Here is an 89,357-nt window from a genome sequence, read left to right on the forward strand (position 1 = left end):
GACATTGGTAGTAACCACTGATAAATTAAGCGCATTATCAGCAACTACCTCCGCTGAATTGGCTGGAGTGATTTCGGATGAAACAGGAACAGGGAGTATAGTTTTATCAGTTTCGCCAGCATTTACTGGAACGCCAACATTACCAACAGGAACAATTGGTGTAACACAAACAGCAGGCAATAACACAACAGCCTTGGCTACTACTGCTTTTGTAACAGCAGCAAATGCTACTAATGCTAATTTAACAGGCGATGTTACTTCGGTTGGAAATGCAACAACATTGTCAAATACTTCGGTAATTGCAAATACGTATGGAAGCGCAACTACGGTTCCTGTCTTTTCAGTAGATGCTAAAGGTCGTGTTACAGGAGTCACTAATACTACTATTACTGGTACATCGCCAGTAGGTTCAGCATTGACAAGTAGTAATATTTTGGTCGGTAACGCTTCTAATGCTGCTGCTGCTGTAGCTATGAGTGGTGACATCACTATTTCTAGTACAGGAGTAACTAGTATAGGAAATGATAAAGTAGTTACAGCAGATATTTTAAATTCAAATGTAACCTATGCCAAGATTCAAAATGTTAGTGGCACAAATATGGTGTTGGGACGAACATCTGCAGGTGCAGGTGTTGTGGAAGAAATTGCTACTACAGGTTCAGGTAATGTAGTTCGTGCAACATCACCTGTATTGATATCTCCTTCCTTAGGTACACCAACGGCTTTGGTTGGAACCAATATCACAGGAACAGCTACTGCTTTTACAGCCAGTAATGTTACCACTAATGCTAATTTAACGGGTATGGTTACTTCAGTTGGAAATACCACTTCATTGGGTTCGTTTACTTCAGCAAATTTATTAGCTGCAGTTACGGATGAGACAGGAACTGGAGTAGTTGTTTTTTCCAACTCACCTACTTTCACTGGAGCACCATTAGCACCCACCCCCACAACTGGAGATAATTCCTCAAAAATTGCTACAACTGCTTTCGTTACAGCCGCCGCAAGTCTGGTTAGAGAAGTAGCTGATGAATTTACAGCAACAGATTCCCAGACAAGTTTTACCTTAACTCAAACTCCTTCTACAAACAGTAAGGTAAAAATGTATATCAACGGTATCCGAATTAGTAATTCTGCTTACACGGTTAATGAAAATATATTGACTTATAATCCTACTAATAATGGAGCATATGCACTCTCAGCTGGGGATAGAGTACAAATGGATTTTTACAGGTAAACTCAAAAAAAAATGAATTATAAATTTATATTAGATTCGATGAAACAACTATATATACTTCTATTGATCGTTGCTTTAAATAATACGGTCTTAGGGCAGGGGGTTACTAGGCATGGTCAAAATTCTTCAGTGCCAGCAGGATTAGTGAATAGTTCAGGTGCGATTGGTAAGGGTAATTTGGTAAGCAAAAATGGAGAAAAAGCAGCATCACTTGTTTTGTATCAAAATTACCAAGGGGGAAAGATATTTTATTTTCTAAAGCCAGGTGATCCTGGCTATGAAGAAGGAAAAACACATGGTTTAATTGCAGCTCTTAGTCTTGTTAAAGAAACAACAAATAACGATCCAGTTTGGTCTAATAACGAAAACTTAAACACTGGAGCTACCGCTGTAGGTATTGGTGCAGGTAAAACCAATACCGCTACTATAATAGCTAGTGATGTAAACGCAAGGGCAGCTATATTGGTTTCTAATTATTCTGTTACGGTTGATGGTATAGTTTATGACGATTGGTATTTACCTTCATTAGATGAGGCATTAATTTTTGTATCAGATTATAGACAAATCTTAAGCACAACTATAAATTTTGGGATATGGACTTCCACTGAGATATCTTCAAACCAAGCCACTTATGTTGAAACTGGCACTAATACTAGTGGAAGTTTTTTTAAAAGGCGCATCATTTGGAGTGCTGTTCCAATCCGACAATTTTAATTTAAAACTGTTTTATTCAATCAAAATACAAAATGAATTTTAAATGATTTTTCAATCAGATCTGGAGAATCTGTCAAGGTAAATGTAATTACTGTTAATAATCAAAAACGTATTTATGTAACAGGGGATTTAATAGATATTCTTCCATAATACTCATAAAAAAAGGTAAAGTATTTTTTGAAAAATGATAGAATTTAAAATCTTTCAAAAAGGTTCAATTTTTACATGTTGAACCTTTTTTTATGCTTTGAAGTTTACCCCTCCTTAACAATCTCTCTAACCGCCTGTTCATAATTCCGGATACTTTTTGCTTTTTTTATCTTTTTATGCACTTTATGAGGATTCGAAAAAATAACCGAAAAGTACTCCCAGAGATGGTGCATTTTTAACAAAATATGAGTAGCTCCCGATAAAGATTCGCTGTAGCCGGCGTATAAAGTATCATGAAAATCACTGAATAATTCCATCTTGTTGGATGGATACTCGGAGCTGTTATTTTTAATCATAGAAGGCAAAAAAGGATCAGCTATCAAACCGCGACCTATCATCCAGTGATCGATAGTAGGAAAGCGTTCTTGCATTTTGTGAAATTGAGCTACTGATGTGATATCACCATTGTAGTAGAGTTTCAATTTAGTGTTTTCTACACATTGCTGAAAACCGTCTAAATTGACTCCGCCATTGTATAATTGTTTTCCAATGCGCGCATGAATAGCAATATTTTTAACGGGGTATTTTTCAATAAGTGGCAGTACATTCAAAATTTCCTCAGGCGAATCATATCCCAAACGCATTTTCATTGAAACAATAATATCCGATTCGGCATGCACTTTTTCTAAAATACTATCGATTTTTTCGGTTTGACAAATGAGTCCAGAACCCATTCCTGATTTGGTCACCATTGGATACGGACAACCCAGATTCCAGTTTAGTTCTTTGTATCCTAATTCCTGAACGTATTTGGAAACAAACAAAAATTCATCTGCATCATTGGTAATAATTTGCGGAATCACTTCTAAATCCAAATTGTTTTCTGGAAGTAAATCCCTTTGGTAAGAATTTTTTATAATTAGTTTTCCGTTCAAACGGATATAGGGAGAATAAAAAGTATCAATTCCTCCGAAGAATTTATTTTGTGCATTTCTAAAACGAAAATCAGTAAATCCTTGAAGTGGTGATGAAAGAAGGGTATAGCTCATGAAAAATAGAATTGTGCAAATATACTCAATACAAACTACACTTTGTAAAACAAAAAAAGACTTTCAATGGAAAGTCTTTGGTCTGTATTTTAAAATTGAGTTTTTTAACCATTAAGAAATTCAAGGTTCATTAAGTTTTGTGCTTAATTTTTCTTGACTCTCTTAATGGTAAAATAATAAATGTATGATGATTATACTTTACCTAAAGTATATAATTGCTCCATAGTAGGCGATAAACTTCCTCCAGCTGGTTCCAATGTGATTCCGAATGCTTCAGCATCTCCCGTATTGTTGACAGCAAAGAAGCGTTGGCCATTGTTATCAAAGTTATCCAGTAATCCAATGCTTGTTGGCGTAAGCGGATTTAATTTTAAAGCCCAAACTTGGTATACCATGCCTTTAGGCGGTTCTGGTAATCCAGATGCATCTACATACACTTTTTGAGTTTCTTTGTTCCAATATACTTTTGCAGAAGACTCAGGAGCAACAGTTTGACCACCAAGAGCAACTACAATATTGTTTTCATCTTTTACAACGGCCAAATTAGTTTCAATAGCAGTTTTTTCGAGGATCAATTGGTTTTTTTCTTGCTCAATTTTAGATTTCTCGGTTGTGGTTGTAACAACTTGCCTGTTGGTTTCTTCCAGTTGGTTGTATTGGAATCCTATACCAACCAATAACAGTATTGCTGCAGCCCATCCCACATATTGAGACCAGTTTTTGCTTGGTTCCATTGGGATCACCGTACTTGTTTTTAATCCTAATTTCTCTTTTATTTTGGCATAAATTTCTGCCGATTGAAAAGGAGAAAAGCTGGAAGATAGTGACACAACTGATTTTTCAATTGCTATAATCTCCGCGTTAATTTCTGGGTATTTTTTCGCCATTGCAGCTACTTCTTCGCTTTCGGCTTCGGATAATGAGCCATAAACATAAAGTTCTAAAATCCCTGATTCGATGTATTCTTTCGTTTCCATTGTACTATACTTTCAAATAGTTTCTTAAATCATTAATACAGTTTCGGTTGTGCGTTTTAACTGTTCCTAAAGGAATTTCTAGTTCTTCGGCGGCTTCTTGTTGGGTGTAGCCTTTAAAGAATAATAAATCGATTATTTGGATACATTTTGGTTTTAACCTTTTAATAAAATCTTGCATTCCTATTCCGTCCACTTTGTTGACTAGTTTGTTACTGTCTTCTATTAGATTTACGAAATTATCTGTCGATAGGTTTTTTTGGCTATTGTTAAAGTTTTTAGAACGGAGTTTATCAATAGAAGTATTTCTTGCAATGTTGAGAATCCAGGTGTAAAAACGACCTTTGCTTTCATTGTAACTGTCGAGGTTTTTCCAAATTTTGACAAATACTTCTTGCAGAACATCTTCCGCTTCTTCGGTATTTTTAATCAACATACTGATTACAGAGAACAAACTTTTAGCATACATATCATATAGATATGTAAAGGCTTTGTCATCCTTCCTATAGATTAAAACTAATAATTCTTCTTGGCTCATAGTTTTTGTTTTTAGTTTTACAAACTTATGGAAACTTATTTAGAAATTGGCTAGTGTTTTTGTTTTTGGAAATAAAATGCTCCTTTTTTTTATTTTTATCCAAAATATACAAAGCTCTTATGCAATTGTTTGTGAGTAGAAAATAGGATTATTGCTCCTTTGTGGTTTGATTTGTGTCAATTTATGTTTTCGGTTTTTTTAACAATTGTTTGATGAAATTTGTATTTAAAAATGAATTTATAAGCCATGAATTTGATTATTTTTACCCAAAAAAAAGATATGAAAAATTTATTGTTAATGGTTTGTAGTTTGTTTTTAGTTTTTTGTGGAACTATTCAAGCTCAGAATAAAAATAGCAAAGCCGTGGATGCACAGAGTATTTATCAGTTTAAAGTAAAAAATTTATATGGCGAAACCTTTGATTTTGCTACTTTAAAAGGGAAAAAAATATTGATTGTCAACACCGCTTCTAAATGTGGATACACGCCTCAATACGAACAATTAGAAGCTATTTATAAAACTTACAAAGCCCAAGGATTTACCGTTATAGGTTTTCCAGCCAATAATTTTAATAGTCAAGAACCAGGATCGAATGAAGAAATTGCGAGTTTCTGCAAATTAAATTACGGAGTTTCTTTTCCTATGATGGATAAAATTTCGGTAAAAGGAGCTGATATGAGTCCGATTTACCAATTTTTGACACAAAAGAGTAAAAATGGTGTGAAAGATTCGGATGTAAAGTGGAATTTTCAAAAATACCTGATAGATGAAAAAGGGCATTTAGTAGAAGTTTATTATTCTAAAACAAAACCTGATGCTCCAGAAATTGTAAATTGGATCAAACAATAAACAATAGTATAATTTACAAAAAAGCGATTTTTACCTAGTTTAAAATCGCTTTTTTTGTAAAAAAATAGTAAAGAAATTAATTCACGTATTTATGCTAAAGTTATGTCATCTTCGTAACTTTGTTATTCGAAATAAAAAAAATGATTTACCCCAAAATACCTTTAGCGCAAAGCATTATCCAAATCTGTTTAGCCAAAGGAATCCGTGATATTGTTATTTCTCCTGGATCTAGAAATGCACCTTTGACCATTGGTTTTGCATCCAATAACAATTTTAAATCCTACAGCATTGCTGATGAGCGTTGTGCAGCATTTTTTGCCTTAGGAATGGCGCAACAAATCAAGCGTCCCGTGGCGCTAGTTTGTACTTCAGGTTCGGCATTGTTAAATTACTATCCTGCTGTTGCCGAAGCTTTTTACAGCCAGATTCCTTTAATTGTCATTTCGGCTGATAGACCGCAAAATAAGATTGATATTGGCGACGGTCAAACCATTCGTCAGGAAAATGTTTTTGCAAATCATTCTTTGTATAATGCCAATTTAACGGAAGAAGTTTCAAAAATAAACGACCACAAAATCAACGAAGCTATTGATATTGCTTGTTTTCAAAAAGGACCAGTGCACATCAACGCGCCTTTTGAAGAACCTTTGTACGAAACTGTTTCTAAACTTTCGGTAGATGCAATGGTACATCATTTTGCAGCTCTAAACCCCATAGTTTCCTTAGAAGATTTGACTGTTTTTGCAACTATTTGGAAGCAATCAACAAAGAAATTAGTGTTGGTAGGAGTCAATGAACCTGATGCTATTTCGAATGCTACGGTGGAGGCTTTCGCCCAAGATGAATCGGTGGTGGTGATGACCGAAACTACTTCTAATTTGCATCATCCTAGTTTTATTTCGAATATTGATACTATAATTACGCCGTTTACTCAGGAAGATTTTGAAGATTTCTGTCCGGATATTCTAATTACTTTTGGCGGAATGATTGTGTCTAAGCGCATCAAAGCTTTTTTACGAAAATACAAACCCAAACACCACTGGCATATTGATCCTTTACGGGCGTATGATACTTTTGGCGTTTTGACAAAGCATTTTGAAGTTCATCCGAATGCTTTTTTTACTGCTTTTTTACCTTTAATCCATAGTGTAAAAAGTGATTATTTTGCAAAAATGAGTCGCATTCAAGCCATTCGAAAAGAAAAACAAGATCTTTTTTTAAGCAAAGTTTCGTACTCAGATTTTTATGTTTTTGATAAGCTACTCAAAACGCTACCAGAAAATAGTCAGTTGCAAATCAGTAACAGTTCTGCTATTCGTTACGCACAATTAATGGAAATACCTTCGAGTGTGGAAGTGTTTTGCAATCGAGGAACTAGCGGAATTGATGGCAGTACCTCTACTGCCATAGGTGCCGCTGTAGCAAATAATAAGCCGACTGTTTTTATAACAGGTGATATTGGTTTCTTGTATGATAGCAACGCCTTGTGGAATAATTACATTCCTAAAAACTTTAAAATTATCTTGGTCAATAATGGTGGCGGTGGAATTTTTAGAATTTTACCTGGCCACAATGAAACCGAAGTATTTCATACCTTTTTCGAAACTTCACACAACTTAACAGCCGAACATTTGGCAAAAATGTATGGTTTTGAATATAGCCTTGCCAGTGACGAAGCGAGTTTAGAAAAAAGTTTGACAACACTATATTCCCAAAAAGAAAAACCAAGTATTCTTGAAATTTTCACACCTACATTAGAAAACAATAAAATTTTATTACAGTATTTTAGGGAGTTGACATAAAATTATACTGTTCTTGACCTTGAAAGATTTTTCTTGGTATGGTTGTTGATTTATTTTTTTAAGTTTAAATTAATAAGATTTTAGATAGTCTTCTAAATTTTTCCATCACTTAATATAAATCAACTACATGTATGTTTGAGACTTTTATTGGAAACAAAAAAAAACGTTTATTTTATTTTTTAGGCCTCGTTTTAACTTTTGGCTTTTTGCAAGCGCAAACACCCAGTACAATTCCCGATGTAGAAAAAGTATATCTCCACACCGATCGATCAACTTATTTTGTGGGTGAAGATTTATGGTACAAAGCCTATAATGTTAACGCTTACAATAATTTACTTTATGACAACAGCAATGTTTTGTATGTAGAATTAATCTCTGCCGATGCTAAAATAGTTGCTCAAAACAAGACCAATCTTGAAGTAGGATTGGGTCATGGCGATTTTCAATTGAAAGATTCTCTTGGTGTAAAACCAAGGCACTATCAACTGCGAGCTTACACGAATTGGAATCGAAATTTTGGTGAAGATTTTGTTTTCAAAAAAGAGATTGAAATTATAGATGTGCTTGAGGATCATTCTAAAGTAAATAAAACACAGAATGGTACAACTACAACAATTAAACTTCAAACCATTGAAGCCAAAAAACAAAACACTTTCAAAGTTGATTTTTTTCCTGAAGGCGGTTCGCTTTTAGAAAATGTAACTTGTATTATTGGTTTTAAAGCGGTTGATACAGATGGAAAACCAATTGAAATTAAAGGCGAATTTTTTGATTCTAATAATGAACCGGTAACTGCATTTGAAAGTGTTCATGATGGCATGGGGAAATTTCAGTTTGTGCCAATTGAAGATAAAAAATATTTTGCAAAAGTTCAAAATCCAGCAGGAGAAGAAATGAAAGTGGAACTTCCAAGTGTTCTTAAACAAGGTTATTTATTAAGTTTTAGAGCTATAAAAGGTAGAAATATTATTAGTATTAGTACTAACCAAGCTACTTTATCACAAAATCCTAATGCAGTTTTGACGGTTATTTGCAAAGCTAAAGGAATTTCTTATTTAGAAACCACGCAAACGCTTATTGAAACTACATTCTCTTTTGAATTACCAAAAGACAAAACTCCCGAAGGTATCAGTCAAATCACATTATTCGATAACACTAACAAACCACACAGCGAACGATTGGTTTATGTTGAAAAAGAACAGGATTTAGAAGTACAACTAACTACAGGTAAAGCAATTTATAAGCCGAATGAGAAAGTTACTATTAATGTGAGTTCTAAATCAAAGGAAGGTACTGCTAAATCAGCCAGTTTTTCATTAAGTGTAACGGATATGAACGGAGTGGAAGACAAGGATTTTGGTACTACTATTAATTCTTATTTTTTGATGGAATCAGACATTAGAGGAAAAGTGCATGAGCCAGGCTATTATTTTGATGCAACTAATCCAAAAAGATTAGAACATTTAGACAATTTGCTTTTAACCCAAGGTTGGCGTGATTTTCTTTGGAAAACAAACCCAAAATCCAATAATGCTATTGATTTTAAAGCAGAAAAAGGCATCACCATATCAGGAAGAGTAAAACAAGTTTTTGCTGATAAGCCATTAATAAATAATAATTTAACCTTGGCTTTAATGAGTAAAAAGAAGCATGGGATTTTTAATGCAACTACCGATTCTATTGGTAGATTTCAATTTAAAAATTTAATGTTTTCTGACATGACAAATATGTACTTAAATAGTGTAAATGAAAAAGGAAAATTCAGAGGACAAATAGTTTTAGACTCTATTGAACATTCTCCAATGTTTGTTTCTTTTAAAAAACAACTAATTGTTCAGCCAGAAACAAATCATTCCATTGTTGAAAATGTTTCAAAGAAGTACATTGCTTTTGGAGTAAAACCAGAAAACATGTTGAATGAAGTTGAAGTTAAAGCCAAGAAGAATAATATTAATCCTTGGTATGGTGTTCCTGACTATAGTTTTAAAGTAAACAAAATAGAAGCAAATAAGTTTTTTAATTTTGTTGATTATCTTGAGGAAACATTAAGAGGTGTTACTATTAATTATGACCTTGTAGCAGGAAAAGACGCATCAGAAATGCCTTTTGCAGTATTAATAGATGGTTTTCAAGCAGTGCATGCTAATCAGTTACTTTCAGTGTCACCTGATGAAGCTATGAGAATAGAAGTTGTACGAGGATTACATATACAGGCACTATATGGAAAACTCACGCTTATTTCCATTTTTACCAATGCAAAAACCGGCCAACGCACTAAAATAGTCCCTGTTTATGCTGTTAAAAAACAACTAGAAGGATTTTACACTGCACGCGTTTTTTATGTGCCAGATCCAGAAAAACCAGATGTAGAGCTGGATAAAAAAGCTGCTGTAAGAAATACGATTTATTGGAACCCTTTTGTGCATCCAGATAAAACGGGAAATGCGAGTTTAAATTATTTCAATAGCAGTGTTGAAACTAAGGTAAAAGTAGCTTTAGAAGGAATTACCAGTAATGGAATTCCTGTGGTGGAAAATGTTTTTTATACCATTAAAAATAATCAATAAAAAGAGTTTTATGATTGAACATTTTTATAAAAATTGCCGTATTCTTAGTTTTTTGTGCGTAGTTTTAATCTCTTTTTTTTTACAGGCGCAAGATAAAAAATCAATTTCTGACATTGAAAAAGTCTATCTTCATACCGATCGATCCACTTATTTTATAGGTGAAGATTTATGGTATAAAGCTTATAATGTACGAGCTTCTAATAACTTGCTTTTTGACAACAGTAATATTTTATATGTCGAATTAATTTCTGCCGATTCGAAAATAATTGTCCGAAACAAAACCAATTTAGAAATGGGTTTGGGGCATGGTGATTTTCAATTACAGGATTCTCTTGACGTAAAACCAGGAACTTATCAATTAAGGGCTTATACTAATTGGAATCGGAATTTTGGAGAAGACTTTGTGTTCAAAAAGGAAATTGAGATTATCGATGTTTTTGAATCGAATGATAAATCCAAAACGGCTCAAAATATTGCTTCGGAAACTAAAATCACTAAAAAAGAAGCTGCTAAACAAAATCCTTTTCGAATTGACTTTTTTCCCCAAGGCGGTTCGCTTTTAGAAAATGTATCGAGCGTAGTCGGTTTTAAAGCCGTTGATGTTAACGGAAAACCAATAGAAATTAACGGAGAAATTTATGATTCTAATAATGAACTAGTCTGTGCTTTTGAAAGTGTTCATGATGGCATGGGTAAATTCCAAATGTTGCCTATGGAAGGAAAAAGTTATTACGCAAAAACTAAAGACATAAAAGGAATAGAAATCCGTCAAGAACTTCCAAATATCCTCAAACAAGGTTATTTGTTAAGTTTTAGAGCGATGAAAGGCAGAAACATTATTAGAATTAGTACCAATCAAGCCACTTTGGCACAGAATCCTAATCCATCACTTAAGGTAGTTTGTAAAGCCAAAGGAATTCAGTACTTAGAAACAACGCAAACCTTAACCGAAACTTCTTTATCATTTGAATTACCCAAAGACAAAACTCCCGAAGGCATTAGCCAAATAACACTTTATGATAGTAGTTCTAAACCTCAAAGCGAACGTTTAATTTATATTGAAAAAGAACATGATTTAGAGGTTGAACTCGTAACTGATAAAGAAACATACGAACCCAATGAAAAGGCAATAGTTTATGTTTCTTCTAAATCTAAAGAAGGAATTGCCAAATCAGCCAGTTTTTCATTGAGTGTAACGGATATGAACGGAGTGGAAGACAAGTGTTTTGGCACTACTATTAGTTCTTATTTTCTAATGGAATCAGACATCAGAGGAAAAGTCCATAATCCTAGTTATTATTTTGATACAACAAATCCAAAACGATTAGAGTATTTAGATAATTTGCTTTTAACTCAAGGTTGGCGTGATTTTCTGTGGAAAACAACTCCAAAATCAGATGGTGTAAATCTTTATAAAGCAGAAAAAGGAATCACTATTTCGGGTAGAGTAAAACAAGTTTTTGCTGATAAGCCATTAATAAATAATAATTTAACCTTGGCTTTAATGAGTAAAAAGAAGCATGAGATTTTTAATGCAACTACCGATTCTATTGGTAGATTTCAATTTAAAAATTTAATGTTTTCTGACATGACAAATATGTACTTAAATAGTGTAAATGAAAAAGGAAAATTCAGAGGACAAATAGTTTTAGACTCTATTGAACGTTCTCCAATGTTTGTTTCTTTTAAAAAGGAATCAATTGTTTTATCTGAAACAACTAATTTGTTTGCTGAAAATGTGTTGAAAAAATTTACTGCTTTTGGAGTAAAACCAGAGAATATTTTAAAAGAAGTAGTTGTTAAAAATAAAAGTAAAAATAATGTAATTGTTCCATACGGAGTTCCTGACTACAGATTTGTTGCAGATGCAACTACAAAAAAATTAACTACTATTTATGATGTTTTAGATAAAGTTCCTAGTGTTCAAGTTGTTGATAGAGGGGTGACGATTTTGGGAGAACATAATCTTCCACCACTTATATTAATTGATGGTTATCAAATGTTAGAAACTAATGAATTAGATTGGATATCGCCTAATGATGTTGTAAAAATTGATGTTGTAAGAGGTGGAGAAATTGCACAATTATTTATTTTAGAAAATCCAGAAACTGTAGGCGGCGTTATTTCGATTTTTACCAATGGAAATAGAGGAAATAAACCTAAAAAAGTTCCAGTTTATTCTGTTAAACAAGAATTAGAAGGATTTTATACCGCACGTGTTTTTTATTCGCCAGATCCTGAAAAGCCAGATGTAGAGTTAGATAAAAAAGCCGCTGTAAGAAATACGATTTATTGGAATCCTTATGTGCATCCAGATAAAACAGGAAATACAACTGTAAATTATTTCAATAGCGGTGTTGAAACTAAAGTTAAAGTAGCTTTAGAAGGAATTACTGGTAGTGGAATTCCTGTGGTTAAGAATATTTTTTACACCATTAAAAAATAATTTTTCTTTTGTGATTTATTTAATCGGGACAGTACAGGATGATTTTGTGTTTTTCCTAATTTATATTAGCCTCTTTAATGTTATAATTCCCTAAAATATGATAAAAAAGAGTGGTTTAAAGCTGAGGTCTAAACTAGTATGGATTGGAATACTGTTACTATGTTCTACAATTGAAATAGTAGCACAAAATCAAAATATTAAGAATGATGTTTTTTGGGATACTAAAGAAGGTCTTCCTATTTATAGTCAAGGTGGCGGTGTCTTTAAATTTAAAGATCCTAAAACAGGAATTGAAAAATACTATTGGTACGGTGTGCATTATGAAGAAGCTGAGAAATACCGCAAAGAACCAATTATAACCTATCCCCGTTGTACTTTTAAATCGATAACCTGTTACAGTTCCACTGATTTAGTGAATTGGACTTTTGAAGGCGATGTTTTTACTGATGAAAACGCATTTCCTGATGGAAGAAAAACATGGGTTGGACGCTTGGGAGTGGCTTTTGTAAAAGAAATGAACAAATATGCCCTTTTTGTTCAACATGGCAGTCAGGTTCTTATTATGCTGGGAGATTCGCCTACGGCTTCGTTTTCCTGGCATCAAAAAATAAATATGCAACCTTGGATTGGGACAACAAATACAGGTGACCAAACTGTTTTTACTGATGATGATGGAAAATCCTATCTTGTTTATTCCTACGGAAAAGGACGTAATAAGATTTATGTTTCTGAAATAGGTGTGAAAGACGGCAAAGTAAATATTTTAGACTGTACCAAAGTTTTTCAGGGAGAAAGCAGGGAAGGAAATTGTATGTTTAAATACAAAAACAAGTATTACATGACTGCTTCTAATATTTATGGCTGGGATTCTTCTTTCGCCTATTATTTGGTTTCAGATAATATTCGCGGACCTTATTTGCCAACAAATAATATGCAAATTATAGAAGGTTCTGCCGAAGATTATGCACATGTAACACAAACTGGATTTTTCTATACCATAAAACGAAATGGCAAAGAAACGGTTATTTATTGTGGTGATCGTTGGGCTGATTTTGCTGGAAATGGTTTAGGGTATAACCAATGGTTTCCGCTTTCTTTTGATGGATATAAACCGTATTTTAATTCGTTAAGTTCATGGAATCTGGACGAAAAAACAGGAGATTGGACTGTTGGTACAGATAATAATTATGTAAAAAACGGCAGTTTTGAAGCCGATAGAAATAAAATTCCGAGTGATATTAAACCCGTTCAGGAACAATTATTAGGTTGGAAAACAGTAGCAATTAAAGGAAATCCCATTCAGGTGAAAAGCGAAATTTCGCCACAATTGAATTATTTTAATACTGAAAATGACCGAAAAGAAGTTATTGGAGAAAAAAGTTTAAATATTACCGATACAGTCGATTTTACAAGAGAAATTACGCAGCAAATCAGTTCATCTCCTTATGTCGCTTTAGAAGATGGCGTGTATAATTTGACAGCCAAAGTTAAAAACAGCCAAGGTTTCAACGAACTTAAAATGCATGCTAATACGGGTGGTGTTGATTATAAATTTAGTATTGAAACCGAGAATACTTCCTGGACAAGCATTCGTATTTCAGATATTTTAGTAAAAAATGGTAAAATCACTATTGGATTTTTTGCAAATGGAACTGCTAATGCTGTTTGCTTAGTTGACGATGTGACTTTGGTGAAAAAATAATTTGGTTTAAAATGAACCGCAAAGTTCGCAAAGGCTTACGCAAAGTAAATGTAAAAGCTTTATAAAGTTTTATTTTAAATTTGCTGAATCTCTAATATCTGCGAGAAAAGTTTTCAATATGCAGATTTTTGAACTTTCTGACCTTTGCGAAAAACTTTGCGAACTTTGCGGTAAAATCATCTTACAACATCGTACCTTTGCGGCTTAGAAAAAAGAAGAATATGCTTAAAATAGGAAAATACAACAGCTTAACGATATTGCGTGATACCAAAGTGGGATTGTTTTTGGGAAATCCAGAAAAAGATCCTGAAGGAATTCATGATGTCCTTTTGCCAAATAAATATGTCCCTAACGAATTTGAAATAGGCGAAGAGCTTATTGTTTTTGTTTATTTAGATCACGAACAACGTCCAGTAGCTACCACATTGGAACCTTATATTTTGTTGAATGAATTTGCGCTTTTGCGTGTGAATTACACCAATCAAGTAGGAGCTTTTATGGATTGGGGGATGGAAAAAGACATTCTGGTTCCGTTTAAAGAACAAGCCCGACCGATGGAAAAAGGAAAACGTTATTTGGTTTACCTTTATATGGATGAAAAAACCAATCGATTGGTGGCTTCAAGTAAGACGAATCAATTTCTTAATAACGATGAGCTTACGGTTGAAAACGGCGAAGAAGTAGAATTGATTGTTTCGCACATTACTGAAATCGGGATTAATGTAATTATTAACGAGAAGCACAAAGGACTTTTGTACAAAGATGAGGTTTATGATGATGCAATTCGTACTGGTGACAGAATGCGTGGTTTTATTAAAAACATTCGACCTGATAATAAAATTGATGTTTCGTTACAAAAACAAGGTTACGAAAGTATCGAACCGAATGCCGAGAAAATCTTGGACGAACTAAGAGCGAGCAGAGGTTTTTTAAGATTAAATGACAATTCGCATCCCGAAGATATCAAAACGGTATTGAAGATGAGTAAAAAGACTTTTAAGAAAGCCATTGGAGCTTTGTACAAAGAGAAACTAATTGAAATTAAAGAAGACGGAATTTATCTGATAAAAGAATAAAAAAAAAGAAAGACTAATCCTTGTGGTTAGTCTTTCTCTTTTTATAGCTGTTTTTTTAGTTTAATTAGCTATAATGTATTTAACAATTGGAAACCATAATTTGCGGTTTCACGTTAACTGTTCTTTCTTTATCTTTTTTTAACTTCTAAAAACTATTTGGAATTTCATTTTGCAATAAAAAACCGTTGGTGTAAAAAAAAATCTTTGGATTTTACAAATTCATTTTAATGATGATTTCATCTTGTATAGTAATCCAAATGCTTACCATAGGTGCTACTTTGAATAAATTCTAATAGGCTTTAGTGTTTCCCATTTGGGCTCTTTTCTTCCGAAGTTTAAATTTAGTAACGTACAAAAAAGAGTGATAAAGCGTGTTGTTTGTTTCAATATTCTTCTTTTAAGTTAATAAATCAGTGAAGTAACTCTTGATGTTAGTTGGCGTTGTAAATATTTAACTAAATCCTCAACTAACTATGTCTAAATTAATAAAAAAATGTTTCGGTTTTCAAAAAAAAGCCTTTATTCGACAAAATTTAACATTTTTAAAGGATTAACGGGATAAGGATTACTCAGATAGAAAAGATGGCGACTTTAGCAAAGGATACTAGAAAATGCAAAAAAAATGATTTATTTTTACCCTAAATTAATTTAAACCCATTAGAATGGATTGGATCACAGCAAAAGAATACGAAGATATCACTTATAAAAAATGCAATGGTGTTGCCAGAATAGCATTCAACAGACCTAATGTTAGAAATGCCTTTAGACCTAAAACCACTTCTGAATTATACGACGCTTTTTATGACGCCCAGGAAGATACTTCTATAGGTGTTGTTTTGTTATCTGCGGAAGGACCTTCAACCAAGGATGGAATCTATTCTTTTTGTAGCGGGGGAGATCAAAATGCACGTGGTCATCAAGGCTATGTAGGCGAAGACGGTCAGCATCGATTGAATATTCTTGAAGTACAACGTTTAATTCGTTTTATGCCAAAAGTAGTTATTGCTGTAGTTCCTGGTTGGGCTGTAGGTGGTGGACATAGTTTACACGTAGTTTGTGATATGAGCTTAGCAAGTAAAGAACATGCTATTTTTAAACAAACCGATGCCGATGTAACCAGTTTTGACGGAGGTTATGGTTCTGCTTATTTGGCTAAGATGGTCGGACAGAAAAAAGCACGTGAAATTTTCTTTTTAGGTCGTAATTATTCGGCTCAGGAAGCTTTTGAAATGGGAATGGTTAATGCTGTAATTCCTCATGAAGAATTAGAAGCTACGGCTTACGAATGGGCTCAGGAGATTTTAGCAAAATCGCCAACATCAATCAAAATGCTGAAATTTGCAATGAATCTGACTGATGACGGTATGGTTGGTCAACAGGTTTTTGCTGGAGAAGCAACAAGATTAGCGTATATGACCGAAGAAGCGAAGGAAGGTAGAAATGCATTCCTTGAAAAAAGAAAGCCTAACTTTGAAAAGAAATGGTTACCATAGAAAAGTGGGGAGTTGGAAGCGGGAAGTTTTTAATAATTTCCATCTTCCATCTTCTAACTTCTAACCTCTAACTTTTAACCTCTAACTTTATAATGAAACACTGGATTGAAGCCGCAAGATTGCGCACCTTACCTTTGTCTGTATCAGGAATTATTGTGGGGAGTATGTATGCTCTGGCACATCCTACCGAAGAAATATTAACACCTACCGACGTTTTTAACTGGCGACTTTTTGGCTTTGCCATTCTAACCACATTAGGATTACAAATCCTTTCTAATTTTGCCAATGATTACGGTGATGGAGTGAAAGGAACCGATAATGAAGATCGAGTAGGACCTAAACGCGCCATTCAGAGTGGTGTGATTACACCTGCTGCTATGAAACGTGCTATAATCATTACTTCGTTCTTAACCTTACTTTCAGCAATAGCGTTGATTTATTATGCTTTTGGAGGTACTAATTTGTTTTATTCTTTATTTTATCTTGCGTTAGGAATTCTGGCTATTTTATCGGCTATTCGATATACTGTTGGAAACACCGCTTATGGTTACCGAGGTTATGGTGATGTATTTGTATTCGTTTTTTTTGGACTAGTAAGTACTTTAGGAGTCAATTTTTTATATTCAAAACAATTGGATTTCGAATTAGTTTTACCAGCTATGGCTATCGGTTTTTTAAGCGTAGGTGTTTTGAATTTGAACAATATGCGTGATGAAGCTTCGGATAAAAAGGTGGGTAAAAATACCATTGTGGTAAAAATTGGTGGCGAAAAAGCGAAGAAATACCATTACTTTTTAATTGTGAGCGCCATGGTTTTGACTTTAGTTTTTGCTATTGTAAGCGGATTCAAATTTGATCAATACTTGTTTTTATTGGCTTACATTCCTTTGACTCAACATTTAATTATGGTGTCTAAAAACCAAGAGCCTAGAGCTTTAGATCCCGAATTAAAAAAATTAGCCTTAAGTACTTTTCTGCTTTCGGTGTTGTTGTCTTTGTGTATGATTTACTTTTTTTCAGATATAGTTGTTAATACGCTTTTGGGCGGAAGATAAATTGTAGTAATTAGTGAGAAGTAATTAGTAATTAGCTAAAAATTAATTTATTGGCTAGTTACTTTTCACGAGTTACTAATCACTTAAAAAATAAAAATATGAAAATAACTTATTACGGTCATGCCGCTTTAGGAATTAAAATTGGCGGAAAGCACATTATTGTAGATCCTTTTATTTCAGGAAATCCATTGGCAGAAAAGATTGATATAGATGAATTAAAAGCCGATTATATTTTGCTAACTCATGCACACGGCGATCATGTTTTAGATGTTGAGGCTATTGCTAAACGTACCGGTGCGGTTATTGTTTCTAATGCCGAGATTGCAGGTTATTATGCTGCCAAAGGTTTTGAAGCACATCCGATGAATCACGGCGGAAGCTGGAATTTTGATTTTGGAAAAGTAAAATATGTAAATGCCATTCATTCGAGTTCGTTTCCTGATGGTTCTAATGGAGGAAATCCAGGCGGTTTTGTTATTGAAGGCGAACATAAAAATATTTATATCGCTGGTGATACAGCTTTGACAATGGACATGAAGTTGATTCCGATGCGTACTAAATTGGATTTAGCTATTTTCCCAATTGGAGATAATTTCACAATGGATGTAGAAGATGCTATTTTGGCTTCTGATTTTGTCGAATGCGATAAAATCTTAGGTTATCATTACGATACTTTTGGATACATAAAAATCAATAAAAAAGAAGCTATCCAACGATTTTTCGACAAAGGAAAAGACTTGATGTTACTTGAAATAGGAGATAGTATCGAATTATAATTTTAAAACAGAAACCCTTTTAATGGTTTGGAATAAATTAAGTCTTTAGTTTTTATCTAGTTAATACCAGTTACATCTGTGAGAAAAATATTTTTTTTGCTATTGATTAGCATTTTTTATCATTCAGCATTTGCTCAAAAATCAGGTTATTGGGACAAAGAAAGAGCTACTTATAAAGAAATTGTTGTTTCGGCAAGAGACAGAATAGTTGTAGAAACCGATAATTTTCCCGCAGGAACAACTGAGTTGATTTATAGAATTACGCTTTTGGATGACAACCAACAAATGGCAAGTAGCCTAGTTTCGGTTCTAAAATCCATTCCGGATCCAACAGGAATTAGTCAGGGTTCGGCTGGAGCAGTTTTTTTATTGTCTAAAATTTCGGGAGACGATAAATGCAAATACGCTATTTTTTCTACGAATGAATTAGCTAAAGCCTACAGCTCAAAAGGAGAAACGGCTAATGCTTGTTTGGTTCAAGATGTGGCTTTAAGCAAGGATGCTAAACGACTTTCAATTGATAAATCTACTTGTATAAAAACAAATACGACCAAATTGTATTTTGGTTTCGAAAGTTCCAATTGGTTTATGAAACAGAAAATTGTTTTGGAAGTAGTGCCTTGGGTTGATGCGAAATTGAGTAGAGGCTGGACTTTGGAAAACCGAAAAAATATCATTAGCCAATGCAAAACTTCGGCCTTGGCTAGAAAAATGGCAAATTCAGACGATTTCTGTGTTTGTATTGGCGAAAAAATCCAAAAACAATATAGTTTCCAGGAATTCCAAAAACTCTTACCTATGGAGCAAGCTAAGGCGTATAAGGATTTTGGCGCAAGCTGTTTTGAAGAAACTGGAATTGCCAAAACTGTTTTTAATGATTTGAGAACAAAAGCTTCTAGTGATCTTAAAAAAGGCGATTACAGCTCGGCAATAAAAAACTACAACGAAATTGTCAATCAACAAAAAGCAACTGCTTTAGATTATAGTAATTTGGGTTATGGGTATCTATTGACCAAACAATACGGAAAAGCCATTAAAACCCTAAAAGAAGGTGAAAAACGAGATGATACGGAGTTGTTGATAAAATTAAATTTGGCTCATGCTTATTTACTGAACAACGAATATGCGAAAGCGAAAACCATTTATAAAGAATACCAAAATCAAAATGTGACCGATAGTGTAAGCTGGACACAAAAAATAAAAGATGATTATCAAACTTTCGAGAAAGCTGGAATTCAAAATAAAGATTTTGAAAAGGTTTTGAAACTTTTAGAAAAATAATTCGCTTTAAAAAAAATACAACCATTAAGAAGTTAAGTGTTATTAAGGTTTTTTCTTAACTTCTTAATGGTGAAAAAACTTTGAAAACTTTGCGAAAAACTTTGTGCCCTTTGCGGTAAAATAATTTTGTGGTTAAAATAAATGAAAGCAACCTATCATAAATACACTCTAAATTTTAAACGACCATCGGGAACTTCTCGTGGTGTGATGACCGAAAAAGAAACCTGGTTTTTGGTTTTGGAAAAGAACGGAAAAAAGGGAATAGGAGAGTGCGGAATTCTAAGAGGTTTAAGTGCCGATGACCGACCAGATTATGAAGCCAAATTACAATGGACTTGTGCTAATATTCATTTAGGCAAAGAGGCACTTTGGGAAGCTTTAATGGAATTTCCTTCGATACAGTTTGGAGTCGAAATGGCGTTTCAATCTTTAGCTAGTGAAACCCCTTTTTTACTCTTTCCTTCTGCCTTTACCGAAGGCGAAAAATCAATTGAAATTAATGGTTTGATTTGGATGGGAGAAGCGGCTTTTATGAAGCAGCAAATCGAGGAAAAACTAGCCCAAGGTTTTCGATGTGTAAAACTTAAAATTGGTGCTATAGATTTCGATAAAGAATTGGAGTTATTACGTTTTATTCGGGAACATTTTACTCCGGAACAAGTAGAAATCCGTGTAGATGCTAATGGTGCTTTTGGTTTAAATGAAACTTTACATAAATTAAATCAATTATCTGGTTTTGAATTGCATAGTATTGAGCAACCTATTCAAAAAAACAACACTGACAGGATGGCAGAGCTGTGTAAAACGACTCCTTTTCCTATTGCTTTAGACGAAGAGCTAATTGGTGTGTTTTCATTGGCTGAAAAAGAGCAATTATTGCAAAAAATCAAGCCACAATACATCATTTTAAAACCCAGTTTTGTGGGTGGTTTTAGAGGAACTCAAGAGTGGATTTCCTTAGCTGAAAAGCACCAAATTGGTTGGTGGATTACTTCGGCTTTGGAAAGTAATGTGGGCTTAAACGCCATTGCACAATGGACTTTTTTACAGCATAATTTAATGCCTCAAGGATTAGGAACAGGGGCGCTTTATACCAATAATTTTGATTGTCCGCTTGAAGTTTCAGCAGGACAATTGTGGTATAGAAAGGAGTTGACTTGGAATTTTAATTTCGAGAATTTATAGAGTAACTTTCTATCTTTTTTGGATAGAAATTACATGATTAATCGAACACCACCAAGCTCAGAAATTCGATAAGAAAAACGATCTCCTGGAGAACCAATGAACATAAAGTTTTTAGGAATTTTCCATTTGTTAGATAATTGATCAATAATTTCTGGACCAAAAACACCTTCTAGTTCTATAAATTCAATATCAATTTCTGGATATGCGCGATCTAAAACCTTTAAATCAACTTTTAAAGATTCATTATTTGCGCCTTCCAATTTAATGTTTACAATTTTTAATTTTCTTGTAGTTTCGTTATTTTGAACATACTGCATGACTTTGTTTAAAATAGCCACATCATCCCCTTTAGTAAAAAAAACAAATTCCTGAGAGGTGATTTTTACATTCATTTTAATCAAGTAACGATTGCTGAAAATGACCATTTTTCGGAGTGGTTTGTAGAAATATTCTAAGGCTTGTATTAAAATGAGAATTAAAAAAGAACGATTGAGCATAATAGCAATAAAGACAAGTGCTGGAACTAGATATTGTAAAAAAGTATAGAAAGAATCGACATTTAATTCTATGTTTCCTATAAAAGCCGCAATTATTAAACTTACCGCTACAACTACTGCAATTCCTCTCGCTTTTTCAGGACGTGGTAATTTTCGACGTTTGAATTTTAATAATAAATTTCCAATTCCGAATAAGCCCATAACGGCTAAAAAGGAGAAAGTATAAACGCCTGCAAGAACAATAATATTTCCTTCGGTTACTATTAAAACAGAAACACAAAGGAGTAAAAAACTGATAATAATTCGGTAATTTGAACCTCTTTTGTTTTGTTTTAGAAAGTAGTTGGGCAAAATACGGTCTAATGTCATACGGTTTAATAATCCAGAAACTCCCACAAATGAGGTTAATACAGCACCACAAAGAACTAATACAGCATCGATAGAAATGAGATAAGCCAACCAGGTGCCTCCAGTAGTATGGCCTAAAAAGGCTAAAAGGGATTCTCTATGTTCGCCTACTTCTGCTAATGGAATGATACAAATGATCAATAAGGCTAATACAGGATTGAAAAAACTAACAATTCCCCACATATTACGAAGCGTTTTTCGAAAAACACCTTGTTTTTGTTCTTCCACAAAATTAGCAGAGCTTTCAAATCCTGAAATTCCTAACATAGCCGCCGCAAAACCTAAGAAAAGGGCATGAGGAATTCCTTCTGATGTGATAGGAAGTCTCCAGTTTAAATGAAAAATTTCTAACCCATGATTCATTAAAAACCAAGCAGAAGCAAAGACTAAAACACTTAATGTGAATAAATGGATGATAAAAATAATTACTGCTACAAATGCCGATTCGCCAATTCCTAAAATTGCCAAATAAGTAAAGGCAAGCAATACAACTACAGTTGCTATGTGTACATCAATAAAAGAAAAGATACCATGAAGATAATGCATTCCTTCGGAGGCCGAAATAACTGCCGTAGCCATGTAAGATAATACCGTTAGCATTGCTGCAAGCGAAGCCATTTTTTTAGAAGAAGTATTTAATAATACATTATAAGCTCCTCCGTTTAGTGGAATGGCTCCAACTACTTCTCCATAAATTTTTCTAAATAAGTAAAGTACTACTGCAACAATTAATAAGGAAATCCAAGCATATTGACCAGCATACATAATGGTTAATGCCGATACATAAAGGCAAGAAGAGCTAATATCATTTCCACAAATTGCTGTTGCTTGTAATTCATTTAGTTTTTTGTGTACTGTTTCTTTCATTTTAATGTCTCTATAGATGCTTAATTTTCTAAAGATAGACATTTGACTTTTATCTCCAAATAAAAGTGCTTATTCCTAGCTGGGTTTAAAGTATTTTGGCTAAAAAATTTTCGAAAAAACAGAATGTTTGTTGTTTTAAAACCTCATTTTGTTAGATTTTATCCTTTATTTTTGAATCAATGGTGTCATATTCACCAGCGTAAAAATCCTGATACGCTTGAACTATTTCTTCCTGACTGTTCATGACAAATGGACCTTCTGCTACTATAGGCTCTGTATATTCTTCGCCTCCAAATAGTAGAATATCGGCTGTTGTTTGAGCCGTATTTTTTATTTCTATTGCACCAGCTTTTTTTCCAAATTCGATAAGCTCAGCTGTTTGAAACTCGACATCATTCAGTATTACATTTTGTGTGGTCAAAAATGCGGCAGCTTCTATTTTATCTTTCAAACTGATGGAAAATTGTTGTCCTGCTTCCAAATGTATGTGATACAAAAATTGTTCTGAATAATTTGGAATTTTCGAACTCAATTCTTCATAATTTCCAACAATTACTTTTATCCAACCCGCATTGTTAGCTAAAGCTTTTTTAGGTACTTCGTTGGCTTGAATTGCGATGTGAGCTGGTTTTTCGGCTTTGTTTTTTGCAGGTAAATTAATCCAAAACTGAAAACCCTGAACCATTTTACTATCTGTTTCGGAATCATAATTCAAATTTCCGCCATGAACAATTCCTGTGCCTGCCTTCATCCATTGTACGCCACCCGAATTGATTTTGGCATAATTTCCGGCACTGTCAAAATGTTCTTCCTCGCCTTGGAGAATATAAGTTAGAGTAGCTATTCCTCGATGTGGATGTGCCCCCATACCGTTTTCATTTATTATTTCTTTAATTGCTGGTGCAACATAATCAAGAAATACAAATGGTCCTACTTTATTAGTATATCTATTGGGCAGCATTCGATTGATACTTAAAGGGCCAAGATTGGCTTCGTTGCCTTTTGTTGAAAAACTGATTTCTTTTTTCATATTAATTAAGCTTTAACTTTATTGTAAAAAACTGAAGATACTCCTAAAATCACTAAGAAAATGATTGGCATAATAGCTGTAGAAATCGGGTCGCCACTTGCATAATGGGCAATAAATGCAGACACGAATGTTAATCCAAATCCAAAATAAGCGAATGATTTAATTTTAGCTGAAACCATTGGAAGTAGTAAAGCTAAAGCTCCTAAAATCTTTAAAATAGCTAATTCAATTCTGAAATAATCAGGAAATCCTAAATGCACAAATGCCGCTTTCATATCAGGATTAGTCAAATAACCAAATGCACTGAAAAGCATCATAGCACTAATAATTCCTGTTGTTGTCCAATAAATAATTTTGTTCTTGTTCATTTTTTTAATTTTTAAATGATTAATTTTTGTTTGTTTCTATGATGTAAAATTGCATCAAAAGCAAGTCCTAAAACGATGTGATATGATAATAAAAAACGTTGATAAATGTCAACGTTTTTTATACTGGGTATTTATTATTCTGCAAAACTTCCACCGCTCATTGCTTTTTGAAAAGCTTGTGGATTCCAATATTCACGGTAGTTTACAACCAAACCGTCACGGAAAGTTACAAAAGTAGCATAGCTCATTTCGTAAGGATTTCCATTGCCTATTACAACTCCAGAAGCACTCCACTCTGCAATGGCAACATTTTCGTCATCAGTACCGTATATTTTCAAAGTTGGCAACGATTTTACATCGATAAAATTAGGGTAGTCTTTTAAGTAAGCATATAATGCTTCACGACCTTCAAATCGAGCTTGCATACCTTCTGGTGCAAAAGGGAATTCGGCTACTACGTCTTCAGCACAAAGGGCTGACCAGCCTTTCATATCTTTGGCAAGAAATCTGTCTAAAGAGTTACGAAGTAATTGAGTTGCAGTTGTGTTTTTTGAATTTTCCATTTTTGTTTAAATTTTATTGTTATTCTTTTAATTGATTTTGATAGGGCAAAGTTGCATCAAAGACAATCCTCACAACAATGAGATATGATAAAAAAAACCGTTGACATTTGTCAACGGTTTGTATAAAATTAAAATTAGAATCGAGCTTATTTTAGTGTTTGTTTTCTAATTCTGCTCAAGGTTTCTTTGGTGATTCCCAAAAAAGAAGCGATAAGATGTTGTGGAAATCGCTGAATAAATTGCGGATGATGAGCAGCAAATTCCTCATAGCGTTTTTCAGCCGTATTGCTAATAGTAGAGCTTAATCGTCGTTGATTAGCAATGGCATTTCTTTCATCCATTGAGCGAATCATTTGTACCAAAGCGGGTATTTTATCCATTAAATCCAGCATTTCTGCTCTTGTAATAATAAGTAATTCGGTATCTTCCCATGCATCAATATTGTATTTTGACGGTGTAAGCATCGTAGAACTCTCGCGATCGTTTGCCCAGTAGTTTTCTATGAATAAATGTACAATATGTTCTGTACCTTTTTCATCTACGCTATATTGTCGCATAGCGCCTTTTACAATAAAACCAGCATATTTACATACATCACCTTCCTGTAAAAAGTATTGTTTTTTTCTTAATTTTTTAGGTTGAAAAGTCGCTACAATTAAGGCTTCTTCTTCGCTTGTAAGGGGTGAAGCTATGTGTTGGTTGATATAAGTTAAAAGATTTTTGTGCATTAGTTTGGGGGTTACTTTAAAACAATGCAAGTTATAAAAAAAATGATTATTATTTCATAGCCTCATTTACTGTTTGACTATCCACAAACTGCTCGAAACTAATAATTTTACTGTCTTTCAATTTCCAAACGTGAGCCACTCTGGCGGAGAATGATTTGCCTGTGATTTTATATATTCCTGTGTAAGTTCCGTATGCCACTACTTTGTCATCACTGGCTACATAATCTTCCGGAGTGAATTTGTAGTCAATCCATTCACTTCCCAATCGGCTAAAAACATTTTGGGTTATGTCTTCTAAACCAATATACGTTCCAGCATATGGAAAACCCTTGGCTTCTGTCCAGGAAATATTTTCAGCCGAATATTGCGCTAGATTTTTACCGTTTTCTTCCGAAGTTTTTCCTTCGTAAGTGCTTTTTACAATTTCAAGATTTGTCATTGTCTTTTTATTTAAAATACAGCCTGACAATGCCAAAAGTATCGTCAGGCTGTAGAGGATTGATTTTACCATTTCATTTCTCCGGTATTTACTTTTGCTCCAATCTGTAATGCTGTTTCAAAAGTAAGTGTTGGATATTTTGCTTTTAAAGCTTTGATTAAAGCTTCTGATGTTTTATTGGTTTTCAAAGCTTCTTCGTAGAATTGAATGTAACTTTTGGTATGATTTACAGCAGTAATATCAAATGGAGAATTTGAATTAGCGTGAGCCGGAATTATAATTTCAGGGTTCAAAGCTGTAATTTTGTCTAAAACGGATATCCAGCTTTTGCGGGTTTTAGTAGTTTGTGCATCAGCCATCCAAAGATTGAACGTGGTTCCAAAAATATTGATTCCACCAACAACCCCTTTGATAGAAGGAATCCAGACAAATGTTTTATTCGGGAATTCTTCTAAACCAACGATTTCTAATTTATAACCTTCCAGTTCAATACTATTTCCTTTTAAAACCTGAGGCAAAATTGCATTTGACGTAATTGCAGAACCTAATCTTTCTCCCCAAACTTCTAATTTCTTTTGAGCTGTGGCTTTAATATGTTCTACTGTTGCTGGAGAAGTATAAGCGGTAACCTCAGGGAAATATTTTTTGAAAACTTCCAGTCCAAAGTAAAAATCAGGATCACCGTGAGAAACGAAAATAGTGGTCAGTTTTTTGCCACTGGCTTTAATTTCCTGAGCTACTTTTTCGGCATCTGCTAAAGTAAATTGTGCATCTATCAAAACCGCATCTGTTTTTCCAGATACTATTACTGATGCTACACCAAAACTGTTTTCTGAGACGTTGTAAATTTGAATTTTTAAATCTTTAGCTTCAATAGTTTTGAAATTTTGTGCTTGTGTTTCCATATTAAATAAAATTAGAATTGTTATAAATACTGTTGAGATAAGGTTTTTCATTTTTTGCTGTTGTTTAAAATTAACATTGCAAAGATGAAACGATATGCTATCTCAAAACATTAAACTAGTTTAAATAATTAAAAGGAAAATCTTATTTTTTTAAGGCAATTTTCTTTCGAATATTACTCAAAAAAACATTGGTAATACCCAAATAAGCCGCTACCTGAATGTTGGAAAGCCGCTGAATAAGCTGAGGATATTTTTCTGCAAATTCAATGTAGCGGGACTCCGCTGTTTTACTCAAATTATCAATCATTCTACGCTGAAGAGCCACGTGTGTTTTTTGGGTCATTACCCGAAAAAGTTTTTCTATTTTGGGTAAATTGGAATAAGCGAATTCCTTATCTTTTTTTGAAATTAAAAGTACTTCGCTGTCTTCGAGTGCTTCTATAAAAAGTTGTGATGGTTTTTTATTGGTAAAACTATCAATATCAGTAATCCACCAATTTTCAATAGCAAAATAGAGTACTTGTTCAAAACCATTTTGGTCAATATGGTAAACACGAAAAAGCCCTTTGGTAACAAAACCTTCAAATTTACAAATTTCGCCTTCTTGTAATAAAAAGCTTTTCTTCTTAATTGTGTGGCATTCGAACAAATTGCAGAATTCTTCCATTTCAGTAACTGAAAGTGAAATATGTGCTGCAATATTTTGTTTAAGAAGTTCGGTCATTTTGAGTTGTATAAATAATTCTAAATTTACTTAATTGTTGTTTACAGGCAATGCTTTAAGAAAGATATATTAAAATATATGATTTTGAGGATTTAATTTAGTGTAATAGATTTTATAATCTAGATTTGGCTACATTAAAAAAAAGGTTAAATTTACTCTTTCAATTATAGTTTTCTTCCAGACTTGTTATTCCTAAAATAATCCTTCCTAATTATTTTAACAAGTTGTCGATTCAAGAAGATTTTTCTAAACTATTTTTTCATTTATTTTAAATCTAAAATTTCATGTATACAATTGTAAAATATATTTTGCTGTTTTTTGTAGCATTCTTAAGTCTAGTTTCTTGTAAACAAGAACAAGGGAACAAAATTCAAGTGGGTTTTTCTCAGGCCATGACTACTGACGATTGGCGAAAACAAATGAACAGTTCGATGAAAATTGAAGCTTCATTGCGTCCTGAAGTCAATTTAACAATTAGTGACGCTAATAATACCATTCAAAAACAAATTGATGATATCGAAAAGTTTATTTCGAATAGAGTTGATGTTATTATTGTATCGCCCATTCAATCAAAACCTTTAACTGCGGTAGTCGAAAAATCAATCAAAGCAGGCATTCCTGTTTTAGTTGTAGATCGAAAAATAGAAGGCGAAAATTACACTGCTTATTTAGGGGCGGATAATATAGAAATTGGCAGAATTGCTGCCAGATACATTATTTCTCACAGTAAAGGATCGGGGAAAATTATTGAAATCATGGGAGCTAAGGGTTCGTCACCAGCTCATGAACGAAGTATAGGGTTTAATCAGTTTGTGAGTGAAAACAAACGTTTTGATGTAGTAAATGTGATTCAAGGCGATTGGGAAAAAGAATCAGTTAAAAAACCTTTAAAAGCTGTTCTTTTAGAAAATCCAGATATAGAGTACATCTTTGCACACAATGATCGTATGGGGTTAAGTGCATGGGAAACCGCTAAAACATTAGGTTTAGAGAAAAAAATTAAATTTATAGGAGTTGATGGATTGAATACGGTTAATGGTGGGATTGAATTGGTAAAAAGTGGTGTTTTAGATGGTACTATTTTATATCCAACAGGTGGAAATGAAGCATTGAAATTAGCATTGAAAATGTATAATAAAGAGACAATTGCTAAAACCAATATTTTAAATACCATAGTAATCGATAAGAATAATGCTGAAATTATCGAAAACCAAATGGATAAGGTAGATCAGCAACAAGAAGTTATAGAATCGCAACAGGGTGCTATAAACCTACAAGAAAAAGAATATGCTTCGCAAAATAATCTGGTAAGGCTCTTGAGTTTCTTTCTAATGATTATCTTAAGTTTAACAGTTTATAGTATTTATTCTACTATTTCTATTGCAAGAAAGAAAAAGCTACTGGAAAAATTCAATCTTACCGTAATTGAGCAAAATAATGAAATTCAGGAAATGGCAAAAATTGCAGAGCGAAGCAACGAAGCCAAATTGAATTTTTTCACTGGACTTTCGCATGAGTTTAAAACGCCTATAACTTTGATTATGAGTTATGTGGAGTCTTTAATTGAAAATGAAAAAATTAAAGGAACAAAACTCATCGATGAGATAAAATTGATTCATAAAAATTCCAATCGATTGTTGCGATTGATTAATCAGTTGCTGGATTTTAGAAAAATAGAGGAACAAAAATTTACTTTAAGAGCTTCGAAGGCAAAAATCTATGATTTTACTAACGAAGTAATGAAAAATTTTAAAGGAGAAGCTACTCGTAGGAACATTGATTTTCAGTTGGTTTGTAAAAATAAAAGCCTCGAATTGTTTATTGATTTAGGCTTGATGGACAAAGTTTATTTTAATTTACTTTCTAATGCTTTCAAATTCACACCCGATAATGGAAAGATCAGTATTTCAATTACAGAAAATCAAGATAATACGGTTAAAATTAGTTTTAAAGATTCTGGAATAGGAATACCTGAAAATGAGCTACATAATGTTTTTAGCCCTTTCTTTAGAGCTTCAAATAATAATAAAAATAGTTCTGGAATTGGATTGCATTTGTCAAAAGAATTTGTGCTTTTGCACCATGGAAAAATTGAATTAAAATCAAAGCAAGGCAGTGAGTTTGTGGTTACATTGTTGAAAGGAAACAGCCATTTACAGCCTTCAGAAATTATAAATACAGCCGAAAATCCATATCTCACTCCAAATTTAATACTTGATAATTTAGATATTGAATCTGATTTAAATGATGTTGATTCTATTTCTGAATCGGAAAAACATTCGCTGTTATTGATTGAAGATAATATTGACTTGGTTCATTTTTTAAGAAGTAAATTATCTAATGAATATGTAGTGCATACTTCTGATGGAAGTGATGCTATCGAAAAAGCAACCGAAATTGTTCCGGATATTATTATTTGTGATATTAATTTAGTTGACAAAGATGGTTATGAAATAAGCAAAGTATTGAAAAAAGATTTGCGTTCTTCTCATATTCCAATTATTATTTTAACGGCGCAAAGTAATAAAGAATCAGTTTTAAAAGGATTGCAAAGCGGTGTAGATCAATACCTTACTAAGCCTTTTAGCTTTTCTATTTTAAAACAATCTATTTCAAGTTTACTTTTTAACAGAGAAAAACTCCGCTACTATTACACTAATAATATTTATCGAATAGAACCAGAATCCCGATTTGGCAATCAGGAACAATCTTTCATTACAAAAATGAATGATATTATCCAGTTGAATATCGAAGATCCTAAATTCTCTGTAGAAGATCTGGCAGATAAATTAGGTGTTTCCAGAGTGCAGTTGTATCGAAAAGTAAAAGCAATCATCGGAATTAATATAAGTGACCATATTAATAACGTGAAATTAGAGAAAGCAGCAGAGCTTTTAAAGGCCAATGAGATGAATATTTCTGAGATTGCTTACTCACTTGGATTCTCATCACCCAATTACTTTTCTACAGCTTTTAAGAATAAATTTGGAATTTCACCAAAGGAATACAAATCTTCCAATTAATAGTGGTTTAAAATTGATACAAATCAGGTATCAATTTTAAACTTTAGGTAACAAAATCGAAACTACACGGTTTTCGTAAATAAAATTAAAAATCTTAAAACCCTTGTAAATAAAGACTTTGGGTTAAAAATATCAAACTATCAGTAATTGCATGATTAAATTGTAACATCATTAAAAATAAGTTGTTTTTTTTACAGATACCTTAGCGATAAGTTTTTAATACATGTACAATGAATAAGATATTACTTTGGTCTGTTACTGCTGCACTGGCAGGTTTTCTATTCGGTTTTGATACCGTAGTTATTTCTGGAGCTGATAAACAATTACAGCTACTTTGGCATTCATCTGATGCTTTTCATGGATCTGTTGTTATGGCAATGGCACTTTGGGGAACAGTTATAGGAGCCATTTTTGGTGGAATACCCACTAATAAGATAGGTCGTAAAAAGACATTATTTTGGATTGGTATTTTATATTTTGTTTCGGCAATTGGTGCTGCTTTTGCAAATGATCCTTATGTATTTGCTGCCTTTCGATTTATTGGAGGTTTGGGAGTAGGGGCTTCAACTATTGCTGCTCCAGCTTATGTTTCAGAAATTGCTCCAGCGGATAAGCGTGGACGATTAGTTGCCCTATATCAGTTTAATATTGTTTTGGGAATTTTGATTGCATTTATTTCTAATTATTTTTTAAAAGATATTGGAGAAAATGCATGGAGATGGATGGTAGGAGTTCAGGCTTTTCCATCAATTATTTATATTCTTTGCATACTTACCATTCCAGAAAGTCCAAGATGGTTGTTGTCTAAAAATCGCGATGAAGAAGCACGCAAAGTGTTATTCCAAATTGATCCGTCAGCAAAATTGAGCGATATCATGGACGATTCAAGAGAAAATGGAGTTACCAAACATGAAAATATTTTCATGAAAAAATACCGTTTCCCATTAATATTAGCTTTTTTAATTGCCTTTTTTAATCAATTTTCTGGAATCAATGCATTCTTGTATTATGCACCTAGAATTTTTGAAGAAGCAGGCTTAGGACAAAATACCGCTTTATTAAGCAGTATCGGAATCGGGATTACAAATCTTATATTTACTTTAATTGGTGTTGCATTAATTGACAGATTAGGAAGAAAGTTGTTAATGTACATTGGTTCTGTTGGATATATTATTTCTCTTGGATTAGTTTCTGCTTCTTTTTATTATGGTTGGGGAGGATTATCGGTGCCAACTTTCCTTTTCTTGTTTATTGCTTCACACGCCATTGGTCAGGGTGCTGTAATCTGGGTTTTTATTTCCGAAATTTTTCCAAATCACATTCGTGCATCAGGACAGGCTTTTGGAAGTTCAGTCCACTGGGTTTTAGCAGCAATTATTCCCTCTTTAATTCCAATGTTGTTTTCAGAAATTGGTCCAGAAACTGTTTTCTTAATCTTTACCATCATGATGGTATTCCAGCTGTTATTCGTAATATTTATGATGCCCGAAACTAAAGGAATCTCTTTAGAAACTTTAAGCGAAAATCTAACTAATAAAAATACCAAAAATGAAATCAAAGAAACATCTACCGCTAGTACTTTGTAGTGCTGCACTACTTTCAATAGGAGGTTGTAAGCCAATTTCAACTGTGGCACAAACTACTGCTGTTACCACAACTACTGAGGAACAAATGTACCGTCCTAATTTTCATTATACACCAAAAAAAGGTTGGATGAACGATCCTAACGGAATGTTTTATGCTGATGGACAATATCATTTGTATTATCAATATTATCCTGATGGAAATAAATGGGGACCAATGCACTGGGGACATGCCACTAGTAAAGACATGATTAAATGGGAAGAACAGCCCATTGCAATTTACCCAGATAAAGACAAATACATTTTTTCAGGAAGTGCTGTAGTGGATGTTAATAATACTTCAGGATTAGGTACTGGAAAAAAAGCTCCAATTGTGGCTATTTATACTTTGCATGATATGACAAAGGAAAAAGAAAACAAAATTGATGTGGAACAGCAGGATATGGCTTTTTCGAATGACAATGGTTTTACATGGCAGAAATTTGAGGAAGGAAATCCTGTTGTGAAAAACCCTGGAATTCGTGATTTTCGTGATCCAAAAGTAACCTGGGATGAAACACACAAACAATGGGTAATGGTTTTAGCAGCGCAGGATAGAGCGCAGTTTTACAAATCTACAAATCTAAAAAACTGGGAATATCTATCTGAGTTTGGAAAAAATATTGGTGCTCATGGAGGCGTTTGGGAATGTCCTGACTTTTTTCAGATGAAAGTGGAAGGTGCTGATGAAACCAAATGGGTTTTAATTCAGAGTTTGAATCCTGGAGGAGCTAACGGAGGTTCGGGAACGCAATATTTCATTGGAGATTTTGATGGAACAACATTTACTTTGGATACTAATTTTACGCAAAGAACTGAACAGCAAAAAGCGGTTTGGTTAGATTATGGAAAGGATAATTATGCTGGAGTAACTTGGGATAACATTCCAAGTCAAGACGGTAGAAAATTATTTATTGGATGGATGTCTAATTGGGATTATGCACAACAAGTTCCAACATTTGCCTGGAGAGGAAGCATGACTGTTGCACGTGAAATTCAGTTAGTGAAAAAAGGAAATGAATACAATTTGGTTAGCAATCCAGTAAAAGAAATCAACAAATACATTTCTAAAACTATTAAAGAAAAGTCATTAAAGGGAAAAGGGAAATTGCCTCTTGTAACAGCTGGTAAAATAGATTTGGCTAAAGCAATTATCAATTTTGATTTAAAAAATCTACAACAAGACACTTACACTTTTACGCTTTCTAATGCTGTTGGAGAATCTTTGACTTTCGGAATCAATAATTCAGATCATTATTTGTTTGTCGATCGTTCAAAATCTGGAAAAATTGACTTCTCTGAAAAATTTGCTGCTACAATTACCAAAGCAATTTTAGATGGAAACCAAAAAGAAGGGGCTTTTAAAATTATTTTGGATAAAACATCCATTGAAATTTTTTATAACAATGGCGAAAAAGTAATTACCGAAATCTTTTTCTCAAACCAACCGTTTAGTGAACTTTCTGTTTCTTCAAATCAAGAAATAGAATTGAATAATCTTGTAATTAACCAATTAAATATAAACTAAAACTAAAAACCAAAACCATTAACTTATGAAAAGTAAAATTATTTATTTTCTGTTTTTCTTCTTTCCAGTATTGCTATTATCGGCTCAGGAAGGCGGGATTAAAGGAACGGTAATTTCGTCTGATGACGGAATGCCATTACCAGGAGCAACTGTACTTATTTCAGGAACTACTACCAGTACAGTAACTGATTTAGATGGAAATTTTTCTTTCCAAAAAATGAATCCAGATGCTACTATTGTAGTTTCTTTTATTGGATTTGCGCCACAATCTATCGTAGTTAAAAATCAAAAAGTAATCAATGTAACATTGCAAGTAGATGACAATAAACTAAATGAAGTTGTGGTTACAGGATATTCCAAACAAAAGAGAGGCGATATTACAGGAGCTGTTGCTGTTGTTGATATGGAGGATCTTATGAAACAACCAGAACCAAATCCTATTAAAGCATTACAGGGAAGAATTGCTGGGGTTAAAGTTTCATCGGACGGTTCACCAAGTGGTGGAAATACTAGAGTAGTTATTCGTGGAGTAGGAACCCTGAATAATACTGATCCTCTTTATGTAATTGATGGAATGCCAACAAAATCAGGGATGCATGAATTAAATCCGAATGATATTGAAACGATTCAGGTTTTAAAAGATGCTTCGTCAGCCAGTATTTATGGTTCTCGAGCTTCAAATGGAGTAATTATTATTACTACAAAAAAAGGAAAAGCGGGTAAGATGAGGATTAATTTTAACGCTTATACTTCTTTTTCTGATTATTCAAGAAAACTAAGTGTTTTGAATACAGATCAATTTGGACAAGCCCTTTGGCAAGCCAATGTTAACGATGGATTGAATCCAAACAATAACAATTTACGTTACCAATTTGATTGGTCTGTAGTAAATAACAAGCCTCAATTGAATAAAGTTTTGGTTCCGGAATATTTAGATGCCAATCAAACCTTGAAATCTGCTAATACAAACTGGTACGATGAAGTTTCTCAAACTGGTGTAGCTAATTCTTATGATTTATCGGTTTCAAACGCATCAGAAAGAGGAAATTATGTTTTTTCTTTGGGTTATTATGGTAATCAAGGTGTTGTTAAAACTACTGATTTTGAAAGAATTACTGCCAGAATGAATAGTTCTTATAAATATTTTGATGGCAAATTAGTTATTGGAGAAAATTTCAGCTTCAATCGTACCAATGAAGTTACTGATCCAGGTGTTTTAGATCCTGCTCTTCGTGCATTACCTATAATTCCAGTACGTACTGTTGATGGAAAAGGCTGGGGTGGACCAGTAGGTGGAATGAATGACAGACAAAATCCAGTTCGACTTTTAGAATACAATAAAGACAATAAATATGATTTTTTACGTCTTTTTGGAAACATGTATGCCGATTTAGAACTAGTTAAAAATTTACATATCAAAACTAGTTTTGGTATTGATTATGGTTTTTTCAAAAAACGTACTTTACAAAGAAGTTACCAATCAGGTTATTTGCAAAACGATCAAACATCGGTTACCCTTGAAAACTCAGTAAGTGATAAATGGACTTGGACCAATACCGCAATTTACAGTTTGAATTTTGGGAAAAGTAATTTGAATTTGATGGCTGGTACAGAGATGTATAAAGAAGTTTTTGACAATACTAGTTTACGTAAAAATGACTTTTTGATTGAAACTCCTGATTATATGTATCCTGATGCTGGAACAGGGGAATCATTTACAGGTGGAACCTCAACAGCTTATTCACTATTGTCTTACTTTGGAAAGGCAGATTATGAGTTTGACAATCGTTATTTGCTTTCGGCTACAATTCGTAGAGATGGTTCTTCTCGTTTTGGAAAAAACAATCAATTTGGAGTGTTTCCTGCTGTTTCCGCAGGTTGGAGAATTTCTAATGAAAATTTCATAAAAGACAAAGCACCCGTTATCTCTGATTTAAAATTAAGAGCAGGATGGGGACAAACAGGAAACCAGGAAATTAGCAATACCGCTGTTTACTCACTTTATTTGGCTAGTTATGCCGGTGGAAATCCTACATGGAATACTTCTTTTGGAACAGCTTATGATATTGCTGGAAATGGAAATGGTTTACTTCCTTCAGGTTTTATTGCAACGCAAGCTGGGAATGACGATTTGAAATGGGAAACGACTACTCAAACTAACATTGGTTTGGATTTTGGATTATTCGACCAAAAATTAAGTGGTTCGGTTGATTATTACATCAAAAAAACAGAAGATATTTTGGTTTTGCCACCTTATTTAGGAGTAATTGGCGAAGGAGGAAATCGTTGGTTAAATGGGGCATCGATGGAAAATGAAGGATGGGAAGTTTCTTTAGGATACAATGATGAAACATCATTTGGATTGAAATATGATATTTCCGCTAATATTTCGGGCAATAAAAATAAAATCACACAATTACCAGATGAAGTAAAAAACAATTATGGTGGTGATGGTTTAGAAGACAATATTTTAGGTCGTCCTATAAATTCTATGTATGGTTACGTTGCTGATGGCTTGTTTAAAAGTCAGGACGAAGTTGATCTTTGGGCTGATCAGGAAGGAAAAGGTCTTGGACGTATTCGTTACAAAGATTTAAATGGAGACGGAGTGATTACAGACAAGGATCGTACATGGATAGGAAATCCAAATCCAGGTTTGATTTATGGATTTAATTTAGGATTAGGATATAAAAATTTCGATTTTTCAACTTTTTGGGAAGGAACAGCAAATGTTGATGTGATTAATAATACCAAATATCAAACTGATTTTTGGAGTGTTGACGATGTAGGTTCAAACAAAGGAACTCGTTTGTTAAATGCTTGGTCTTTAGATAATCCAAATTCGACTATTCCTGCATTAACAACAGTGGATAGAAATGCCGAATCAAGATTTTCTACTTATTTCGTAGAAAATGGAAACTATGTTAAACTTCGCGTTTTACAAGTTGGATATAGTTTTCCAAAAGAGTTATTGGAAAAATTAAGTTTAGAAACTTTTAGATTTTACATCAGTGGACAAAATTTATTAATCCTTGATGCTAAAAATTTCACAGGTGTAGATCCTGAAAATGCTGGATTTGGATATCCACAACCTACCACTTTTACAGCGGGTCTTAATTTTACATTTTAATACAAAAGATTAAATCGAAAAACATGAAAAAGATAGTATATATAATTGGATTTTTAGTGCTGGGAATATTTGCTTCCTGCTCGGATTTTCTGGAAAACGACCCTCGTGGCGTATTGTCAGAAGAAGATATTGTTACTCCAGAATCGATAGAAGGATTTATGAATGCGGCTTATGCACAATTAGGAAATGATCATTATGATTCACCTTATAGTTTGTGGCCTTTTGGAAATGTTCGTTCTGATGATGCTTATAAAGGAGGTAGTGGAACTAACGATATTCAGACTTTTCACTTTTTTGAAGTTTCTAATAATATCAGACCTGATTTTGGCGAATTAGATAATTTTTGGTACATCAGTTATGTGGGAGTTTCAAGAGCCAATAAAGCTTTGAAAGCATTGGAACAAATTTCGGAAGCAGATTATCCATTGAAAAAAACACGTATGGCCGAGATGCGTTTTTTAAGAGGACATTTTTACTTTATGCTAAAAATTATGTTCCGAAGTGTACCTTATATTACGGAAGATATTCCAGTGGAAGATTACAAAACCATTTCGAACAAAGAATTTTCAAACGAGGAACTTTGGAATAAAATTGCCGAAGATTTTCAGGCTGCAGCCAATGATTTGCCTGAAACACAACCGCAAGTTGGGCGTGCTACTCAAAAAGCAGCTTATGCTTATTTAGCAAAAACACGTTTGTATCAGGCATATACTCAGGATGAAACTTATGCAGTTACAGGAACAAATACGCAACATTTAGAAGAAGTAATTGCAGCTACAGATAAGGTAATAGGAAAAGCGAGTTTAGAACCAGATTTTGCAAATAACTTTTTGCCAGGAACTTTTGAAAACGGAGCAGAATCTATCTTTTCCATTCAGTTTTCGGATAATGATGGAACTTTATTCGGAAGATTGAATTTTTCAGATGTATTATCGACTCCTCAAGGTTTAGGTTGTTGTGATTTTCACAAACCAAGTCAAAACTTAGTAAATGCTTTTAAAACCGGAGTTAATGGTTTACCTGAATTTGATACTTATAATGATGCCGATTTTGATTATAAAAATATAGATGCTACTACGGTTGATCCTAGATTGTACCATACTGTTGCCATGCCGGGATTACCATACAAATACGATCCAGAATTTTTATATGTAGAAGCCTGGGTACGTTCTCCGGGAACTTATGGTTATTATGCTTCTTTAAAAGAAAACGTGGCGCCAAATTGTAGCTGTGTAGTTAATATTGATCCTTTTTATGGAAATTCAAAAAACAGAATCCAAATTCGTTATGCCGATGTGATTTTGATGCGTGCTGAAGCCTTGATTGAGTTAGGAAGACAATCAGAAGCTTTACCATTAATCAATGAAATTAGAGAAAGAGCTGCGCAAAGTACAGGAAGACTTCCGTATGTGAGTAATTTTAAAATAAATACTTATGTAGACGGAGTTAATTGCAACTGGACACAGGAATTTGCTCGAAAAGCCATGCGTTGGGAACGTCGTTTAGAATTAGCAATGGAAGGAAGCCGCTTTTTTGACTTGGTTCGTTGGGGAGTTACGGAAGAAGTGATGAATGCTTTTTATACTGAAGAAAAAACAAAACGCAGTTATTATCAAGATGCTTTTTTTGATGCCAATAGGGAAGAATATTGCCCAATTCCGTTGAAGCAAATTAATTTCAGTCAAGGATTGTACAAACAAAATCTGGATTATTAATCTATTTACGAAAACGAATATGAAAAAAATTATATATAAGTCTTGGACAAAATGGTCTTTGATACTGGCATTGATTTTTATGGTTTCTGCCTGCGAAGAAAGTTTCGATACTAATGGTCTTGATGTCGATTCACCTTCTAATGTAACTTCCTTTGAGATAAACGGAGTTGCTGGAACAATCGATCAAAAAACAGGAACAATTGCAGTAACGTTGCCTTATGGTACTGATGTTACAGCGGTAAATCCTGAAATTATTTTAGAAGAAGGATCGACATCAAATTTGGATTTAAACTCAACTATCAATTTTACAAATGCAGTAAAATTTAGAGTGATAAATGGTAATTTATATAAAGACTATACTATAAATGTTACGGTTTTAAGTCCAATAAAGAGTTTTAAAATCAATAATGTAGCGGCAACAATCAATGATGTTAGTAAAACCATCACGATGGTATTGCCTGAGAATACTGATTTAACGGCATTACAACCCGTTATAGAATTGACTGAAGGAGTTTCTATTTCGCCAACATCAGGAACTACCATTGATTTTACTAATTCAGTAACTTTTGTAATCACGGCAAATGGTAAAACGGTAAATTATACTGCTAACGTGGGAGTTCCTGTTAGTGGTGTGACTGTTGCTTTTTTAGGAACTGCCGCTACAAGAGCTGAAATTACTAATATGGACGAAATTACAGCTGCAAATTGGTTGTTTGCTAACTTCACTGGAGCTAAATACATCTCTTTTGATAGTGTTTTAAATGGTGCTGATTTAAGTGATGTGAATGTCATTTGGTGGCATTTTGATTCTGCTACAAATTTACCTGCTGTGGCTTTTAATCCAGCAGTGACTACAGCACTTAAAAACTTTAGAACTGATGGAGGAAATTTATTGCTGACTTCTTTTGCTTCGCAATATGTAGATGCTTTAGGAATTGTTCCTTCGGGAAAAGGACCGAATAATGTTTTTGGAGATTTTCCTCCAAACGGATTTGTAGACGGAAATAACTGGGGAATGTCATTTGTGGGACATGAAAATCATCCTATTTTTCAAGGTTTGGTTACTTATGAAGCAGGAAAAGCTAATTTATTACAAAGCGGTACTTTTAGATTGAATCATACCGCATGGTGGTTTTTACCAGAATGGGGAGGCTACACAAACGGAGAAGGCTGGAGAAACCAAACTGGTGGAACAAACTTAGCCAGTGAAGCTTGGGATAATTCGCTTGACGGAAGAGTAACTATTGCTGAATTTCCAAACACAGGAACCGACAAAAATGTAATAGTAATCTCGATGGGAGCTTATGATTGGTACAATGAAGCTAATAGTAGCGGAGTTCCTAGTCAAGCCAATGAATTCATAGGTAATATTATTCTTTTGACTCAAAATAGTATCAACTATTTAGCCGAAAATTAACTTCATTAAAATCAACAAAATGAACTATAGAAATATAATTACAATAGCATCCATTTTCTTTTCGTTAGTGTCTTGTAGTCAGGATGATAATTACATTGGAGGTTCAATTTCAGGTGGAGAGTCAGAAATAGCTAATATTTTCCCTGTACCACCATCACTGTGGATAGAAGCAGAAAGTGAACCATATTACAGTGCGGGTTATACTGGAGATATTATGCCATTTTTTGACAATGGAAAATTCCATATTTACTTTCTTCATGATGCGCAAAATAAACCAGCAGGAAAAGGATTTCATGATATTCACGAATTCCAAAGTACTGATTTGGCTCATTTCAGCTATGAAGGACAAGTTATTCCTTATGGAACAACTGCTGATGCTGATTTTGCAGTAGGTACAGGTTCTGTTGTTAAAGTGGGTAATCTTTATTATTTTTATTATACAGGACACAATGGAATTGCTGCTTTTTTACAATCAAATGCAAGAGAAAGTGTATTGTGTGCTACAAGTCCCGATTTAAAAAATTGGACAAAAATACCTTCGTTTAAAATTACAGCACCTGCGGGATATTATAATTTTGATTTTAGAGATCCACATGTTTTTTACAATGAAGAGTTGAGTAAATATTCGATGTTGGTAAGTACACAAACGGAACCAGGCAGAAAAGCAGTTTTGTTGCATTTTACAACTGCTGATCCAGCTTCAGGAAACTGGGATGTTCAAGCGCCTCTTTACACAACTACTCCACAGGAAAATTATTTGATGATGGAATGTGCTGATATTTTTAAAATGGGAAACTATTGGTATTTAATGTTTTCTGAAAATTGGAGTAGTACTAGAGGAACGCATTATAAAATGGCAACTTCTATTAATGGTCCTTGGACAACACCAACAAATGATATGATTGATGGAGAATATTTTTATGCTGGAAAAACAGCTTCTGATGGAAACAAAAGATATGTTTTTGGGTGGAACGCTAGAAAAACACCAGAAACTGATTTAGGCAATAAAGATTGGGCTGGAAATATGGTCATTCATGAATTGACACAAAATTCAGATGGAACTTTAGGAACTCAGGCACCACAAGCAGTAAAAAATATTTTTTCTAAAAACAGCAATGTTGAGGTTGATGCTACTTCAGGAGGTGTTACTGTAAATAATGGTAGTTATAGTTTGAGTAGTACTACCAATAAAGCTATGGTAACTTTTAAACCTGTTGGAAAAAGAGCAAAAATAAATACTGAGCTTACTTTGACAACTACAACAGGAACTACTGGATTTGTTTTCCATACTAATACTACGGAAAGTTATTATAAAATTGTTTTAGATATTTCAAAAAAAGCCATCATAGGATACAATTCAGCTTCACAGGAAACAACCAAAATACCATTTGGATTGCAAGCAAATACAAAATACGATGTGGAAATAATTACTGAAGGCAGTGTAGTGGTACTTTATATTAATGGAAAAGTAGCTTTGACTAATCGTATTTATGGAAGGGATAAGTATAAATGGGGAATTATTGCTGAAGGGCAAAATGCTACAGTTAGCAATCTTCAGCTTACACAACCTGAGTAACATTAAAAAAACAGAATAGAAATGAATAACGGAAAAAACCTTAAGGCAGTTGCCTATGGAGAGGTGCTTTGGGATGTTTTTGAAAACGAAAAAAAAATTGGTGGCGCACCACTTAATGTGGCTTTGCGAATGAAAACATTCGGTTGTGAAGTAGCCATGATTAGTTGTGTTGGGAAGGATAAAGATGGGGAAGCCATTATCAATCAAGTTAAAAGCTTAGGACTTGAAACCGATGCTATTATCAAATCGGAAGATTTTCCAACAGGATTGGTTAATGTGACCTTAAATGAACGCGGTTCGGCTAGTTATGAAATTGCATACCCATCGGCTTGGGATAAAATTGTACTGAATGATTTAGCTAAAAATTTAGTTTCAGAAGCTGATGTGTTGATTTACGGTAGTTTAATTTGCAGAGACCAAGTATCAAGACAAGCACTTGAAGAGTTGCTGCTAATGGATGTGTATAAGGTTTTTGATGTTAATTTAAGGAAGCCTCACTATTCGTATGAAATTCTAATACAATTGATGAATTCAGCCAATTTTATTAAGTTCAATGATGAGGAATTATTAGAAATAGCTGCCGAGATGCATTCTCCTTTTGAAAGTCTTGAAGAAAACATGCTTTTTTTCGCTGAAAAAACTAAAGCTACTGCTATGTGTGTTACTAAAGGAAAACATGGGGCTATATTGTTATGGGAAGGGCAACTTTATAAAAACGAAGGTTATCCTGTTAGGGTTTCGGATACAGTTGGAGCAGGAGATTCTTTTTTAGCAGCTCTAATTACTTCCTTATTGACGGGTAAAGCACCACAAACAGCTATTGATTTTGCTTGCGCAATAGGAGCCTTAGTCGCTGAGGCACCAGGAGCCAATCCTGATATTTCTCTTTCAGCTATTGAGAATTTAATGGCTAAAGTAAAAGTCTAATTTATAATTCAAAAGTCTGCAAACATTTGCAGGCTTTTGTTTTAATAGTGATTTATGAATTTTACTCCTTCGTTCAGGAACAAGGAAACTAGTATTACGTTGATGGGGAACATCACTAATTTAAAATCTTAATACACTATTGTTATAGCGTTGCTATTGGTATTGTTATTGAAATTGCCATTTAAATTGATTTCTTTTTAACTTAAAATTAATAGCTGTTCAGTTGAAGTACATTTTAAAATAATGTAATTTTAATGGCTATGGAAAAGAGCAATAAAAAAGGATTCTATTTTAAACAGTATCAGGCTCCTAATCAATCCCCATTTGATAAACTTTTTGAGATATTCAAAGAGTTAATCACACATACTTCCGGGGATTTTGATGAAGCTATCGATTGGTTGCGGGAATTGGACAAGGAATATAAATTGACTGATGAACACTATACAATTGATGACTTTATTGAGGATTTAAAGAAAAAAGGTTACATCAAAGACGAAGTGAAAGACGATGGAACTTCAGGTCTGGGAATTACTGCAAAAACTGAAAGAGCCATACGGCAACAAGCCTTAGATCAGATATTTGGTAAGTTAAAACGTTCTGGAAACGGCAATCACAAAACAAAACATGCTGGAAATGGCGATGAACATACGGGTGAATTCAGAGAATTTCATTTTGGCGACAGCCTAGAACGAATTTCTTTGACAGAGAGTTTACGCAATGCCCAAATTAATAATGGCGTGGATAACTTCATGCTAACCGAAAATGATTTGGTTGTTGAAGATACGCAGTTCAAAGCCCAAATGAGTACTGTTTTGATGATTGATATTAGTCATAGTATGATTTTGTACGGCGAAGACCGAATTACGCCTGCCAAGAAAGTAGCTATGGCATTGGCGGAATTAATTACTACAAGGTACCCAAAAGATACTTTAGATATTTTGGTTTTTGGAAATGATGCCTGGCCCATTGCGATCAAAGATTTACCCTATTTAAAAGTAGGACCATTTCATACGAATACCGTTGCGGGTTTGCAATTGGCAATGGATTTACTTCGAAGAAAGCGAAATACCAACAAACAAATTTTCATGATTACCGATGGAAAACCGAGTTGTGTAAGAGAACGAGATGGTTCTTATTACATGAACAGCAACGGACTTGATGAATATATTGTTGACAAATGCTATACTCAGGCGCAACAGGCTAGAAAACTACACATTCCGATCACGACTTTTATGATTGCCAGCGATCCTTATTTGCAAAAGTTTGTCAATAAATTTACCGAAGCCAATCAGGGAAAAGCTTTTTACACTGGTTTAAAAGGTTTAGGCGAAATGATTTTTGAGGATTATGAAACGAATCGGAAAAAGAGAATTAAGTAATTAGAAGGCAGAAATCAGAAGGCAGAAATTAGAATAAAGATATCAGATAAAAGACCTGGTGTACTTTGCGTAAAACTTAGTGTACTCTGTGGTTAAAAAAGCAATAAACAATTTAAAAAAAACTTAGTGCTCTTTGCGAAAAACTTTGCATTCTTAGCGGTAAAAAAAACATAACGTATTTGGCGGTTAAATAAAAAAACATGAAAATAGAAAATATAAATACCCTAGGCGAATTAAAAAAATCAGGATACCAAAGTAAAACGATAAAAGACGAATTGCGTAATAATTTGCGAGAAAAAATTAAAATGGGAATTCCAACATTTGAAGGCGTGCATGGTTTTGAAAACACTGTAATTCCTGAGTTGGAACGAGCAATTCTTTCGCGACATAATATCAATTTGTTAGGACTTCGTGGTCAGGCAAAAACTAGATTGGCTCGAAAAATGGTCGAATTGCTTGATGAGTACATTCCGTTTGTCAGTGGTTCTGAAATAAACGATGATCCATTGAACCCCATTTCTCGTTTTGCCAAAGATTTAATAGCGGAAAAAGGTGATAAAACCCCAATTTCTTGGTTGCATAGAAACGAACGTTTTTTTGAAAAACTAGCCACTCCAGATGTAACTGTTGCCGATCTAATAGGTGATGTCGACCCAATAAAAGCAGCGAATCTGAAATTATCTTATGCTGATGATCGCGTGATTCATTTCGGAATGATTCCGCGTGCTAATCGTTGTATTTTTGTGATAAACGAATTACCCGATTTGCAAGCCCGAATTCAGGTTGCTTTATTTAATATTTTGCAGGAAGGCGATATTCAAATTCGTGGGTTTAAGGTGCGAATGCCACTCGATATGCAATTTGTATTTACGGCAAATCCCGAAGATTATACGAATCGCGGGAGTATTGTAACGCCATTGAAAGACAGAATAGGTTCTCAAATTTTGACACATTATCCTGAAAATCTAAAAATAGCCAGAAAGATTACTGAGCAGGAAGCCAAATTAGATACTGCTCAAAATGATACGGTTTATGTTCCTTCATTAGCCAAAGATTTATTGGAACAAATTAGTTTTGAAGCCAGAGAAAGTGAATTTATTGACCATAAAAGTGGAGTAAGTGCCAGAATGAGTATTACGGCTTATCAGAATTTACTAAGTACTGCCGAACGTCGTGCTTTAAAAGCGGGTGTCGATAAAACTGCTTTGCGATTGTCTGACTTTATGGGAATTATTCCTTCGATAACAGGAAAAGTAGAATTGGTTTATGAAGGAGAGCAGGAGGGAGCGGCTGCGGTTGCTGAGCGTTTAATAGCTTCGGCGGTGCGTACCATTTTTCCAGCTTATTTTCCTAAGATTGAAAAGTTAGAAAAACCAAATGATAAAACGCCTTATTCGGATTTAATAGAATGGTTTTTTGCCGAAAGTGGTTTTGAATTATTAGATGATTGTTCTGATGCCGAATATCAAACTATTTTAGGAGCTATTGTACCATTGGAAATCTTACTCAAAGAATACCAGGCTGATTTAGCAAAAGAAGATAAGTTTTTTATGAAAGAATTTATTCTTTGGGGCTTAGTAGAATATCGAAAATTAAGTAAAGATAGAGTGGCTGAAGGCTATCAGTTTAAAGATATTTACGGAAGTTATATTAGTAAATTGTAGATTTTTATAAATTTGAAATACAAGGATTTAGATTCATTTCTAAATCCTTTTTTTATTTATTGCAATTAAAAGTTATAAATGTAATTGGTATATCTTTTTAGTCTACTTTCGCTTGCTAGCCCTATTTTGGGTTACCACAAAATGGAAAAAAACTTTGAGGCTTTGATTGCCTCGTACATTGAAAATAAAGTGGGCATATCAGAACACTTTTTATCTGATGAATTAGCCAATAATTTAAAACAAAATCTATATTCTTTAAACGAGAAAAACTTATTAAAAGAAGCTGGAACAGGAAATTCAGAAGCTATTGCTTACGATAGTGCTGTTCGAAGTGATTCGATTTATTGGTTGGATAAAAAGCATAATAATGTTTTCGAAAATGAATTTTTTAAACATATTGAGGATTTTATTCGGTATCTGAATCAAAGTTGTTATACTGGAATTACGGGTTATGAATTTCATTATTCTTTATATGAAAAAGGCGATTTTTACCTGAAACATTTTGACCAGTTTCAAAATAATTCGCGTAGAAAATTCTCGATGATTAGTTATTTAAACAGCAATTGGCAAACTGCTGATGGCGGAGAATTGTTGATTCATCAGGATAATAACAATCAAAAAATAAGTCCTATACAAGGAAAAACAGTTTTCTTTAAAAGTGATGAATTGCTGCATGAAGTTTTACCAACACAAACTACGAGAATGAGTATTACAGGTTGGTTAAAATGTGATTAATAAAAAAACTCCATACGATTGCAAATGAGCAAATGTGTATGGGGTTTTCTTTTGAGTTATGTAAACCTAATTCTTTAATGTCATACGACCATAATTAGCAACTACAGCCAAACATATTAAAGGCAGAATAAACGAAAAGTTAACCTCAGGGATGAAACCTAGAATTTTCACATCCGAGAAACCTGGACCGCCCCAGTCTAAAATACTTCCTTGTAATACAGGCATTAAAGCTCCTCCTACAATGGCCATTACTAATCCTGCCGAACCAATTTTAGCTTCGTCACCCATGTCTTTTAAGGCAATTCCGTAGATGGTTGGAAACATAATCGACATGAACAAGGAAACTCCAACCAGGCAATACAAACCTATTGTTCCTGAAAGTAAAATAGCTCCTGCGCAAAGTAGCACACCACCAATACCAAATAACATTAATATTTTGGATGGATTAATGGTTTTCATCAAAGCTGTTCCAATCCATCTTCCTGATAAGAAAATAATCATTGCGGCAATATTGTACCAAGAAGCCGTTAATTGTTGGTCACTAGCCAATCCTTCATTGATATTGTCGACATATTGAAAAATAAATGTCCAACACATAATTTGAGCACCTACATAAAAAGCTTGTGCAATTACTCCTTGGATATACGTTTTATTCGCAAATAATTTTCTAAAAGATTCTGAGATGGACATTTTATCATGATCGGCTGTTTTAGGAATTTTGGTAAAAAAAACAATTACCATAATAGCCAAAACTACTAGTCCTAAAATAATGTAAGGAATACTGATTATTCCTAAATCGTTTTCACGAATACCAGCTTTTGCAGCTTCAGATAAAGTGTCATAAATTAATGCTCCCGAAGCGTCTTTATCGTCTGATCGTAAGGCGGAAATAACAAATTGTTGTGCTACAATCATTCCCATTAAAGAACCAACAGGATTAAAAGATTGTGCTAAATTCAATCGGCGAGTGGCTGTTTCTTTGTCTCCTAAAGCTAAAATTAAAGGATTAGATGTGGTTTCTAAAAACGCTAATCCACAGGTAATTACCCATAGTGAAATTAAGAAAAAATTATAATCCTGATAAGCCGCTGCTGGGTAAAATAAAAATGCTCCCGAAGCATACAAACACAAGCCTAAAATAATTCCTGATTTGTAGCTGTATTTTCTAATAAATAATGCTGCTGGCAATGCCATAAAAAAGTAACCAAAATAGAAAGCAAATTGGACTAAAGAAGCCTGCATATTTGATAATTCTGGCATTACTTTTTTAAAAGCAGAAACCATTGGATTTGTTAAATCATTGGCAACTCCCCACAAAGCAAATAAAGAGGTAATGATGATAAACGGAAAAAGTAATTCCTTTTTTACTACAGGAACTGGAGTGGATTGGTTCATTTGTATAAATTTAATAGGTTGGTTGATTGGTAAAAAAAGAACAAACCATAGCATTATATGACTTGTTCTTTTATATATTGAAACAATATTATTCTGTTAGTAATGAACGGTCTAAGTGAACGTAACCGCCATCGCAAAAGATGAATTGTCCCGTAGTATGTGATGATCTTTCAGAAATGGTAAACAAACAAGTATCAGCAATTTCATCAGGAGTTGTCATTCTGTTTTCCAAAGGAATTTTTTTGACAATAGATTTTAATTTTTCTTCTCCGTTTTCCAATGTTTTAATCCAGGTATCATAAGCAGGAGTCCAGCTTTCGGCAATAATTACAGCATTTACTCTTATCGAATGTTTGATTAAGTCTACCGCCCATTCGCGAGTTAAGCCTAAAACACCGCCTTTGGCAGCAGCATAACCCGAAGTTCCGCCTTGACCAGTTAATCCAACTTTTGAACCAATATTCAAAATTGGACCTTTAGAAGTTTTTAAGTAAGGAAGAGCGTGTTTTACTGTTAGAAAATAACTTACCATATTCAGCTTCAAAGAATCCATGAATTCCTCGTAAGAAGCGTCTAATCCAGCTCCATCATTAACACCAACATTGTTGATTAAAGCATCAATACGACCGTATTTAGCAATGATTTTCGCAATTGCTTCTTCAATTTGCACCGGATTAGTTACATCAGTTTTACAAAACAAACCATCAATTCCTTGTTTTTGAATTTCTTCGATATAGGCAAATCCACGGTCGTTTCTATCAATTACTGCTGGAATTGCACCTTCGGCAGCCAAATGTTGCAAAATTGTTTCTCCAATACTTCCTTTAATTCCTGCTGCACCCGTAATTACGACTACTTTTCCTTTTAATCCTAAATCCATAATTTATAAGTTATAAAATTGCATTGCATTGCCACCCATAATAGCTGCTTGCTCTTCTGAGCTAAATTTCGCAATGAAATTGGTTACTAATTCTTTTGTTTTTGTATAATTTCCAGCCACTAAACACACCGGCCAATCGGATCCAAAAAGGATTCGGTTGGCACCAAAAGCGTCCAAAACCAATTGCATATATGGTTCAATTTGTTCCGGAGTCCAGTTGTTATAATCGGCTTCGGTGGTCATTCCGGATAATTTGCAGTATACGTTTTTATGTTCACCAATCGCTTTCATTAAAGCTGCCCAACCATCATAAAATCCGTCTTTTAAATAGGGTTTTGCAATATGATCGATAACGAATTTTTGATTTGGAAAACGGCGTACTAATTCTAATGCTGCTCCTAATTGATGTGGGAAAATAAGAATGTCATAAGTGAAATTGTATTTTTCTAAAGCGGCAATTCCGTTCAGGAAATCAGGACGCAACATGAAATTATGATCGGCTTCACCTTGAACTACATGTCTAAATCCTTTTAGTTTTGGAAATTTGCTGTATTGATTTAAAACTTCATCAATATTAGAAGCTCTTAAATCAACCCAGCCAACAACTCCCTTGATAAAGTCATTTTTTTCGGCTAAATCTAAAAGAAAATCGGTTTCTGCCAATGTTTGATCTGCTTGCACAGCCACACAACCATTGATGTTATTTTCCTGATATACGATTTTTAAATCTTCAGGGAGGAAATTCCTGCGAATGACTTTCATATTATCGTCTAACCAAGCATGTTTTTCTGCTTCGTAGATCCAAAAATGCTGATGTGAATCGATTATCATAATTATTTTAATTTAAAGTCTACAGTAGCTTTTATTACGCCTGTAGCAGGATTTAACCAACTATCAAAATTGGCAATCATTTCAGTGTAAGGAACATTATGACTAATGTACGAGTCGGTTGGGAATTGGTCTAAAATACTAATTACGTGTTCAAAATCTTCAGTAGTAGCGTTACGGCTACACATTAAAGTCATTTCTTTGGCGTGAATCGCTGGATGGCTATAAGTCAATTCTCCCTTAGATAAACCAACAAGTACAAAACGACCTCCGTGAGACATATAATTTGGACAAGTTTCCAAAGCTCCTTTGTGTCCTGAAGCGTCAAAAACCGCTGTACATAAATCGCCATTAGTGATTTTTGTAATTTCTTCAACGGTATTTTCGCCAGCTTTTACAATATAATCTACACCGATTTTTTCATTGGCGTAAGCCAAACGTTGCTCATTCATATCAATCGCGATTACTTTAGCACCAGCAATTTGAGCCAGTTTCATAATCCCAATTCCGATAGGGCCACAACCCACTACTGCTACAGTTTCTCCTGGAACAATTGCCGCTCTACGAATAGCGTGCGCTCCAATTGCCAATGGTTCTACGATAGCCATTTGGTCGTCAGATAAATTGTTTGCAGGTAATAGGATAGAGGTAGGGACAGTAATTTGTTCTTGCATTCCACCATCGGTGTGAACACCTAAAACTTTGATATTGGTACAGCAGTTGGTTTTTCCGTTTCTACACGCAATACAAGTTCCACAACTTACATAAGGCATAATTACAACATTATCTCCAGCTTTAATTCCTCTGGGATTTTCTCCAATTTCGAGTACTGTTGAAGCTAATTCATGTCCTAAAATTCTAGGATAGCTAAAAAAAGCTTGATTTCCGCCATAAGCATGCAAATCGGTCCCGCAGATTCCTACTTTGTTGATTTGTAATAAGGCTTCTTTTTCTTTTCTAACAGGTGCTTCTTTTTCTTTTAAAATAAATTCACCTGGTTTTTCGCAAACAATATATTTCATATTTCGTATAATTATTTATTCTGTTCCAACGTTTGAATAGTTTTGGAAATAAAAAAACACAACTAGAAAAATAGTGTGTTTTTCGTTAAAAATTCTATTTTTGTTCAATCGATTGAACAAATATAAAAACTAAGTTGGAAAATAAAAAAAAATCCACAATAAAAGATATCGCTGCTGTATTGGGTTTAACACCTTCGGCGGTTTCTAAAGCATTGAACGATCATCCCCGAATTAGCGATAAGACTAAAATAGCGGTGAAAGAAGCAGCAATTCAGCTGGATTATCAGCCTAATTATTTGTCAAGTGCTTTACGAAAAGGGAAAAGCAATTTGGTAGGAGTGATTATTCCTCGTGTCAACAGTCATTTTTTTTCTTCGGTAGTGGAGAATATCGAAAAAGTGCTCAACCTGAATGGTTACAATATCATCATGACGCAGTCGAATGAATTGTATGCCAAAGAATGTCAGGAAATTGATACCTTATTGAAAATTCAGGTGGACGGAATTATCGCTTCTATGGCAAATGAAACTACCGATTTAGAATATTACCAAAAAATAAAATCCAAAGGCACTGAACTCGTATTGTTTGATAGAGGTGAAGAGGAGTTAAATGTAGATTATGTAGGAATTGATGATTATAAAAGTAGCCACTTGGTTATTGATCATTTGGTTTCACAAAATTGCAAACGCATTGCGCATATTGCCGGTTTTAAACACATTCGAATTTACAAAGAACGAATTCGGGGCTATAAAGATGCATTAGAAAAATCAGGATTAGTGGTGCAGGAAAATTGGATTATCGAAAGTAATTTGCGCCTTGATGATGGACGTCGTATCATGCAACAATTACTAGATGCGCCCGAAAGACCCGATGCGGTTTATGTGGCGGGAGATATTGCAGCTTTGGGTGCTTTGCAAGTATTGTTAGAAAATAATATTAAAATTCCTGAAGAAATGGCGCTGATTGGTTTTAGTGATGAGCCTTTTACTTCATTGACACAGCCGTCTATTTCAACAGTAAATCAGCACAGTGACCAAATTGGGAAATTAGCTGCCGAAGCTTTCCTGGAACGAATCAATAATCCTAATAAAAAAATAATCAACCGAATTATTCTAGAACCAGAATTGATTATTAGACAATCTTCGAATAGGAATTTGAAATAGTTTGGAACACAGATTAAAATTCACAAAAAAAGTACCGCAGATTCGCAGATTATATTTTAAATCTGCGAATCTGCGGTAAAAAATAATTCACTATTCTATTTTTCCGTAAACAGGAATAATGAAATTTCCATTCAAAAAAGATTCGGTTTCAATTTGGCTTTGCAGAATAACTCCTTTAAGATTATTCTCTAGTAAAAGTTGAGCTGATTGCACCAAAGGAGTTGCAGTTGTGGTTTGTATGGCTCTTAATTGATGTTTTCCAACTTTAAGCGGAAGAATACATTTAGCAATTTCTCTTCTTCTTAAAATTCCGTTATGGTCTTTGCCTTCAACTGCTGCATACAAGATGATTTGGTCTTTTTCAATAAGCGGAATTTTATCCTGCATGATTTGCTGTAATTCCTGGATTGGATTTTCAGCATTTTCAATACTGTCCAATTGGTTTTGAATCCAATCATAATGTCCTGGAAATCGTAAGGTTTTATAATCTAACTTGCGTACTTTTCCAGCCAAAGCATCGGGTAAATCAGCAGCACCTCCCGAAGTTAAATCGGCTTCATAAGTAATTCCGTTAATGATAATCGAAGTTCTTTCGGATAAGGCTGCCACTTCAGTCTTTTTAAAATTCCGAATGGTAATGGCATTTTTTAGATATTCCGTTGCAACACCCACAGGACTCCAGGTAAAACCATAATAATGCGGAGCAACTGCATTTTTAGTTAATGCGCCAACTTTGAATTCTAATTTATCGACTTTGTTTACCTTAAAATCAATACAAAATTGCTGAAAAAGCGCATTAGCAAGAACATCAATATACCCCGGAGCAATTCCGGTTTGCAGTATAAAACCCGTATTTGCTTCTTTTGCTAAAGCAATAATTTCATCGGTTTCAGCAACATATTCGGTAAGATTTGCATAATGTAAATGGTATTCTTTGGCAAGTTTAGCAATTCTTGGTGCCTGACTTCCAGGAAGACAATCCAGAATAATATCAGCTTGATTTAAAATGCTTTTCATTTCAGCGGTAATCTCATTTTCTGATAAATGAAAAGCTTCTATTTTACAAGATTTTGTTGTTCCTTCTTTAATCCATTGCACTACAGATTGCGCTTTGTCAAGTGTTCGATTTCCAATAAATAAAGTGGGAGTAACTTCGCTCCATTCGGCTAAAATTAAACCCGCTGCTTCGGCAATGCCACCAGCTCCTGCTATAATGATGTTGAAATGTTTTTTCATGTTTTTAAAATTACAATTTTTAACTTTTTACTGCAAAAAAATAATAAGAAAGGATGGATTAATAATACAATCTAAAATCCAGATGTTTGCACAGTGCATAGTTTTTTTGGTGTAATTCTTCAACAATTTCAATAAGATCATCGAGTTCTTCGCACAAACCAAAAAAGAATTTATCCAGATGGATACTGCTTATTCTTTCTTCTTTTTTGCCATAACCAGAAATGGCTCTTGCACCTGTAATGTCTAGAAAATATTGCGATTCTTCGGCAGTTAAATCCAATACTTTTTATTAGCAAAGTGTATGATTTTACCCTTTAGTTTTCCTTCAAATAATTCGGCTATTTCTTCTAAACTGTAATAATAATCATGTAGGCAAATGTTGTTTTCCTGCCCTGGCATGACCAAATAGATAATTTGGTAGCCTTTAAAATTATGATCATCATACAATAAAGCACCTAGACTTTCTTCCAAACCTTCAATAGTATCACAATTTTTGTAAATACTGGAAATTTGGTTTTCAAACGCTAAATGTTCTAAATTTTTTAGTGTCTCAGTATCAATGTTGGTTTCTACATCAGGAACACCTTCGAGACAAAAAATAAAGTTTTCATAAACCATGCAAATCTATTTTGAGGTTGCTTTAGGTTCACAAATATAGGTTTTATTGGAATGATTTTTAGTTCGAATGTGCCAATTAATTGTGCGTTTTTTTATACTGCATTGGAGGTAAACCAATTTGCTTTTTAAACATTCTGGAAAAATAATACGGATCATCAAAACCTACCTCTTTGCATATTTCTTTGATATTGAGATTGGTGAAATTGAGGTATTCACAGGACTTTTGTATTTTTAATCGAATGAAGAATTGGATAGGAGAATAACCTGTTTTTTGTTTGAAGAGTTCAGAATACCTGGAAACCGAATAAAAAGCCTGATTGGCTAATTCGTCAATGGTTAAAACTTGACTCAAATGGGCTTTCATAAACGAAATTGAATGACTTATTTTATCTTCAATAGGAATTTCAGCAGTATTGGAATAACATATTGAGCTGAAAAAAGTAAGCAACTTGAAGTGGATTGATTCTATTTTTTCATCCGAAAGATTGTTTTCTAAAAGTTTAATTATTTCGTTTAAGAGGCTTATTCGACTTTGATCAAATGCAATTTTGATAGCTTCCTCGCTGGATGTTGAGAAACGATTGTAAAGCGTTGCCGCATAATTCCCAGCAAAGTGAATCCAATAAATACTCCAGGCATCTTTTAGAGAACTTCCGTATTTATGAGCTGTATTTTCGGGGATGATAAAGCCTGTATTTGGTTTTAGATTAATGGTTTTTCCGTTGATTTTAATCCAGCCATCACCTTCGAGACAATAGAGAAAAATGTATTCCTTGATGCCGTTTTTTCTGGATCGACTGTGGTTTTTTGCATTTGGAAAATAACCGATAGCATCAGGAAACAGATTATTGAAAAAAGGATGAAGCTGTACTTTTTCTTTTTGATCAGGAGACATAACGACCATAGTTTGCCCCAGAAAGCCGTCTTTTATTTTTAATGTCGGTAGATTATTCATTATAAATAGACTATTACGATATAAATTAGTTTAAGGTCGTAAGATAGTCCATTTATTTCAATTAATAATCCATTTGTAAATCGATTCGTAAACGTATTTTTGTTTACTAGCCAATTTAATTATAAATGTAATTTTTATGATAAGTCCAGATAAACAATTTAACAACTATTATTTATTTTCTATCTCAATGGTTTCGGCAATGGGAGGATTGCTTTTTGGTTATGACTGGGTGGTAATAGGAGGAGCAAAACCTTTTTACGAACGCTTTTTTGATATTACTGCATCGGCTAATTTACAAGCTTGGGCTATGAGTTCTGCTTTAATTGGCTGTATTTTTGGAGCTGTTGTTTCGGGAGTAATTAGTGATAAGTTTGGGAGAAAATTGCCCTTGCTATTGTCTGCTTTTCTGTTTACAGTTTCTGCTTTCGGGACTGGAATTGCCGATACTTATAACGTGTTCATTGTTTACAGAATTATAGGAGGACTAGGAATTGGCTTAGCTTCAGCACTTTCTCCCATGTATATTGCCGAAGTTTCACCGTCTAAATATCGAGGACGTTTGGTTTCCTTGAATCAGATGACCATTGTTATTGGAATTTTAGCGGCTCAAATAATTAATATCCTCATAGCCGAAAAAGTACCTGTGGATGCAACAGATGATTTTATTAGGGAATCCTGGAATGGAACTACAGGTTGGCGTTGGATGTTTTGGGCGGAAGCAGTTCCTGCATTAGCTTTTTTTATATTTATCTTTTTTGTTCCTGAAAGTCCGCGTTGGTTAATAAAAGCTGGTAAAATAGAAAGTGCTTATCCTACTTTAAAAAGAATTGGAGGAGAAACGTATGCACAGGCTGAAATGAAAAATATTCAAGCTACATTAAATACTGTTTCACAGAAAGTTAATTTTAAATCTTTAGCAAACGCAAAATACCGTAGCGTACTGATTATAGGTATTGTTCTAGCGGTTTTCCAACAATGGTGTGGTATTAATATTGTTTTTAATTACGCCGACGAAATTTTTACTGCTGCTGGTTATGGTGTAAGCGATACCCTTTTTAATATTGTAATTACAGGAAGTGTTAACTTAATTTTTACTCTTGTGGCCATGTTTACGGTTGATAAGTGGGGAAGAAAAAAACTAATGCTTCTGGGGTCGGCAGGATTAGCCATTACTTATATTCTTTTAGGAAGTGCCTTTTATTTTGAGTTAAAAGGAATAGCAGTATTGTCCATTGTAGTTTTAGGTATTGGAGTGTATGCGATGTCACTGGCACCTATTACTTGGGTAATTTTGTCGGAGATATTTCCTAATCGAATTCGGGGAGCAGCTATGGCGTTAGCCACTTTTTCTTTATGGATTGCTTGTTTTATTCTTACGTATACATTTCCGCTTTTGAATGAAGGATTTGGTGCTGCAGGTACATTTTGGTTGTATGCCGCAATTTGTATTCTAGGCTTTTTATTTATTCGAAAAAAATTACCAGAAACAAAAGGAAAAAGTTTAGAAGAAATCGAAAATGAGTTGGTGAAATAATTTACAATTGAAAAATAAAAACAATGAGTGTTAAAGCCTGGCAAGAAGAGGTAATTATCCCTACATACGAAATAGGTAAAGCCGAAAAAAATCCTATTTTCCTTGAAAAAAGAGTATATCAGGGAAGTAGCGGGGTAGTGTATCCGTATCCTGTGGTGGAGAAAATTGAAGATAAAAAATCAGATAAAAGTTATCAGGCGGTTTATTTGGAAAATGAATATATCAAAGTGATGATTTTGCCTGAATTGGGCGGTCGTGTACAAATGGCTTATGACAAAATAAAACAGCGTCATTTTATTTATTACAATCAAGTGATTAAACCAGCTTTAGTAGGATTGACTGGACCCTGGATTTCAGGAGGAATCGAATTCAACTGGCCACAACACCATCGTCCGAGTACTTTTTTACCAGTAGATCATACTATTGAAAACAATGCCGATGGAAGTATTACCGTTTGGGTGAGCGAAAACGAAAAAATGTTCCACCAAAAAGGGATGGCGGGATTTACTTTGCATTCTGGAAAAGCTTATTTAGAAATTAAAGGAAAATTATATAATCCAACACCAATTCCCCAAACATTTCTGTGGTGGACGAATCCTGCCGTGGCGGTGAATGAGCATTATCAATCGGTTTTTCCACCAGATGTACATGCTGTTTTTGACCATGGAAAACGAGATGTTTCGACATTCCCAATTGCAACAGGAACTTATTATAAAATTGATTATTCGGCAGGAGTTGATATTTCGAATTATAAAAATATCCCAGTTCCAACTTCTTATATGGCTATCAATTCTGATTTTAACTTTGTAGGTGGTTATGAGAATGACACTCAAGCTGGTGTACTTCACGTGGCGAATCATCATATTTCGCCAGGAAAAAAGCAATGGACTTGGGGAAATGGCGATTTTGGAAAAGCCTGGGACAGAAACCTTACGGATGAAGACGGGCCTTACATCGAATTAATGGCTGGAGTTTATACTGACAATCAGCCTGATTTCAGCTGGATGCAACCTTATGAAGAAAAAACATTCACCCAATATTTTCTACCGTATCGTGAATTGGGTGTAGTGAAAAATGCTTCACAGGATTTGCTTTTAAATATGGATAAAGAAGGCGATAAAGCCATTGTAAAGATTTTTGCTACTTCGTTATTGAAAAAGGCAAAAATAGTTCTCGAAGGTTTTTTTGAAGAAACTTTGGACTTAAGTCCAGAGCAGGTTTTTGAACGCAAAATTCCTGTTGGCAACATTGATATAATTGATTTAAAGTTAGTAGTTTACTCTGAAAAAGGCAGAGAATTGTTAAGTATTAAAGCAGAAGAACAAGAAGCGGCAGCAACTCCGGAAGCAGCAACTCCTGCTTTTTCTCCTGAAGAAACGCCTACATGTGAGCAATTGTATCTTACGGGCTTGCATTTAGAGCAATACCGTCATGCAACTTATCTGGCCACTGATTATTATCAGGAAGCTTTGAAACGAGATTCTTCTGATGTTCGAAATAATAATGCAATGGGACTTTGGTTGTTACGTCGTGGAAAATTTGCCGAATCAGAAAAGTATTTCCAAGCAGCTATTGATACCCAATTGCAACGCAACCCAAATCCTTACGATGGAGAACCTCGTTATAACTTAGGACTTGCATTGCAATACCAAGGAAAAAATAAGGAAGCCTACGCTGCATTTTATAAATCATGTTGGAATGCTGCTATGCAGGATGCTGGATATTTTGGTTGTGCTCAAATTTCCTGTGTTCAAGATAATTTGACTGATGCGCTTTATGAAGTTGATAAATCGTTAACCCGCAACTGGCACAATCATAAAGCACGAACCTTAAAAACGGCAATTTTACGAAAATTAGGAAACGAAAAAGAAGCTTTGGCACTGATTGAAGATTCGTTAAAAATCGACTTATTTAATTTTGGTTGTCGTTTCGAAAACTATTTGATTTCAAATTCAACTGCTGTTTTGGAAGAAATGAATCAATTGATGCGTGGCGAAATTCATAATTATGAGGTAGTTGCATTAGATTATATTGCTGCAGGAATGTACAACGAAGCAGTTTCTTTATTAGAAGAAGGAATCAAAGTTTGTCCAAGCACTCCCATGACGTATTACTATATGGGTTGGGCGTTGTATTTAGACAATAAAGATGCGAAAGTGGCATTTGAAAAAGCAGCAAATCATGCACCAGAATATTGTTTTCCGAATCGACTGGAAGCCATTTCAGCATTGGAAACAGCACAAAAACTAAATCCAACCGATTCTAAATCCTCTTATTATTTGGGTAATTTATGGTATGACAAACGCCAATATTCTGAAGCAATTGCTTGTTGGGAAAAATCAGCAGCTATAAATGATAATTTTCCAACAGTATTAAGAAATCTTTCTTTGGCCTATTTTAATAAATTGCAGCAAGAAGAAAAAGCTATTGAGTATTTAGAAAAAGCCTTTTCTTTGGATACCAATGATTCTCGTATTTTGATGGAATTGGATCAGTTGTACAAGCGTCTTTGTAAACCTCACGGAGAGCGATTGGCATTTTTAGAAAAACATTTTATTCTGGTAGAACAACGTGATGATGTTTATCTCGAATATATTACTTTGTGTAACCAATTAGAAGATTATTCAAAAGCGATTACATTAATTGATAATCGAATTTTTCATCCCTGGGAAGGCGGTGAAGGGAAAGTTCCGGCACAATACCAGTTGGCTCGCGTGGAATTAGCAAAACAGCATTTGGCTAAAAAAGAATACAAAGAAGCTATTCAATTATTGAATGAATGCTTGGAGTATCCGCATAATTTAGGCGAAGGAAAATTATATGGTGCTCAGGAAAATGATTTCCATTATTGGTTGGGCTGTGCTTATGAAGGATTACAACAAATAGATGAAGCTCAAAAATATTGGGAATTAGCCAAAGATGGAAATACAGAACCAGCCGCAGCTATTTTCTATAATGATCAAAAACCAGATAAAATATATTATCAGGGATTGGCATTATTGAAATTAAAAAGAGAAACGGAAGCCCAACAACGTTTTAATTCTTTGGTTTCTTTTGGAGAAAAATACCTGAATCAAATCATCAAATTGGATTTTTTCGCTGTTTCTTTACCAGATTTATTAATTTGGGAGGATGATTTAACTTTCCGAAATAAAATTCATTGTCATTATATGCTTGGTTTGGGAAATTTTGGTTTAGGCAAAATAGCTAAAGCAAAAACACATTTGCAAGAGGCAGCAAAAATGGATGTAAACCATCAGGGAGTTCAGGTACATATAGCAACTATTCAAAATTTATAAAATGAGAATCACAAAATTTAATGCAATAACTTGGGTTTTTCTATTTGTTGCGTTTTCATTATCGGCTCAAAATAATTATTCAATTGATATTACAAAAGTCAATACGGATGTAAAACGCGGTCATCTTGATTTGGGCGGAAGTAATTTGAATGGTGACAAGATTGAAGTAAATAGTTTTTATCTGGAACGAAATGGAAAACCTTTTATTCCTGTTATAGGAGAATTTCACTTTAGTCGTTATCCACATCAATATTGGGACGAGCAGCTGAAAAAAATGAAAGCTGGTGGTATTACCGTTGTAGCTACTTATGTTTTTTGGAACATGCACGAATTTAAAGAAGGAACTTTCAACTGGAGTGGAGATCTAGATGTTCGTCGTTTTACGGAATTGTGTGCCAAAAATGGTTTGGAAGTATTAATGCGTGTAGGCCCTTTTGCTCATGGCGAAATTCGTAACGGAGGTTTACCAGATTGGTTGTATGGTCGTCCTATTGATGTAAGAAGCAATGATCAGGTGTATTTGTTTTATACGAACCGCTTGTATCAGGAAATAGGCAAACAGTTAAAAGGACTGATGTTTAAAGATAACGGCCCTATTGTTGGTGTGCAATTAGAAAATGAATACCAACATTCTACAGCACCTTGGGGATTTACATATCAGGACGCTCCTAAAGAGCGCACTGTGGCAGGACGAGATAAAAAGATTATTCAGGATGGTGTGGGGATCAATGCGCTAGGAAATGAGTTTGCTGATTTAGGTAAAGACCACATGAAAACACTTAAAAAACTAGCTATTGATGCGGGTTTAGTAGCACCTATTTATACCGCTACAGGCTGGGGTTATGCCACCATTGTTGAGAAAGGATCTATTCCGGTTATGGCAGGATATGCTTATCCGTTCTGGACAGCTGGGAACAGTCCATCGCCATTTTATTTGTTTAAAAATATACATCAAAAACCAGATTATTCACCTGTGAGTTATGATGTGAATTTATATCCATCATTAGCCGCCGAATTAGGCACCGGAATGGCTGTTACTTATTCCAGACGTCCACGTGTTCTGGGAGAAAGTTTTCTTCCTATGATGGTTCGTACGGTGGGAAGCGGAACGAATGGATTGGGATTTTATATGTATCATGGTGGAACTACACCTTCTATTGGGAATTATTTTTTTACTGAAGGTGCAGGACTTCACAATAAATCATATGATTATCAGGCTCCTATTGGAGAATTTGGAAATGTAAGCAGTGGCTATTATCCTTTAAAGTTGATGAATTACTTTTTGAAAAGTTTTGGCAACGATCTAGCACCGCTATATCCAATTTTACCTCCAACTAATGATAGCATCAAAGCGACTGATACGAGCACTTTGCGTTATGCTGTAAGGGGAGATGGAGAAAAAGGCTATTTGTTCATGCATAATTTTCAGGATCATTTGGAAATGAAAGATTTATCAGGATTGAAAATTAATGTAGCTACTAAATCAGGGCAATTGACATTTCCTGAGACAGGAACTTTTACGTTAAAATCGGGTAGTTCAGCGATTTTTCCTTTTAATGTAAATTATGATGGAGTAGCGATTCGCATGGCAACGGTACAGCCTTTTTGTAGATTTATAAATAACAATAAAAAGTATAATGTGATGCTTTCTGTTGATGGAATTAAGCCAGAAATAGTACTTCCAGGTAAGGTGAAAGTTACTGGTACAGGAATAAAAACTGTAACTAGAAATGGAAATACTGTTGTAGTTTGTACTGAGGGAAAAATCAATGATTTCGAAATAAACGGAGTTTCATTTTTAGTTTTACCAAGTAGTGAAGCAGAAAAAGGATATTTGATTGGCGAAGTTGACAATCAAAAGTTAGTATTGAGTAACGCATTGGTATTAGATAATAATGAAAAAGTAACATTAATTAGTAATAATCAGGAAAACATTGATTTTACTGTATATCCTGCTGCTGCTGTAACTTCGGTTGATGGAAAGCTGACAAAAGGAAAAGCAGTAATTAAAAACATAAGCGCCTGGAAGTTGAGTGTGCCAAAAGCAGATACTACTATTAAATTAATACAAGCCGATAACAGTCATTATGTACTGAAAGCGGGCAGTCTTGATTTATCAAAAGCAAATGATGTTTTCATCACTTTTGATTACCGTGGTGATCGTGCAATTTGTATGATGAACGGCGAGTTACAAACAGATGATCTTTACACGAGCAAACCTTGGACAATTGGATTAAAAAGATACCAAGAAGCTTTAAAAACAAGCGATATGTATTTTTATTTTATGCCAATGCAGAAAGACGCTCCATATTTGAGTTATTTGGATAAAAAAGTATTGCCTGATTTTAGCGATAAAAAGAGTTTTCTGGAAGTAAAACAACCTCAGATTTCAGTTGAATATAAGGTGAATGTTGAGTTGAAGTAAAGTAAAAAAGTTTGAGCATTAAATTAGAAACTTTACCATATTTCTAAATGATATTAAACAATTTTAAGTTTGGTTTACTAACAAGTAAATGTATTTTTGAAAAATAAGATTATTATAAAAAACATGAGAATATCAAAACTGATTTTTGCCATTGTAATTTTTATGAGCTTGGCAGCTCACGCACAAACTTCTGGGAAAGCTGGAACTTTTGAGGCTGGAGAAAATAACTTCTTATTAAACGGAAAACCATTTTTAGTACGTGCTGGAGAAATCCACTTTCCGAGAATTCCCAGAGAATATTGGGAACAGCGTATCCAAATGTGTAAAGCCATGGGGATGAATACCATTTGTATTTATCTTTTCTGGAATTTTCACGAACAACAACCAGATCAGTTTGATTTTACAGGACAAAAAGATGTAGCCGAATTTGTTCGACTAATCCAGAAAAACGGAATGTATTGCATCGTTCGTCCCGGACCTTATGCTTGTGCTGAGTGGGATATGGGTGGTTTGCCGTGGTGGTTATTAAAAAAGAAGGATCTTCAAGTTCGAACTGCAAATGATCCTTATTTTATGGAACGCTCTATCAAATATTTGAAGCAAATAGGAAAACAATTAGCTCCATACCAAATTCAAAATGGCGGAAATATTATCATGGTTCAGGTCGAAAATGAATATGGAGTTTTTGGTAACGATGTGGGTTACATGACACAAGTTCGTGATGCCGTTCGTGCTTCGGGGTTTGATAAAGCACAATTGTTTCGCTGCGATTGGAGTTCGAATTTCTTTAAATATGATGTTGAAGGAGTTTACACGGCATTAAATTTTGGAGCAGGTTCGAATATCGATAAGCAGTTTGAAAAATATAAAGAAATTTATCCGAAAGCACCGTTAATGTGCAGCGAATATTGGACGGGTTGGTTTGATTACTGGGGACGAGCGCATGAAACCCGATCGATCAGTAGTTTTATAGGCAGTTTAAAAGATATGTTGGATCGCAATATTTCGTTTAGTTTGTATATGGCGCATGGTGGAACTTCGTTTGGACAATGGGGTGGAGCGAATGCCCCTCCGTTTGGTGCGATGGTATCTTCTTATGATTATAATGCTCCAATTAATGAAGCGGGACAACCTACGGATAAATTTTATGCGGTGCGTGATTTGATGAAAAATTATCTGAATCCAGGTGAAACTATTCCAGAACCACCAGTAAATTATTCGATGATTTCGATTCCTAAAATTACATTTAATGAGTCGGCGTCGCTTTTTGAAAATCTTCCAAAAGCCAATAAATCGGAGTTGATACAACCGATGGAGAATTTTGACCAAGGTTGGGGGCGCATTTTGTATCGTACCAAATTACCAGAAAGCACCACTTCATTTAATATAAAAATTACCGATTTACATGATTGGGCAGCTATTTATGTTAATGGAAAATTAATTGGGAATTTAGACCGTCGTAAAGATCAGAATACAATAAAAATACCTCCAGTAAAAAAAGACGATGTTCTTGATATTTTAGTAGATGCTTTGGGCAGAGTGAATTATGGTAAAACCATTATTGACCGCAAAGGAATTACGGAGAAAGTGGAAATGCTAGTTGGTTCAACTACCACTAATCTGACTAATTGGGAAGTTTTTAATTTTCCAGTAGATTATGATTTTCAGAAAAAAATGAAATTCAAAAAAGCAAAAGCCAATGGTCCGGCATTGTATAGAGCTACTTTTGAATTGAATGCTGTAGGTGATACATATATCGATATGAGTACTTGGGGCAAAGGAATGGTTTGGGTAAACGGATATAATATTGGTCGTTATTGGAAAATTGGACCACAACAAACCTTGTTTATGCCAGGATGTTGGTTGAAAAAAGGAAAAAATGAGATTATCATTCTTGATTTAGAAACTCCAAAACAAGCTCAGGTTGTAGGTGTTACCATTCCGGTTTTAGACAAAATTGTAGTAGATGAATCGCTTTTGCATCGTAAAAAAGGAGAAACTTTGGATTTATCTGCTGAAACTCCTGCTAATGAAGGAGAATTAGCCAGTGGTCAAGGTTGGAAAGAAGTTACTTTCGAGAAAGAATTTGAAGGTCAGTATTTCTGTTTTGAGGCATTAAATTCTCAAAATCCTAAAGACACCAGCAGCAGTATTGCTGAAATTGAATTGATTGGAGCAGATGGTTTACCAATAAATCGTTCTAAATGGAAAATTGTGTATGCTGATAGCGAAGAAGTTTCGGTAGGAAATTATTCGGCTGAAAAAATATTTGACCAACAGGAATCTACTTTTTGGTCTACAGCCTGGACTGTTTCAAAAACGCCACATCCGCATCAGGTAGTAGTAAATATGGAAGAAACTACTACAATTAAAGGATTTAAATATTTGCCCCGTACGGATAAAAGTACCAATGGAAATGTAAAAACCTATCGTTTTTATATTAAACCAAGCTCATTTACAATTAAAAAATAAATACAATCTAATGAAAAAACTCAATTACGTCTGTCTTCTTTTGGCAATTCTATTTTCTTTAAGCAGTTTTAAAGGAAAAGATGAAGTGATTCATTTGGATGGCAATTGGCATTTTGAAATTGATCGAAATGATGAAGGAATTACTGGAAAATGGTACAACAGAAATCTTTCGGATAACATCAAGTTGCCAGGTTCTATGGCGGAATTCTTAAAAGGAGACGAAATTACGCTGAAAACCAAGTGGACAGGTTCTATTTATGATAGTTCTTTTTATTTTATTCCAAGATTAGAAAAATACCGCCAACCAGGAAATATACATATTCCTTTTTGGCTGACTCCGGCAAAGCATTACGTTGGAGCTGCCTGGTACCAAAAAGAAGTAAATATTCCTGCTAATTGGAAAGGCAAACGCATTATTCTTCATTTAGAAAGAACGCATATCGAAACCAGAGTTTGGGTAAACGATAAAGAAGTAGGGTTACAAAACTCCTTAGTAGCTCCGCATGTTTATGATTTAACATCTTATTTGAAGAAAGGAAAACAGCGTATTTCTATTCGAATAGACAACAGTATTAAAGAAATAAATGTTGGTCCTGATTCGCACAGTATCACCGATCATACCCAAGGAAATTGGAATGGAATTATTGGTAAAATAGCGTTGGAAGGTATTGCACCTGTTTATATAGATGATATTCAGATTTATCCTGATGTAAAAAACAGAAAAGCGCGTGTGAAAATCACGATCAATAATACTACTCCAACTATTTTTAGTGGAAAAATAGCTATTTCAGCAAAAAGTTTCAACAGTTCTAAGTCTGATAAAACTAAGGAAATAGAGAGTAGAATAGTCGTAGCTGCATCAGATACTAAAACTTTTGAACTGGATTTGCCTTTTGGAAAAGGAATGTTGACTTGGGACGAATTTGATCCAGCTTTGTATCATTTGGATGTAAATTTGAATGCCAAAGGAATAAAATCCAATAAAAAAGTTCAGTTTGGAATGCGTGAATTTAAAATTAATGGAAACCAATTTTTGATCAATGGTAATCCTGTTTTTCTTCGAGGAACACTGCATAATTGCGAATTCCCTTTAACAGGTTATCCAGCAACAACAGTGGAAGCCTGGGAGAAAATTTATAAAAAAATCAAATCTTATGGTTTGAACCACGTTCGTTTTCATTCGTGGTGTCCGCCAGAAGCGGCTTTTATTGCTGCTGATAAAGTGGGGCTTTATTTGCAACCCGAAGGTCCGAGTTGGCCTAATCACGGTCCTAAAATAGGATTGGGTCAGCCAGTAGATCAATATTTATATGATGAAACGACAAGAATGGCTAAAGAGTATGGCAATTATGCTTCTTTTACCATGTTATCAGCAGGAAATGAACCTGCAGGAAATCAGGTAAAATATTTGAATGCTTTTGTTGATTTTTGGAAAGCAAAAGACAACAGAAGAGTCTATACAGGAATGTCAGTAGGAGGGAGCTGGCCTGTAGTTCCTAATGCTGAATACCAATCGCGTGGTGGTGTAAGAGGTTTAGAATGGAAAAAAATGCCTGAAACCGAATCGGATTTTAGTGCTGGTATTGCACCGTTTAAAGTTCCTTTTGTGGCGCACGAAATTGGTCAGTATTGTGTTTTTCCAAATTTCGAAGAAATTCAAAAATACAAAGGAGTTTACAGAGCTAAAAACTTTGAAATGTTTCGTCAGGATTTAGCAGATCATGATATGGCCGATCAGTCTAAAGATTTCTTGAATGCTTCTGGAAAATTACAGGTTTTGTGTTATAAAGGCGAAATTGAAAAAATGTTGAGAACGCCAGGTTATGCTGGTTTTCAGGCACTAGGTTTACAGGATTTTCCAGGCCAGGGAACGGCTTTGGTAGGTGTGTTGGATGCTTTTTTTGAAGAAAAAGGATATGTTACAGCTAAAGAATATTCGAGATTTTCTAATGCAACAGTTCCTTTGGCTAAGATTCCAAAATTTGTCTACAATAGTGGAGAAACTTTTAAAGCCGAAATCGTCCTTTTTCACTCGGGTAAAACGGCATTGCAAAATGCTGTAATTAGTTGGACTATTAAAAATGAAAAAGGAGGAACTGTTTCTTCTGGAAAATTCGATTCTAAAACATTCGAAAATGGAAATGGAATTTTTGTTGGAAACCTGAGTTTTGGATTAGCTGATATTCAAATTGCCTCAAAATTAAAATTAGAAGTAAAAGTCGATGGAACTGATTTTGCAAACGATTGGGATTTTTGGGTGTATCCAAATAGAAACCCTGAAATTTCTTCTTCTATTTATTATACAAATGTTTTAGATGCAAAGGCAAAAGAAGTGCTGAATAATGGTGGAAAGGTGTTTTTGAATGCATCAGGAAAAGTGGTAAAAGGGAAAGAAGTAGAAATGCATTTTCTACCCGTTTTTTGGAATACCTCTTGGTTTAAAATGCGTCCGCCACATGTTACAGGAATGCTAATTCAGGATAAGAGTCCGGCTTTCAATGATTTCCCAACTAGTTTCCACAGTGATTTACAGTGGTGGGATATTCAAAACCGTGCTCAGGTAATGAATTTAGAAGATTTTCCGGCTGATTTTCGTCCGTTGATTCAACCTATTGATACCTGGTTTATGAATCGTCGATTGGCCTTGGTTTTTGAAGCACAGGTTGGAAAAGGAAAAATTATAGTAAGTAGTGCTGATTTAGGACCAGAAGTTCAGGATAAACCAGCTTCTAGAGAATTGTTTTTCTCACTTCAAAATTACATGAATTCAGATCAATTCAATCCTAAAAACGAGTTGAGTTTTGATGTGATTCAGGATATTTTTGTCAGTCCGTCTAAAGAACAATTTAAAACCTTTACAAAAGACAGTCCTGACGAATTGAAACCCAATTCGAATCAGAATAAAGTCAATTAATGCTAACTACAATAAAGCCCATAAAATTAATTTTGTGGGCTTTTTTATTGTTCTGAAAAGCAAAATCACTCGATTTAATTATCCTAAGTGCTTTAAAAATTGTTGTTTGTCGAAATAATATTCGATGCAGTACTTTTTGTTTTAAATTTATAGTTTATAAAATATAAATTACTGTTTTGATGAAAAATATATTTTTTTCACTGTTTTTTTTGAGTCTTGTGTCGACTATAACTGCTCAAGAAAAGACAAATGCTCCTCAACCATTTGGTCCATTGCCATCCCAAAAACAAATCGATTGGCAGGAAATGGAGTTCTATGCTTTCATCCATTTTTCGTTAAACACTTTTACTAATAAAGAATGGGGTTATGGTGATGAATCGCCTGAATTATTCAATCCAACTGCTCTTGATGCACGTCAATGGGCTAGAGTAGCAAAAGAAGCGGGAATGAAAGGGATTATTTTAGTGGCTAAACATCATGGACTGGGAAGCAAACAAATTGCCGAAGAATTGCATATTGCTGTACATACTGTTTACAGACACCGACAAAATATTATCAATAAAATGAAGGTTGCAAATACTGCCGAAGCTGTAAAAACCGCAGTAGTTATGGGAATTGTTTCTTTGTAAAGAAATTTTATTGATTCAAATTTTAAAAAATCAGTATAGTTCAGAACAGTTAGTTTGTTTGAAATGGGATAAATAGAATTTAAAATCTTTTAAAGGAAAAATAAGAGGAATATTAAGAAAATAATTTTTGTATGAGGAGAGTATTCGAAATCCATTCACAAAAAGAAGAAGAAATATTAGTGAATCACAAATGGTAATTTAAATAATAGGTGTGGAACTTTAGGGTATAAAAACAAACCTCTACACGGATGATGTAGAGGTTGAATTGATAATCGTTTTAAAAAGTAAAAGACAATATAAAATTAATCTTGATTTGTTACTTTTCTATAAGGAAATGCATTGAAGATATGTCTTTTAGCGAATCTTGCAGGAGAATCAGCATTTACCATTTTTACGTAAGTTGCTTTAGGAACACTAATGTATTCATAAACACTACCGTTTGAAAAATTAATAATCAATCTACCTTCTACAAATTTGTAATCAGTAACAGTAGCGGTAGCAGTAGTTTCTTGGTATTCAGGTAAATTAGCTTTAATAGTTTCTGGATTGATACTTACTAAAAAGTGGTAAGCTTCAATGATTTTTTTACTGTTTTCTTCAGCTTCTTTTAAACCAGCTTCGTCTCCTTGAAATTTATCAGGATGCGCTTCTTTCATCGCATTACGGTAAATGGTTTTTAAATCTTTTAGCTGTGCAGTTTTATCTACATTTAAAAGCTTGCGGTATTCAACTATTTTTTTCATAAATTAAGGTAACTACTTGTCTGTTAGTGTAAAACAGATGTTGCTCTGTTTTAGAATTCGACAATTTTTTTGCAAAGGTACACTTTTTTTTAAGTTTTTACTTTATCAATAAAAAAAAAGAAAAAAAGATTTTTTTAGTTCTAAAACTCAGAACCTCAGGGTTTATTGTTCTGGTTTATTATTAGCCTTATCAAAGTTTTTAGACTTTTTAGGGTATTTATTGTAGCTTATATCACTAGGGTTTTCAATAATGGATTTTATGGTAATCCAATCGCCAACAGCATGTTTAGCCTGAACCATTTTATAATCTAGTAAGTATTCTCCACAAAAAAAGTTGTTATTTTCATCTTTTTCAATAATTCCTGTAAATACTCCTTTTTGTAACATCTTTCCTTCTGAAGATTTTGTCATGGTATTTTATTTAAAAATTCTGCTGCAAAGTTAATCAATTATTCTTGGCTTTAGGCTGTTTTGTGCTTTCTAAGTATATTTGCGCTTATGCAAAAAAACTTTAGGCCTCATCCCAATTCTTTTAAAAATACGTTTTGTGTTTTTCACGAAGTGCTTCCTGACGCTATAAAAGGATTAAAAGTTCAATTTGAAAGCAAAGCGGGGAGTAGGTATTATTACACTCCAGAAGGAATGTATCGTGTTTCTAATCATTGGGGACGATTAGCCAATAGTAAGTGGCGTTTAGTAGCTATGGAACCTGAAACGGTTTCAAAATATAAAATAGGTTTTGCAAAATGGGACCATTTTTATCCTGATAATGCTATAGAAAAGCTGTATTATTTAGAAATGGATTATACTAAGAATACGGTGAATTACCAACATAAAAATAATCCCCATTACAATCAAAAAGCGGTGCTTCGTACTAGTTTAGAAACCACTAAACGAATCAAACAAATTAGAAATTTAATACAACTTACTTCCTGGGCTAAACATTTTGAATGTGATGATATTGTTCTTCTACGTTCTTTAATTATAGAAGAACTAATAAATACCAATAAAACTTTAGAAGAAATAAAAATGGAAGTGGCTAAAAAGTGTTCGAATTAAAAAGAAGTAATTTTTATTAAATCATCAAGAGTTACAGGTTTGCACATGTATCCTAAGATGCCTTTGTTATTTTTAGCTCTTTCTTTGTCTTCAATAGCTATTGATGAACTACAAATGTATATTTGAATTTCGGCATTAATTTGAGGTTTCAAAACGGTTATTTCTTCCATAAATCCCCATCCATCGAGTATGGGCATTTCGATATCTAACAAGATAATATCTGGAAAATTTTCATTTTTAGCAATGATTTCTTTTAAAGAATCAATAGCTTCTTTACCATTCGAAAAAGAAAAATTAGATGAAAAAATCCCCGATTTTAGGATGATTTTTTTCATTATAATTTGATAAATAGGATCATCGTCTATAACCCAAATCGTTTTTCCGTTCATGATATATACACTTTAAATGTTGTTCCTAGATTAGGTTCACTTTCTACTGTGATACTGCCACCCATTGCATCAATTTGGTTTTTAGTGATAAATAATCCAATACCTTTTGAATCTTTATGGGTACTAAATTTTTTATACATTCCAAATATTTTTTGACCGTTTTTATCAAGATCAATTCCTATTCCATTATCGGATATTTGAAGTACGGTTTTGTTGTTTTCAATATAACAATCAATATTAATGACAGGATTTCTGTCCTGATGACTGTAACGAATAGCATTTGAAATTAGATTGTATAAAACACTTTGTAAATATGCAGGATTGTAGTTTACTTCGATAGCATCATTAATTGAAGAAACTACAGTAACACCTTTCAATTCAATTTGGTCCGAAAGAATATTTAAGGTATTGTCCAGGTATTGTTTTAAATTTAAGTTTTCTGTTACAATGCCAACATTGGTTTGGATATTGACAATTTCGTTAAGATTTAGCATCGTTTCATTTAAAGAATCAGAAACAGATTTTAGTAATTGTACCATTTCTTCTTTTTCCTCTTCCGATTCTGAGGTTTCAATTAAATCTACAATCGAAGAGATATTGCTAGTATGTGATCTTAAATTATGGGAAACAATATAAGAAAAGTTTAAAAGTCTTTTATTTTGCTCGCTTACCAGATTGAAGGAATTGTTGAGTTCTTTTTCAATTTCTTTGGTTTTAGTAACATCAATCATAATTCCTCTTAGGCTTTTGGCTTCATTATTTTCGACAATTACATTTACAATATCTCTCATCCAAACAATGGTTCCATCTTTAGCTATCATTCGATATTCAAAATCATGATTTAGTTTAAGAGCGGTTTGTTCTTCGCAATATTTTAGTGTAAAATCTCTGTCTTCAGGAAAGATATGATTAATCCAAAAATTAGGAGTGTTAATCCATTCTTGTGAAGTGTAGCCTAGAATATCTTCTACTTTTTTACTTATAAAATTAAATTCTAAAGTTTTAGCATCACATTCCCAGACAATTCCGTCAACTGTATTGATGAGTGATTCAATTCTTTGTTGCGAATTTAAAATAGCTTTTTCTACAAGTTTACGTTGTGTCACATCTTCAGCAATAGCAATATGATTTGTAGGTAATGTATTTATTTCCAAAAGAGGTGAAATGGTAAGTCTGATCCAAATAATATTACCTGATTTTGTAATATGTCTTTTTTCCGTTGAATATTCTCTGATTGATCCGTTTCTTAGTCTTTCGAACTTTAAAAGAGATTCTTTTAAATCACCGGGATGAACAATAGATTGTATTTTTTTTTGTTTTATTTCGTCCTCTGTGTAGCCTAATAAACTACAATATTTTTTATTTGCTTCTAAAATTTGCCCCGAATTAGAATCCACATAAGTAATTCCTACTGCTGCTTGGTCAAAAACACTTTTAAATTTAATTTCATTTTTTAAAAGTTTATCGGCTTGTTTTTGAAGTAAAATTTCTAATTCAGCTGGTTTTTTGAAAAATGAAGTGGTTAGAAAACCAATTAGCGAAGCCAAAAAGAAGGCTAGAAGTGAACGAAAGATCAAAGGAAATACTAATTCATTGGGTCTTTTATCGATTAAATAAAGTTTCCAGTCGCCATCAGGAATTATAGAGTTTACAGCATTTTTAGTATTTAATTTTTCTTTTGAAGTTAAAAAAAATACTTCTTTTCCAGTATTCGGGTTTATTTTAGAAAATTGAAAATGATATTTGGATTGATCAATTTGTTTAATTTCAGGCTTCTGTAATAGTGTATTTAATCGAATGAGAATGGCCGAAAAGCCCCAAAATTGATTGTTTTTATAAATAGCTAATCGCCCTAAAATTCCTAAACCTCCTTGTTTTAATTCCACAGGTCCTGCATAATACATTTTTCGTGTTTGAATGGCTTTTAAAGCTTCGATGCGAGTTTTTTTATTATTTAAAATATCAACTCCTTTTGCGGCTTCATTCCCTTGTGTGGGATACGTGTACTGGATAACTCCGTTTGGAACCAGTTGAACTGCATCAATATTAGGGTTTGCGTCAAGAATTTTTTTTCCTACTGACTCAAAATTTTGAGGAATGCCTTTGTCATTAATCGTTAACGATAATGTTAGTGCATCTACATAATAACTTTTTAAAGATTCATCAATGCTTTTATGAATGGCTTGTAGATGGGTATGCATCGCATCATGTTTCGCTTTTCTCGAAATTTGATATTGCTGCGAAATAATTAGTGAAAAAATAATGCAAAAAAACAAAAAGACTAAAATGCCTGTCAGTTTTGGCTTGATTATAAACCAATGGTTATGACTTAATAGCGATAGACTTAGTTTCATTCTTTTTTAAAGTTAAAAAACGTTATATTATTGAATTATTTACAGATAATCTAATAAACTTTTAAGTAAAATGCAATTTTTTCACTTCAAATATATGAATTTTTTTTAAGTAATAAATATTTATTCATTGTTTTTTATAATTTAAAAACAATTTATTTTCTATATTTTTAAATAAAAAGCAAAAATGAGCTGTTTTTTAGAATCTAATTGTTTGGCAAAATGAGATTTAAGTGTTTTTAAATTTGAATTATCTATTTAAAATGATAAACTTTGTAAAAATGGAACTAAATTCAATCTTATTTTATTTTGATTTATAGAAATCGAATATAATATATGGAAGAATTAAAATAAGGTGATTATGGGAAGAAATAATGATAAGAATATAAAAAAACACAACGACAAGTTACACAAAACGCAAGCCAAAGCAAAACAAGCCGAAATGCTTAGAAAAGAAAAGCTAAGAGAGATTGTGAAAAAGTTTAACGAAGATAATAAAGAAGCTAATAAATAAGAAAACCCCAAAAATGGAAAACGATAAATACACCTTATTAAAAATTGAAGTTCAAGAAATTATCGATTTAATTGCTACCAAAAATGCTAAAGAAGCCAATAATAAATTAGTAGCCGTAAGTGAAAAATTAGATGATTTGTTAGACACATCTGAGGAAGATGAGGATTTAATTGAAATAAGTAAATACCAAGTTTTATTGAATCAATTGCATCAAAAAATTGTGGCTCTTAATGGACACGTTTAACAAATATGGAATGTTATTGTAATTCTCAAAAATTATTTAAAAATTGTTGCGAACCTTATATCAAAGGAATTAAAAACGCACCAACAGCCGAAACTTTAATGCGATCGCGTTATTCCGCTTATGCTACTCATCAAGCAGATTATTTGGTAGCAACAACTCATATCTCGCAAAGAAACTTGCATTCTAAAGAAGATATTTTGTTGTGGGCAACTAGTAATCAATGGCAAAAATTAGAGGTTCTTAAATCTACGCCAACAACAGTAGAATTTAAAGCGTATTATTTAAATCAAAACAAGCAGCAGCATATTCATCATGAATTTTCAAGCTTTGTTCAGGAAGAAGGAAATTGGTATTATGTAGATGGAGATTATTATTGATGATAAATTAATGTTTCTGAAATTTACTAATAGATGCTCCATTTTTTTTGAAAATTCATTTTTAAACTAAAAACAGTAAAAAATAAGTAAAGCCGTTTCAAAAAAATAGTATTGAAACGGCTTTGTTATGGTTATTGCAAAAGTTGTGGTTCATAACTCCTGATGATTTCTCTTTATTTCCAAATTCAAAATCCCTAATTTGCGGCCTCAAATTAGCAAGAAAAAATGAAGGTCTGTATTGCCGAAAAACCAAGTGTAGCACGTGAAATTGCATCCGTTTTAGGAGCGAATACCAAACACGATGGCTATTATGAAGGCAACGGCTATGCGGTAACTTACACCTTTGGACATTTGTGCACCTTAAAAGAACCCAACGATTACAGACCGTATTGGAAAAGTTGGGATTTGAATAATCTTCCGATGCTTCCTGAAAAATTTGAAACTAAAGTAGTCGAGAATTCAGGAATCCAGAAGCAATTTAAAATTGTAAAAAGTTTATTTGACAAAGCCGAATTGGTCATCAACTGTGGGGATGCTGGACAAGAAGGAGAGTTGATTCAGCGTTGGGTAATGAATGAGGCGAATTATAAAGGTGAGGTAAAACGCCTGTGGATCTCTTCGTTAACTACCGAAGCTATTAGAGAAGGTTTTGAAAACCTCAAGCCATCCGCTAACTACGATAATTTATATTATGCTGGTTTCTCCAGAGCCATTGGTGACTGGTTGTTGGGAATGAACGCTACTCGCTTGTACACCGTAAAACACGGCGGTTATAAACAGGTATTGTCTATTGGACGCGTTCAAACGCCAACATTGGCAATGGTTGTGGAGCGTTTTAAAGAAATCGAAAATTTCAAGCCGCAACCGTATTGGGAATTACAGACTTTATATAGAGAAACCCTTTTTAGTTATGAAGAAGGACGTTTTCTAAAAAAAGAAGATGGAGAACTTTTGGCTAATAAAGTCAAGGAAAGTGATTTCGAAATTGTTGCTGTCGAAAAAAAGAATGGAAATGAATTTGCTCCCAAGCTTTTTGATTTAACAGGTTTGCAGGTATATTGCAATACCAAATTTGGATTTTCGGCAGATGAAACACTTAAAATAGTTCAAACATTATATGAACAAAAAGTAGTGACCTATCCCAGAGTCGATACTACTTTTTTACCAAGCGATATTTATCCTAAAGTACCTGGAATTCTTCAAAAACTGACTAATTATGCTGTATTGGCGGAACCACTTTTAGGAAAGAAGATTAAAAAGTCGCCAAAGGTTTTTAACGATAAAAAAGTAACCGATCACCATGCAATAATTCCAACCGGAGTACAATCTAATTTGCAATACAATCAGCAACAGGTGTATGATATTATTGTAAAGCGTTTTATTGCTGTTTTTTATGATGATTGCCTGGTTGGGAATACCACGGTAATTGGTAAAGCCGCCGATGTAACTTTTAAAGCTACGGGAAAAGAAATTTTAAAGAAAGGATTTCGAGTTGTTTTCGAAGATCCAAATGCTAAAGAAAAAGAAGCCGATTTGTTACCGAGTTTTGTTGTGGGAGAAAAAGGACCGCACGAACCTTCGTTTTTAGAAAAAGAAACTAAAGCGCCGAATCAGTTTACGGAAGCTTCTTTGTTGCGAGCGATGGAAACGGCAGGAAAACAAGTCGATGACGAGGATTTGCGCGAATTGATGAAAGAAAATGGCATTGGACGACCATCTACAAGAGCTAATATTATTGAAACGCTATTTAAACGCCAATACATTGTTCGAAATAAAAAACAAGTTTTGCCTACACCAACAGGAATTCAGCTTATAGATATCATTCAAAATGAATTAATAAAATCGGCTGAATTGACAGGTTCCTGGGAAAAACAATTGAAAGATATTGAAAAAGGAACTTTTACCGCTGCTGCTTTTATCAATAATATGAAACGTATGGTTGATGCTCTAGTGTATGAAGTACGAAGTGAAACGACTCGTGCTAATATTTCGCATGCCGGAAGTGTTCAAAAAGAAGTGGCTGCTGTTGAGAAAAAGAAAGCCGCAGGAATGGAAGAAGAATCTTGTCCGAAATGTAAAAAAGCTACCTTGATAAAAGGAAAATCAGCTTATGGTTGTAGCGATTATAAAGCGGGTTGCGATTTTCTATTGCCTTTTACTTTTGCAGAGAAAAAAATATCAGAGAACCAATATCTGCGTTTGCTTCAAAAAGGCTCTACGGTCAATTTAAAAGACTTTAAAATTAATGATGAAACGGTGGAAGGTTTGCTTCGTTTTGATGAAAATTTCAAACTCAAATTAGAACCTAAAAAAACTATTCCGAAAGCAACTGCAGCAGTAACATCGGATGAGTTAGCTTGCCCGAAATGCCAAAAAGGAACTATTATAAAAGGGAATACAGCTTATGGCTGTAGCCAATATAAATCAGGCTGTGATTTTAAAGTCACTTTTGAAATAGTGAGAGAAAAATTAAAAGATCAAAAACCTACTAAAGACTTGGTATATGCTATTTTGAAAGAAGAGCAGAATAAATAGATATAACCAAAATAATAACTTGCACTTTTTTCTAAAGGTTTGGCGGGAATTTTTTATATTTATGAACTTTACCTACTAATAGCATGAATACTAAAGAAAAACCTGTACCCAATAATGAAATAGGGCGCTTAGCAGCATTAAAACGCTATAATATACTGGATACTTTACCAGAAGATGCTTTTGATGATGCAACAAAACTTGTTTCCTATATATGTGGTGTTCCAATTGCTCATATTTCGTTTATAGATGAGACCAGACAATGGTTTAAATCCGAAATAGGTGTTGGTGTGTCCGAAGTTCCAAGGGAAATTAGTTTTTGTCAGTACACCATTATGGACTCCAAAATGGTTGAAATACCAGACACTTTTTTGAATGAACGATTTAAAGATGATCCCAACGTAACTGGAGGTTTTAAAGTTAGATTCTACGCTGGTGTTCCTCTTACAACTCCAGATGGTTATAACATAGGAACGCTGTGTGCTGTAGATCATGTTACCAAAGAACTTAATGAAAACCAGCGAAATGCACTTTCAATTGTTGCCAAACACGTTATCAACCAGTTGGAATTAAGAACCAAAAATATTGAGCTTGATGTTCAGAAAAAAATTGCGGAGCGTGCGGTATTAGCAAAGGATAGTTTTTTGGCTAATATGAGTCATGAAATCAGAACTCCATTAAATGCAATAATTGGTTTTACGGACCTTCTGGCTCAAACAAAGTTAGATGCTGTTCAGTGTGATTATATTGATAGTGTACAAATTGCTGGAGAGAATTTACTTTTAATAATTAATGACATTTTAGATCTTTCTAAAATTGAATCGGGGAATTTGACAATCGAAGAACATCCGTTTAATTTAAAAAAGACTCTTAAACATGTTTATAATTTTCTAAAGGTAAAAGTGCCTGCAGATGTTGAATTTAACCTCTTTCTAGATGCAGATATGCCTGAAATTGTAATTGGCGATTCGGGAAGATTAAATCAAATATTGGTTAATCTTATAGGCAATGCTCTTAAGTTTACTGAAGAAGGTGAAGTAACAGTTTCAGTAAAAAAAGTAGATGAGACCGCCGATTATAATTCGCTTAGATTTTCGGTTAAAGATACAGGAACTGGCATTGCTGAAGAGAAACTTACCACCATTTTTGAACGATTTACACAAGCAGAAGAAAGTACTACACGAAAATTTGGCGGTACAGGATTGGGGCTTAATATTGTAAAACAATTGGTCGAATTGCATAATGCTACAATTCATGTAAAAAGTAAGCAGGGACGTGGTTCGGAATTTTCTTTTGTCATAAATTATAAGAAAGCAGATTATACTGAAGTGGAAACACAAGCATTATCAGAAGAACATCTTGGCAGTATTAAAATCTTGTTATGTGAAGACAATATTTTAAATCAAAAATTAGCAAAGAGTGTTATTGATAATTTTGGTTTTGAATTAGATATTGCCGAAAATGGACAAGCAGGAATAGATTTGCTATTACAGAACAATTATGATTTAGTATTAATGGATCTTCAGATGCCTGTTAAGGATGGTTACCAAACAACGCAGTACATTAGAAATGAAATGAATTCTAATATTCCTATAATTGCTATGACAGCTCACTCTCTGGTGGGAGAACAGAAACGGTGTTTTGATTCCGGAATGAATGGGTATGTACCTAAACCGTTTAAACAACAAGTACTTTTAGAGGCTATAAAAGCAGTCATGAGTAAGGATACTACCAATATTATAAAGAGAAAGATAGATCTTTCCTATCTAGATGAGATGGCATGTGGTAATCCAAATTTTATCCAAGAAATGATTAATCTTTTTATAGAAAAAGTTCCGAGTCAAGTAGCTCAATTGCAAGAAGCAATTCATAAAAATGACAATGATAGCGTTAAGAAATTTGCTCACAATATGAAATCTAGTCTGGATATTTTTATGCTTAAGGATCTTACTAATTGCTTGTCTATTATTGAAGAAGAAGCTGAATTAGGACAATTTAGTACTGAAGCCAAAGAAAAAATGAATAGCTTGAGTGATGAAATTGTTGAAGTAGTTAAAAGTCTAAAGGAACTATGATAAAAGAGAAATATACAATAGCTTTGTACTATTTTCAGAATTTGTAAAATTAAGTTTGCCCCAAAACTAAAATTTAGAACAATGAGAATAATATTATCTGAAGATAACGATATTCTACGTAAGTCATTATCTTTTTTCTTAGAGTCGAAAGGATTTACCGTTGACCAGTTTGCTGATGGTAAAGATGCCCTAGATGCTATAGAAGCAAATACCTATGATCTGATTTTAACAGATATAAACATGCCTGGCATAAGCGGAATGGAAATTACGCAATATGTAAGACAGACTATAGGCTCTGAAATTCCAATAATTATATTTACTTCTTCGGGAATAGAACAAACAGAACTGGATTCTTTTGATATAGGTGCAAACGAATTTATTGCTAAACCTATAAGTCCAGCCGTGCTTTTAGTAAGAATTAATAAATTACTAAAAATACGCGTTTAATATGGTTGAATTAGCAGAATATTATAGGAGTGGTACCAGGGTGGAGTCTTTCTTAATCCTGTCGATTAGTTTGTTCATAATAGCCTCATTTATTCTGTACCTATTGATAATCGCTAGTCGAAGCAAGAATATAAAAAAGGAAAGACTTAGAGTGGAATACAGCATAGTAATTGAAAAATTAATGTTTTTGATTATTTTTCAGGACACTCCTTTTTTAGTTATTCAAGAGGACAAAGATTATAAGAAGCTTTCTAATTCTTCTTTCTTCAGGGAGGTTTTAACGGAATCCATTATAAATCTCCATAAAAATTATGAAGGGATTTATGCAAGTAAACTGCAGTTATTTTATAAAGAATCTGGATTAATAAATGATTCATTTAGAAAGCTCAGAAGTTTAAAATGGGAGATAAAGTGTAAAGGAATAACCGAATTAGCAGAAATGAATATTACTGAGGCTTTTGATACTATAATAAAGACAGCTACAGTTCATAATAAAACATTAAAAATTACTGCTATAAATGCTTCAATAAAATTAGGAGGAACAAAAGGTATAGTACATCTTACAGCACATCCTTATCCTATTGATGATTGGACTCAGGTAAATATTATAAATGCTTTTAAAAAGCATGATATAGGAGATGTTAAAGGTGTTGAACTCTTATTAGAATCGCAAAACACAACCGTTATTACATTGGGCTTAAAATTAATCAAAGAATTAAAGCTTACGCAAAAACTTCCCTTTATAGTACAATTGGTTGCTAAAGCTCCAAATACTCTAATACAAAACGAGGCACAAAATGTAGTACAGGCATTAACAGTGTAAAATGATAGAAAGATGAGTTTTTTTAATAATCAAATAACTGTTTTTTTCGAGATTTATCTCTTCTTTATACTTGCTTATGCAATATTGATTATGTCTTCCTATCTTATATTAGCTTATTTGTCTACAAAAGAATTAAGAGGATATTTAAAAAAGAATAGTTTTGTTGATTACGAGGTACTTCTTACAAGTGAATTTGCTCCCAAACTTTCGCTAATTGCTCCTGCATACAATGAAGGTTTTACCATTGAAGAAAATGTAAAATCATTACTTTCTCTAAATTATAATAATTATGAGGTTATTCTGGTGAATGACGGCAGTAAGGACAATTCGATGGAAATACTCATTAAAACCTATGATCTTGTTCTTACAGAACTTGATATTCATCCAAAAATTCAAACGAGAAAGATTAAAGGGCTTTACATCTCCAGAAATGCAGCTTTTAAAAAACTAATAGTCGTTGACAAAGAAAATGGTGGTAAAGCTGATGCTTTGAATGTAGGGCTTAACATTGCACAAAATCCGTATGTTGTATGCATTGATGTTGATTGTATTCTGGATAAAGATTCGTTACTTAAATTAGCAAAACCTTTTCTGGAATCTCATGGAAAGCGTATTATTGCTACTGGTGGTGTAGTTAGAATTGCTAACCAGTGCATTATTAAAAACGGACGCTTAGTTGAGGTTAATATTCCAGATTTGATGCTCCCAAGGATACAGGTTTTAGAATATCTTAGAGCATTTCTTCTTGGGAGAATGGCTTGGGGAAGACTGGATGGATTATTGCTTATTAGCGGTGCATTTGGCGCATTCGATAAAGAAATAGCAATACTTGCAGGCGGTTATGATACAAAAACGGTAGGCGAGGACATGGAACTGGTAGTGAGAATGCGCCGTTATATGCTTGAGAATAAAATACCTTATGCTGTTAGTTATATTCCTGATCCACTTTGCTGGACAGAAGCACCTGAAGATTTTAAAATATTCAAGAAACAGCGCAGTCGTTGGATGAGAGGAACAATTGAAACACTTAGTTTCCATAAAAAAATGTTCTTAAATCCTAAATACAAACTTCTAGGAATGCTAAGTGTACCTTATTGGACATTATTTGAATTCTTAGCCCCAGCAATAGAGTTTATAGGCCTTGTAATAACTATTGTATTTGTAGTATTGGGTTTACTCAACTGGCATTTCTTTTTTTTATTACTGTTTTTTGTTTACTTTTTTGCTGTTATGTTTTCGGTTATGGCTCTTTATAGCGAAGAACGTACCTATCATAAATATTTAAAGCAAACCGATTTTTTTAAATTGCTGTTAGCTGCTTTTGTAGAACCTTTGTACTTTCATCCATTAACAGTATATGCAGCTTTAATTGGTTACAAAGAAAAACTTATGGGAACTAAAGGCTGGGGCGAAATGACAAGAAAAGGTTTTACTAAGAAATAATAATATTTGAATTATTTAGAAAAATAAGATGTTTTTTTAAATAATTTCGGTCATTAGCATTTGGATGATATAATTGAAATTTTGTAAGTTTTTAATGTTTTAATAGAAGAATTAATTAATGTTTTTTTAATAAATTTGAAAAAAATATTTATAATTTTTAACTTAAGGTAGTTTTTTTAACGAATAATTTTCGGAGTGAATTTCATATAATACAATTGATTCGTCCGTATTACCCAACATAAAATGATATTAATTGTAGACGATATTAGAGCAAATATTATTGCGCTAAAAAAAACACTCGAGTTCCATAATATTGAAGTAGATACAGCAGAATCAGGAGAAGAGGCATTAAAGAAAATTCTAAAAATAAATTATTGTCTTATTATAATGGATGTCCAGATGCCTGGTCTGGATGGCTTTGAGGTTGTTAAGATTTTATCAGGAAATAAAAAGACCAAAGATATTCCAGTAATTTTCTTGTCAGCTATAAGTATCGAAAAAAAATATATTTTTAAAGGATATGAAACGGGTGCTGTGGATTATATAACGAAACCTGTTGATACTGATTTGTTAATTTTAAAAGTAAAAACATTTTTAAAAATTTATGAACAGCAAAATGAATTGAAAATAATGAAAGAGTTGCTTTATAAAGAAATTAAGATACGTAAAGAAGCTCAAGAAAATTTAGAAATAAAAATTGCTGAAAGAACTAAAGAATTAGTTTTAAAAAACGAAGCATTAGAGTTTAACAATCATGAATTACAACAATTTTCGTGGGTAGTATCGCATGATTTAAATGAACCTCTTAGAAAAATTCAAATTTTTATGGGAGTAATAAAAGAACTCTATTTACCAGATGATGATAAAGCAGCCTTATATATCAATCGTACAATTGAAAGTGCAGAAAGAATGCAAACTTTAATTACTGATTTACTAGAATATTCTAGATTATCCTCTAAGGTTGTTCCTAAAAAAACAGATTTAAATATTGTTATTCAAGAAGTAATTTCTGATTTTGACTATTTGATAGATCAAAAAAAGGCAATCATAACTGTAGATGAACTGCCAGTAATTGATAGTATTTCCAGCCAATTAAGACAAGTTTTTCAAAATCTGCTAGGAAATTCACTTAAGTTTTCGGGAAATATTGAAACTCCTTATATTCACATTAGTTCTCAATTTGTAAAAACAAAAGATTTTGATGCAGAAGTAGATCCAGAGGGACAATTTTGTGAAATTACAGTTACTGACAACGGAATTGGTTTTGACGAAGTTTATCTGGATAGAATTTTTGTAATTTTCCAAAGTCTAAATGATCGCCGAATTTATGAAGGAACAGGAATAGGTTTGGCTATTTCGAAAAAAATAATTGAGAATCACAACGGAATGATTACCGCAAAAAGTCAATTAGGTAAAGGCGCAAGTTTTATTATGATTTTACCAATAAATAGCAATATATAATCATTGGACTATAATTTATGAAAAACAATAATTTTAGAAGAAATTTATTAATAAGTTCAATAATTTCACTACTGGTTTTGACCATCAGTTCTACGGCTTCCTATATTAGTATAAAAAAATTATTAGATAGCGTTTTTTTGGTCAATCATACTCAAAAGGTTATTTATAATTTAAATGAAGGAAGTGCCTTAATTACCGATGCACAAACTAATATGCGTGGTTATTTAATTACGGGAAAAGAAGATTTTATCGATAAACTTAATGAAGCTCAGTTAGAGTCAAATACTTATTTTGATGAAATAGATAAATTAACTGTTGATAATCCATTACAGCAAAAAGCATTAAAAGATTTAAAAAATCTTAGAACCGATTTTTTTAAATACTTGAATAATCAAATAAATAATAAACGATTAGGTAAGCAAGCAATTTTTTTTGATCTCAACGGTGGTAAACTAAGAATGGACGAATTGCGTAGAAATTTTAGACGCATAGAGAACAATGAACAAATTCTTTTAAAAGAGAGAAATGAAAAAGCTGAACTTTATGGAGATTACAGTTCTATTTTAATTATAACAGCTTTTATTATTGCTTTTATTATTTCGATTATTTTTTTAATTAGAATTTTAAAAGATTTCAATGTTAGATCACAACTACAGCAAAAGCTAGAACTTAAAGATAAGGAGATTGCCGAAAGAATTGAAGTGATTAGTACTATTGCCACCAATATTTCAAATGGTAATTATGATATAAAAGTAGAAGACACTAAATCGGATACTTTAAGTAGTGTAGGAGAATCTTTAAATAATATGAGCTCTTCTTTAAAAAAGTCATTCAATTTATTATCGGACAAAGAATGGCTACAAACAGGTATTGCTAATCTTAATGATGTAATGTTAGGAGACAAATCATTGACCGATTTGACTAAAGATATTATTGAATATTTATGTAGTTATACAAACAGTAGTGCAGGTGTTTTATATGTTTTAGAAAACAATGAATTACACTATTCTGCAGGATATAGTTATATTCCAAATAAAGAAAAAAAATACATTAAAAAGGGAGAAGGCTTATTAGGACAAGTTGTAAAATCAAAAAAAACACTTCAGTTAAAAGAAATTTCCTCGGATTATATTCAAATTAATTATGCTTTAGGAAAATTAAAACCAACTCATATTGTTGCTTTTCCTTTACTAAATAATAAAGTGGAAGGAGCTATAGAAGTTGCTAGCATTTGTGGATTTACGGATCTTCAGTTAGAATTTTTTGAAATGGTGCGTAATAATATTGGTCTTGCAATAAAATCAGCTCAAAATCGCGAGCATATTCTTGAATTATTGGAAGAAACAGAGGCACAATCGGAAGAATTACGTATTCAGCATACAGAATTAGAAGGAATGAATGCCGAATTAGAAACACAAACCGAAAAACTTCAGGCTTCAGAAGAAGAATTAAGAGTACAGCAAGAAGAATTAGTTCAAACAAACGAAGAACTTTCGGAACGCAGTGCTTTATTAGAAGAAAAAAATATTGAGATCCAAAAAAAATCAGAAGCTTTAGAACTCACTACTCGTTACAAATCAGAGTTTTTAGCTAATATGTCTCATGAACTTAGAACACCTTTAAACTCTATTTTGCTTTTAAGTCGATTATTAGCTGAAAATAATAATAAGAGTATGAACGATGATGAAATTGAATTTGCTCAGGTAATTCAAAGTTCAGGAAACAGTTTATTAGCTTTGATAGATGAGATTTTAGATTTGTCTAAAATTGAAGCTGGGAAAATGGAATTGGAATATTTAGATGTTTCAACAAAGGAAATTACCGATGGCTTATCGAATTTGTTTTCTCAGGTCGCAAAAGAGAAAAAAGTAAAGTTTGAAATAATTGCTAACGAAGCTCCATTGGTTATTAGAACCGATAAAATGAGATTAGAGCAAATTCTTAAAAATCTAATTTCTAATGCCATAAAATTTACGGAGAATGGAGAAGTAACTTTAGAAATAAAAGTAAATACTGATGATGATAAAATAATTTGTTTTATTGTAAAAGATACAGGAATTGGAATACCATTAGATAAACAACCCTTAATTTTTGAAGCTTTTCAACAAGCCGATGGATCTACAAAACGTAAATATGGCGGAACAGGTTTAGGTTTATCCATCAGTAGGGAATTAGCAAAATTACTACATGGAGAAATTATATTAAATAGTGTTGAAGGTGTAGGAAGTACATTTACACTTTGTTTACCAAAATTTGGTTCACAAATCAAGAAGGAAAGTGTTGAAGAAACAGCTGTTCCAGAGATAGTGATTCCGGAGATTGAATCGAAAAAAGTAGCAAAAAAGAAATATATTTCCAGCACAATTCCAGATGAAATTGAAGATGACAGGGATTCTATTTTACCAGGAGACAAAGTAATTTTGATTGTTGAAGATGACAGCAGTTTTGCTAAATCTTTATTGTCTTTTAGTCGAAAAAGTGGTTATAAGGCTGTAATTGCTGTTCGAGGAGATTATGCACTTAATTTTGCTCTTTTGTATCAACCCGTTGGTATACTTTTGGATATTGAGCTTCCAATAAAAAGTGGTTGGGAAGTTTTGGAAGAATTAAAAAGTAATATACAAACCAAGCATATTCCGGTTCATATTATGTCTTCTCATAAATTAAAACAAGAAAGTTTGTTAAAAGGAGCTGTAGATTTTCTAGATAAACCAGTAGCTTTTGATAAAATTCCTGAAGTTTTTGTTAGAATCGAAAATATTATAAGTAAAGAATCTCAAAAGGTTTTAATCATTGAAGATAATCCAAAACATGCAAAAGCATTAGCATTCTATTTGGAAAGCTATAGTATTAATTCGGAAATTAAAAGTGAAGTTTCAGAAGGTTTGGTAGCATTAAATAAAGAAAATGTAGATTGTGTAATTCTTGATATGGGAATTCCAGATAAACAAGCCTATGAAATTTTAGATGGTGTGAAAAAAAGCCCAGGATTAGAAAATATTCCTGTAATTGTATTTACTGGTAAAAGTTTATCCCTTCAGGAAGAAGTTAAAATTAAAAAATATGCCGATTCTATTATCGTCAAAACCGCTCATTCTTATCAAAGAGTATTAGATGAGGTTTCGCTTTTTTTACATTTGATGGAAGAAAATAAGGCTACGGACACTAAAAAAGAAAATTATAAAAAATTAAGTATGCTAAATAATATTTTGCATAACAAAAAAGTATTGATTGTTGATGACGATGTACGTAACATCTATTCATTGACAAAAGCATTAGAAGTTTTTAAAATGAACGTCATTACAGCATTTGATGGTAAAGAAGCTATTAAAATGTTATCTGAACATCCAGATACCGATATTGTTCTTTTAGATATGATGATGCCTAATATGGACGGATATGAAACCGCTGAAAAAATAAGAATCAATCCTAAATTTATTACATTACCTTTAATAGCAGTTACAGCCAAGGCAATGATGGGAGATAGGGAAAAATGTATACAAGCAGGAGCTTCAGATTATATAACAAAACCTGTTGATATAGATCAATTATTGTCTTTATTGCGAGTTTGGTTATATGATAAAGTTTAATTAATAGCATTATATTATGAACAAAAAAAAACTCTTAATCATTGATGATGATCCTAGAAATATTTTTGCATTAGTAAATACTTTACGGGTCAAATCTTACGATTGCCTTTCTTGTTTAAGTGCTGAAGAAGCTTTAAAAATACTAGGAACAGATGAAATTATAGATGCAATATTAATTGACATGATGATGCCAGAAATGGATGGCTATGAAGCTATTCCATTAATTAAGAGTATACCATCTCGGAAATTAACTGTAATAATAGCGGTTACTGCACAAGCTATGGCAGGCGATAAGGAAAAATGTTTAAGTGCTGGCGCCGATGATTATATATCGAAACCTATAGATGTAGATAAATTGCTTATTGCATTATCTAAAATTTGAATTGAATTATGATAGAAGATATTGAATTAGAGGTTTTTATTAATGATGTTTATGAATATTATGGTTTTGATTTTGGAAATTATTCTAGAGCTTCATTAAAAAGACGCGTCAATAGAATATATCAGATTGATGGTTTAGTTAATTTTTATGAGTTTTTATCAAAAGTAAAATACAATCCTGAGTATTTTAAACGAGTAATTGATGAAATTACGGTTAATGTAACTGAAATGTTTCGTGATCCCTCTTTTTATAAAGTGGTACGCAATGAAATTTTACCCTTATTAGCAACTAAACCTTTTATTCGTATTTGGCATGCAGGCTGCTCTACAGGAGAAGAAGTATATTCGATGGCAATCTTATTGAAAGAAGCTGGATTACTGCATAAAACTTTATTATATGCTACAGATATTAACTCTCAGGTATTAGAAACGGCTAAAAAAGGAATTTTCCCTTTACGAATGATGAAAGAATATTCTATAAACTATAGAGATTCTGGTGGAGAAGAAGATTTTTCTAATTATTACATAGCTAATTATGGGAATGCAAAATTTAGCGAAGAATTGATTAGCAAAATGGTTTTTTCGCAACATAATTTAGTTTCGGATACTTCATTCAATGAATTTGATATGATTTTGTGCCGAAATGTTCTAATATATTTTGATAATGATTTGCAAAAAAAGGCAATCGAATTATTTGATGAAAGTTTGTCTTATTTTGGTTTTTTAGCTTTAGGTACAAAAGAGACAATAAAATATTCAATACCCCAAAGTAGATACAAACAAGTACAAAAGGAAAAAATATGGCGAAAAATACAATGATTTCTAATTGTAAAGTAATAATTATAGGAGGCTCAGCTGGGAGTTTACAGGTTTTAATAGACGTACTGCCCTCGATTCCTATGATACATTCTTTTGCCATTGTTATTGTACTTCATCGCAGAGCTTCTGATGATTTAACATTAGAAGATTTAATAAAAGTTAAAGCAAATATTCCAGTAAAAATAATAGAAGATAAAATAACCTTCGAACCTGGATATTTGTATGTTGCACCAGCTAATTATCATTTGTTGTTTGAAAAAAATAGTACAATTGCATTAGATACTTCGGCAAAAGTTAATTTTAGCCGACCAAGTATAGATGTTTCATTTGAATCTGTTTCCGAAATTTATGGAAATACTGTAATTGGAATTTTATTATCAGGCTCTAATTCTGATGGGACAGAAGGTTTAAAAGCAATTCAAAAAGCTGGTGGCTTGGTCATTGTCCAAGATCCTAAATCTGCAGAGATGCCTTTTATGCCCAAAAACGCAATCGAAAATCTAACTTCAGATTATGTTTTAAATACACAAGAAATATTAGACTTTATACTTTCCATAAATAATAAATTTTAATTATTTGAATAGTGTATAGTCGTGAAATAAGTTGACATGAAAGTTAAGGTATTTCAGGACGAGATAAAAAACAAAAAAGCCTTTAAATACTAGTATTTAAAGGCTTTTTGACTTTTAAAGTTTCTTTTGAAACTTCTACTGGCGGAGAAAGAGAGATTTGTCACTCGTTTCTAATGCGTTGTTTTCCAGAGATTTTATAAACTAAAGTTAAAATTTGGTAACCGAATTTACCCCCTTTTTTATCGTTTAAAATTCCATTAATTTGTGAAGTATAAAGGTAAATAATTAGCTAGTAAAAAACAAAGTTTTAAAGGATAAAGAATACTAAAAAATGAACTAGTTCTTTTATAATGTGATCATCTAATATGGTTATAAATTTGAATAGAATTATATTCTCATTTTAGCCAAAAATCAAGTGAGCAACTTGTTCATATTTTAATCCTGCATACGAACAAAACTCATCAATGGTTAAGAACTCGTTTTCGAGCTTGTTGAGGTCGGTTTTTACTTTTTGCATTAATCTTGTACTTTGACGATAACTCTTTCCAGTTATGCGTTGGATATCCTTTGGATAGATGCAAATTCTTTGTTTCTCTATTTTCATACTCTATCTATTACTTTGACTAGGCTTTAATTTACTGTAAAGGACTACTTGTCAGACTTTATTAAGCATAAATTTATAAAAAAAAGTGATTGTTAATCTGTCTCAAATAATCTATGGTATCTTTCTTCTAGTAGTGTTTTGTATTTTTCTTTGAAATGATCTGATAGGAATGAATTATCGATCCACTGGTGAGCGATGGGTTTGTTTTTTTGAAAGCGTTTTGCGATTCCTTTTAGTTGTTTTTCATTTAAGCCAAGGCTGATTCCTAGTTTTTTAAAATGTTCCCATTTCAATTTTTTCTTTTTTCCTTCCAATGTTAGTGCGAGTTCTTCGGTGTCTTCGGGGTTTACTATGGCTACGTTTAATAAATCATAGGCTGGTGCCAATGTCCAAGTATCTGCCGAATGAATCATCGAAAAGTTTTTCAAATGCATATCATTGTTGCCTGTTAGGAAACTGAAGATACCTAGTTCTAAAAAGTATAGTTTATCGAGTAAGGTGTTATCTGAGAACTCGTCCAGAGCTTTGCCTATCTTCTCCATGGAGCTTTTGTATTTGTCAAAAGCTTCTGTGATTTGGAACATGTCGAGCATGTGGATTTTTTCTCCGTTTTCAGTTCTGTCGATGCGTTTAGTGATATAGGACAGTTCTCCTGATTGCAATCGGATTAAGCTGGACTGGACGGTGTTAATTCCAAAGGCTTCCGCTATTCGCATGGTGAGGTGTTCGTTTTCGGGCATTTCAGAAAAATGTTCGGATGGTGGTTTGAAAATATAATTTCCACCCAAAGCACCAACCACCGTAAGACGTCCCTTGGTTCCATCATGTATTGTATTGTTTACTATAGATAACGATAACTTGGGTTGCACTCCAGGAACAGCTACACTTCTTTCCACCACATTTTTGGCCAATTCCGACATTTGCTGGAGTGAATGTTCGAATACAGGTTGTTGCCTGGTACCGAAAAATTCCAGACTGCATTGCTCGTGGAAATCACCTACGATTGTATCGTCTAATGATTGGTAACAATATAAGCATTTCTTAGGCATCTTCATTTGGTATTGGTTGAACACTTACCGCACCGATACAATTTTGGCAACAAGCCAAAAGAAGTCCCATGCGGTCGTTTGGATTAATTTTCCAGTTTTTAGAAGCGATATCCAGTAACCATCCTTCGGGAATTAGACCTTCAAAAAAAGGGAATAATCGTTTGTCAGTGTATGTTTCTGAGCGAACTGGCATCGTCAAACTGATGCTTTCTTTAGGATGTTCAGTAATGTAATTTTCATCGTAATGAAAGTGATAGTCACCGTCGTCCGTTTCTGTAAGTGTTCCCGCCAGATAGTCTTTATAATATATAGCTGCTTTTCTCATGCGTTCTCCTTATCAATTTTGGATAATTCTCTTGCATTTACTGGTGCCAG

General features: G+C 33.4%; 69 protein-coding genes and 1 pseudogene. 45 read left to right on the forward strand and 25 right to left on the reverse strand.

Annotated elements, in window-relative coordinates:
* Positions 1 to 1,237 (forward strand): hypothetical protein (locus AAGV33_RS11320; protein ID WP_373392130.1); only part of this gene is annotated, 1,237 nt, incomplete at its 5' end.
* Between the two features lie 12 nt (positions 1,238 to 1,249).
* Positions 1,250 to 1,951: a hypothetical protein gene (locus tag AAGV33_RS11325; protein ID WP_373392131.1), complete on the forward strand. Its 702-nt coding sequence runs from the start codon at positions 1,250 to 1,252 to the stop codon at positions 1,949 to 1,951.
* A gap of 254 nt (positions 1,952 to 2,205) precedes the next feature.
* Here AAGV33_RS11325 and AAGV33_RS11330 read toward each other — a convergent pair whose 3' ends face one another.
* The 3 genes from AAGV33_RS11330 to AAGV33_RS11340 form a co-directional block, all read right to left on the reverse strand.
* Positions 2,206 to 3,150 (reverse strand): tRNA dihydrouridine synthase, encoded by a 945-nt coding sequence (locus tag AAGV33_RS11330; RefSeq protein ID WP_373392132.1) that lies wholly within the window; start codon positions 3,148 to 3,150, stop codon positions 2,206 to 2,208.
* A 191-nt stretch (positions 3,151 to 3,341) separates the two neighbouring features.
* Entirely contained in the window at positions 3,342 to 4,127 is a 786-nt protein-coding gene (locus AAGV33_RS11335) for an anti-sigma factor (protein ID WP_373392133.1), read from the reverse strand.
* A 4-nt stretch (positions 4,128 to 4,131) separates the two neighbouring features.
* On the reverse strand, positions 4,132 to 4,662 hold the full coding sequence (locus AAGV33_RS11340; protein ID WP_373392134.1) for an RNA polymerase sigma factor: 531 nt from the start codon (positions 4,660 to 4,662) through the stop codon (positions 4,132 to 4,134).
* A gap of 279 nt (positions 4,663 to 4,941) precedes the next feature.
* Here AAGV33_RS11340 and AAGV33_RS11345 point away from each other — a divergent pair, with 279 nt between their 5' ends.
* The 11 genes from AAGV33_RS11345 (at position 4,942) to AAGV33_RS11395 (ending at position 20,894) form a co-directional block, all read left to right on the forward strand.
* Positions 4,942 to 5,511, forward strand: a complete 570-nt coding sequence (locus tag AAGV33_RS11345; RefSeq protein ID WP_373392135.1) for a glutathione peroxidase — start codon at positions 4,942 to 4,944, stop codon at positions 5,509 to 5,511.
* Between the two features lie 140 nt (positions 5,512 to 5,651).
* Positions 5,652 to 7,313, forward strand: a complete 1,662-nt coding sequence (menD, locus tag AAGV33_RS11350; protein ID WP_373392136.1) for a 2-succinyl-5-enolpyruvyl-6-hydroxy-3-cyclohexene-1-carboxylic-acid synthase — start codon at positions 5,652 to 5,654, stop codon at positions 7,311 to 7,313.
* Positions 7,314 to 7,444: 131 nt separating this feature from the next.
* A complete protein-coding gene (locus AAGV33_RS11355; RefSeq protein ID WP_373392137.1) occupies positions 7,445 to 9,880 on the forward strand; it encodes a hypothetical protein in 2,436 nt (811 codons plus the stop codon).
* A gap of 10 nt (positions 9,881 to 9,890) precedes the next feature.
* A complete protein-coding gene (locus tag AAGV33_RS11360) occupies positions 9,891 to 12,326 on the forward strand; it encodes a TonB-dependent receptor (RefSeq protein WP_373392138.1) in 2,436 nt (811 codons plus the stop codon).
* A 97-nt stretch (positions 12,327 to 12,423) separates the two neighbouring features.
* Positions 12,424 to 14,028, forward strand: a complete 1,605-nt coding sequence (locus AAGV33_RS11365) for a family 43 glycosylhydrolase (protein WP_373392139.1) — start codon at positions 12,424 to 12,426, stop codon at positions 14,026 to 14,028.
* A gap of 221 nt (positions 14,029 to 14,249) precedes the next feature.
* Complete coding sequence (locus AAGV33_RS11370) at positions 14,250 to 15,104, forward strand: CvfB family protein (RefSeq protein WP_373392140.1); 855 nt, start codon at positions 14,250 to 14,252, stop codon at positions 15,102 to 15,104.
* A 662-nt stretch (positions 15,105 to 15,766) separates the two neighbouring features.
* Positions 15,767 to 16,597 (forward strand): 1,4-dihydroxy-2-naphthoyl-CoA synthase, encoded by an 831-nt coding sequence (locus AAGV33_RS11375; RefSeq protein WP_373392141.1) that lies wholly within the window; start codon positions 15,767 to 15,769, stop codon positions 16,595 to 16,597.
* A 92-nt stretch (positions 16,598 to 16,689) separates the two neighbouring features.
* A complete protein-coding gene (gene menA, locus AAGV33_RS11380) occupies positions 16,690 to 17,652 on the forward strand; it encodes a 1,4-dihydroxy-2-naphthoate octaprenyltransferase (protein WP_373392142.1) in 963 nt (320 codons plus the stop codon).
* Between the two features lie 98 nt (positions 17,653 to 17,750).
* On the forward strand, positions 17,751 to 18,428 hold the full coding sequence (locus AAGV33_RS11385) for a metal-dependent hydrolase (RefSeq protein ID WP_373392143.1): 678 nt from the start codon (positions 17,751 to 17,753) through the stop codon (positions 18,426 to 18,428).
* Positions 18,429 to 18,530: 102 nt separating this feature from the next.
* On the forward strand, positions 18,531 to 19,709 hold the full coding sequence (locus tag AAGV33_RS11390; RefSeq protein ID WP_373392144.1) for a tetratricopeptide repeat protein: 1,179 nt from the start codon (positions 18,531 to 18,533) through the stop codon (positions 19,707 to 19,709).
* A gap of 141 nt (positions 19,710 to 19,850) precedes the next feature.
* Complete coding sequence (locus tag AAGV33_RS11395) at positions 19,851 to 20,894, forward strand: o-succinylbenzoate synthase (protein WP_373392145.1); 1,044 nt, start codon at positions 19,851 to 19,853, stop codon at positions 20,892 to 20,894.
* A 29-nt stretch (positions 20,895 to 20,923) separates the two neighbouring features.
* Here the strand turns inward: AAGV33_RS11395 and AAGV33_RS11400 are convergent, their stop codons facing one another.
* From AAGV33_RS11400 to AAGV33_RS11435, 8 genes are all read right to left on the reverse strand, one after another.
* Positions 20,924 to 22,666 carry an APC family permease gene (locus AAGV33_RS11400; RefSeq protein WP_373392146.1) on the reverse strand — a complete coding sequence of 581 codons (1,743 nt, stop codon included), beginning with the start codon at positions 22,664 to 22,666 and terminating at the stop codon, positions 20,924 to 20,926.
* A 151-nt stretch (positions 22,667 to 22,817) separates the two neighbouring features.
* Positions 22,818 to 23,696, reverse strand: coding sequence for a pirin family protein (locus AAGV33_RS11405; RefSeq protein ID WP_373392147.1), 879 nt, complete (start codon positions 23,694 to 23,696; stop codon positions 22,818 to 22,820).
* 5 nt (positions 23,697 to 23,701) lie between these two features.
* Positions 23,702 to 24,064: a DoxX family protein gene (locus AAGV33_RS11410; protein ID WP_373392148.1), complete on the reverse strand. Its 363-nt coding sequence runs from the start codon at positions 24,062 to 24,064 to the stop codon at positions 23,702 to 23,704.
* A 134-nt stretch (positions 24,065 to 24,198) separates the two neighbouring features.
* Positions 24,199 to 24,627 (reverse strand): nuclear transport factor 2 family protein, encoded by a 429-nt coding sequence (locus AAGV33_RS11415; protein WP_373392149.1) that lies wholly within the window; start codon positions 24,625 to 24,627, stop codon positions 24,199 to 24,201.
* A 146-nt stretch (positions 24,628 to 24,773) separates the two neighbouring features.
* Positions 24,774 to 25,355 carry a Crp/Fnr family transcriptional regulator gene (locus AAGV33_RS11420; protein ID WP_373392150.1) on the reverse strand — a complete coding sequence of 194 codons (582 nt, stop codon included), beginning with the start codon at positions 25,353 to 25,355 and terminating at the stop codon, positions 24,774 to 24,776.
* Between the two features lie 49 nt (positions 25,356 to 25,404).
* Positions 25,405 to 25,794, reverse strand: a complete 390-nt coding sequence (locus AAGV33_RS11425) for a nuclear transport factor 2 family protein (RefSeq protein WP_373392151.1) — start codon at positions 25,792 to 25,794, stop codon at positions 25,405 to 25,407.
* Between the two features lie 65 nt (positions 25,795 to 25,859).
* Entirely contained in the window at positions 25,860 to 26,750 is an 891-nt protein-coding gene (locus AAGV33_RS11430; RefSeq protein ID WP_373392152.1) for an MBL fold metallo-hydrolase, read from the reverse strand.
* Positions 26,751 to 26,841: 91 nt separating this feature from the next.
* Positions 26,842 to 27,423, reverse strand: a complete 582-nt coding sequence (locus AAGV33_RS11435; protein WP_373392153.1) for a Crp/Fnr family transcriptional regulator — start codon at positions 27,421 to 27,423, stop codon at positions 26,842 to 26,844.
* A 284-nt stretch (positions 27,424 to 27,707) separates the two neighbouring features.
* On the opposite strand from AAGV33_RS11435, the gene AAGV33_RS11440 reads away from it, so the two are divergent.
* From AAGV33_RS11440 to AAGV33_RS11490, 11 genes are all read left to right on the forward strand, one after another.
* A complete protein-coding gene (locus tag AAGV33_RS11440; RefSeq protein WP_373392154.1) occupies positions 27,708 to 30,446 on the forward strand; it encodes a substrate-binding domain-containing protein in 2,739 nt (912 codons plus the stop codon).
* A 230-nt stretch (positions 30,447 to 30,676) separates the two neighbouring features.
* Positions 30,677 to 32,032: a sugar porter family MFS transporter gene (locus AAGV33_RS11445; protein ID WP_373392155.1), complete on the forward strand. Its 1,356-nt coding sequence runs from the start codon at positions 30,677 to 30,679 to the stop codon at positions 32,030 to 32,032.
* Positions 31,995 to 33,596, forward strand: coding sequence for a glycoside hydrolase family 32 protein (locus AAGV33_RS11450; RefSeq protein WP_373392156.1), 1,602 nt, complete (start codon positions 31,995 to 31,997; stop codon positions 33,594 to 33,596). Before AAGV33_RS11445 ends, AAGV33_RS11450 begins: the two co-directional genes overlap by 38 nt.
* A 25-nt stretch (positions 33,597 to 33,621) precedes the next feature.
* The gene (locus AAGV33_RS11455; protein WP_373392157.1) at positions 33,622 to 36,726 is read left to right on the forward strand and encodes a SusC/RagA family TonB-linked outer membrane protein; all 3,105 of its coding nucleotides are present in this window, start codon (positions 33,622 to 33,624) and stop codon (positions 36,724 to 36,726) included.
* A 23-nt stretch (positions 36,727 to 36,749) separates the two neighbouring features.
* A complete protein-coding gene (locus tag AAGV33_RS11460) occupies positions 36,750 to 38,441 on the forward strand; it encodes a RagB/SusD family nutrient uptake outer membrane protein (protein ID WP_373392158.1) in 1,692 nt (563 codons plus the stop codon).
* Positions 38,442 to 38,460: 19 nt separating this feature from the next.
* Positions 38,461 to 39,858, forward strand: a complete 1,398-nt coding sequence (locus tag AAGV33_RS11465) for a DUF4960 domain-containing protein (RefSeq protein WP_373392159.1) — start codon at positions 38,461 to 38,463, stop codon at positions 39,856 to 39,858.
* A 19-nt stretch (positions 39,859 to 39,877) separates the two neighbouring features.
* Positions 39,878 to 41,434 carry a glycoside hydrolase domain-containing protein gene (locus AAGV33_RS11470; protein WP_373392160.1) on the forward strand — a complete coding sequence of 519 codons (1,557 nt, stop codon included), beginning with the start codon at positions 39,878 to 39,880 and terminating at the stop codon, positions 41,432 to 41,434.
* 21 nt (positions 41,435 to 41,455) lie between these two features.
* Positions 41,456 to 42,361: a carbohydrate kinase family protein gene (locus AAGV33_RS11475; protein ID WP_373392161.1), complete on the forward strand. Its 906-nt coding sequence runs from the start codon at positions 41,456 to 41,458 to the stop codon at positions 42,359 to 42,361.
* A gap of 260 nt (positions 42,362 to 42,621) precedes the next feature.
* Positions 42,622 to 43,740 carry a vWA domain-containing protein gene (locus AAGV33_RS11480; protein WP_373392162.1) on the forward strand — a complete coding sequence of 373 codons (1,119 nt, stop codon included), beginning with the start codon at positions 42,622 to 42,624 and terminating at the stop codon, positions 43,738 to 43,740.
* A 200-nt stretch (positions 43,741 to 43,940) separates the two neighbouring features.
* The gene (locus AAGV33_RS11485; protein WP_373392163.1) at positions 43,941 to 45,404 is read left to right on the forward strand and encodes an AAA family ATPase; all 1,464 of its coding nucleotides are present in this window, start codon (positions 43,941 to 43,943) and stop codon (positions 45,402 to 45,404) included.
* A 141-nt stretch (positions 45,405 to 45,545) separates the two neighbouring features.
* On the forward strand, positions 45,546 to 46,139 hold the full coding sequence (locus AAGV33_RS11490; RefSeq protein ID WP_373392164.1) for a 2OG-Fe(II) oxygenase: 594 nt from the start codon (positions 45,546 to 45,548) through the stop codon (positions 46,137 to 46,139).
* 66 nt (positions 46,140 to 46,205) lie between these two features.
* On the opposite strand, the gene fucP is transcribed toward AAGV33_RS11490, so the two are convergent.
* The 4 genes from fucP to AAGV33_RS11510 form a co-directional block, all read right to left on the reverse strand.
* Positions 46,206 to 47,534: an L-fucose:H+ symporter permease gene (gene fucP / locus AAGV33_RS11495; RefSeq protein ID WP_373392165.1), complete on the reverse strand. Its 1,329-nt coding sequence runs from the start codon at positions 47,532 to 47,534 to the stop codon at positions 46,206 to 46,208.
* 88 nt (positions 47,535 to 47,622) lie between these two features.
* Positions 47,623 to 48,414, reverse strand: coding sequence for an SDR family oxidoreductase (locus AAGV33_RS11500; protein ID WP_373392166.1), 792 nt, complete (start codon positions 48,412 to 48,414; stop codon positions 47,623 to 47,625).
* A 3-nt stretch (positions 48,415 to 48,417) separates the two neighbouring features.
* Positions 48,418 to 49,245, reverse strand: a complete 828-nt coding sequence (locus tag AAGV33_RS11505) for an amidohydrolase family protein (RefSeq protein ID WP_373392167.1) — start codon at positions 49,243 to 49,245, stop codon at positions 48,418 to 48,420.
* A 2-nt stretch (positions 49,246 to 49,247) separates the two neighbouring features.
* On the reverse strand, positions 49,248 to 50,264 hold the full coding sequence (locus AAGV33_RS11510; protein ID WP_373392168.1) for a zinc-binding alcohol dehydrogenase family protein: 1,017 nt from the start codon (positions 50,262 to 50,264) through the stop codon (positions 49,248 to 49,250).
* A 134-nt stretch (positions 50,265 to 50,398) separates the two neighbouring features.
* On the opposite strand from AAGV33_RS11510, the gene AAGV33_RS11515 reads away from it, so the two are divergent.
* On the forward strand, positions 50,399 to 51,427 hold the full coding sequence (locus tag AAGV33_RS11515; protein WP_373392169.1) for a LacI family DNA-binding transcriptional regulator: 1,029 nt from the start codon (positions 50,399 to 50,401) through the stop codon (positions 51,425 to 51,427).
* 90 nt (positions 51,428 to 51,517) lie between these two features.
* Here AAGV33_RS11515 and AAGV33_RS11520 read toward each other — a convergent pair whose 3' ends face one another.
* The 3 genes and pseudogenes from AAGV33_RS11520 to AAGV33_RS11530 all read right to left on the reverse strand — a co-directional run bounded on the left by AAGV33_RS11520 (position 51,518) and on the right by AAGV33_RS11530 (position 54,236).
* Positions 51,518 to 52,663 (reverse strand): saccharopine dehydrogenase family protein, encoded by a 1,146-nt coding sequence (locus AAGV33_RS11520; protein WP_373392170.1) that lies wholly within the window; start codon positions 52,661 to 52,663, stop codon positions 51,518 to 51,520.
* Positions 52,664 to 52,721: 58 nt separating this feature from the next.
* Positions 52,722 to 53,281, reverse strand: a pseudogene (locus tag AAGV33_RS11525) (DUF6642 family protein).
* A 76-nt stretch (positions 53,282 to 53,357) separates the two neighbouring features.
* Positions 53,358 to 54,236, reverse strand: a complete 879-nt coding sequence (locus AAGV33_RS11530; RefSeq protein WP_373392171.1) for an AraC family transcriptional regulator — start codon at positions 54,234 to 54,236, stop codon at positions 53,358 to 53,360.
* Between the two features lie 136 nt (positions 54,237 to 54,372).
* On the opposite strand from AAGV33_RS11530, the gene AAGV33_RS11535 reads away from it, so the two are divergent.
* The 6 genes from AAGV33_RS11535 to AAGV33_RS11560 all read left to right on the forward strand — a co-directional run bounded on the left by AAGV33_RS11535 (position 54,373) and on the right by AAGV33_RS11560 (position 67,509).
* A complete protein-coding gene (locus AAGV33_RS11535; RefSeq protein WP_373392172.1) occupies positions 54,373 to 55,770 on the forward strand; it encodes a sugar porter family MFS transporter in 1,398 nt (465 codons plus the stop codon).
* 23 nt (positions 55,771 to 55,793) lie between these two features.
* The gene (locus tag AAGV33_RS11540) at positions 55,794 to 59,069 is read left to right on the forward strand and encodes a DUF5107 domain-containing protein (RefSeq protein WP_373392173.1); all 3,276 of its coding nucleotides are present in this window, start codon (positions 55,794 to 55,796) and stop codon (positions 59,067 to 59,069) included.
* A gap of 1 nt (position 59,070) precedes the next feature.
* Positions 59,071 to 61,494: a beta-galactosidase gene (locus tag AAGV33_RS11545; protein WP_373392174.1), complete on the forward strand. Its 2,424-nt coding sequence runs from the start codon at positions 59,071 to 59,073 to the stop codon at positions 61,492 to 61,494.
* A 123-nt stretch (positions 61,495 to 61,617) separates the two neighbouring features.
* Positions 61,618 to 63,966 (forward strand): beta-galactosidase, encoded by a 2,349-nt coding sequence (locus tag AAGV33_RS11550; RefSeq protein WP_373392175.1) that lies wholly within the window; start codon positions 61,618 to 61,620, stop codon positions 63,964 to 63,966.
* 10 nt (positions 63,967 to 63,976) lie between these two features.
* A complete protein-coding gene (locus AAGV33_RS11555) occupies positions 63,977 to 66,880 on the forward strand; it encodes an exo-beta-1,4-galactosidase (RefSeq protein WP_373392176.1) in 2,904 nt (967 codons plus the stop codon).
* A gap of 179 nt (positions 66,881 to 67,059) precedes the next feature.
* Positions 67,060 to 67,509, forward strand: coding sequence for a LuxR C-terminal-related transcriptional regulator (locus tag AAGV33_RS11560; protein WP_373392177.1), 450 nt, complete (start codon positions 67,060 to 67,062; stop codon positions 67,507 to 67,509).
* A 302-nt stretch (positions 67,510 to 67,811) separates the two neighbouring features.
* Here the strand turns inward: AAGV33_RS11560 and AAGV33_RS11565 are convergent, their stop codons facing one another.
* Together AAGV33_RS11565 and AAGV33_RS11570 are read right to left on the reverse strand one after the other, a co-directional pair.
* Positions 67,812 to 68,252, reverse strand: a complete 441-nt coding sequence (locus AAGV33_RS11565) for a KTSC domain-containing protein (RefSeq protein ID WP_373392178.1) — start codon at positions 68,250 to 68,252, stop codon at positions 67,812 to 67,814.
* A gap of 162 nt (positions 68,253 to 68,414) precedes the next feature.
* Positions 68,415 to 68,663, reverse strand: a complete 249-nt coding sequence (locus tag AAGV33_RS11570) for a hypothetical protein (RefSeq protein WP_373392179.1) — start codon at positions 68,661 to 68,663, stop codon at positions 68,415 to 68,417.
* 87 nt (positions 68,664 to 68,750) lie between these two features.
* On the opposite strand from AAGV33_RS11570, the gene AAGV33_RS11575 reads away from it, so the two are divergent.
* A complete protein-coding gene (locus AAGV33_RS11575; RefSeq protein WP_373392180.1) occupies positions 68,751 to 69,311 on the forward strand; it encodes a hypothetical protein in 561 nt (186 codons plus the stop codon).
* On the opposite strand, the gene AAGV33_RS11580 is transcribed toward AAGV33_RS11575, so the two are convergent.
* Together AAGV33_RS11580 and AAGV33_RS11585 are read right to left on the reverse strand one after the other, a co-directional pair.
* Positions 69,308 to 69,700: a response regulator gene (locus AAGV33_RS11580; protein WP_373392181.1), complete on the reverse strand. Its 393-nt coding sequence runs from the start codon at positions 69,698 to 69,700 to the stop codon at positions 69,308 to 69,310. The genes AAGV33_RS11575 and AAGV33_RS11580 overlap by 4 nt on opposite strands.
* Positions 69,697 to 72,054, reverse strand: coding sequence for a PAS domain S-box protein (locus AAGV33_RS11585; RefSeq protein WP_373392182.1), 2,358 nt, complete (start codon positions 72,052 to 72,054; stop codon positions 69,697 to 69,699). The genes AAGV33_RS11580 and AAGV33_RS11585 overlap by 4 nt, the downstream gene beginning before the upstream one ends.
* 358 nt (positions 72,055 to 72,412) lie before the next feature.
* Here AAGV33_RS11585 and AAGV33_RS11590 point away from each other — a divergent pair, with 358 nt between their 5' ends.
* The 13 genes from AAGV33_RS11590 (at position 72,413) to AAGV33_RS11650 (ending at position 87,329) form a co-directional block, all read left to right on the forward strand.
* Positions 72,413 to 72,565, forward strand: coding sequence for a hypothetical protein (locus tag AAGV33_RS11590; protein WP_373392183.1), 153 nt, complete (start codon positions 72,413 to 72,415; stop codon positions 72,563 to 72,565).
* A gap of 13 nt (positions 72,566 to 72,578) precedes the next feature.
* Complete coding sequence (locus AAGV33_RS11595) at positions 72,579 to 72,809, forward strand: hypothetical protein (RefSeq protein WP_373392184.1); 231 nt, start codon at positions 72,579 to 72,581, stop codon at positions 72,807 to 72,809.
* 5 nt (positions 72,810 to 72,814) lie between these two features.
* Positions 72,815 to 73,186 carry a YchJ family protein gene (locus tag AAGV33_RS11600; protein ID WP_373392185.1) on the forward strand — a complete coding sequence of 124 codons (372 nt, stop codon included), beginning with the start codon at positions 72,815 to 72,817 and terminating at the stop codon, positions 73,184 to 73,186.
* Positions 73,187 to 73,411: 225 nt separating this feature from the next.
* On the forward strand, positions 73,412 to 75,721 hold the full coding sequence (locus AAGV33_RS11605; protein ID WP_373392186.1) for a DNA topoisomerase 3: 2,310 nt from the start codon (positions 73,412 to 73,414) through the stop codon (positions 75,719 to 75,721).
* An 83-nt stretch (positions 75,722 to 75,804) separates the two neighbouring features.
* Positions 75,805 to 77,793, forward strand: a complete 1,989-nt coding sequence (locus tag AAGV33_RS11610) for a GAF domain-containing hybrid sensor histidine kinase/response regulator (RefSeq protein WP_373392187.1) — start codon at positions 75,805 to 75,807, stop codon at positions 77,791 to 77,793.
* Between the two features lie 81 nt (positions 77,794 to 77,874).
* On the forward strand, positions 77,875 to 78,240 hold the full coding sequence (locus AAGV33_RS11615) for a response regulator transcription factor (RefSeq protein WP_373392188.1): 366 nt from the start codon (positions 77,875 to 77,877) through the stop codon (positions 78,238 to 78,240).
* A gap of 151 nt (positions 78,241 to 78,391) precedes the next feature.
* On the forward strand, positions 78,392 to 79,063 hold the full coding sequence (locus AAGV33_RS11620) for a hypothetical protein (protein WP_373392189.1): 672 nt from the start codon (positions 78,392 to 78,394) through the stop codon (positions 79,061 to 79,063).
* 12 nt (positions 79,064 to 79,075) lie between these two features.
* Positions 79,076 to 80,506 carry a glycosyltransferase family 2 protein gene (locus AAGV33_RS11625; protein WP_373392190.1) on the forward strand — a complete coding sequence of 477 codons (1,431 nt, stop codon included), beginning with the start codon at positions 79,076 to 79,078 and terminating at the stop codon, positions 80,504 to 80,506.
* Between the two features lie 243 nt (positions 80,507 to 80,749).
* Positions 80,750 to 81,967 carry a hybrid sensor histidine kinase/response regulator gene (locus tag AAGV33_RS11630; protein ID WP_373392191.1) on the forward strand — a complete coding sequence of 406 codons (1,218 nt, stop codon included), beginning with the start codon at positions 80,750 to 80,752 and terminating at the stop codon, positions 81,965 to 81,967.
* Between the two features lie 17 nt (positions 81,968 to 81,984).
* Complete coding sequence (locus AAGV33_RS11635) at positions 81,985 to 85,557, forward strand: response regulator (RefSeq protein WP_373392192.1); 3,573 nt, start codon at positions 81,985 to 81,987, stop codon at positions 85,555 to 85,557.
* Between the two features lie 16 nt (positions 85,558 to 85,573).
* A complete protein-coding gene (locus AAGV33_RS11640) occupies positions 85,574 to 85,939 on the forward strand; it encodes a response regulator (RefSeq protein ID WP_373392193.1) in 366 nt (121 codons plus the stop codon).
* A gap of 8 nt (positions 85,940 to 85,947) precedes the next feature.
* Positions 85,948 to 86,757 (forward strand): CheR family methyltransferase, encoded by an 810-nt coding sequence (locus AAGV33_RS11645; protein ID WP_373392194.1) that lies wholly within the window; start codon positions 85,948 to 85,950, stop codon positions 86,755 to 86,757.
* Positions 86,739 to 87,329 (forward strand): chemotaxis protein CheB, encoded by a 591-nt coding sequence (locus AAGV33_RS11650; RefSeq protein WP_373392195.1) that lies wholly within the window; start codon positions 86,739 to 86,741, stop codon positions 87,327 to 87,329. The genes AAGV33_RS11645 and AAGV33_RS11650 overlap by 19 nt, the downstream gene beginning before the upstream one ends.
* Positions 87,330 to 87,729: 400 nt before the next feature.
* Here AAGV33_RS11650 and AAGV33_RS11655 read toward each other — a convergent pair whose 3' ends face one another.
* From AAGV33_RS11655 to AAGV33_RS11665, 3 genes are all read right to left on the reverse strand, one after another.
* Positions 87,730 to 87,933: a hypothetical protein gene (locus AAGV33_RS11655; RefSeq protein WP_373392196.1), complete on the reverse strand. Its 204-nt coding sequence runs from the start codon at positions 87,931 to 87,933 to the stop codon at positions 87,730 to 87,732.
* A 92-nt stretch (positions 87,934 to 88,025) separates the two neighbouring features.
* Positions 88,026 to 88,988 carry a HipA domain-containing protein gene (locus AAGV33_RS11660; protein ID WP_413789717.1) on the reverse strand — a complete coding sequence of 321 codons (963 nt, stop codon included), beginning with the start codon at positions 88,986 to 88,988 and terminating at the stop codon, positions 88,026 to 88,028.
* A complete protein-coding gene (locus AAGV33_RS11665; protein WP_373392197.1) occupies positions 88,975 to 89,307 on the reverse strand; it encodes a HipA N-terminal domain-containing protein in 333 nt (110 codons plus the stop codon). The genes AAGV33_RS11660 and AAGV33_RS11665 overlap by 14 nt, the downstream gene beginning before the upstream one ends.
* Positions 89,308 to 89,357: the final 50 nt, after the last annotated feature.

It is taken from the genome of Flavobacterium magnesitis (genome assembly GCF_041729735.1).
GTDB classification, from domain to species: domain Bacteria; phylum Bacteroidota; class Bacteroidia; order Flavobacteriales; family Flavobacteriaceae; genus Flavobacterium; species Flavobacterium magnesitis.

What these genes read in the sequence shown, in the direction of transcription:
- AAGV33_RS11330 (WP_373392132.1), bottom strand. Translation starts at nt 3,150, where the DNA reads ATGAGCTATACCCTTCTTTCATCACCACTTCAAGGATTTACTGATTTT.
- AAGV33_RS11385 (WP_373392143.1), top strand. Translation starts at nt 17,751, where the DNA reads ATGAAAATAACTTATTACGGTCATGCCGCTTTAGGAATTAAAATTGGC.
- AAGV33_RS11405 (WP_373392147.1), bottom strand. Translation starts at nt 23,696, where the DNA reads ATGAAAAAAGAAATCAGTTTTTCAACAAAAGGCAACGAAGCCAATCTT.
- AAGV33_RS11475 (WP_373392161.1), top strand. Translation starts at nt 41,456, where the DNA reads ATGAATAACGGAAAAAACCTTAAGGCAGTTGCCTATGGAGAGGTGCTT.
- AAGV33_RS11530 (WP_373392171.1), bottom strand. Translation starts at nt 54,236, where the DNA reads ATGAATAATCTACCGACATTAAAAATAAAAGACGGCTTTCTGGGGCAA.
- fucP (WP_373392165.1), bottom strand. Translation starts at nt 47,534, where the DNA reads ATGAACCAATCCACTCCAGTTCCTGTAGTAAAAAAGGAATTACTTTTT.
- AAGV33_RS11450 (WP_373392156.1), top strand. Translation starts at nt 31,995, where the DNA reads ATGAAATCAAAGAAACATCTACCGCTAGTACTTTGTAGTGCTGCACTA.
- AAGV33_RS11585 (WP_373392182.1), bottom strand. Translation starts at nt 72,054, where the DNA reads ATGAAACTAAGTCTATCGCTATTAAGTCATAACCATTGGTTTATAATC.
- AAGV33_RS11510 (WP_373392168.1), bottom strand. Translation starts at nt 50,264, where the DNA reads ATGAAATATATTGTTTGCGAAAAACCAGGTGAATTTATTTTAAAAGAA.
- AAGV33_RS11520 (WP_373392170.1), bottom strand. Translation starts at nt 52,663, where the DNA reads ATGAAAAAACATTTCAACATCATTATAGCAGGAGCTGGTGGCATTGCC.
- menD (WP_373392136.1), top strand. Translation starts at nt 5,652, where the DNA reads ATGATTTACCCCAAAATACCTTTAGCGCAAAGCATTATCCAAATCTGT.
- AAGV33_RS11635 (WP_373392192.1), top strand. Translation starts at nt 81,985, where the DNA reads ATGAAAAACAATAATTTTAGAAGAAATTTATTAATAAGTTCAATAATT.
- AAGV33_RS11420 (WP_373392150.1), bottom strand. Translation starts at nt 25,355, where the DNA reads ATGCACAAAAATCTTTTAACTTATATCAACCAACACATAGCTTCACCC.
- AAGV33_RS11335 (WP_373392133.1), bottom strand. Translation starts at nt 4,127, where the DNA reads ATGGAAACGAAAGAATACATCGAATCAGGGATTTTAGAACTTTATGTT.
- AAGV33_RS11505 (WP_373392167.1), bottom strand. Translation starts at nt 49,245, where the DNA reads ATGATAATCGATTCACATCAGCATTTTTGGATCTACGAAGCAGAAAAA.
- AAGV33_RS11570 (WP_373392179.1), bottom strand. Translation starts at nt 68,663, where the DNA reads ATGACAAAATCTTCAGAAGGAAAGATGTTACAAAAAGGAGTATTTACA.
- AAGV33_RS11560 (WP_373392177.1), top strand. Translation starts at nt 67,060, where the DNA reads ATGAAAAATATATTTTTTTCACTGTTTTTTTTGAGTCTTGTGTCGACT.
- AAGV33_RS11460 (WP_373392158.1), top strand. Translation starts at nt 36,750, where the DNA reads ATGAAAAAGATAGTATATATAATTGGATTTTTAGTGCTGGGAATATTT.
- AAGV33_RS11455 (WP_373392157.1), top strand. Translation starts at nt 33,622, where the DNA reads ATGAAAAGTAAAATTATTTATTTTCTGTTTTTCTTCTTTCCAGTATTG.
- AAGV33_RS11665 (WP_373392197.1), bottom strand. Translation starts at nt 89,307, where the DNA reads ATGAGAAAAGCAGCTATATATTATAAAGACTATCTGGCGGGAACACTT.
- AAGV33_RS11625 (WP_373392190.1), top strand. Translation starts at nt 79,076, where the DNA reads ATGAGTTTTTTTAATAATCAAATAACTGTTTTTTTCGAGATTTATCTC.
- AAGV33_RS11595 (WP_373392184.1), top strand. Translation starts at nt 72,579, where the DNA reads ATGGAAAACGATAAATACACCTTATTAAAAATTGAAGTTCAAGAAATT.
- AAGV33_RS11550 (WP_373392175.1), top strand. Translation starts at nt 61,618, where the DNA reads ATGAGAATATCAAAACTGATTTTTGCCATTGTAATTTTTATGAGCTTG.
- AAGV33_RS11355 (WP_373392137.1), top strand. Translation starts at nt 7,445, where the DNA reads ATGTTTGAGACTTTTATTGGAAACAAAAAAAAACGTTTATTTTATTTT.
- AAGV33_RS11545 (WP_373392174.1), top strand. Translation starts at nt 59,071, where the DNA reads ATGAGAATCACAAAATTTAATGCAATAACTTGGGTTTTTCTATTTGTT.
- AAGV33_RS11630 (WP_373392191.1), top strand. Translation starts at nt 80,750, where the DNA reads ATGATATTAATTGTAGACGATATTAGAGCAAATATTATTGCGCTAAAA.
- AAGV33_RS11575 (WP_373392180.1), top strand. Translation starts at nt 68,751, where the DNA reads ATGCAAAAAAACTTTAGGCCTCATCCCAATTCTTTTAAAAATACGTTT.
- AAGV33_RS11615 (WP_373392188.1), top strand. Translation starts at nt 77,875, where the DNA reads ATGAGAATAATATTATCTGAAGATAACGATATTCTACGTAAGTCATTA.
- AAGV33_RS11395 (WP_373392145.1), top strand. Translation starts at nt 19,851, where the DNA reads ATGAAAGCAACCTATCATAAATACACTCTAAATTTTAAACGACCATCG.
- AAGV33_RS11365 (WP_373392139.1), top strand. Translation starts at nt 12,424, where the DNA reads ATGATAAAAAAGAGTGGTTTAAAGCTGAGGTCTAAACTAGTATGGATT.
- AAGV33_RS11660 (WP_413789717.1), bottom strand. Translation starts at nt 88,988, where the DNA reads ATGAAGATGCCTAAGAAATGCTTATATTGTTACCAATCATTAGACGAT.
- AAGV33_RS11375 (WP_373392141.1), top strand. Translation starts at nt 15,767, where the DNA reads ATGGATTGGATCACAGCAAAAGAATACGAAGATATCACTTATAAAAAA.
- AAGV33_RS11410 (WP_373392148.1), bottom strand. Translation starts at nt 24,064, where the DNA reads ATGAACAAGAACAAAATTATTTATTGGACAACAACAGGAATTATTAGT.
- AAGV33_RS11610 (WP_373392187.1), top strand. Translation starts at nt 75,805, where the DNA reads ATGAATACTAAAGAAAAACCTGTACCCAATAATGAAATAGGGCGCTTA.
- AAGV33_RS11500 (WP_373392166.1), bottom strand. Translation starts at nt 48,414, where the DNA reads ATGGATTTAGGATTAAAAGGAAAAGTAGTCGTAATTACGGGTGCAGCA.
- AAGV33_RS11540 (WP_373392173.1), top strand. Translation starts at nt 55,794, where the DNA reads ATGAGTGTTAAAGCCTGGCAAGAAGAGGTAATTATCCCTACATACGAA.
- AAGV33_RS11325 (WP_373392131.1), top strand. Translation starts at nt 1,250, where the DNA reads ATGAATTATAAATTTATATTAGATTCGATGAAACAACTATATATACTT.
- AAGV33_RS11490 (WP_373392164.1), top strand. Translation starts at nt 45,546, where the DNA reads ATGGAAAAAAACTTTGAGGCTTTGATTGCCTCGTACATTGAAAATAAA.
- AAGV33_RS11650 (WP_373392195.1), top strand. Translation starts at nt 86,739, where the DNA reads ATGGCGAAAAATACAATGATTTCTAATTGTAAAGTAATAATTATAGGA.
- AAGV33_RS11590 (WP_373392183.1), top strand. Translation starts at nt 72,413, where the DNA reads ATGGGAAGAAATAATGATAAGAATATAAAAAAACACAACGACAAGTTA.
- AAGV33_RS11470 (WP_373392160.1), top strand. Translation starts at nt 39,878, where the DNA reads ATGAACTATAGAAATATAATTACAATAGCATCCATTTTCTTTTCGTTA.
- AAGV33_RS11340 (WP_373392134.1), bottom strand. Translation starts at nt 4,662, where the DNA reads ATGAGCCAAGAAGAATTATTAGTTTTAATCTATAGGAAGGATGACAAA.
- AAGV33_RS11400 (WP_373392146.1), bottom strand. Translation starts at nt 22,666, where the DNA reads ATGAAAGAAACAGTACACAAAAAACTAAATGAATTACAAGCAACAGCA.
- AAGV33_RS11555 (WP_373392176.1), top strand. Translation starts at nt 63,977, where the DNA reads ATGAAAAAACTCAATTACGTCTGTCTTCTTTTGGCAATTCTATTTTCT.
- AAGV33_RS11345 (WP_373392135.1), top strand. Translation starts at nt 4,942, where the DNA reads ATGAAAAATTTATTGTTAATGGTTTGTAGTTTGTTTTTAGTTTTTTGT.
- AAGV33_RS11425 (WP_373392151.1), bottom strand. Translation starts at nt 25,794, where the DNA reads ATGACAAATCTTGAAATTGTAAAAAGCACTTACGAAGGAAAAACTTCG.
- menA (WP_373392142.1), top strand. Translation starts at nt 16,690, where the DNA reads ATGAAACACTGGATTGAAGCCGCAAGATTGCGCACCTTACCTTTGTCT.
- AAGV33_RS11360 (WP_373392138.1), top strand. Translation starts at nt 9,891, where the DNA reads ATGATTGAACATTTTTATAAAAATTGCCGTATTCTTAGTTTTTTGTGC.
- AAGV33_RS11645 (WP_373392194.1), top strand. Translation starts at nt 85,948, where the DNA reads ATGATAGAAGATATTGAATTAGAGGTTTTTATTAATGATGTTTATGAA.
- AAGV33_RS11655 (WP_373392196.1), bottom strand. Translation starts at nt 87,933, where the DNA reads ATGAAAATAGAGAAACAAAGAATTTGCATCTATCCAAAGGATATCCAA.
- AAGV33_RS11485 (WP_373392163.1), top strand. Translation starts at nt 43,941, where the DNA reads ATGAAAATAGAAAATATAAATACCCTAGGCGAATTAAAAAAATCAGGA.
- AAGV33_RS11415 (WP_373392149.1), bottom strand. Translation starts at nt 24,627, where the DNA reads ATGGAAAATTCAAAAAACACAACTGCAACTCAATTACTTCGTAACTCT.
- AAGV33_RS11465 (WP_373392159.1), top strand. Translation starts at nt 38,461, where the DNA reads ATGAAAAAAATTATATATAAGTCTTGGACAAAATGGTCTTTGATACTG.
- AAGV33_RS11640 (WP_373392193.1), top strand. Translation starts at nt 85,574, where the DNA reads ATGAACAAAAAAAAACTCTTAATCATTGATGATGATCCTAGAAATATT.
- AAGV33_RS11565 (WP_373392178.1), bottom strand. Translation starts at nt 68,252, where the DNA reads ATGAAAAAAATAGTTGAATACCGCAAGCTTTTAAATGTAGATAAAACT.
- AAGV33_RS11535 (WP_373392172.1), top strand. Translation starts at nt 54,373, where the DNA reads ATGATAAGTCCAGATAAACAATTTAACAACTATTATTTATTTTCTATC.
- AAGV33_RS11370 (WP_373392140.1), top strand. Translation starts at nt 14,250, where the DNA reads ATGCTTAAAATAGGAAAATACAACAGCTTAACGATATTGCGTGATACC.
- AAGV33_RS11440 (WP_373392154.1), top strand. Translation starts at nt 27,708, where the DNA reads ATGTATACAATTGTAAAATATATTTTGCTGTTTTTTGTAGCATTCTTA.
- AAGV33_RS11435 (WP_373392153.1), bottom strand. Translation starts at nt 27,423, where the DNA reads ATGACCGAACTTCTTAAACAAAATATTGCAGCACATATTTCACTTTCA.
- AAGV33_RS11605 (WP_373392186.1), top strand. Translation starts at nt 73,412, where the DNA reads ATGAAGGTCTGTATTGCCGAAAAACCAAGTGTAGCACGTGAAATTGCA.
- AAGV33_RS11480 (WP_373392162.1), top strand. Translation starts at nt 42,622, where the DNA reads ATGGAAAAGAGCAATAAAAAAGGATTCTATTTTAAACAGTATCAGGCT.
- AAGV33_RS11430 (WP_373392152.1), bottom strand. Translation starts at nt 26,750, where the DNA reads ATGAAAAACCTTATCTCAACAGTATTTATAACAATTCTAATTTTATTT.
- AAGV33_RS11600 (WP_373392185.1), top strand. Translation starts at nt 72,815, where the DNA reads ATGGAATGTTATTGTAATTCTCAAAAATTATTTAAAAATTGTTGCGAA.
- AAGV33_RS11580 (WP_373392181.1), bottom strand. Translation starts at nt 69,700, where the DNA reads ATGAACGGAAAAACGATTTGGGTTATAGACGATGATCCTATTTATCAA.
- AAGV33_RS11445 (WP_373392155.1), top strand. Translation starts at nt 30,677, where the DNA reads ATGAATAAGATATTACTTTGGTCTGTTACTGCTGCACTGGCAGGTTTT.